The organism is Amycolatopsis mongoliensis (genome assembly GCF_030285665.1).
Lineage (GTDB): Bacteria > Actinomycetota > Actinomycetes > Mycobacteriales > Pseudonocardiaceae > Amycolatopsis > Amycolatopsis mongoliensis.
Genome location: NZ_CP127295.1, coordinates 6,929,093 through 7,038,850 on the forward strand (window position 1 = coordinate 6,929,093; position 109,758 = coordinate 7,038,850).

Consider the following 109,758-nt stretch of genomic DNA (forward strand, 5'->3'; position numbering starts at 1 on the left):
TGGGTGGCGACCGAGCCGGGGTCGACGGCGTTGACCAGGATGCCCGTGTCGCGCAGTTCGGCGGCGAGGGACGCGGTGAGGGCGTTGAGGGCGTACTTGGCCAGCGAATACCCGGGCGACCGGACGCCCCGGGTCGCGGCGGTGAACTGCGCGACGGCCGCGCTGGAGACAGCGACGATCCGGGCGGCCGGGGCGGCTCGCAGCAGCGGCAGGCACGCCTGGACCAGGGCCCAAGCGCCGAGGACGTCGACCGCGTAGGCGGTACTGGCCTCGGCCAGGTCCGCGTCGAGCACGGACGTCGTGGCGAAGTCGGGCATGGCGGCCGCGTTGTTGACCAGCACGTCGAGCCGGCCGGCGGTGGTGCGGACGAACTCGGCGCAGGCCGCGACGTCCGCCGGGTCCGTGACGTCGAGCCGCACCGCGTCCGCGGAGAGTCCTTCGGCGCCGAGCTTCGCGGCCAGCGCGCGCGTCCGGTCGAGGTCCCGGCCGGCGAGCACGGCGTGGTAGCCGCGGGTGGCGAGCTCACGGGCGACGGCGAACCCGAGGCCCTGAGGGCGGCTCGCGCCGGTGACGAGGGCGGTCTCGGTTTCGTTCATGACTCATACTGTAGGGATCTCCTACAATTGAGCCAACCCGCTTTTCCGCGGTAGGGTCGTGGCCATGACCGACCGGCCCCGGGCGCTGCTGCGCTGGCCCACCTACGTGATGGGGCAGCTGCACCGCACCGGTGTCGGCCGCATCGACGAGGCGCTGGCCGGGACCGGCCTGGCCCTGCGCGACTACTACGTCCTGGTCTGCGTCGGCGAGTTCGGCCCGCTGGCCCAGCAGCGCGTCGCCGACCGGCTCGGCCTCGACCGCAGCGACCTGGTGAAGGTGCTCGACCGTCTCGAAGCCGCGGGCTGGGTGCTGCGGGAACGCGACACCGAGGACCGGCGCCGGCACGTCCTCACCCTGACCGAGGCCGGCCGGACCGCGGTCGCGCAGGTCGAGGAGGTCTCGGCCGCGGTCACCGGCGAGCTGCTCTCCGAGCTGAGCCCGCGGGAACAGGAGACCCTGCACCGCTTGCTGCTCAAGGCTTTCGGAGAGCCGCCCGCCTGACGCGCCGCTCAGCCGTTCTTGAGCTTTTCCCGGCGCGCGGCCGCGGCGTCGCGGCGTTCTTCGAAGCGGGCCGCCTGGGCGTCGAGGGTCTTGAGGAAGGCCGCCAGCTCGTCGCGGGCGGCTTCGCCCACCGGGCCGAGGCCGGTCAGGTCGAACACCTTCCAGTAGCGCAGCAGCGGCAGGACGACGTCGTCGTGGTGGATCCGCAGGTCGTAGATGCCGGCCTTGGCGATCAGCGCCGCCTTCCTGGCGAAACTGGGGATCACCGCGCCCGGCATCGCGAACGACACGACCTCGTCGGTGATCGCGCGCATCATGGCGTCGGGGGAGATCTCCAGCGAGGCCTTCACCAGGTTGCGGTAGAAGACCATGTGGAGGTTCTCGTCCGTGGACACCCGGGCCAGCAGCCGTTCGGCCAGCGGGTCCTGCGTGTAGCGGCCGGTGTTGCGGTGCGAGATCCGGGTGGCCAGCTCCTGGAACGAGACGTAGGCGCACACCTGGAGCAGCGGCTTGTCGCCGGTGTCGTAGCCCGCCTGCATCGTCTCCATCCGCATGCGTTCCAGCTCGACGGGGTCGACGGCGCGGGTCACCAGCAGGTAGTCGCGGATGCAGATGCCGTGCCGGCCCTCTTCGGCCGTCCACCGGTGGACCCAGGTGCCCCACGCGCCGTCGCGGCCGAACGCGCGCTCGATCTCGCGGTGGTAGCTGGGGAGGTTGTCCTCGGTGAGGAGGTTGACCTCCAGCGCCGTCCGCGCGATCGGGGTGACCCGGGACTGCTCGGGGTCCCACGCCTCACCGCCGAGCTCGGCGAAGTCGCGCCCTTGGCTCCAGGGGACGTACTCGTGCGGCATCCACTCCTGGGCGGCGGCGAGGTGCCGGTTGAGGTTCTCTTCGACCGTCCCTTCCAGCTCGAACAACAGGCGCGTGCTTTCGGGAACCGGCATAAGGTCGTCCTTCCATACCTACGCGACCGTAACTTACGGTGCCGTAGGTACTGTGAACGGACGCGGGGCCCGAGTGGTTCCCGCGGGTGGTGCCGGTCACGATTTCCGCAGCGGCGACGGCGGGGGCGAGCCCGGGCGGTAACCGGTCCGGTGTGGACGGTCAGCGGCGGGGCGGCGGGGTCACGGGGCCCAGGGCGCCGCGACGATCCAGCTGCTGTCGGCCGTCACCGTCTGGGGCCGGTCGGCGCCCGTGCCGCTGCCCGAGGCGATGTAGACCTGCGCGTCGAAGTGCCGCAGGAAAGCACCCGGGATGTTGAGCGACTCGAACGTCACCCCGGTGCCCCCGAGGCCCGGCCGCGTGCAGAACGTCGCGTCCGCGCGCATCAGGGCCGTGCCGTTGTCCGGTGAGTTGCGGACGCGGCCGTCCTGGTGGCGCAGGAACTGCCCGGGGTAGTTCACCGACTCGAAGGAGTAGCACGAGGATTCGGCGAGCCCGCGCCGCACGGTGTAGGTGGCGTCCTGCTTGAGCAACGCGCTGCTGCCGGCGGTCACCACCTCGGTGTAGGCGAGGCCGCCGGCGTGCCGCAGGTACCGGTCGGTGTAGCCCCACGTCGTCACCCGCAGCGACTGCCGCGCGTTGACGGTGAGGGGCACCGAGCTGCGCCACAGCGCCGGCGCCGACACGTTCCACGTCGCGTCGGCGGCGAAGCTCGTCGCGGTGTCCCACGGGTTCGGGCCACCGCTCTGGGCCAGGTACACGGTTTCGTTGTAGTGCCGCAGGTACCGGCCGGGGAGGTCGAGCGACTCGAACGACGTCCCGCCGGCGGCGAGCCCCGGCCGGCTGCACCAGGTGGCGTCGGCGGCGAACGTGCCGCCGGTGTCGCCGTCGATGCGGACCCGGCTCGCGGCGTGGCGCAGGTACTGGCCGGGGAAGTTGACGGACTCGAACGAAAAGCAGCGCGGGTCCGCGAGCCCCGCGACGGTCCGGAACGAGGCGTCCTGCCGCGGGCCGTCGGCGCTGCCGGTGGTCAGGACGTCGGTGCGGGCGAAGGAGTCCGCGTGCCGCAGGTACCGGTCGGTGTAGCCGGGCGTGGTCACCCCGAACGACCGGATGTGCCCCAGCGTCAGCGGCACGGGGGCGTTCAGGTTCTTCGACGCGGCGATCAGGTCGGCGTGCGCGGCGCGGACGCGGGCGGTGTCGACCTTCTGCACCCGCCGGTCGTAGGTGAGCAGGCCGTTGTACTCGCCTTCGACGTCGGTGATCTCGGTGTAGACGACGGCCGAGAGGCCCTTGGTGGTCATCAGCTGTTTCGCGTCCCGGACCATGCCGGTGTAGCGGTCGTTCAGCTGCTCCGCGCTCGCCATCTGCTCGTAGGCGAAGAAGTTCCCGGTGGGGCTGTACTCGTGGCCCGGGTTGCGCAGGCCGAGGCCGCCGAACTCGCCGAGCACCGACACCCGGGTCCCGGACGGCCGGGGCGCGTCCGGGCCGGTGTAGATGTGCCAGTCGATGATGTCGCCGGTGCCGGGGTCACCCTTCGAGGCGCAGCAGTTGAACCCGCTGTGGGCGTTCACCAGCCGGGTCGGGTCGTAGTTCTTCAGGCTGGTCGTGACGCGCCGGGTCTCGTCGAGGCTCCACTCGCCCCAGCCCTCGTTGAACGGCACGTACGTCACGACGGCGGGGGAGAAGCGGTGCTCGTCGACGATCTCGCGCGCTTCGGTCTCGAACTCGGCGATCTGCGCCGGGGTGCGGTTCGAGTCCGCTGTCGGCGTCGACGGGATGTCCTGCCACACCAGTAATCCGAGCCGGTCGGCCCAGTAGTACCAGCGCGCCGGTTCCACCTTGATGTGCTTGCGGACCATGGTGAAGCCGAGTTCCTTGTGCTTCTGCAGATCCGAGGCCAAAGCCGCGTCGGTCGGCGCGGTGTACAGGCCGTCCGGCCAGAAGCCCTGGTCCAGGGTGCCGATCTGGAACACGAATTCGCCGTTGAGCGTCGGCCGCAGTACGCCGTTCACGTTCTTCGTGCCGACCTCGCGCATGCCGAAGTAGCTGACGACCTGGTCGACCGTCGTGCCCGCGGCGTTGCGCAGCGACACGCGCAGGTCGTAGAGGAACGGGTCGTCGGGCGACCACCGCCGCGCGTTCGGGACCGGCACCGAGAACTCCGTGAAGCCGCCGGTCGCGCTGCCGACGACGGCGCCGCCGGTCATCGACTCGGCGAGCACGGTGTACCCGCTGACGTCCCCGCGGCCGAACACCCGCACCCGGGCGGTGTTGTTCGCCAGGTTCGGGTAGATGTCGACGGAGTAGATCGACGAGGGCGCGGTCGGCTCGAGCCAGACGGTCTGCCAGATGCCGGAAGACGGCGTGTAGAAGATGTTCGAAGGCGTGTTGGCCTGCTTGCCGACGGGCTGCTTCTCGCCGCGGCCGTCGGTCGGGTCGTAGACGCGGACGACGATCTCGTTGGCGCCGCCGGTCAGCCGGGCGGTGATGTCGGTTTCGAAGCGGTCGTACCCGCCCTTGTGCGAGGCGACCTGGACGCCGTTGACCCACACGGTGGCTTCGTAGTCGACGGCGCCGAAGTGCAGCTGCACGTGCCGGCCCGCCCAGGCTTGCGGCACGGTGAAGGTGCGGCGGTAGAACATCAGGTCGCGGTTGTCGTTGCGCATGATGCCCGACAGCGCCGACTCGACGGGGTAGGGCACGAGGATGCGCTCGGGCAGCGTCTGCCCGAGCGGCGGCGCGGCGTAGCGGTCGACGCTGCCGCCCGCGCCGGTGGCGGGGTTGAGGAACTCCCACTCCCCGTTGAGGGACTGCCAGTCGGGCCGCGTCATCTGCGGCCGGGGGTACTCCGGCAGCGGGTCGGTGGGGCTCACCTGGGACGTCCACGGCGTGGACAGCGGCGGGGGCTTCGGCGCGACCGCCGCGTTCGCGATCGAAGGCACCGGACCGGCGACGATCGTGCAGAGCAGCGCGAGAACCAGAACGGCGAGACGGCGCATCGGACTCCTCGGGCGGGGGACGCACTACCGCGGGGCTCGACAATCGAACATAACACGGGACACAGGCAAACGGAACAAACCAGAAACCACCCGACAATCAACACTCGACTGGAGGATTCCGTCGTCCACACGCGCGACGCCCGCCCGGGGTTGAGTCTCGAATCGCCCGGCCCGGCGGAGAAGATGGCGTCGTGACGGACGAGTGGTACGCGGTGCGCTGCGTCTTCCGGTGGACCGGGACGGAGGAGCGGCCGTACGAGGAGCGGATCACGCTGTGGCGGGCGGCCGATCTCGGCACGGCCGTGGCCCGAGCCGAGGCAGAGGCCCGGGAGTATGCCGCGGACACCGGGGTGACCTACCTCGGGCTCGCCCAGGGGTACGCGACCGGGGTGCAGGACCTCGCGCCCGGCTGCGAGGTCTTCTCGTTGCTGCGTGACAGTTCGCTGCCGCCGGAGAAGTACCTCGATCGCCACTTCGACACCGGCGGGGAGCACCGGAGCGTGCTCTGACCGGCAGCGGTGCCCTCCGGTTCAGGAGACGCGGATCCGCGGTTCGGTCTGCTTCCGCACCTGCTCGACGTCGACGCCCGGGGCCAGTTCGACGAGCTCGAGCCCGTCGGGCGTGACGTCGAGGACGCACAGGTCGGTGATGATGCGCTGGACGACACCGCGGCCGGTGTAGGGCAGCGTGCACTCGTCGACGATCTTGGGTGACCCGTCGCGGGCGACGTGCTCCATCAGCACGATGACCTTCTTCGCGCCGTGGACCAGGTCCATCGCGCCGCCCATGCCCTTGACCATCTTGCCGGGGATCATCCAGTTCGCCAGGTCGCCCGAGGCGGAGACCTGCATCGCGCCGAGGATGGCGGCGTCGATCTTGCCGCCGCGGATCATGCCGAAGGACAACGCCGAGTCGAAGAACGACGCGCCCTTGCGCACCGTGACGGTTTCCTTGCCCGCGTTGATCAGGTCCGGGTCGACGGCGTCCTCGGCCGGGTACGGGCCGACACCGAGGATGCCGTTCTCCGACTGCAGGACCAGTTCGACGTCGTCGGGGACGTGGTTGGGCACCAGGGTCGGCAGGCCGATCCCGAGGTTGACGTAGTCGCCGTCGCGCAGCTCGCCGGCGGCGCGGGCGGCCATTTCGTTGCGGTTCCAAGCCATGTCAGCCGGCCTCCGTTCCGGTGCGCACGGTGCGCTTCTCGATCGGCTTGTCCGCGGCCTGCTCCGGCGTCAGCGGAACCACGCGGTGCACGTACGCGCCGGGCAGGTGGACGGCGTTCGGGTCGAGCTCGCCCGGCTCGACCAGCTGCTCGACCTCGGCGATCGTGACCCGCCCGGACATGGCGGCCAGCGGGTTGAAGTTGCGGGCCGCGTCCTTGAAGACGAGGTTCCCGTGCCGGTCGCCGCGCCAGGCGCGGACCAGCCCGTAGTCGGCGACGATCGCGCGCTCGAGGACGTACTCCTTGCCGTCGAAGCTCTGCTTCTGCTTCGGCGGGCTCGCCTTCTCCACGGCCCCGGCGGCGTCGTACTTCCATGGCAGGCCACCGTCGGCGACCTGGGTGCCGGCCCCGGTGGCGGTGAAGAACGCGGGGATGCCGGAGCCGCCGGCGCGCAGCCGTTCGGCGAGCGTGCCCTGCGGGGTCAGCTCGACCTCCAGCTCGCCGCCGAGGTACTGGCGCGCGAACTCCTTGTTCTCCCCGACGTAGGAGGCGACCACCCGCCGCAGGCGGCCGGCGCCGAGCAGGACGCCCAGGCCCCAGCCGTCCACCCCGGCGTTGTTCGACACCACTTCGAGGTCCGCGGTCCCGGCCTCGAACAGCGCGTGGATGAGGACGGCGGGCACCCCGCACATCCCGAACCCGCCCACCGCGAGCGTGGCGCCGCCCGGGATGTCGGCGATGGCCTCCGCGGCCGACTCGATCACCTTGTCCATGGCCGACATCAGACTGGACCGCACATGCACGGTCAACCAGTGAACGCGCTGGACCAGCGGATTGTTCGTCTCACGGTCGATATGGGTGGGGTAGTGTTCACTGAGTGGACGCACCTGGAGACCTCGTCGGCCGGACCCACCGGACGCTGCGCGCCGTCGCCGTCCACGAGCCCGGGGGCGCGACGACGACGTCCGTGGCCCGGGAAGCGGGGCTGCCCCGGCCGACCGTGCACCGGTTGCTGACGTCGCTGCAGGGCGTCGGCCTGGTGGAGCGGGAGCCGGACACCGACCACTGGGTGCTGGGCCCGGAGCTGTACTTCCTCGGCGTGGCCGCGGCCCGGCGCTACGACGTCACGGAGGCGGCGCTGCCCGTCGTCCGGCGGCTCGCCCTCGCGACGGGGGAGAGCGCGTTCTTCTCGGCGCGGCGCGGGGAGGAGACGATCTGCCTGATCCGCGAGGACGGCGCGTTCCCGATCCGCAGCCACGTCCTGTTCGAAGGAGCCCGGTTCCCGCTGGGCGTCGTCTCGGCCGGCATGGTGGTCCTCGCCCACCTGCCCGACCGGGAGGTGGACGACTACCTCGGCCGGGCGGACCTCGCCGCGACCTACGGGCCGCAGCACGGCGCCGGGGAGATCCGGCGGCACATCGCGGTGACCCGCACGCACGGCTACGCGGTGAACCCCGGTCTCGTGGTGGAGGGCAGCTGGGGGCTCGCGGCGGCGGTGTTCGACCAGGCCGGATCGCCGCGGTGGGCGCTCACCCTGACCGGCGTGGCGCACCGGTTCGGCGCCGACCGGATCCCGCAGCTGGGCTCGTTGCTGCTGCGCGAAGCACACGCGCTGTCGGAGACGTTGGCACGCGGGCAAACGCGCGGGTAGGACTCGGCCGGTGGGTCCGCCCGGCCGCCGAGCGAAACCAGTTTCGAGTTTGACTATTTGTTAGGGTGCTCCGATGGACGAGGAGCTGGACTTCTGGTCGTTCGTCGAGCTGGCCAACCGCCGGCTCGCGGCGGAGTACGGCTTCCGCCACCAGCTGGCCACCGAGGTGCTGCTGACCCTCAACCGGGCTTCGGACCTGGTCACCTACGACCTGGAGGCCGCGGTGCACCGGCCGCGCGGCCGGTCGTGGTCGGCGTTCCGGCTGCTGTTCGTGGTCTGGCTGGCCGGGCCCCTGGAGCCGAAGAGCGCCGCGCGGCTCACCGGGATGAGCCGGGCGGCGGTGTCGAACCTGATGAAGCCGCTCGTCGCGGACGGCCTGCTCGACCGCGTGCCGGACGAGCGCGACGGCCGCTCGGTCCGGTTGTCGCTGACCGAGGCGGGGCACGACGAGATGGTCTCGGTGTTCCGCGAGCACAACGAGCGCGAGTCCGGCTGGACCGAAGCCCTCACCGAGACCGAACAGCGGATCCTGGTGATGCTGCTGGGCAAGCTGATCACCGGCCGGACCGGGGCCGACACCCGCAGCCGCCGCTGAGCCGACGGGCGCCTTCGTCCCGGCTGACGCGGGGAAGAGGCCCTTCCCGAGACGCGGGGCGGGGACTATTCTCCCAGAAGATAGTAAAAGCATGAACTAAAATCGGCCGACCGGTCTGGAGGCGACCATGGCGTACCACCGCCGCGCGGGGACCGTCCCGCCGAAGCGGCACTCCCGGCCCCGCACCGCCGAGGGCGCCGGCCGCGCGGGGACCTGGTCGCGACGCGGGCCGGTCGCGTGATCCCCGAGCTCTTCGCCGGCCTGTGCGACGACGCCGCGGTGTTCCCGCCCGGCCTGGCGCCCCTGCCGGACGCGCTCACGGCGCACGACACGTACAAGAAGGCCTGGTACACCGGCCTCGTCGGCCCGCTGGTGCTCGCCGCCCCGGCGCTCGACGCACTCGGGGACCTGCTCGGGCCCCGCGAAACCCCGCTCGCGGTCGCGGTGACGCTGCCCGGCGGGCCGGCCCAGCTGCCGGGCGTGCTCGCCGCCGCCGAGACCCTGCCGGTGGACCTGCGGGCCCTGGAGATCGCGGTGCCGGAAGGCATGGGACCGGACGAACTCCTCGAAGCCGTGTCGGCCGCGAACGCACCCGTGTACGTCGAGATCCCGCGTGACGAGCGCTGCCTGCCGCTCCTGCGGGCGCTCGCCGGGACGGGCCACCGCGCGAAGTTCCGCACCGGCGGGGTCCGCGCCGACCTGTACCCCGGCGAAGCCGAGCTGGCCAGCGCGATCCGGGCCGCCGCCGAAGCCGGGGTGCCGTTCAAGGCCACCGCCGGGCTGCACCACGCGCTGCGCAACACCGACCCGGAGACCGGCTTCGAGCAGCACGGCTTCCTCAACCTGCTGCTCGCGGCCGGTGACCCCGGCTGCGCCGAAACCCTGCTCGCCGAGCGCGACGGCGCCGTGGTCGCCGCCGCGGTCCGGGAGCTCGACCCGGACGTCCGGGCGCGGTTCACCTCGTTCGGCACGTGCAGCATCAGCGACCCCCTGACCGAGCTGGCCGCCCTCGGCCTGCTGCCCCGAGGAGAGGCATGACCACGATCGACATCCCCGCCGGGTCCCCGTTCGGGATCGCGAACCTGCCCTACGGCGTGTTCTCCGTCGGCGGCGGCGCCCCGCGCGTCGGCGTCCGCGTCGGGGACTCCGTGCTCGACCTGGCCCGCGCGCTCGGTGACGACGTCTTCGCCGCGCCGTCGCTGAACCCGTTCATGGCGCAGGGGTACGACCGCTGGGTGGCGGTCCGCTCGCAGGTGACCTCGCTCGTGGCCGGCGAGGTGCCGGACGACGCCGTGCACGCGGTCGCCGACGTCACCCTGCACCTGCCGATCGAGGTTGCGGACTACGTCGACTTCTACGCGTCCGAGCACCACGCGTCGAACGTCGGGCGGCTGTTCCGGCCGGACGCGGAACCGTTGCTGCCCAACTGGAAGCACCTCCCGGTCGGCTACCACGGCCGGGCCGGGACGGTGCTGGTCTCGGGCACGGACATCGTCCGCCCGAGCGGCCAGCGCAAGGGCGACCCGGCGCCGGTGTTCGGCCCGAGCACCCGCCTGGACATCGAGGCGGAGCTGGGGTTCGTCGTCGGCACGGGCACGCCGCTGAACACCCCGATCGCCCCGGACGACTTCGCGCGGCACGTGTTCGGCGCGGTGCTGCTCAACGACTGGTCCGCCCGCGACATCCAGGCCTGGGAGTACGTGCCGCTGGGGCCGAACCTGGGCAAGAGCTTCGCGACGTCGATCTCGGCGTGGGTGGTCCCGATCCTGGCGCTGGAGGCCGCGCGGGTCCCGCTGCCCGGCCAGGACCCGGAGCCGCTGCCGTACCTGCGGGAAAGCCGGCCGTGGGGGCTGGACGTCGAGCTGGTCGTCGAGTGGAACGGTGAGGAGGTCAGCCGCCCGCCGTACCGCGAGATGTACTGGTCGCCCGCGCAGATGCTGGCGCACCTGACGGTCAACGGCGCGTCGTCGCGCACCGGCGACCTCTACGGCTCCGGCACGATCTCGGGCCCGGAGAAGCACCAGCGCGGCGCGTTCCTCGAGCTGAGCTGGGGCGGCAAGGAGCCGTTGACGGTCAAGGGCGAGGAGCGCAGCTTCCTCCTCGACGGCGACGAGGTGGTGATCACCGGCACGGCCCCGGGCGCGAACGGCGAGCGCATCGGCTTCGGCGAGGTTCGCGGCCGGATCCTCCCGGCCGGGGAAAGCTAGTCGGCGACGATGCGGTGGCGCAGCTGCTCGAGCGTCTTGGTCAGCAGCCGGGACACCTGCATCTGCGAGACGCCGACCCGCTCGGCGATCTGGCTCTGCGTGAGCTCCTCGACGAACCGCATCTCGAGGATCGCGCGCTCCCGGGGCGGGAGGCCCGCCATCGCGGCCTGCAGGGTCAGGTGGTCGTCGGCCTTGCTGTACGGGGATTCGTGGTCGGCGAGCTGGTCGGCGACCGTGACGTCTTCGCCGCCGCGGACGGGGGCGTCGAGGGACGCCGGCTTGTAGGCCTCCGCGGCGAGGAGTCCTTCGCGGACGGTCTCGACGTCGATGTCGAGGTGGGCCGCGAGCTCGCTCGGGGTGGGGGAGCGGCCCAGGTCGTGGGCCAGCTCGCCGGTCGCCTTGGCGAGGTGCTGCTGCAGTTCCTTGAGCCCCCGCGGTACGCGCATCGACCAGGCGCTGTCGCGGAAGTGCCGGCGGACCTCGCCCATGATCGTCGGCACGGCGAAGGACAGGAAGTCGCGGCCCTTGCCCGGGTCGAAGCGGTCGACGGCGTGGATCAGGCCGGTCCGCGCGACCTGCACGAGGTCGTCGAAGGACTCGCCGCGGCCGCCGAAGCGCTTGGCGATGTTCTCGGCGAGCTCGAGGTGCTCGGTGATCAGCCGGTCGCGCAGATCGGTCCGCCGGGGGTCCTCGGCCGCCAGCCTGCGGTGCTCGTCGAACAGCGGGGCGCAGTGGGCGAACTGGTTGGACCGCCGCGGCGTGGACACGACGAGTGTCGCGGTGGGTCGCTCCGGTGCACTGACAACCATGGCGACCAGATACCCAAAGCCGTCGCGAATCACACGAACCGGAGACCGGGAAGCGGTGCATTGGTGCGTCCGGAGCAACGTGGCGAGCTGAATGCCCGCTCGCGCCACCGGCGGCGGACCCCGAGGCGCCGGGTGACCGGCCCGTTCCTCCCCTTCGGACATCCACATCGGACAGAAGAGGAAAGGAGTCAGTTTCCGCCGCAGGGCAGCGTCCCCGTGCGCAGGGCGTGGCCGCCGTCGTTCGCGTCGTCGGCCCACACCACCGCCTTGCGGCCGGCCGCGCACGTCGAGCGCGGGGCGATCGCGAACCCTTCGTTGTTGTAGTTCGGCATCTTCGACGGCCGCGCGTACGTCGCGGTCACGGTGAACTTGCCGTCGACGAGCTTCAGCGTCGCCGACCTGCCGTCGCACGTGTCATCGCAGACCGACCAGAGGCTGCCCGTCTCCGGTTCGAACTCCAGCTCCATGACCTTCGGGAACCCGGACGCGATGGTCGCCACGCGGGTGAACCCGCCGCCCGCCTGGTCGAGCGCGTACGCGTAGATCTTCCCTTCGTCCTCGAGGCCGACGAAGTACAGGCCGGTGCCGTGACCGGCGTAGGCCGCCGGGTCGTAGCGCGCCTTCGTGCGCTCGTCGCGGAAGCCGCCGGCGGTCAGGAACGTGTCCGGGACCCAGGTGATGCCCTCGAAGCCGCCGTTGTCGTCGACGCCGGGCAGATCGCCGGTGAGGTCCCACTCGGCGACCGCGTTCAGCGACTTCGCCGAAGAACCGGTGTCGAACCGCAGCACCTTGAGCAGACTGCCGTCCTCGTCGTTGTCGCGTTCGGTCGCCGCGAACACGCCGTCGGGCGTGGCCACCACGCCTTCGGCGTCCGGGTCACCGCCGCCGTTCCGGTAGTGCAGCTGCTTCCCGGACGCCCAGCCGCTGTCCGGAGCCCAGGTGCTGCCCTGGCGGACGAGCCGGTACAGGGTGCCGGGGCCGTTCTTGACCGCCCACAGCACGCCGGCGCTCTCGAACGAGAGTCCACTGAGGTTTTCACCGAAGACACCGGCGGAGTCGGCGACCGCGACGGCCGGATCGCCCGGCCACTTCGCCGTCGCGGCGGCCTGGGCGCTGCCGGGGGAGACGGCGAGCAGTGCCGGAAGAAGTATCGCGGGTGCGGCGAACCGAGGGGAAATGCGCACGTCGTGCTCCTGAAGGCCGAAGGGGCGGGCAGCGCGGCGGCGTCAAGGATGATCTTGACGAAGGCGACTGTACCCACGGCGGGCACCGCGCACATCCTCCGAACGGGTTGGGCCATCGGAGCCACGAGGGGCAAGATCCACGATCACCCGTTGACATAGTTAAGAAGGCTTCTTAACTTGAAGGCATGCCCCCACACCGCCGGAACCCGGCCGAGGAACCGCGGCTCGCCGAGTGGTACGACCACCACGTCCGGAAGCACACGCGGCGCGGCGTCTTCCGCGCAACCGCCGGCGGTGCCGCGCTCGCCACCGGACGACTCCTGCTGCCGGGAACCGCCGAGGCGGCACCGCCGCCCCGGATCGGGCCCACCGTCCTGCTCGGCGCCGAGACGGTCGCGGGCTCGACGCAACGTCCCTTCGGCCGCCACCTCGCCTACGGTGCCGACGCCTCACGGCAGGTCGTCGTCTCCTGGCAGACGCCGGCCCCGGTGACCGCGCCCTACCTCCGCATCGGCACCGCCGAGGGTGACTACGGCGCGACGGTGCCCGCCGAGGTGCGCGCGCTGAGGAGCGACCTGTCGTGGCAGACCGCGACGCACACCTTCTCGCCGCACAGCCCGTCGGCCATCACGCAGTACTACCTGCACGTCAAGCTGGACAACCTGGTGCCGAACACCACCTACCACTACGTCCTCGGCCACCAGGGCTACGACCCCACCACCAGCGGGCGCGTCGGCGAGGTGGGCACGTTCCGCACCGCGCCGGCGGCCGGCCGCACCGAGAAGTTCTCCTTCACCGCCTTCGGCGACCAGGGCGTCGGCTACAACGCGCTGGCCACCAACAGCCTGATCGCCGACCTGGACCCGCGGTTCCACCTCGCCATGGGCGACCTGAGCTATGCGCTCGAGGGCGAAGGCGGGCACCCGGACGAAGACAAGTACGACGCCCGCAAGTGGGACTCGTTCTTCGCCCAGAACGAGCCCGTCTCGGCCGGGATCCCGTGGATGGTCGCGATCGGCAACCACGAGATGGAGGGCTGGTACGACGACCACGGCTACGGCGGCATGCGCGCCCGGTTCGCCATGCCGGACAACGCCTGGGCCGGCTCGACCTGCATCTACTCGTGGCGCTACCAGAACGTCGGCCTGATCAGCCTGGACGGCAACGACATCTGCTACAACAGCCAGTCCAACCTGGACTACACCGAGGGCAGGCAGACCGCCTGGCTCGAGAGTCAGCTCGCCAGGTTCCGCGGTGATCCGACCATCGAGTTCATCGTCGTCTACTGCCACCAGTGCACCTACTCGACGTCCGACGCGAACGGCGCCGAGCTGGGCGCGCAGCAGAAGTGGGCGCCGCTGTTCGACCGGTACCAGGTGGACCTGGTGCTCAACGGGCACAACCACCTCTACGAGCGCACCGACCCGATCAGGGCGGGCAAGGGCACCAAGAAGGCCGCGCCCGGCACCACCGTGAACTCCGCGAAGGACGGCGTCACCTACATCACCGCCGGGGGCGGCGGCGAGAGCATCAACGACTGGATCGACGAGGACGCGGGCGACTCCTACCTCGGCCACGTCCACGACGCGACGGTCACGATGCGGTGGGACGACGAGGAGGGCGGGGGCCACTCCGAGAAGGTCACCTGGTCGCGGGTGCGCTTCCGGGGCTACAGCCTGGTGAACGTCGAGGTCACCCCGGCGGCCGGCGGCACGCCCGGCCGGCTGAAGGTGCGTGCGCTCACCGAAGACAGCGTCCTCGTCGACGAACTGACCATCCGCCGCGGCCGACCGGAGGACACGCGATGACGACCCACCCTTCCCGGCGCGCGCTGCTGCGGGCCGGCGGGACCGCTCTGCTTCCCGGCCGGGCCACGCCGGCCGCCGCCGGGGCGAAGCTGCGCCCGTTCGGCCGGCACCTGGCGTTCGGGGCGGACCCGGCCACGCAGGTCACCGTGTCCTGGCAGGTGCCGGGGCCGGTGACCGGCTCCTACCTCCGCTTCGGCACCTCACCGGCGACGCTCGGCCCGCCCGTGGCCGCCGAAGTGCGTCCACTCGAGAGCAAGCTGTCCTGGCAGCGCCCGGAGGAGCACGACTTCCCGCCGCACGCGCCCGCGACGCACACGCAGTACTTCCTGCACGTCAGGCTGACCGGCCTGACCCCGGACACGGAGTACCACTACGTGCTCGGGCACGCCGGGTACGACCCGGTGACCGCCGACCGGCTCGGCGAGGTGGCCGCCTTCCGCACGGCCGGCGCCGGCGGCCCGTTCACGTTCACCGCGTTCGGCGACCAGGGCGTCGGCTACAACGCGATCGCCGCCGGCAGCCGGGTGGCGGACCTCGCTCCGGCGTTCCACCTGGCCCTGGGCGACCTGAGCTACGCGATGCACGAGCCCGACGGCAAGCCCGCCTCGGAGGACTTCGAATACGACGCGCGGAAATGGGACTCCTTCTTCGCACAGAACGACCCGGTGGCCTCGGGGATCCCGTGGATGGTCTCGCTCGGCCACCGCGAGTACGAGAAGGTCCACGGCAGCACCGGAAACGGCGGCGCGAAGGCGCGGTTCTCCATGCCGGACAACGCCTGGAGCGGGTCCACCGGGATCTATTCCTGGCGCTACCACAACGTCGGCCTGCTCAGCCTCGACTCCGGTGAGGTCTGCTACCGCTTCCCGGCCAAGCTCGACTACACCGCGGGCAGGCAGCTCGCGTGGATCGACGCGCAGCTGGGGAAGTTCCGGGCCGACCCGGCCGTCGCCTTCGTCGTGGTCTGCTTCAACCACTCCGTCTACAGCACCGGCGACCGGTACGGTGCGGAGCTCGGGGCGCAGGAGAAGTGGGCGCCCCTGTTCGACAAGCACGGGGTCGACCTCGTGCTCACCGGCCACAACCGGCTCTACGAGCGCACCGACCCGATCAAGGCCGGGAAGGGGACCAGGAAGGTCCCGCCGGGCGGCGCGGTGGCCGCCCGGACCGACGGCACCACCTACGTCACCGCCGGGGGCGGGGACAGGCTCTCGACGCGTTCTTCAAGAACGCGCCCGAGAGCTACCTGGGCCACGAGGACGGCTCCACCGGCGCCACGATGAAGTCGTACAAGAAGGGCAGTACGAAGGCCACCGAAACGAAGGTGACGTGGTCGCGGGTCCGGTACCGCGGGTACGGGCTGGTGGCGGTCGACGTCACGGCGGAGCAGATGGTCGTGCGCGCGCTCGCCGAGAACGGCGACCAGATCGACGAACTGACCCTCCGGCGCTGACGCCGAGGCGCTCAAGCATCGATGTCCGGCGGCAGCACCGGCAGCGTCAGCCACGACCGCCCGCCGACGTGGACCCGGTTGGTGGCCACGACCTTCCGGCGGTCGCCCACCTCGCGGGCACCGGTGTTCGTGTTGACGTCGAAGCGGGGGAAGTTGCTGGAGCTGACGTCGAGCCGGATGCGGTGCCCGGCCCGGAACAGGTTCGCCGTGTCGGGGGCCTCGACGGTGATGTCGTAGACCTCGCCGGGGACCATCGGCGCCGGTTCGGCGAAGGAGTCCCGGTAGCGGCAGCGCAGGATGCCGTCGGTGAGGTTCATCGCGAAGCCCTGCGGGTAGTCGGCGCTGGGCGGGTGGACGTCGACCAGTTTCACCGTGAAGTCCGTGTCGGCGGCGGTGGACGACACCGCCAGCCGCACGGTGACCGGCCCGGCGACCGCGACGTCCCGCGCCAGCGGCGGGGTCTGGAACACGAGCACGTCCGGTCGGCTTTCCAGCGGCAGGAAGGGTTCCGACGCGCCGAAGAAGCGTTCGTCGGGGCACTGGTGGAACGCGCCCCCGCTCATCACCGGCTCGCCGGAGGTGACCTGGCCGCCGAGCGTGGGCACCGGGTCGGCCGGGTCGAAGTCGTACTCCAGGTACGCGGGGTCCGCCGGCGCCGGGGTGCGGGTGAGGCTGCCGTCGGCGCACAGGTGGAACACCTGGTCCTCGGCGGTCTCCGGGGGCCACGCCGCCGCCGTGCGCCACCGGCCGCCGTGGTCGAGGCGGCCGTCGGCGGTCCGGCGCCCGGAGCCGCCGCCCATCAGGAAGTACCGCACCGGCGGCGGGGACTCGCCGTCGGCGGTGAGGTGCGCGTCGAACCAGCGCAGCCGCATCGTCACGTAGTCGTCGTCGAGGTTGCCGTCGAGCGGCGCTTCGGGGCCGAAGTCGACGTCACCGGCGTGCCGCACGCTGCGGGCGCCGTGGGTCCACGGCCCGAGCACGAGGTAGGCGGGGCTGTGCTTCTTGCGGCCCAGTTCGCGGAAGTTCTCGGCGGCGGTGCGGATGTAGGGGTCGTACCAGCTGGAGATGTGCAGGCTGGGGACGTCCGGGAACCGGTCGTAGAACCCGCGCGCGAAGATGCCGGGCTGGCGCCAGTACTCGTCGAACACCCCGTGCTCCCACTGCTCCAGCAGGTAGTCCTCGTAGTCCGGGACGAACCGCAACGGCGTCGCGCCGCGCCGCCACGGCATCCGGGTGAACCACGCGCGCAGGTCCTCGGAGTCCAAGGTGGCCCGCAGCACGGGATCGGCGAGCACCTTCGCGCTGCTGCGGGCGCGGTGGAACGCCCAGGTCACCTGCTTCAGCTCGAACGCGCCGCCCATCCGGGTGCCGGCTTCGTAGGCGCTGGCGAACCCGCCGGAGTCGAGGAACATGGCCGCCAGGTGGGGCGCGCCCAGCGACGCCAGCGCGGCCTGCGCGTGGGCGGAGTAGGAGACGCCCATCGTCGCGACCCGGCCGTCGCACCAGTCCCGCGCCGCGATCCATTCGACGGTGTCGTAGCCGTCTTCGGCCTCGTTGAGGTACTTGGTGAACGTGCCGCCGGAGTCGCCGCGGCCGCGGCAGTCCTGCCGCACGACCAGGTAGCCGCCCGCGACGAACCGCTGCGCGGCCACCTCGGGTGCCGGCGGGTCGTCGGGGCCGAGGACGCCGTCCGACGGACGCGCCAGCCGGCGGCCGTACGGGGTGCGCTCGAGGAGCACCGGCCCGGGGGAGGGGTCGGGCCGGGCGGCGTAGAGGTCGGCGGCCAGGACGGTGCCGTCGCGGGCGGGGACGTCGAGCACGAGCCGCCAGCAGTGCCGGCCGCCGGCCAGGTCCAGCCGTTCCCAGCCGCCCATCAGAGCCCGCCCGCGAACTGCGCGCCGAGCGCGGGCCAGGCGGCGACGAGCTGGGGCAGCGGTGCGGTGGTGAAGTACTTGCGGTACAGCCGTGCGTAGGTGCCGTCGGCGACCATCGCGCCGATCTGCTGGTCCAGCGCGGTCAGTAGCGCGCCGTGGTCCTTCGGCACGGCCATCGACGTCGGGTGCTCCACCGGGGCCGAGGCGGCCCGTCGCAGGGCCGGGTACTGCTTGAGGAACTGCTCGGCGTCCGGCCCGCCGACGACGAACGCGTCGAGGGCGCCGTTGAGCAGCTGGCTCACCGCGGCGTTGGCGTTGGGGAAGCCGATCGGAACCGCGCCCGGCATTTTGGCCGGGACGAACGGTTCCTGCGTCGACCCGGTGACCGCGCCGACCTTCCGCCCCGCGAAGTCCGTGAGCTTCGCGGCGGTCGAGCTCGCGGTCGTGAGCACCGCCGTGGTGCTCCAGAACAGGGGCTTGGTGAAGGAGACGCTCTTCTGGCGTTCTTCGGTGACGCCAAGCCCGGCGGCGGCGAGGTCGTACTGGTGGCTGGTCAGCCCGGCCAGCGACGACGTCACCGAAGTCGACTTGTAGTCGACCTTCAGCCCGAGCCGCTTGGCGGCTTCGTCGGTGACGTCGATGACGAACCCGACCGGCTTGCCGGTGGGATCACCGTAGGCGAACGGCGGCTGGCTGGTCTGCGTGGCGGCGCGGATGGTGCCGGGTTCGAGCAGGCCGTACGGGTCGTCGGCGGAGGAGGTGCTGCCGCAGCCGGCGAGGACGAGGGCGCCGGCGAGCGCGGCGAAGGCGATGCGGAACATGGTCTGTCCTTTCCGGACGGTCACAGGACGCGGGCGAGGAAGTCGCGCAGCCGCGGGGTTTCCGGGTGGTCGAGGGTGGCGCGGGCGGGACCGGTTTCGGCGACGCGGCCCTCGTCCATGAACACCACGCGGTCGGCCACCTCGCGGGCGAAGCCGATTTCGTGGGTCACCGCGAGCATGGTCATGCCCGACGTCGCGAGGGTGCGCATCACGTCGAGGACGTCCTTGACCAGCTCGGGGTCGAGGGCCGAGGTGGCCTCGTCGAACAGCATCACCTCGGGTTCGACGGCGAGCGCCCGGGCGATCGCGACGCGCTGCTGCTGGCCGCCGGAGAGCCGGCCCGGCCGCTGGTGCGCCAGGTGCGCCAGGCCGAGCCGCTCGAGCTGGGTCATGGCCGCCGCCTCGGCGGTGTCCCGGTCGAGCCGCCGGACGTGCCGCAGTGCGGCCGTGACGTTCTTCAGCACGCTCAGGTGCGGGAACAGGTTGAAGTGCTGGAACACCATGCCGACGCGGGTGCGGACGGCATCGACGTCCACGCGGGTGCCGGTGATCTCGGTGCCGCTGATCCGGATCTCGCCGAACGACGGCGGTTCGAGCAGGTTGAGGCACTTGAGCAGGGTCGACTTGCCGGAACCGGACCGCCCGAGCACGCAGACGGTCTCGCCGGCGGCCACGTCCAGGTCGACGTCGCGGAGCACTTCGATCGGGCCGTAGTTCTTGTGCAGGCCCCGCACGGACACCGCGGCCATCAGACGGCCGCCTTCGCGGGAACGGGCGCGACCGGCGCCGGCCCGGTCGTGAAGCGGCGGCCTTCGCGCATGCGCCGGTCGAGCTTGTTCACCGCGTAGGTGAGCGGGATGGTCAGCAGCAGGTAGCAGAGGCCCGCGGCGACGAGTGCCGACGAGTTGTAGGTCGCCGCCTGCCGTTCCTGGGCGATGAAGTAGAGCTCCCGCTGGCCGAAGCCGAGTCCGAGCAGGTACACCAGTGCGCTCTCCTTGATGTCGATGATGAACTGGCCGGCCAGCGCGGGCAGCACGTTGCGCACGCCCTGCGGGACGACGACCACCCGCATGGCCGTGAGGTAGGGCATGCCGAGGCTGCGCGCCGCGTGCAGCTGCCCGGCGGGGACGGCCTGGATGCCGGAGCGGAAGATCTCGGCCGAGTAGGCGGCGGAGATCAGGGCGATGGCGAGCACGGCGTACCCGAGCGGTTCGCGGCCGAACGGGCGCAGTCCCGCCGCCGGCAGGCCGACGCCGACCAGGCTGACGGTGACGATCGCCGGCAGTCCCCGGAAGACGTCGACGTAGATGCGGGCGGGCAGCCGGACCAGCCGCCGCCGGGACAGCAGCAGCATCGCCAGCAGCACCCCGGCGACGACGCCGAAGACGATCGCCAGCGCGGCGATCAGCAGGGTGTTGCGCAGCCCTTCGGTGAGCAGCGCGGGTAGGACGTCCAGGATCTCGTGCAGGTCGAAGAAGGTGCGCAGGAAGTCGAGCATGACCTGGCCTCTCGTGTCGCGGTGGCGGCCGGATCACGGAAGGCTAGGTCCGTTTTCCCGCGTTGCCGCCGACGCTTACCGCGACCGCGGTAAGCATGGGGTCTAAGCTGGGCGCATGTCGGTGGTGCTGACCGTGCAAGGGGCCCGGGCGGCCGACCTCGTCGCGGGGGTTTCGCCACTGGCCGAGCTGCTCGCGTGCCTGCACTCGATCGCCGAGCCGGAGCACCACTTCGAGGTGCGGCCGTGGCTCACCCGCGTCCGCGCGGACACCTCGGCCGCTCTGCACAGCCGGCTGAAGACCTACGCGCCGCTGTGGGCGCGCCGCCGCTGCCGGCTGCTGCTGCCGTTCGAGCTGCCGCTGGGCCGGACGTTCGAGGACGAGCTGGGCCGGATCGAGCAGCTCCCGGTGGACCGCTTCGCCGCGACCGCGGCCGAGGCGATCCACGGTGGCTTCGTGGAGATCGGCGACCTGCTGGGCGACGCGGCGGCGAGGGAGGCGTACGTCGGGGCGTGCGAGCGGCGGTCGTTCGCCCGCGGCGAGCTGGCCCGGCACCTCGTCGGCGACCCGGAAGCGTTCCGCGCGGACCTGCTGGACGTGCTGCGCGCCTGCGCCGACGAGTTCTTCGCCGACGAGTGGGCGCGGGTGTCTCACCGGCTGGAAAGCGAGTGCGCGACCGTGCGGGCGCGCGTCAGCGCGCTGCCGGTCGCCGAGGCGCTGGCCTCGCTCAGCCCGAACGCGGCGGCGCGGCAGGACCCGCCGTCGGTGGTGTTCGACAAGCTGCAGTCGTTGCACGCCGACCTGCGCGGCCGCCGCTGCCTGCTCGTACCGTCCGTGCACGCCCGGCCGCACCTGATCGTCAAGGTCGACCCGGGTTTCCCGGTCGTGGTGCACTTCCCGGTCGAGGGCGACGGCGCCCGCGACACGCTGGCCCAGGTGCGCCTGCGCCTGGCGATCCTCGCCGACCCGGCCCGGCTGTCGTTGTGCCGCCACCTGGTCAACGAGCCGATCACGACGTCGGACCTGGCCGCCCGGACCGGGATGACGGTGCCGCAGGTCTCCCGCCACCTGGGCCGCCTGCGCGAAGCGGGCCTGCTGGTCTCCCGCCGCGACGGCCGGATGATCCAGCACCGCCTGGACCTCCAGCGGCTGATGCAGCTCGGGGTCGACGTGCTCACCACGATCATGCGCTGACGCTATCGTCCATTGTGGACTCTACGTGGATTCGACGACGTGGTCGAATCGTGCGGCACTTCCGCTCGGGGTGGTCGAGCCGTTACACGCCCGCGCTGGGAGCGTTCCCAGGTCGACTGTCCCTGTCGTGTTCCTCCAGGAGGTCGGTATGACCCAGCGGGCTACACCGGGAATGTCTACGTCGACGCCTACCGGCTCGACGGCACCCTGCTGCGGCGGATCGACCTGGGCCGCAACATCCGCGCCGGCGCGCACTACACGCAGTTCCAGGTCTTCGACTACGACGGGGACGGCCGGGCCGAGGTCGCCATGAAGACCGCCGACGGCACGCGGACCGGCACCGGCCAGGTCCTCGGCAGCGCGAACGCGGACTACCGCAATTCCAGCGGCTACATCCTGTCCGGTCCGGAATACCTGACGATGTTCGACGGCCGGACCGGCGCCGCGCTGGCCACCGTGAACTACGACCCGCCGCGCGGCACCGTCTCTTCGTGGGGCGACAGCTACGGCAACCGGGTCGACCGGTTCCTGGCCGGGACCGCGTACCTGGACGGCTCGCACCCGAGCCTGATCATGTCCCGTGGCTACTACACCCGGACCGTCATCGCGGCCTGGGACTTCCGCGGCGGCGCGCTGACCGAGCGGTGGAAGTTCGATTCGAACTCGGCCGGCTCGCAGTACACGGGGCAGGGCGACCACCAGCTGGCCATCGCGGACACCGACGGCGACGGCCGCGACGAGATCGTCTTCGGTGCCATGGCGATCGACGACAATGGCAGTCCACTGTGGAACACCCGGCTCGGCCATGGAGACGCCATGCACGTCGGCGACCTGATCCCGAGCCGGGCGGGCCTGGAAGAGTTCAAGGTGGACGAAGACACGTCGAAGCCGGCCGCCTGGACGGCCGACGCGAAGACCGGGCAGATCATCTGGCAGAACGCGTCCTGCTCCTGCGACAACGGACGCGGGGTGTCGGACGACGTCTACGCGGGCAGCCCCGGCGCCGAATCCTGGTCGTCCGCGGTGCCCGGGCTGTTGAACACCAGCGGGCAGACCATCGGGCGCAAGCCGTCCTCGGCGAACTTCGTCGTCTGGCGGGACGGCGACGCCCAGCGCGAGCTGCTGGACGGCACCCACATCGACAAGTACGGCACCGGCGCCGACACGCGGCTGCTCACCGCGTCCGGCGTGCACGCGAACAACGGCACCAAGAACACGCAGTCGCTGCAGGCGGACCTGTTCGGCGACTGGCGGGAGGAGGTCGTCTGGCCGACGTCGGACAACCGGGCGCTGCGGATCTACTCGACCACGGACCCGACGAGCATCTCCCACGTCTCGCTGATGCAGGACCGCCAGTACCGGGAGGCCGTGGCGTGGCAGAACACCGCCTACAACCAGCCGCCGCACCCGAGTTTCGCGCTCGCGAAGTGAGCGGGAACGCGGAGGGCCACGTAGGCTGACGCGCCGGTGAGAGCGTGACAGTGGTGGTGCGGATGGGCGAGGCACGGGCGGACGCCCGGGACACCGCGTGGTCGCTCGCGGCCAGGGTGCTGGACGAGCTCGACGAGCTCACCGGCGCCCTGGTCGCCGACATCGTCGAGCAGAACTCCGGCTACCGGGTGGTCGACGTCGTGCCCGACGACGACCTGTGGCGCTCCTGCCACGACAACCTCCGCCGGGTCCTCCAGCTGATCGGCCGGGGCGCCGAGACCGCCGAGGACCTGTACGACGCGGCGAAGGCGACCGGACGGCGCCGGGCCGAGCAGCAGCTGCCGCTCGACGACGTGCTGCGGTCGTTCCGGATCGGCGGCCGGCTGGTCTGGCAGGCCCTGACCGAGAAGGCCCGGGCCACCGGGTACGTCAACAACGAGGCCATGCTGGACCTCGCGACCCGCGTGTGGGAGGTCGTCGACGCCACTTCGGCCCAGGTGGCACTGGCCTACCACGTGGCGGAGCGCAGTTTCGTCCGCGCGGACGAGCAGCGGCGGGCCTCGCTCTGGGAAGGACTGCTGCAGGGACGCGCCGCGGACGCGGGGTTCGCCTACGAGGCCGGCCGCGCGCTGCGCCTGCCGATCTCGGGGCCCTACGTCGTCGTCGCGGCCGCGGGGCCCGGTGACGCCGCCTTCGCCGAGCCGCTCGGATCCGCGCTGGAGGACCTCGGGTCCACCTCCGCCTGGCAGTCGCGCGCGGACGTGCTCGTCGGCCTGGTCTCGTTGCCGGGCCGTGCGGTGGCGGATGCCGTCGAGGCCATCGGGTCCGTGCTGACCGTGCCGGCCGGGGTCTCCCTGGTCGTCGACGGGCTGGCGGCCGTGCACACGGCCTACCGCCAGGCGGTGCTGGCGATGCGGACGGTGCCGCCGGGCCGGGCCGACGTGGTGTGCCTGGCCGAACGGCTGCCCGAAGCACTGCTGCTCAGCTCGCCCGAACTGACCGAGTCGCTGCAGCAGAACTGGCTGGGCTGCCTGCTGGACCTGCGGTCGGTGGAGCGCGGCCCGCTGCTGGAGACGCTCGCGACGTGGGTGCGCACCGGCGGCTCGGCGACACGCTCGGCGCAGGCGCTGCACTGCCACCGCAACACCGTGCTCAACCGGATCCACCGGATCGAAGAGCTGACCGGCCGGTCGCTGACCGGCGGCGACCTGGCCCTGGAGCTCGCCCTGGTCGTCCGCGCGCTGCCCTACCTCCCGCCACCACGCGTGCCCTGACTGGCACCCGCTGTGCACTGTGCACAACGACACTAGGCCAAATGTAGGCACTCAGATGCTTCATTCGGCGGCGTGATGTGTGTAACACTCCGGCTCGGCGGTGCTCCGGCCCGCGCTTCTCCCACACCGTCGTTCGAGAGGTCCCAGCCGCTCATGCCCGAACACGACCCCGCCGTCCCCTCACCCGGGTCCGAGCCGCGCTCGATGGCCCGCCGCCGTTTCCTCGGTTTCGTGCTCGCCGCGCCGACGCTCGCCGTCGCCGCGCAGGTCGGGGCCGCGGAGCTCGCTCCCGGAAAGGCCGACGCGGCGATCCCGTCGCTGCCGCAGCCCGAAGACATCTTCGACCTCGGCGACCTGCAGAACCTCGCCGCCCTGCCGACGTCCGGCCTGATCAGCGTGCAGATCGGCGCCGACGGCCGGGCCGCGTTCGCGGTGCCGCGCTGCGAGGTCGGCCAGGGGATGACCACCGCCGTCGCGATGATGATCGCCGAGGAGCTCGACCTCCCGCTGGACAAGATCGACGTCACGCTCGCCGACGCCCGCCCCGAGCTGCTGATGAACCAGCTGACCGGCGGCTCCAACTCGATGCGCAGCATCTACACGCCGGTCCGGACCGCCTCGGCGATCGCCCGGCAGCGGCTGATCGCCGCGGCCGCCGCGCAGTGGGGCGTGCCGGCCTCGCAGCTGACGACGTCCGGCGGGGTCGTCCGCGGCTCCGGTGGCCGCACGGCGAGCTACGGCTCGCTGGCGAAGGCCGCGGCCTCCGCCACCACGATCAGCGTGGCCGCGACGCTCAAGCCGCAGTCGGAGTTCAAGGTGCTCGGCACGCCGCAGAACCGGCTCGACGCGCACGCCGCGGTCACCGGCCGCAAGCAGTTCACCCTCGACCTGGACGTCCCGGGCGCGCTCCCGACGATGGTCGCCCGGCCGCCCACGATCAACGGCACGCCGCGCGCGATCCTCAACGCGGCCGAGGTCAAGGCGATGCCCGGGATCACCGACGTCGCCGCGATCTCGCACGGCGTCGCGGTCCGCGGCCGCACGTTCGGCCAGTGCATCGACGCGATCCGGGCGCTGAAGGTGACCTGGGGCGCGGGCACGGTCGACGGCGAGTCGGACGCGACCGTGCTGAAGAAGCTCAAGGCGGCGCAGCTGCCGATGGCCGTGCCCGGCCTGCTCGACCAGTACATCGACGCCGAGTTCACCTTCGCCGCCGCCAGCAACAGCCCGCTGGAAACCGGCGCCGCGATCGCCGACGTCCGCGCCGACCGCGCGGAGATCTGGTCGTGCCTGAAGGTGCCGATCGTCGCCCAGGAGGAGATCGCCAAGCTGCTGGGGCTGCCCCAGGACGCGGTCACGGTGCACGTCACCCAGGGCGGCGGGTCGTTCGGGCGGCACCTGTTCCACGACGCGGCCGCCGAAGCGGCGGAGGCGTCGCAGAAGATGGGCAAGCCGGTCAAGCTGATGTGGTCGCGCACCGACGACTTCCGCCAGGGGCGCATCCACCCGATGTGCGTGTCGCGGGTGCGGGCCACCTACCTGCTCGGCAACGTGGTCAGCTTCGAACAGCGCCACACGAGCGTGCAGACGGAGTTCAGCCACGGGCTGGGCGAGATGATCACCGCGACCGCCGCGAAGCTCCCGATCGGCGGCAACCTCAGCTTCGCCGAGTCGATCTTCCTGCTGAGCCAGTCCTCGCCGTACAACTTCGGCGTCACGACCCAGCTGCTCAACGAGATCCCGCTGAAGTTCAACACCGGCAGCATGCGCAACATCTACTCGCCCAACGTGGTCACGGCCGAGGAGCTCGTCGTCGACCAGCTGGCGAAGAAGTTCGGCAAGGACCCGGTCGCGTTCCGCCGCGAGTTCCTCAAGGACGACCGGCTGCGCGCGGTGCTGGACAAGGCCGTCCAGGTCGGGAACTGGGGCCGGGCGATGCCGGCCGGCACGGCGCAGGGGATCGCGCTGCACGCCGAATACCGCGGCGCGGTCGCGGTGCTGGTGGAGATCGACTGCCGGCCGGAGACGGTCAACCGGCCCATCCGCGACGGCGTCACGGGCCCGCGGGTGACGAAGGCGCTCGTGGTCGTCGACCCCGGCTTCGCGATCAACCCGCGCGGTCTCGAGGCGCAGATGATCGGCGGCCTCAACGACGGCATCGCGATGTGCCTCACCTCCAGCATCCACATCAAGGACGGGCTCCCGCTGGAAGGCAGCTGGGACAACTACTTCTACACGCGCGAGTGGAACACCCCGCCCGAGACGCAGGTCGTGATCATGCCGAACACCTCGTCCAGCCCCAGCGGCGCGGGCGAGCTCGCGGTGGCGCCGTCGTTCGCCGCCGTCGCCTGCGCCTACGCCCGCGCGGTCGGCAAGATGCCGACCTCGTTCCCCATCAACCACGGCACGCTCAGCTTCGAGCCGCTGCCCGTCCAGCCGTCCACTCCGCCGTCGCCGACCGACGGCCTCGACCACGCCTTCTAGGAGCTCGCCGTGCCTAACCAAACGTTCAAGGTCAACGGCAAGGTGGTCACCGTCGACGCCGACGACGACCTCCGGCTGCTGTGGGTCCTGCGCGACCTGCTGGGCATCAAGGGCCCGAAGTACGGTTGCGGGCTCGACGTCTGCAAGGCGTGCACCAGCCACATCAACGGCAAGGCGTTCAACCCGTGCTCGGTGCGGGTGGCCGACATCAAGGAGACCGACGAGATCACGACGATCGAAGGCCTCCCCGCGACGGTGGGCAAGGACCTGCACCCGATGCAGGAGGCGTGGCTGGAGATGGACGTCGCCCAGTGCGGCTACTGCCAGCCGGGCCAGATCATGGCGGCGGTGGCCAAGGTCCGCCAGGCGCAGGCAGCGGGCCGCGACATCACCGACGCGGACCTGGACGAGATCCGCAACATCTGCCGCTGCGGCACCTACGCCCGGATCCGCGAGGCGGTGAAGGCGGGCGCGGAGAAGATGTGACGCCCCGCGGTCGTGAGTGGTGATTCGGGTTCTAACCCGAATCACCACTCACGACCCGAGTGTCAGCCCGTCCCGGCGTCGATGCCCAGCAGCTCGACGAAAGCAGTCGCCGCCGGGGTCGGGTTCGTCTCCGCCCAGATCACGTACTCCACCCGGGCCGGGGCGTCGGTGATCTCGATCGTCACCACCCCCGTCAGCTGCGGGGCGTAGCCGGACGGCAGCATCGCCACCCCCAGCCCGGGGCCGACCAGGCGCGGCACGTAGTCCGCGCTCGTCACCTCGTAGGCGACCTCGCGGTCCAGGCCCGCCGCGGCGAACGCCTGGTCGGACTGCGCGCGTCCGGCCGTGCCCGCCGGGAGGTCGACGAACACCTCCGACGCCAGGCGCCGCAGGCCGACCGTCGCTTCGCCGGCCAGCGGGTGGTCCGGGGCCACCACCGCGATCAGGTGGCCGCGAGCCAGCTCGTGGACCGCCACGCCGCGCGGGCGGGCCGTCGTGGGCAGGCCGAGGAACGCCACGTCGAGGGTGCCGTCGCGGACCTGCTCGATCAGGTCGTCGCTCGCGCCCACCCGGAGGCTGATGCGCACCTGCGGGAACCGGTCGTGGAACTCGCGCAGGGTGGCCGGGACGTCGGCCGCGGTGACCGTCGGGATCAGCCCGACGGCGAGCCGCCCGCGCACCTCGCCCACCGCGGCCGCGACCTCGGCCGCCGCCCGCTCCGCCGCATCCAGGCACTGGCGCGCCGCCGGCAGGAACGCCTCGCCCGCCGGGGTCAGGCGCACCCGGCGGCTGGTCCGGTCGAACAGCCGCGCGCCGAGCTCACGCTCCAGCCGCGCGACCTGGTGGCTCAGCGCCGACTGGACGACCAGGCACCGCTCGGCGGCGCGGGTGAAGCTGGTCGTCTCGGCGATCGCGACGACGTACCGCAGCTGCTGGAGTTCCACGCATCCATCTTGGATCACGATCGCTGCGGTGACGAACATGTGTTGGACTCATCGATCACGCTCCGGTGAGATTTCGGTATGACCAGCCACCTCCTGCGGGCGGACCCCGGCGAAACCCGCCGCCCGGACCTGCCGCGCATCGCGCTCACGGCGTTCGCACCGGCGGTGTGGGGCACCACCTACCTCGTCACCACCGAGTTCCTCCCCGCCGGCCACCCGCTGTTCGCCGGCCTGCTCCGGGCGCTGCCGGCCGGGCTGATCGCACTCGCGCTGACCCGGACGCTGCCGCGGGGAGCCTGGTGGGGGAAGGCCGCCGCGCTCGGCGTGCTCAACATCGGGCTGTTCCTGCCGCTGCTGTTCGTCGCCGCCCAGCGGCTGCCCGGCGGGGTGGCCGCGACGCTGGCCGCCGCGCAGCCGCTCGTCGTCGCCGTCCTGTCCGTCGGCGTGCTCCGCGAACGCCTGTCGGGGTGGCGGCTGGGCTGGGGCGTCGCCGGGATGGCCGGCGTCGGCCTGGTGGTGATCGGGCCGGCTGCGGCTTTCGACGGTGTCGGCGTCGCGGCGGGCCTGGGCGGCGCGGTCACGATGGCGTTCGGCGTGACGCTGACGAAGCGCTGGGGTCGGCCCACCGGGGTCGGCCCGACGGCGTTCGCGGGCTGGCAGCTCACCGCGGGCGGGCTCTTCCTGCTGCCGCTCACGGCCGTCTTCGAGGCCGCACCACCCTCGATCGACGGCGGCGCCGTGCTCGGCTACCTCTGGCTGGGCCTGGTGGGCGGGCTGCTCGCCTACGCCCTGTGGTTCCGCGGCGTCACCACGCTGCCGGTCGCGTCGGTGGCCGTGCTGGCGCTGCTGTCCCCGCTGGTCGCGGCCGTCCTCGGCGCGGTCGTCCTGCACCAGACGCTCGGCCCGGTCCAGCTCGCCGGGTTCGCGCTGGCGCTGGCCGCGCTCGTCGCCGGCCAGCTCCCCGATCCGCGCACCCGGAAAGGGAACCTCCCGTGAAGATCGCCGTCGTCGGCGCCGTCGGCGTGGTCGGCTCCCGCGTCCTCACCGAAGCCGCCCGGCGCGGCCACGACCTCGTCGCGATCGTGCGGACGCGACGGCTCGAAGTACCGGGCGTCACCGTCGTCGAGGCGGACGCGGGCGACCCGCACCGGATGGCCGCGCTGTTCGCCGGCACCGACGCGGTCGTGGCCGCGGCCCGTCCCGCGCCGGGCGAGGAACACACCGTCGCCGCCACGACGACGGCGCTGCTCGACGCGGCGGCGGCCGCGGGCACCCGCGTCCTGGTCGTCGGCGGCGCGGCCCCGCTCCGGGTGCCCGGTGGCGGGCTGGTCCTCGACGACCCGCGGTACGTCCCGGCGCGGTACCGCGCGATCGCCGCGGCCAGCGCCGCGCAGCTGGAGGCCTGCCGGGCGCACCCGGCCGCCGACTGGGTCTACCTCAGCCCGCCGGCGGTGCTGGAGCCCGGTGTGCGGACCGGGGTTTACCGCCGCGGCACGACGACGCTGCTCGCGCGACCGGACGGAACTTCCGGCATCTCGGCCGAAGACCTCGCCGCCGCCGTGCTGGACGAGCTCGAAGACGCCGGCCCGGACCGGCACTTCACGGTCGGCCGCTGACCTTGGTCTCGCACCGGACCTGCGGTGCGGCCTCGGTGCCGGACGCGACGCAGTCGACGCCCTTGCCCGGCCCGGGAACCGGGTAGGTGAACACCGTCGGCGCGTCGCTGTCGCGGCCGGCGGAGAACTTGATGACGGTCGGCGTCCAGGAGCCGGTGCCGTGCAGGGTCTTCGAGTAGTACGCGGTGTGCGGGCCGATGGTGGTGCCCATGCCTTCGCCGTCGTCGTTCAGCTCGTGGACGGTGAGCACGTAGTCCCCGGCGGTGTACTTGCCCTGGTTCTCGTGCCCGGCCTCGGCCGGGGTCGCGCCGACGACCTCCGGCGCGACGGGGTCGGCGGCGGTGGCGATCACGGTCGCCCCGATCGCCACCACCGCGGCCCCGGCCGCGACGGCGATGACTCCGGCCCTCTTGGTGTGCACCTTCATGATGGCTCCATAAGATTGTTGGTGTTCAGGACGGGATGTTCTGGATGCCCAGGGCGATGGGGTGTGGCTGATGATGTCTTGCCTCGTGAGGTGGCTTCTGAGGAGTGGCCGCTCTGTCGTTCTGGACGCCCTGGCCGCTGATTGAGATCTGCGCTCGGTCGCTGTTTATGGAGATGCCGGCGGGTCGTCCACGGGGTGAGCTGGGAAGACGGGAGGACAGGCCGGGTGGCCGTGGGCAAGGTGTGGGTCGGGATCGACGTCGGCAAAGGTTTCCACCACGCGTGCGCGGTGGATGAGACCGGCAAGATCGTGTTCTCTCGGAAGGTGGCCAACGGGCAGGCCCCGATCGAGCAGCTGATCGCCCGCACCACCGCGAAAGCGTCCGAGGTGGTGTGGGCAGTGGACATGACTTCCGGTGCGGCCGGTTTGCTGATCACCCTGTTGCTGGCCACCGGACAGCCGGTGGTGTCGGTGCCGGGCCGGCTGGTCAACCGGATGGCCGGTGCGTTCGTCGGTGAGGGCAAGACCGACGCCAAAGACGCCCGCACGATCGCCGAAACCGCGCGTCTGCGCGGTGATCTGACCCCGATCACCAGCCCGGATGCGGTGGTGACCGATCTGCAGGTGCTCACCGCGCGGCGGGAGGACCTGATGGCTGACTGGGTGCGCGGGGTCAACCGGATCCGTGAGCTGCTGGCGAGTATTTTTCCTGCGCTGGAGCGGGCGTTCGATTACTCCACCCGCTCGGCGCTGGTGCTGCTGACCGGTTTCCAGACCCCGGCCGGGATCCGCGCTGCCGGGGCGGCCGGTGTGTCGGCCTACCTGGACGAGCACGGTGCGTGGGCCAGGGGTATTCCGTCCATGGTGGACAAGGCCCTTGCTGCCGCTGCCGAGCAAACCGTTGCGTTGCCGCAGGAATCGGTGACCGCGCCGCTGATCGCGCGGCTGGCGCGGCAGCTTTTGGAGCTGGATCGGGAGATCAAGGATCTGGGCAAGCAGCTCGCTGACCGATTTGGTGAGCATCCCGACGCGGGGCGCATCACCAGTCTCGACGGGTTCGGTCCGATCCTGGGTGCTTCGCTGCTGGCCGGGACCGGCGGTGATCTGCGGGCTGCGTTCGGCAGTTCCGCGCATCTGGCGGCCTATGCCGGGCTGGCGCCGGTGCCGCGTGATTCCGGGCGGGTGCGGGGCAACCTGCACCGGCCGAAGCGCTATCACCGTGGGCTGCGCCGGGTGTTCTACCTGGCTGCGTTGTCGGCGATCAAACGTCCCGACGGTCCCTCCCGGGCTTTCTACCTGCGCAAACGTGGTGAGGGGAAACGGCACACCCAGGCGTTGATCGCACTGGCCCGCCGCCTGGTCGACGTCATGTGGGCGTTGCTGCGCGATGGTCGTGAGTTCCATCATTCACCGCCGGTCACGGCTGCTGCTTGACACGATCATTGAAACTCCTCGCTCCCGCTCGATGATCAAGCTAGGGGAGTGGGGCGGCCGGTCACCTCGGCCGAAGGTACCGCCGGACCTCGTTCTTTCGGCCGAGGTGACCGGCGGGGCAGCCGGCGAAGCGGACGGCACCCTCCGCCCGGGATCCCGGCGGTCGCCGCGCAGCGAATGGGTGAAAGTGAACCACCGGTCACGCAGAGATACAACCGTGATTGGGCGACCCTGACGGCATCACTGCATTTCAGCCGCTTCCCCGAAAATTGGAAACACCGCCACTGCGGGCGGCGTGATCAATGGACGTGCTCCCCGTCGGTGAATTATTTTTGGTTACAACAATCAGCCCGCTTCACCCGATCGTGTAAAGGCACGGGGTGAGCATCCACCTTGGATAGGCGCGAAGTGATGATGGCTGTAGGGTCCCCCGCGACAGGGCAACCCGAACGGCTGATCATCTCTTCGGTCACCGGTTTGCCTATGGCTTCGTCCGGAGTTACTGCGCCCGTCCGGGGTGACCAGTCATTCCGAAAGAAAGAAAAGAGAATTGGACTTCGACGCACTGGCCGCTGAGCTGCGAAATCTCCGGGAAAGCGTCACCGGGGTGACCGGAACGGTGCTCGCCGCGGTCGACGGGATACCCATCATCGCCGATGCGGACGACTACATCGATCCGGCGAAGATCTCCGCGCTCGCCGCCGCCGATCTCGGGATCGCGCGACAGGCCGCCGAAATGACGGGGAAGGGCACGCTCAGCCAGACCGTGGTGTTCGGCAGCGACGGCTACATGGCCGTCTACGCCGTCGGCCGGCTGGCGCTGATGGTCGTCCTGGGGGACAAGGGCCTGAACGTCGGGCGCCTCCTGTTCGAGTCCCGGCCCGTCATCGAGCGCATCGGCACGATCCTGGCTGCCTAGCAAGAAAGTTCAACGGAAGGAAGAACCATGATGATGAACATCGACACCGCGCTCAAGGAAGCCATGTCCATCACCGGCGCCGTCGGCGTCGCGCTGGTCGACTACGAGAGCGGGATGTCGCTCGGCACCAGCGGGGGCGGCGAGTGGCTCGACCTGGAGGTCGCCGCGGCCGGCAACACCGAGGTCGTGCGGGCCAAGCTGCGGGTGATGTCCTCGCTCGCGCTCAACGACACCATCGAGGACATGCTGATCACGCTGCACCGCCAGTACCACCTGATCCGGCTGATCAACACGTCGCGGAACTCGCTGTTCCTGTACCTGGTGCTGGACCGGGAGCGGGCGAACCTCGCGCTGGCCCGTCACTATCTCAAACGCATCGAAGCCGACCTGCAGGTGTAGCTCGGGGAGGAGGAGAGGGGGATGACCGGAGGCGGCTCCCGCGCCGCACTCGTCATCGGCTCGGCGTTGATGCACGACCTCGGCTCGTTGTTCCCGGTGGCGATGACCCTCGCCGGTGACGAGCTGGCGTTCACCTTCGTGTCGTCCTGCCCTTCGCCCGACGCTGTCGAGGAGTGGGTGCGGTTGCGCTCGGGTGCGGTCGTGGCCGACCGGGTGCTGCGCTTCGCCGTCGACGCGGATGGGCGGCGGATCCGCGTCGAGCTCGCCGGGACGCCGGTCCGGGCCCTGGTCGTGCTCGCGTCCGACGTCACGGCGGCGGCGGTGAACGCCCCGTGCCTGGGCCGCTGGCAGGACCAGATGCCCTGCACCCTGCAGGTCGCGCTGGACGAGCTCGCGCGCGTGCTTGCGCGGTGCCACCACCGCGCCGGCGGCGCCGAGCCGCTGATCGACCTGGACCTCGCGTACCGGCCGGACCGCGACTACGAGATCCGGCTGGCCGGAGCGCACGAGCGGGTGCGCCCGTTCATCGCACCGGTCCGCCCGGTGCTCGCGATGCGCTGGCGTTCGACGACCTCGGCGCAGCGCAAGGCGATCCTCGACGAGCTCCCGGACGGTGCGCCCGCCCGCGGCTGGCTCCGCCGCCGGCGCACCGTCCGGCTCATGGGGCTGGAGGTGGAAATCTCTTCCTGACCGGTTTCGGGGCCCCACCGGGCCGGGCCGGAACGCCCGGTGGTCCGGGAAGCGGGTCCGGGCTTTCGCGAGCCGGGTGGATGCATCATGATGACGCCGATGATGCGGTGGGGCTGACCGCGAAGGATGCTTGTGGTGCTGGACTCGGTCCCTTACCGTGCCGGGCGGACGCCGGCTGAGCCGGTGGCGGACGCCGCTCTGTCGGCTGTGCTCGCGAGGGCGCAGCGGGGTGACGAGGGCGCCTTCCGCGAGCTGTACCGGTCGGTCCAGCCGGGACTGTGCCGGTACCTGCGGATCCTCGTCGGGCAGGACGCCGAGGACGTCGCCTCGGAGGCGTGGCTGCAGATCACCCGGGACCTGGCCGCGTTCCGGGGTGACCTGGACGGGTTCCGTGCCTGGACCGCCACCATCGGACGGCACCGGGCCCTGGACCACCTGCGCCACCAGCGCCGCCGCCCGATCGCCGACGCGCCGGACGAGTGGTTTTCCGAGCGGCCCGGACCCGACGACACGGCCGGGGCGGCGATCGAAGCGACGACCACCGAAGCGGCGCTGGCGCTGATCGCGACGCTGCCGCGCGACCAGGCCGAAGCGGTGGTGCTGCGGGCCGTGGTCGGTCTCGACGCCAAGGCCGCCGCGGCGGTGCTCGGGAAGCGCCCGGGGGCCGTCCGCACCGCCGCCTACCGGGGACTTCGCACGCTCGCCGACCGCCTCGGCGGGCAGGTGTGACACTTTCGGGCGCCCTGGCGCTGAGGAAGGTGTGATGAGCAAGCAGCGAGGACGCCGGATCGGCCGGCACACCGCGGAGCAGGTGCTGCGGGGTGCGCCGGTCGACGGCGCGGACGCGTTGACCAGCTTGCTCGCCGCCGCGGCCGCCCCACCGCGCGACGGCGAGCTAGCTGGGGAACAAGCGGCCGTGACGGCGTTCCTCGAGGCAGCTCACGCCCGTGCCCCTCGATCCCGGAGCCCGTCGATGCTCAAGAGCACCGGGACGAAGCTGCGCGCGGCCAAGGTCGCGGCCGCCGCGGCGGCGATCTTCGCCGTCGGCGGGGTGGCCGCGGCCGCCGTCACCGGCGTGCTGCCGCTCCCGGCCGGCGGTTCCGCGCCGCCCGCCCCGGCGTCCGACCGGGACCACCCGGGCACCGGCTCTTCGGCCGTGTCCACCACGACGCAAGCGCGCGAAGGGACCCCGACGGGGCACCAGCCCGCGCCGTCACCCTCGCTGGTGGGCCTGTGCCGTGCTTACGACGCCGGTGACAAGGCCGAGCACGGCAAGGCGCTCGAGAGCCCCGCGTTCACCGAGCTGATCACGGCCGCGGGGGACAGGACCAAGGTCGACGGCTACTGCGCGGCCGTGCTCGAAGACGAAGCTTCGAAGCCGGCGCACGCCACCGGCTCACCGTCCGACCCGGGCCACCCGGACAACGGCAAGAGCCACCCGGCCGGTCCGCCCGGCACCCACCCGGCCGGGCGGCCGAGCACTCATCCGTCCGGACCGCCCGCCACCCGTCCCGCGCACTGATCCACCCACCCCGGACCGGCGGCGATCCCACCACCCCCATGCCGGGATCGTCGCTGCCGAACGGGCGGCGGCCTCGACCCCAATCACCGGCCGCCGCCCGTTCCCGCACCCGGCGCGCCCGGCTCGCGGGGAGTGGTCGCCGTGCGGGCGACGACTAGGCTGAACGGGTGGACGAGCCGACCGCCCCGCGCATCCTCGTGATCGAGGACGCCGAAGCGATCCGCGTGCCGGTGGCGGCGGCGCTGACCACTGCCGGGTTCTCGGTCCGGGCGTGCGCCGACGGCGCCGGGCTCGAGGCCGAGCTGGCCCGGGCCCGTCCCGACCTCGTCGTCCTCGACGTGATGCTGCCCGGCCGCGACGGGTTCGAGCTGCTGCGCGTCCTCCGGCGGCACTCGGCCGCCGGCGTGGTGATGCTGACCGCCCGGGACGGCGTCGAAGACCGCCTGCGCGGCCTGGGCGAAGGCGCCGACGACTACGTCGTGAAGCCGTTCGTGCTCGCCGAGCTCGTCGCGCGGGTGACCGCCGTGCTGCGCCGCACCGGCCGCACCCGGCCGGCCATCGAGATCGGCGACCTGGTGGTCGACGTCGAGGGCGGCCGGGTCCGCTACGGCGCCGCCGACGTCGAGCTGACCTCGACCGAGTGGAAGCTGCTGGTCCACCTCGCCGAGCGCCGCGACCGGGTGGTCTCCAAGACCCAGGTCCTCACTGCCGTGTGGGGCTACGGCGACTACGCGGCCAACCTCGTCGAGGTCAACGTGAGCACGTTGCGCCGCAAGCTCGAAGCGCACGGCCCGCGCGTGCTGCACACCGTCCGCGGCCAGGGGTACGTCCTGCGCGGGGACCCGTGACCGGCCTGCGGACGACGTCCCTGCGCCGGCGGGTCACCGTCACCGTGCTGGTGGTCCTGGCGATCGTGCTGGTCGCCGTCGGGATCGTCGTCGACGCGGTGTTCCGCGCGCAGGCCGAGCGGGACGTCAACGCCGTGCTCACCGCGCGGGTGCAGCTGGCCCAGCAGCTGGCGAAGCAGAACGTGGCACCGCAGAACCTGCTGCGGCGCTTGGAGACGCGCGGCGTGCAGGCGTCGCTGGCGCTGCCCGACGGGACGTTCCTCGGCGCGGCCGACCTGCCGCCGGACGCGCGGATCCGGCAGGTGCGGGCGACGCTGTCCGGTCCGGCGCGGATCGACGGCGCGAAGCTGACGCTCACCGCCGACGAGTCATTGGTGGCGGCGGCCGAGCAGAGCCTGCGGTGGGTCCTGCTCGGCACCGGCCTGGCGGCCCTGCTCGTCGCCGCGGTCGCGTTGCTGCTGGCCGTGCGGTTCGCGCTCGCGCCGCTCGACGCGATGACGCGGCTGGCACGCACGATCGTCTCCGGCGGCCGCGGAGGCCGGCTCGCGCCGGAGCGGACCGGCACCGAGCTGGGCCGCGCGGCGGCCGCGTTCGACTCCGCGCTCGACGCCCTCGAAGGCGCGGAGCGGGCGGCGCGGGCTTCGGAGGAGCGCACCCGCCAGTTCGTCGCCGACGCGGCCCACGAGCTGCGGACGCCGCTGGCCGGGGTACAGGCCGCGGCCGAGGCGTTGCTGCAACAGCCGCCCGACGCGCCCTCGGACCAGCGTGAGCAGCTGCAGCTGCTGGTGGTCCGCGAATCGCGGCGCGCCGGGAAACTGGTGGCCGACCTGCTGGACCTCGCGCGGCTCGACGCCGGCGCGCAGCTCGAGCGGACCCCGGTCTCGTTGCTCGAACTGGTGCGGGCCCAAGCCGAGCAGGTGCGGCTGACCGCGCCGGAGGTCGAGGTCGAAGTCTCCGGACCGGATACGCGGGTGCTCGGCGACCGCGCCCGGCTCACGCAGATCGTGGCGAACCTGGCCGGCAACGCCGTGCACGCGATGGACGGCCGCGGCAGGCTCACCGTGGAGGTCACCGGGGACGGGATCACGGTGACCGACACCGGTCCGGGCGTGCCGGGCCCGGACCGCGAGCGGATCTTCGACCGCCTGGTCCGCCTCGACGCGGCCCGCGGTGGTCAAGGCGGATCCGGCCTCGGACTGCCGATCGCGCGCGGCTTCGCCCGGGCCCACAGCGGTGACCTGTGGTGCGAAGCGGCACCGGGCGGGGGAGCGCGGTTCCGGCTGGCCGGGCTGCCGCAGCTCCCGGGTCGTGAGTGAGAAACAGTGTTCTAACCCTGTTTCCCACTCACGACGTCCTTGACCGCGTCAGGTGAACAAGCCGGTCATCCGTCCACTGTGGCCTGGCAGGACCTTGCCGGCGTCCGTCCCCAGCACGTCCTCGACCAGGCTCGCGTAGACGTCACGGAAGTCCGTCGTCAGCTTGAGGTCGCCGTCGTCGAGGTCGGTCAGGCTCGGCTCCGCGCCGTGGAACCCGCCCTTCACCTTCGGGCCGAGGACCAACACCGGGCCCGCCGTGCCGTGGTCGGTGCCCTGGCTCGCGTTGGCCGTCACCCGGCGGCCGAACTCCGAGTACACCAGCACCGTGGCCTGCTTGCCGCGGTCGGACTTCGCCAGCCGCTGCGCGAACGGCGCCAGCGCGCCGTCCAGCTCGGTGAGCAGCCGCTGCTGGGTGCCGCGTTCGTCGGCGTGCGTGTCGAACCCGCCCAGCGACACCGAATACACCCGCGTCGGCACGCCCGCTTCGATCAGCCCGGCCACGACGTCGAGCTGTGCGGCCAGCTCTCCCTTGCGGGGCTGGGTCTTCCCCTTGTCCTTTTCGGACCCGCCGAGCGTCCGGACCGCGCGGTGCAGGTCGTTCACCGAACGCGCCGCACGCGCCTGCCAGAACCCTTCGCCGGGCTGCGCCGCGCCGAGGTCCTCGAAGGCCTTGCCCAGCGCGCCTTCCGGCAGCTTCAACCCGCCGACCGGCAGCGACGCGGCGGCGGTCCGCTCCCCGGCCAGCATCGGCGGCAGCACCGGGTCGACGGACACCGCGCGCAGCGGATCGTCGCCCGTGGCGTCCAGCCAGCGGCCGAGCCAGCCGGTCGGCACCGACGTCTCCGGCGACGCGGTCTGCCAGATCGCCATCGACCGGAAGTGGCTGTGGTCCGGCTTCGGGTAGCCGACGCCGCGCAGCACGGCCAGCTGCCCGCCGTCCCAAAGGCTCTTGAACCCCTTCATGCCCGGGTTGAGCCCGAGTCCTTCGCCGAGGTCGAGCACCTCTTCGGGCTGGTACGCCAGTTCGGACCGGGCGTTCAGGTAGGCGGAGTCGCTCGCCGGGACGACCGTGTTCAGCCCGTCGTTGCCGCCGTAGAGCGTGACGACGACCAGCACGCCCGCGTCCGGGTCGAGCGGGTTCTCCCCGGCCGCCGACATGAGGTGGCCCCAGTCGACCTGGGTGGCCCCGGCGGCGAGCGCCGCCGCGGCCGTCACCCCGGTCGCGGTGAGGAACCGGCGTCGGTTCACCTGCTGCACGATCGTCACCCGCTCACTGCGTATTCGGGGGCACAGGCGGCCACTGTGGACAGTTGACGCACGTTGCCGGCGACGCTCGCCAGCGCGGCGCGGGTCCGGTCGGACCAGGCGTCGACGCCGAGCAGGTCCCCGATCGCGGCGGCCTTGTCGCGTGCCTTGGTCACCGCGCCGAGGTCGGCGTGCCCGGCGACCAGCTGCGCCAGGTGCAGCCGCGCCACGCCCGCGGACGTCGTCAGCCAGGCACCGCCCGCCGCCCAGCCCCCGACGCTGGGGGGCTGGAACGGCACCTGGCCCATCCCGCGCAGCCCGGTCAGCAGCTGCGCGCGGGTCTTGTCGTCCAGCTTCCCCGGCCGGACGCCGAGGGCGCGCAGCAGCCCGGCCAGCCATTCGACCGGCTGCTTGACCAGCGACGTCGCGCTGTCGCGGAACGCCGGCTCGTCGGTGACCGCGCGCAGCAGCGCCCGGATGTCCCGGCGGCTTCCGTACGCGGCGACCAGCCGGTTGAGGGCGTCCGCGGGCGGCGGGGCCGCGGACACGAGCCGGAACCAGACCCGCCCGGCCACGAACGACGCCGACTCGGGCCGGCCGAGCACGAGGTCGGCGAAGGACTGCGCGTCGAAGTCGCCACTGGCGCCGAGGATCTTCTTGACGCCGTCGTCGTGCCGCTTGGCGATCAGCTGCGCGCCGTCGGTGTCGCGCTTGGCCGACCAGCCGGTGAGCGCCCGCGCGGCTTCACGGACGTCGTCCTCGGAGTAGTGCCCGACGCCGAGGGTGAACAGTTCCATGAACTCGCGGGCGAGGTTCTCGTTCGGCTTGCCCGCCTTGTTGCTGCTGCCGTCGAGCCACAGGAGCATCGCCGGGTCGACGACCATCGCGCGCGCCAGGTCGGTGAAGCTGCCGAGGGCGTGCTCGCGCTGGGTCCGGTTCTGCGCGAGCATCAGCCGCGGGCTGCGGACCTTCTGTTCACTGGTGGCGAAGTGGCCGTGCCAGAACCAGGTGAGCCGTTCCACCGACGCGACGTCGGCGGCGGCCATCCGGTCCAGCCACCAGCCCGCGGCCTGCGCCGCCTGGGCCTGCACCTGTTTTCTCGCCTGCTGCTTCTCGGCCTGGTCCGCGTTCTTGCCGGGCTTGCCCGGCGGCGGGCCGATTTCGGGCATCGGCGTCGCGGCCGCCCCGGCGTCCGGGCCGCCGCCGCCGAGCAGCCGGTCGCGGGTCTCGGCGAAGCCCCGGTCGAGATCACCGGGCCGGGGCCCGAAGCCGAGGCGGTCGTGCAGCCGGCGGACGGCCGCTCGTTCGGAGAGCACCACCATGCCTCCGATCCTGCGGCGCGGGACGGCGTCGCGGCGAGGGGGCGGGGTGTTTCTTAAGCCGATCCACAGCCACGCCGTAAGGTCGGGGTGTGACGCCACCGCTTACCCCGGACGAGCAGGTCGCCGCCGGCGGCGAACGCGAGGTGCTGGAGACGTTCCTGGACCTGTACCGGGGCATCGTCGTCCGGAAGGTGGCGGGGCTGTCCGCGGAAGCGGCGTGCCGGCGGCTGGTGCCGTCGCCGACGACGCTCGCGGGTCTCGTCCGGCACCTGGCGTCGGTCGAGCGGGAATGGTTCCTCGGCGTCCTGGACGGGCGGCCCGCGGCGGAAGCGGGCGTGCGGGACGACGACGGCTGGACCGTCGACGCGGTGACCGACGTCGACGACCTCGTCGCGGACTACGAACGCGCCTGCGCGGAGTCCCGGCGCGTGGCCGCCCGGTTCGCGCTCGACGACACCGTGCCGATGCCCCGGCTCGGCCGGGTGTCGCTGCGGTGGATCTACGTCCACCTGATCGAGGAGACCGCGCGGCACGCCGGGCACGCGGACATCCTCCGCGAGCAGAGCGACGGCGCCACCGGCTTCGACGGGTGAGCGGGGAGTGCGGATGCGGATCAGTGACGAGGACTACCTGTGGTTCGCCGGCCGGGCCCTGGACGGGATGGCGGCGATCCTCACGGAACTGGGCGACGAGCGGGCCAACCGGCGGCCGCCGCTACCCGGGGCGAACACGCCCTACGCGATCGTCACGCACTGCCTCGGCGTGCTCGAGTTCTGGGCCGGCTCGCTCGTCGCCGGCCGTGCGGTGGAGCGCGACCGGGACGCCGAGTTCACCGCGTCGGGCCCGGTGAACGCACTGCTCTCGCGGGTCGCCGCCGCCAAGGACCGGCTGCGCGCGGATCTGGCGGCGGCCGAGCCCGCCGAGCCGCTGCGCGCGCCGGCGCCCGCCAAGTACGCGGACACCCCGGCGGGCCGTTCCCAAGGCGGCGCGCTGCAGCACGTGTACGAGGAACTGGCGCAGCACCACGGCCAGCTCGAGCTGACCCGCGACCTCCTGCGCTAGTGTCGCGCGTTGCAGGTTGTTTGCCGTTCGAGGTGTCGGGAGCCTGCGCCACGAGACCCCGGCCCGTGCAGCCCCTCCCGCGACGACATGAATGAGTCATTCACCTCGTCCGGCGACATGAATGACTCATTCATGTCGCCGGACCAGCCGCCGCGACCCTCGGCAGATCCAGGTCCGATGCCACCTTGGCGCGCAGGGCCGGGCCGCTGTCAACGAACCTCAGACGCGCGACACTAGAGCCGGTCGGCGAGCACCTTCGCCAGGCCGGTGTAGACCTCGGCGCGGTGCTTGCGCAGGGAGATGTGCGCGGTCCGGTTCTGGCCGTGGCTCCGCTTGCCGGTCATGACCAGCTCCTCGTCGTCCGCCACGGTGCAGAAGAACGCGCCGTCGCCGATGCCGGGCAGAGTCGTCACCGGCCCGGTGCAGTCCTTCTCGGAGTTCGCCATCGCCTTGGCCGGGGAGTAGGAGCGGCCCGAGGCGACGATCCACAGATCGAGCGGCCACGGGGACACGTACTTGCCCTCGTAGCGGCACTGGAACTCGGTGCCGGGACGAAGCTCGGGTCCACCGGCTGCTCGGTCGCGATGATGTCCTCGCTCGTCCCGATGACCTGCTGCAGCTCACCGGTGCCCAGGAAGGGGCCGGCCGCGGTGACCTTCGCGGGCGACGCCGGCGGCCCCACAGCGCGGCGCTTCACCGGGTGCTGGAGCGAAGCGGGACCTCCCGGATGCGCCACGCCGCGACGGCCGCCAGCCCGGCGACGACCGCGGCGACGGTGAAGACGCGCGACATCCCGGTCACCAGCGGGCCGGTGGCCAGCAGCGCCCCGAACGCCGACGTGCCGACCGCGCCGCCGATCGTGCGGAACATGGTCGTGTTCGCCGTCGCCACCCCGATCTCTTCGGCGGGCACGGTGTTCTGGGCGATCAGCGTCATCAGCTGCGTGCTCAAGCCGAGGCCGGTCCCGACGAGCACGAGCGCGCCGCTGGTGAGCCAGACCGGGGTGCCGGCGTGGCCGGTCGCGAGCACCGCGCACCCCGCCGCCATCGCCGTCGTGCCGATGATCGGGAAGAGCCGGTACCGGCCGGTCCGGCTGCTCACGCGCCCGGCCACCTGGGATGCGACGACGACGGCCAGGGTCATCGGCAACAGCAGCGTTCCGGAGCCGGACGCCGAGACGCCCTGCACGGTCTGCTGGAACAGCGGGACGAACGTGATCGTGCCGAAGCTGACCACGCCGACGACGAAGATCACCGCGGTCGTCAGCCGGATGTTGTGCCGGGCGAACAAGCTGAGCGGCAGGACCGGTTCGCGGCTTCGCCGTTCCACCGCGACGAAACCCGCGAACGCCACGACGGTGATCGCCGCCAGTGCCACCGCCGGGCCGGTGCCGTTGGTGAGCAGGAGCAAGCCGGTCACGGCGGTGGTGAGCAGCAGCGCGCCCGCGACGTCCAGGTGCACCCGGCGCCGGGGCACCGGCGGGACCACCAGGACGAGCGCGGTGGCCGCGAACACCAGCACGCCGAGCGGCAGGTTGAGGTAGAAGTTCCAGCGCCAGCCCAGAAAACTCGTCACGAGGCCGCCGAAGAGCGGGCCGCCGATCTGGCCGGCCGCCATCACGCTCGCCGTCAGGCCCTGGTAGCGACCGCGCTCGCGGGGTGGGACCAGGACGCCGATCAGGGAGAGCGCGCCGACGGCCAGCCCGCCGCCGCCCAGGCCCTGGACCGCGCGGAAGGCGATCAGCTGCGTCATGTCCTGGGCGAACCCGCACGCCACCGAAGCGACGGTGAAGAGCGCGATCGCGCTCAGGTGCACGCCTTTGCGCCCGTGGAGATCCCCGAGCTTGCCCCAGATCGGGGTCGAGGCGGCCGTCGTCAGGGTGTAGGCGGTGACGACCCAGGCCAGCCGGTCGAGGCCGCCGAGCGCGCCGGCGATCGTCGGCATCGCGGTGCCGACGACGGTGGTGTCGAGCATCGCGAGCAGCATGCCCAGCAGCAGGACGGCGAACGCCGCGCGCAGCCGCGTGGGGCTCATCGGCGCCGCCGCTTCGGCACGCGGTGGGGAGATGACCATGACGGCTCCCTTCAGGCGCCGAGGACGAGATCGGCGACGCGGTCCGGCTGCTCGAGCTGCGGCTGGTGGCCCGCTTCGCGCACGACGGTGAACTCGGCGCCTTCGTCGTTCTCCCCGGCGAAAGCCGCCGCATAGGCGCGTCCGTAGGACAGGTCGGCGATCCCGTCGCTCTCGCCCCAGACGACCCGGACCGGCAGCCGCACCGATTCGAGCCGGGCCCGCAGGGCCGGGTCGTGCATGTACGGGTCGCCGGCATAGCCGTTCAACGCCACTGCGTTGCCCTGCATCGCGGCGAGGCGTTCCGGCGGCAGGACCGACGGGTCCAGCCGGAAGCGGTCGGGGGAGTGGAAGACGAAGTCGGCGAGCTTGTCCGGCGGGATCGTCGACAGATCGGTGATCGGGTGCCCGTCGACGGTGATCCCGACGGCGTCCAGCAGCACGAGCCGGCCGACGCGGTGCGCCGAAGCGTCCCCGGCGTCGCGGGCCGCCTGCTCGTCGGCGCCCATCTGTGCCGCGATCCACCCGCCGACCGAGTTGCCGGCGACGAGCGCGTCCCGCACGCCGAGCTCGCCGAGCACGCGCCGGAAGAGCCGGGCCAGCGCGGGGACGTCGGTGACGCCGCCGGCGGCCGGGGTGCCGTCGAAGCCGGGGATGACCGGCGTGAGCACCCTCGACCCGCGCGCGGCGAGGACGGCCGCCAGGCCGGCCACCGAAGCGGGACCCGCGCCGCCGTGCAGGAGCAGGACCGGCCGCCCGGCACCGCGCTCTTCGACCCGGACGACCACGTCGTCGTCGAGCCGGACGTCGGTGGTCACCGGCGTCTCGCTCGCGTAGGTCGTCGCCGGTTCGGTGTGGTAGCGGGCCATGAGCTCGGTGATCTCGTCGCCCTGGGCGGGCCGCCCGGTCTCGGCGGCGAACGCGCGCAGGTCGCGGAAGTACTGGACGTAGAGGTCCGGGGTGAACGTGTTGAGGATGACCGCGGGCTCGTCGCCCGGGTTCGCGAAGGTGTGCGGTGCGCCCGGCGGCACCATGACCAGGGTTCCGGCGGGAGCGTCGTGGGTTTCTTCGCCCACCGTGAAGCGGACCGTGCCGCGCACGACGTAGAAGCCCTCGTCGTGCTGGGCGTGCCGGTGCTGCGGCGGGCCGGGCGTGTGCGGGGCGACGACGATCTCGCCCAGGCCCAGCCGGTGCTCGGTGGTGCTGCCGTCCTCGAGGATCCGCAGCTGGATCGGGCCCGTCAGGGTGATCTCGCCGTCTTCGGGGCCGACGATCGCGATGCGTGTCATACCGCTCCTTGTGAGAGTGAACTGTCACGAGGAAGGTAGACCCTCATCTGGCGTTCATGCAAGTGGACTCTTATGATGAGAGTCGGCTCAGGTGTGGAAGGTGGCAGTGATGGACGGCGGACGGGTCAACCAGAAGCGGCGGACGCGCACCGCGATCGTGACGGCCGCGACCGAGCTCGTCCGGGACGGCCGGACGGTGACGATGCCCGAGGTCGCCAAGGCCGCGGAGGTGTCCGAGGCGACCGCCTACCGCTACTTCCCGGACCTGGCGAGCCTCCTGCGGGAAGCCGTCGCGGGGACGCTCTTCGACCCGGCCGAGGCGCTCGCGCCGTTCGCCGGCCGCACGGATCCCGTCGTCCGCGTCGCCGCCGCGACGGAGCACCTGCTGCGGCACGTCCTGACCCACGAGGGTGCGGTCCGCGCCATGATCGCGGCGACGATCACCCGGCCCGCCGACCCGACCGCCCGGCCCGGCCTGCGCTTCGGCCTCATCGACGCGGCGCTGGCGCCACCGGCCGAGCTCGGTGGGCTCGACGAGCGGGCGCTGGCCCAGCTGAAGCGCGATCTCGCGGTCGTCATGAGTGCCGAGGCGCTGTTCGGGCTCACCGATCTCCACGGCCTGCCCGCCGGGGAGGCCGTGGAGAGCATCGTCCACACCGCGAGCGTGCTCACGCGAGCCGCGGTCGGCGCAGGGCCTGCCGGGCGAAGCTGATCGGCGCGCGCACGGTCCGCATCGCCGTCGTCGGGTGTGGGGAGGCGGCGTACTCTCGGACCGTGCAGATGCCGACACAGCGGGACAGCAGGCCGTCTTCACCGGTCCGCGGCCTGACCGGCGTCCCGGTGGAGCGCGTGTCATGAGCGCCGGCCCGGGGGTCGCCCGCCGGGGTTACGACCACGCCGCCGTCCACTACGGCTCGGACGCCGAACTGCTCGCCGTCGCCGTGCCGTTCCTCGAAGGCGGTCTGGCCGCGGGCGAGCCGACCTTCGTGTCGCTGGCGCCGGACCGGGCCGAGCTGGTGCGCCGGGCGCTCTCCCCGTCGGCGGACGCGCGGTACCTGACCGTGGACGAGGTCTACGTGCGGCCCGCCGCCGCGATCAAGTCCTACCGCGAGCTGATGGCCGGGCTCGTCGCCGGCGGCGCCGCCGGCATCCGCATCTTCGGCGAGCTCCCGCGCACCGCGATCGACCGGTCATGGGACTGGTGGGCCCGCTACGAGGCCGCGGTCAACCACGCCTACGACGAGTTCCCGCTGCGCAGCATGTGCGCCTACGACACGCGGACCACCCCGCGGCACGTGCTCGACGACGTCGCCCGCACGCACCCTTTCGTCGCCACGCCCGGCGGGCACCGGAGCAACGCGGGCTACGTCGACCCGCCGGCGTTCCTGGCCGACCCGCGGCCGATGACGCCCCACCCGATCCAGCACGCCCTTCCGCTCGTGGAGTTCACCGACCCGCAGCCCCCGGCCGCCCGCCGCGCCGTTCTCGACATCACCAAGACCGACCTGCCCGCCGGCGAAATCGACGACCTCGTCCTGGCGGTCAGCGAGATCGTCGACAACGCGGTGCGCCACGGCCGCCCGCCGGTGACGATGCGGATCTGGGCGGACGCCGACCACATGGTCGTGACGGTGCACGACACCGGAGAAGGCCCCGGCGACCCGTTCGCCGGACTGCTGCCGGCCGGCCGGCAGATCGGCGGCCGCGGGCTGTGGATCGCGCACCAGATCTGCAGCCAGGTGACCCTGCACCGCGACGAGACCGGCTTCACCGTCCGGCTCATCGCGGGGAACACCTGGCTCCGCTGTCCCGCGGACTGAACCGCCGGCTCACCGGTCCGCGGAAGTCCGGTGGGCGCGCGGAGGGTGCGTCGCCCCGCCGTAGTGGGTGGCCCCGAGCGTCACGGCGGCGACGAGCACGGCGGCGCCGGTGACGGTCAGGATGCGCGCCGGGGTGCGCAGCCGCAGCGGCGGGTGGGGGATGTCGGCGCCGGTGCAGGACAGCTTCGCCGTGGCCCACCGGTAACCCTGGGCGAGGGCGAACACCAAGGTCGCTCCGACGATGAAGAAGTCCGCGACGTTGAAGGTGTACTTGCCGAGCGGGACGAAGTCGATGGCGCCGCGGACGCTGCCCGGCGCGGTGAGGTGGTGCAGCCCGAGGCGGTCGAGCAGGTTGCTCGTCCAGCCGCCGATCGCGAGCGCGGCCGACGCCCGCAGGAGCACCGGGTGCCGGCGGCGCAGGAGGAGCAGCATCGCGGCGGTCAGCGTCGCGCTGCCGGCGAGGTCGAGCACCGCCCCCGTCACCGGACCGGCGTACCAGGCGCCGACGACCGGCCCGACCAGCGGGTTGCCGCCGAAGTTGATGTGCGCCCGGGGCACTTCGCGCCAGGCCCATGCCTTGGTCACCTGGTCCGCGACGACGACCAGGACCAGGGCGAACGCCGTCCAGGGCGGTCGGAAGACCTTCGCGCCGAGAGCTACCGCTTCGAGCCGGGGCGTCCCGGCGGTGCCGTCCAGTGTCATCGCTGCCTCACAGCCCAGGCCGGGCGACCACGGCCCATGACTCGTCCGGGCGGCGGGGGCAGCGTGGAATCGCGGGGTTGGGGAATACCCCACCACCGGCGTCGTCAAACCCCGCCCGCGGGAACGCTTGTGTCCATTGTGGACTCGCGGGCGGGGCGGGCCGCTCGGCCCGCGGTCTTGATCACCGGCGCATCCCGGGACAGCTCCCGGAAGCCGACGCCGAAGTACAGCCCGCGGGCCCGGGGGTGGCCCGGCGCGCCCAGGCAGGCGACCGTAGCGTGCCGCGCTCCCGCGTCCCGGGCCCGGTGCATCCCGTGCGCATCACCGCCCGGCCGAGCCCGCGGCGCCGGTGGTCCGGGTGCGTCCCGACCGGCTCGAACTCGACGGTCTTGTTCACCTCGTCGAGCCACAGGATCGCCGAGGCGGCCATCGTCCCGTCCGGTGCCTCCACCAGCACGTGCAGGTCGCCGCGGTAGGCCGGGGTCTGCCGGACTCCTTCGTAGCTCGCGGCCGTGTACGCCGAGGGGGACCAGCCGGCCAGATGGGCCTCGACCGCGGCTTCCGGCCCGGCTTCCTCCGCGGTACGGAAGCGGAACCCCGCCGGCAGCACCGGTTCCTCGATCTCGGCGAGTTCGCGTTCGTTGAGCTGGGTCCACGACCCCTGGTCGCCGAGGGCACCCGGGTCGGGCTCGTAGCCGTGGGCAGCCCAGCGCGCCAGCGCGAACTCGTCGGCCGCGCCCGGCAGCGCCGTGCGCTCGATGTCGCCCGCCGTCGCGTCGAACCAGGCGATCACGTCGTCGATCAGCCCGGCGTGGTCCGGGTGGACCTGGTGCACCAGGGACGCGCCGGTGACGTCCTTCACCGACCTGTCGTTGCGCCGCACCCGGTGCGGGAGCTGGGCCCAGCCCCACGCCACCAGCTCGTCACCGGAGAACCACAGCCGGCGCGGCCAGCTCGCGTTGTGGTCGGCGTGCCCGCGGCCCCAGTTCCAGGCCAGCTCGCCGTACGACGCGTCGCCGTTCACCAGCTCCGGCCGGGTGGCGGTGATGTGCTGCGCCAGGCCCTGCATGAGCTCGACGTCCCCGGCGGTCAGCAGCTCGACGGTCCCCATGGCCGGTCACTGTGTCAGGACCCCGCGAACCCGTCGAACCGTTTCGGCTACAGCCGTTCGGGGATGCCCGCGAGGACCGCGCCCAGGCTCGGCAGCCACCGCTGGTGCGGATCGGGGGCCGCGAGCCACTCCGTCGCGACTTCCACCCGCCGGGCCCCGACCGGCAGGGGCAGGAGCGTGCCCCACGCGAGCACCTCGACGTTCCTGGGCAGGGCGGAGCGCGGGGGGATCAGGCCGTCGGTCTCGGCGAGGAGCGCCACCCGCGCGCCGTGCTGGGTCGGGAGGTGCATGGCCGGTCCCTGGCAGCCCGTCGCCGCGAGGCGGGTCAGGACCGGGCCGGCGCTGAGCTTGGGCAGCGTCACCGCGCAGATCCCGTTCTCCAGTGCCAGGAACGGGTGGACGCCACGCCATTTCACCGGCCAGCCGAAGAGGCGGCCGTAGTAGGCGTCGACCCGGTCGCCCGCCGGGTCCCGGGGCGGGGCGGGGCTCGTCGGCACCTGCTGGTCGAGCGACATCGTCGACGCCTTTCCGCTGGGGGTGGGGTGAGGAACTCACCCGTCAGCCTAACGGCACTCAGTGCCGTTAGCAAGTGTGGCTGCTACCGTCCCGGCCATGACGGATTCGCCGCGCCGCGCGCCGGCCACCCGGGTCGGGGCGACCCCCGCGGGCCGGCGGCAGCTGCGCCGCGCCCTCGCCTCCGCGGCCGTGGACCTGTTCGCGGCCAACGGCTACGAGGCCACCACGGTGGACGACATCGCGGCCGCCGCCGGCGTCGGGCGCCGCACGTTCTTCCGGTACTTCGACGCCAAGGACGACGTGCTCTTCGCCAACCACGACGAGATCGTGGCGGAGATGGAGGAGGAGTTCGCCGCCGCCGACCCCGCGCGCGACCCGGTCGAGGTGGCGTGCGCCGCAGTCGGCCTGGTGCTCGACTCCTACGCCGCCGACCTCGACGTGTCGCTCAAGCGGTTCGCCCTCACCCGCGCGGTTCCCTCGTTGCGGGACAAGGAGGTCGCGACCGTCGACCGCTACCAGCGGGTGCTCGCGCGCTACCTGCAGGCACGCTACGAGGAACAGGGCGACGAGACGGCGAGCCTGCGCGCGGCCGTTGCCGCGGCGGCGATCGCGGCCGCCAACAACCACGTCCTCCGGCGCTGGCTGCGCACCGGCGGCACCGGTGACATCAAGGCGGCCGCGGCCGAGGCGTTCGCGCTGGTCGTCGACGCGTTCCGGGCCACGGGGCGCGACGAGGCCACGGTGGTCGCGGTCCTGACGACCGCCACCCCGCTGCACGAGGTCGTCGCCCAGGTGGGTGCCGTCCTGCGGAGCAGTGAACGGCACTGAGTGCCATCCTGGCTCGCCGGGACCCGAACCCGGTTTACACTCGATCCGTGGCGCAGCGGAAGAACGTCAAACCGACGCCGTTCCGCGAAAGAAACGGCAAAAACCCGTTCAACGCTTCCGGCGTGGTGCGGACGGGTTCCCGGCGTTTCACCTTCGTCGACAACAAAGACCCCACCGCTTTGTTCGAAATGACGTTCGACGCCGACGTGGAGACGGTCGACCGGATCCGTCGGCGCCGGTTGACCGGCGCCGACGGCCTGGGTGATCCCGAAGGCCTCGCCCGGGCCGACCTCGACGGCGGGACCTTCCTCATCGTCTCCTCCTCGCTGTCGGTCGCAGAGGCCGGCCGGCGGTATCGGAGCAACGACGGCCTGGTGCGCGTCCGGTACCTCCCCGACGGCGACCTGCCCGCCGAACCGATGGCGGGGTTCCGCGACTGGCTGCTCGCGCACGTGCCCGCGCTCGCCGCGGCCGGCCGGCTGGAGCCGGACGCCGGGGGGCTCAACATCGAAGGTCTCGCCTGGGACGCGCACGCGGGCGCGTTGCTGTTCGGCCTGCGGGGACCGGCCGTCCCCGGCCGCGTCACCATGGTTCAGGTTCCGGTCGACCTCGGCCGGAACTGGACGACCGCGGCGCTGGGGACACCCGTCCTGCTGTCCGCCCGGCTGCCTCCCTGGGCCGAGGTGCAAGGCATCCGCGACATTTCCCGCGACGCGCGAACCGGTGCCTTCCTGCTGCTGCTCGGCCGGTCGGCCAGCCACGGCGAGGTCCCGTTCCGGCTCGGCACGTGGAACCGCGGCGACGACGAAGTCCGGCTGCTCGACGTCACCTTCCACCGCAGTGCGAAGCCGGAAGGCGTCACGACGTTCGCCGTCGGCGACGAGTGGAAGATCCTCGTCGTCGACGACGAAGGTGGCTACGCGGTCCTCTGACTCAGGAGAAGTACAGTTTCGACGCCGTGGCGTCCTGGTGGACCCGGGGCCGCCCGCTCGCCGCGGGGTCGGTGCCGAAAGCCGCGCTCGCACCGGTCCGGACGCTCGTCAGCGTGAAATAGCCGCTGTAGGCGAATTCGTCGTCCGGCGGGTCGACCGGGACGACCGAGAACTCTTCGGCGTGGTCGGAGTCGTCCGCGGCGTGCGTGCACAGCAGTTCGTGACCCTGGCCCGACGTCGTCTTGCTCGCGTGGAGGAAACGGCCGGATGCCTTGCTGGTGAGCGACTTCCCGGTGCCGAGAGTGCCGAAGCACCACAGGTCCCCGCCTTCGACGTTCGCCGGCCGGAGCCGGTGGACGACTTCGAAACTCTCCGGATCCCCCGGAACGGTTTCGGTGCCACTGGCGTGCATGCACTCGTTGGTGACGTCCTCGCGGACGTAGGCTCCGTCGGCACCCGGCAGGCCGCCGCAGAGGTAACCGGCGGACGTGGCGAGCCGGAGCTGCTTCCGGACCGTGGTGATCTGTGTGGGCACGTCGGGCACGCCGAGGCCGGTCAGCAGCACCGCCATCCGCTCGAGCAGCGGTTTGAGCACCGTCTCCTGCGTCCGGTAGCCGAACACGCTGTCGCGGTAGGCGCGGATCTGGCCGATCAGCTGAGCGCGGCGGCCGGCGTCGTCGCGCACGAGCTTGGCGAGCAGCCCGGCCGTGTCGATCCGGAAGTGCCGGGCGGGTTGCAGGGTCTGGTCGAGTCCCCACGGGATCATCTTGAACTTGACGTCGTGCACGCCGGGCGCCGCGACGGCGTCCACGTCGTTGTACACGTAGGTGTTGTTGGTGTTGCGGGAATAGCCGTCCCAGTGCTTGAGGAAGAACTCCATCGCGTAGACCTTGACGAACTGGTCGAGGTCGAACACCTCGCTCGCGCCGGCCAGCCCGTGCGCGGCGATGTGGTCGATGGCGAGCCGCAGATCGGCCTTGTCCTCGAACTTCGACAGCGGTTCCACCCCGATGAAGCCGAACCTCTGGTCGACGAAGTCGTCCTTGTGCTCGAGCTCGTACAGGTTCCCTTTCGTGCTGTCGAAATTGCGTTCGATGTAGCGCGGCATGACCGGCTCGACATTCACGAAGACGCCGGGGGCGGTCACGCCGGCGACTCCTTGGCCGATCGGGGTGCCGTTCACCAGCACCTGGGCGAAGTTGCCCCGGGAATGGGGGAGCCCGGCGAGCTCGAACAGCCGGTAGCCGAGCAGCTGCCGGGCGAAGGAGGCGTCCTGGACCGAGTTGTTGAGCGTCAGGTAGCGCGAGCCGATCAGCTTCTGGACCGGGGCCTTGTTGGCGTCGAGGAACTTCCCGAAGTCGATGTGCAGACAGGGTTTGTCGCTGTTGAGCGAGCCGCAGAAGGACTTCTTCTTGATCCCCACGTCGGGAAAGGAAGTCTTCGCGGGGAACTTCGTCCCGGATATCTCGACCGAAGCCGCCTTGCGCCAGGTGAAACGGCTGCCCCCGGCCCAGTCGAAGTTGCACGTCCCGCCGGCCGGCTGCTCGGTGCGCACCGCGTCCCAGTCCGCCGGCGGCATCGTGATGTTGATCGTCAGCACATTGTCGATCTCGTAGAGGGAATCGAGTGCTCGCTGCTCCTGATCGCCCATCCGGTCAGTGTACGACGGAATACGTCCGGTTCCGGCGCCCGGAAATTCAGCAATGAATTTCGCGACGGCACCGGTTTTCGTGGGTGTATCACCCGGCCCGTCCCGGTCTGGCAGGCAGGTGCACGGCCGTGATGCCGGCGAGGACGAGGTCCACCCCGGCGAGGAACTGCTCGCGGTCGTCGTGCCCGCGCACTTCGGCCGCCACCGCCCGGGTGAACGGGTAGTCGTCCGGGTCCAGCTCCTCCCAGGCTTTCGACACGGCGTCGAGGAACTCGGCGCGGCTCGCGTGGGGCACGGCGCTCGTGGCGTTCGCGGCGTTCTGGCCGGCGGCGCCGAGGATGTAGGTGACGAGGGCGGAGGTCGTCGTGAACCGGTGGCCTTCGGGCACGCCCAGCGCGTGGACCCGGCGGCCGATGGCTTCGAAGATGCGCGGCGTCACCGATCCCCACGGGCTGCGCGAGAGCTGGGACGTCAGCTGCGTGGCCAGCCAGGGGTGGTGCTCGATCGCGTCGTACAAGCCCAGCGCGACCGCGCGGATCCCGTCGCGCGGTGCACCGGCGGGTTCGACGGTCAGCGCGGCGGCGATGACGCCGTCGGTGGCGGCCTCGAGCAGCTCGCCCTTGTTCGCCACGTGCCAGTAGATCGCCCCCGCCCCGGTCGCGAGGCGTTCGGTCAGGGTCCGGAACGTCAGCCCGGCCTCGCCGGAGGTGTCGAGCAGCTCGACCGCCGCCTCGACGATCCGGTCCCGGCTGAGTGCCTCGGTGCGGCGGGTGCGTGGTGCCATGCCCTCATCTTGACATGACTGGAACGGTGTTCCAATATGGAATGACATTCCACAACGGCGGAGGAGTCACCATGAACGTCACGATCATCGGCGCCGGGCTCGGCGGCCTCGTCCTCGCTCGCGTCCTGCACGTCCACGGCATCCCGGTCACGGTGTACGAGGCCGAGACGTCCCCGGCTGCGCGTGCGCAGGGCGGGATGCTCGACATCCACGACCACAACGGCCAGGTCGCCCTCGAAGCGGCGGGCCTGGCGGACGGGTTCCGCGCGCTCGTCCTGGACGGCCGCCAGGCCGTCCGGGTCCTCGGCCACGACGGCTCGGTCCTGTACGACGAACCCGACGACGGCACCGGAGGACGCCCCGAAGTGCAGCGCGGCGAGCTCCGGCAGCTCCTGCTCGACTCGCTCCCGGACGGCACCGTCCACTGGGGACACAAGGTCGGCGGCGTCCGCGGGCTGGGCGACGGCCGCCACGAGGTGACCTTCGCCGGCGGCACCACCGTCACCACAAGCTTGCTGGTCGGCGCGGACGGCGCCTGGTCGAAGGTCCGGCCGCTGCTGTCGGCGGCCACCCCCGAGTACACCGGCCGCTCGTTCGTCGAGACCTTCCTGTACGACGGCGACACCCGGCACCCGGCCGCCGCGACGGCGGTCGGTGGCGGCTCCCTGTTCGCGCTCGCGCCGGGCAAGGGGATCCAGGCCCACCGCGAGAAGGGCGGCACCCTGCACACCTACGTGGCGCTGACCGAGCCGGTGGAGTGGTTCGGCGACTTCGGCGACGCGGCCGCCGCGACCGACCGGACGGCGCGGGAGTTCGCGGGCTGGGCGCCGGAGCTCACCGAGCTGATCACCGGCAGCGACACCGCGCCGGTCCTGCGTCCCCTCCACACGCTGCCGATCGGGCACCGGTGGGACCGGGTCCCGGGCGTGACGCTCGTCGGGGACGCCGCCCACCTCGCGGCCCCGAACGGCGAAGGCGCGAACCTGGCCATGCTCGACGGCGCCGAGCTCGGCCGGGCCCTCGCCGCGCACGACGACGTCGAGGCCGCGCTCGCCGAGTACGAACAGGCCATGTTCGCCCGCGGCGCCGAAGCCGCGGCCGACGGCACGGAACTCCACGAGCTCCTCTTCGGCGACGACGCACCCCACGGCCTGGTCGCCCTGTTCCGGGGCCGGTGAGCCCGCCCGGCTACCGCCTGCGGACTGACCGCGAGCGGCTCAAAGCTGGTCGCGGCCGGTGCGGAAGAACGCCGTCACCGCGCCGGTGAGGTCGCGCAGCGGGCGGGCGGCCCCGAACGGCGCGTTCCAGAACTCGCCCTCCCGCGCCTCGAACGGCCCGACGTAGGCGTAGGGCTCGCCCAGGTAGCCGTCGCCGGGGGAGACGCCGTAGTTGACCTCGTCGACGGTGATCGCGACGTCGAAGTGCTCGGGCCACAGCACCGGGGTGGCGTCCGGCGCGAAGTCGCGCAGCGCCCGGTCCCCCTCCGCGAAGGCCGCCGACAAGGCCTCCAGCGCGTCCGCGTCGAAGGTGATCGTCTCGGAGGGCCGGACACCGGGGCCGTCGGAGTAGACGCCCGCCGGCTCGCCCGCCTCGAACCCGGCTTCCGCCGCGACCGCGGCGTAGGTGCGCCCGGCCAGCGGTACCCGGGCGGAGTCCGTGCGGAGCTCGTCGCCGTCGACGCTCAGCGCGGGCCCGGCGACGGTCGCGAACCCGCCCTCGGTCACCCGGAGGTCGATGCGCCCGGTCGCGCGGTGCTGCGGGCCCGCCAGCAGCAGCTCCGCGACGCCGTGCAGGGATCGTCTCGTCGGTTCCCAGTCCATCCGAACTCCTCCGGTGCGGCCCGGGAGGGTGCCGGGCACGGTGCCTGCTGTCGAAGCAGTGTCCCGGAGCCGGTGTCACCCGCGGTGCGCGCGTACCTGCTGGACGCCCTCCGCGGCCGGTGCCGTCGCCGGATCCCGCAGGGTCGGGCGCAACGCGAGGACGGCCGCCGTCGTGACCACCAGGTGCATGAGCATCAGCCCCACGACGTTGGCGGCGGTCGCGCCCGCGGTCAGGAGCAGCAGGTCCGGGATCCACGTCAGGACGAGGACCGCGGGGACGACCACGCGCAGCGCCTTCGGGGCCCGGCGGGCGATCAGGAACCAGCCGGCGGTGCCGAGGAGCAGCCCGAGCACGGTCGCTGGCAGGTAGGAGGCGGCGTTGAGTCCCACGCCGATCCCGCCGTCGTCGAGGGAGGACGCGGTGAGCGCGATGACGGCGTTGACGGCGGCGGCCGCCACGACGGCGACCCCCAGGCGAAGGGCCGTGGCGGACGTCCGGGTGGCGGTGGTGGTCATCGCTCCTCCTTGGGTTGCGTGTTAAACCCAAAGGTAGATTGAGTTGCGTGTTAAAGTCAAGCGTGGACGAGCAGGGTGCAGAGGAGCCGTTCGAGCGGCTGGGCAAAGACGAGCGGCGGGTGTGGATCAATCTCGCGAAGGTCCTGCTCACCTTGCCGGGAGCGCTGGAGAGCCAGCTGCTGCGCGACGCCGACCTGACGTTGCTGGGCTACATGATCCTGGCGCGGCTTTCGGTGGTGCCGGGGGAGAACCTGCGGATGAGCGAGATCGCCGAGATGGCCAACGGGTCCCTGCCGCGGATTTCCCACGCGGTGGCCCGGCTGGAGGATCGCGGGTGGGTGACCCGGAAGGTGTGCACGGGTCAGGGGCGCCGCTTCACGATCGCGACCCTGACCGACGCCGGCCGCGCGCACCTGGCGGCCGCGTCGCCCGCGCACGTGGCGAACGTGCGGCGCCTGGTGGTCGACCCGCTCGGCGACGACTTCGTGCGGCTCGGGGACGCCGTCGAGCGGATCGTCGAGAACCTGGGGCTGCCCACCGAAGTCCTCAAGCGGCCGAAGGCCTGACCGGCGACCGCGCCGGCCAGGCCCGTCACCGGAGCGTCACGACCGGAGGACGAACGCGGCGACGTCGCCGCCCAGCTGGCGCCCGGCTTCGTGGTCGAGGCGGGTGTGCACGCCGGCGACGATCCGGCTCGAGCCCGCCTCGTCGGCGGAGTCCTGGAACGTCGCGAACCGCCGGACCACGCCCGGCAGCGCCTCGGACGTCACGTCCAGGGGCCACCGCGGGCCGTATTCCCGCCGCAGCACCAGGGCACCCGCCTGCGAGATGACGCTGTGCGCGCCCGGGTACGCCGGATCCGCCGGGGTGGTGGCGAGGCTGGACCAGTCCGGGATGCCGTCCGTCGCCGGGTTGCCGTCTTCGGCGGCGAGCCGGATCGCGGTGACCGGCCGCCAGATCCGGTAGTGGTACTTCGCTTCGTAGAACGCGATCACCGCGTCGGCGAACGTCAGGTTCAGCCGCGCGAACACGCGCGCTGCGACCAGCAGGCTGCTCCGGGAACCGCCGACGACCGACTGGGCGATCTCGTTCCAGTAGTTCCAGATCGGCGCCGCCCAGAACCGCGCCTGCAGCGTCTCGTCGGCGGTGCGGGTGGTGCTGGTGTCGCGCCCGGCCGCCGCGACTTCGCGCACCGCTCGCGCGTACTGGGCACCGGCCAGCGCGGGATGGGGCCCGGGCCGGAACTGCCCCGCCCGGTCGAGCACGAACGGCGTCACCGCGGCCCAGTGCGTGAACGCCGCGGGCGCGAACGCGGGCGGCGTCGGCCGGTACTGGCCGGGTGCCGTGCCCGGTGGCAGCACCGGCGGGACCGCGGCCGATCCGTCGCCGGAGCGCAGGCCGAGCAGCAGCCGGGCCACGAGCCGCCCGGCCCGCACGCCGGCCTGGCGTCCCGCCGGGTTCACCGCGGCGAGCTGCCCGGCCAGCAGGCTGGCGAACTCGCCGGCCCGGGTGGGGTAGAGCGCGGCCAGGACGTCGTGGGCGGCCTGCGCCGCCGCCGCTTCCGGGGCCGCCGCGCCCGGGACGTCGACGGTGAACAGGTACGGCCGCCCGGTCCCGGCGGTGGCGACGACGGCGTCGTGCATCGCCGCGTGCAGCAGGGCGAAAGCGCGGGTCGGGTGCACGGTCGCGGGCTGGAGGCCGGCCGTGCGCACGGTGGTCAGCAGCGCGCGGTTCCAGGCGAGGACGACGTCCGCGCCACCCGGCCGGGCCGGTGCCGCCGCGGCGGCGGGTCGCGGCAGGCCGGTGGTGGCGAGCACGGCGGCGGCCGCCCCGCCGGTGACGAGCAGGTGCCGGCGCGACATCGATGTGGTCATTGCTCTCCCCGGATCGTCGGAAGGTCCGCTTGCCGATACGGTCGCCGGTTACGCCGTAACCCGGACGCGTATCCCTCAGGTGGCGGGAGAATCGGCGGGGAGAAGGCGGGCGGTGCCGGTGGCACAGCGGTTCCGGCGCAGGCGCGCCGAAGAGGGCGACGCGGGCGCGACGCCGCCCGCGCGGCTGCACGTGGTCGGCGCGGACGTCTACCCGGACTGGGAGGCGGTCTACCGCGACAACGTCGATCGCGTGTACCGGCTGATGTTCTCCAAGGTGGGCAACCGGCCCGACGCGGAGGACCTCACCACCGAGGTCTTCCTGACGGCGTTGCGGCCGCTGCGCGTCTCGGCGAGCGTGGGCGAGGTCCGGGCGTACCTGCTGGCCACCGCGCGGACGGTGCTGGCCGGGCACTGGCGGCGCACCCTCGGCCGGGAGATCACCACCTTGGACGAGGAGCGCGACATCGCGGCCTTCGAGGCCGACCCGATCGACCCGCGGACGCCGGCCCGCGCCGAGGCGATCCTCGGTCAGCTGCCCGAGCGGTACGGCCGCATCCTGCGGCTGCGGTTCCTGCAGGCGTGCTCGCTCAAGGAAGCCGCGGCGGAGCTCGGCATCACCGTCGGCAACGCGAAGGTGCTGCAGCACCGCGCTTTGCGGCAGGCGGCCCAGCTGGCGGAAGGGAGCCGGACGTGACCACTCGAGGTGTCCGCCGGTTCGTCAAGGACCTGCTGAGCCGGCGCCGGCCGCGCCCGTTCGCGGCCGGCCCCGGTGACGAAGCCGAGCTGCGGACCGCGGTGCTGCTGCGCGCGGCCCGGCCGGGAGCCGCGGCGGCGAGCGAGGAGTTCGTCGCCGGGCTGCACCGGCGGCTCGCCCAGGAGCTCGGGGACCCCGCACCCGCGCGCGGCGGCAACCGCCGCCGCTTCATCCAGGTGTCCTCGGCCGCGGCGGTGGCGGCCGCGGCGGGCGCGGGCGTCGAGCACCTGGTGACGTCGGGAGCCGAGCCGGCGGCCCAGGAGGAGACCCTGCGTCCCGAGAACGGCGAGTGGCGGGCGGTCGTGGCGGGGCACGACCTGCCCGAAGGCGCGGTGCTGCCGTTCGACTTCGGTGCGGTGGCGGGGTTCGTCCAGCGCTCGGGAGGTGAGGTCCGCGCGGTTTCGGCGACCTGCACGCACCTGGGCTGCCGGCTGAACCTGGACGCCCCGGCGCGGCGGCTGAACTGCCCGTGCCACCGGACGTCGTTCGCGGTGGACGGCGTGGTCCTGACCCACCAGCTGCCGGTGACGCCGCCGCCGCTGCCGCACCTGGTGGTGCGCGAAGCCGGGGGAGTGGTCGAGGTGCTGGTCCCGGCGGCGGGGGCGTGACCGGTCAGCGCAGGTACGACGCGCCGTTGACGTCGAGGATCGCGCCGGAACTCCACGCCGCCTCCGGGGAGGCGAGGTGGACGATCGCCGCGGCGACGTCCTCGGGAGTGCCGACCCTGCCGAACGGGCTCTGCTCCCGCAGCGCCTCGCCGCCCGGGCCGGCGAGCTTGGCCTCCTGGCGCTCGGTCGCGACGAACCCCGGCGCCACCGACGTCACGGAAATCCCGTGCGGGGCAAGGGCGATCGCCATCGACTGGCCGAACGCGTGCAGGGCCGCCTTGCTCGCGCCGTAGGCCGGGTGCTCGGGTTCGCCGCGGAACGCGCCGCGCGAGCCGACGTTGACGATGCTGCCCGGGCGGCCGTGCTCGATCAGGTGCCGGGCCACCGCCCAGGTGACGTTCGCGGCGCCGAGGAGGTTGACGTCGACCGTGCGCCGCCACACCGCCACCCACTGGTCGTACCCGACTTCGGGAACGGCGTGCCGGGTCTGCTCCGTCGGGGCCTGGGCGGCGTTGTTGACCAGGACGTCGATGCGGCCGAGCGCCGCGATCGCTTCGTCGGCGACCTGGCGTGCCGCGGCCGGATCGCCCAGGTCGCCGGCTAGGCACGTGTGCCCGGACCCCGCCAGCTCGCGCAGCGTCGTCTCGGCGTCGTCGCGCCGGGTGGCGTACTGCACCGCGACGCGGTACCCGCGCGCCGCGAAGGCCACCGCGGTCGCCCGGCCGATGCCGCGCGATCCGCCCGTCACCAGCACGCCCTTCTGGTCGGTCATCGGTCGTCTCCCGGGGGTGCGGACAGGGCCCGCAGCTCGGCGAAAGCTTGCGAGAGATGGACATCGAGGCTCTGCGACGGGTCGTCGATCCAGGCCTGGGCCGCGTGGTGGAAGGTCGCCCAGCCGGTCTGCGCGGCCAGGCCCGCCGGCCCGCCGGGGACCCCGCGCCGGCGCAGCGCTTCGGCCAGGGCATCGGTGAGTGACGCGTGCTTGGCCAGCTCGCGTTCGCGCAGCGCCGGGGTCGCGGCGATGATCGCCAGCCGCGGCTCGGAGAACGGGCGGTTGGCCTCGAGGATCCGCGCGGCCTGCCGGAACGCGCACAGCAGAATCTCGAACGGCGTCAGGCCGTCGGGCGCCTCGGCCACGGCCTGGGTCATCGTGTCGCGCAGGGTCGGCTTCGCCGTCGAAGAGCACTTCGCGCTTGTCCGCGAAGTGCCGGAAGTACGTGCGCTCGTTGAGACTGGCCCGCGCGGCGATCTCCGCGGTCGTGGTCCGGTCGAACCCGCGTTCCCCGTACAGGTCGAGAGCCGCTTGCTGGAGGCGGCGGCGCGCTTCCGCTCCGCTTCGTGGCACGAGCCGAGGCTACCGCATTCCGTCAGTGACTGGCGTCACGGTGCGCCAGTAACCGGCGCTCCGCGTAATGCCAGTAACTGGCCCTAAGTCGTCTCGACGGGAGTCTTCCCGTGCATGTCTTCGTCACCGGGGGTTCCGGCCAGACCGGCCCCACCGTGGTCGCCGGGCTCCTCGCGGCCGGTCACACCGTCACCGGCCTCGCGCGCTCGGAGGCCGCGGCCGCGCGGCTGGAATCGTTGGGCGCCAACGCACTCCGCGGTGCGCTGGAAGACCTCGCTGCCTTGCGCGGCGACTTCGCCGACCCGGACGACCTGACGCGGCGCGACACGGCCGCGATCGAGGCGCTCGGCGGGCCGGGGGCGGGCAAGCCGTTCGTCAGCACGTCGCGTGCCTGGCCCCGACCGTCCACGGCCCGCGAGGCCACGGCTTCCTCCCGATGCTCATCGCCACGGCCCGCAAGACCGGCGTGTCGGCCTATGTCGGCGAGGGTGGCAACCGCTGGCCCGCGGTCCACCGCCGTGATGCGGCGATCCTGTTCCGGCTGGCCTTGGAAGAAGCTCCCGCCGGCAGCGTGCTGCACGGCGTGGCCGAAAGCGTGACGTTCAAGAGCATCGCGGAAACGATCGCCCGCAAGCTCGGTCTGCCCGCGGTTTCCCTGACCCCGGACGAAGCCGCGACGCACTTCGCGAGCCCGTTCATGGCCCGCGTCCACGGCTTCGACGGGCCGGTCTCCGGCATCGGGACGCGGCGGCTGCTCGGCTGGGAGCCCAGCCACCCGGGTCTGCTGGACGACCTGGAGCGCGGCGACTACTTCGTCGCGCCCTAGCTTTCCAGCGGGTCCAGGCGAGGAGTCTCGCCCGGCCCCACGGGGAAGTGGGCGATGAACGTGACGCCGTCCTCCTGCGCGTCGAAGCGGGCGATGCGCGTCGCTTCCGGCTCGTAGAAGACATCGCCGGGCCGCAGCACCGCCGCGGGTTCGCCCTCGATCCGGTAGACGGCCGAACCGGCTTCGATGCTGCCGAACACCGGTCCATTGTGGACGTGCAGGCCCGGGCCGTGGCCGGGGGCGATGGTGATGCGGCGGATCTCGACGAGCTCGACCAGGCGGGGTGCCGGGAGGTACTGCTCCAGTACCAGCGTCCGGGTGACGGGCGCGGTCGGGACGGGCGCGGGCTCGGCGCCGGCGACCGGGTCGCCGATCTCCGTCGGGGTGCCGTCGTCGGGGATCTCTTCGATGGCCAGGTGCGTCATCGGCGAAGTGTCGGTCGCGCCGTGCCAGTGCCATTCGCCGGCGGCGACGCGGACCGTGTCGCCCGGCCTTATCAGCTGGGCCGGGGCGCCCCGTCGTTGCACGTACCCGGTGCCGTCGGTGACGACGAGGACCTGGCCGAGCGGGTGCCGGTGCCAGCGCGTGCGGGCCCCGGGCGCGAACTGCACGCGGTCGACCCGGGTCCGTGACGGACCTTCGGGGACGGCGAGCGACGTGACCCACGCACTGCCGGAGATCACGTCGGCGGGTGCGGGGGAGCTGGCCGGGGGAACGGGGCGGACGTGCACGAAGGGACTCCTCAGAAGGCGGTGAGCAGGGAGAGGATGCCGGAAACGGCCTGGTCGAACGGTTCGGGCGCGTTCGCGGCACGGGCCAGCACGTAGCCGCCCTGCAGGACGGCTACGACGGTGGCGGCCAGTGCCGTGGTGTCCAGCCCGGCGGGCAGTTCGCCCGTGGCCCGGCCCTCGTCGAGGACCTCCGCCAAGCGGGCCCGCAGGCGCGTCAGGGTCTCGTCGACCGGCGCGCGCAGCTCCGGATCGGCGACGATCCCGGGGTCCTGCGTGAGCCGGCCGATCGGGCAGCCCCTGAGCACTTCGCGCTCACGACGCAGGTACGCGGTGATCCGCTCGACGGCGGTCCCGGGCGTGCGCAGCTGCGCCTCGGCGGCCGCCAGAAGCTCGTCCGCGCTGCGCTGCACGGCTTCCAGCGCCAGCTCCCGCTTGCCGGAGAAGTGGTGGTACATGCTGCCTTGCCCGGCGCCGGCGTGCTGCTGGATGGCCTTGGGGCTGGTGCCCACGTAGCCGCGTTCCCACAGCAGCTCGCGGGTGCTGTCGATGAGCTGGTCCCGGGTGTCCACGCCGAACACTGTACATACTAGTAGGTACAGAGGCCAGAGTGCGGCCTCCCGCACATCCCGGAGGACCACCCGCTCAGCGCGGAGATCCGGGAGGCCGAGCGGTTGCTGGACCGCCTCGCCGTGCTCTGACGCCCGCGACCGCCGGTCAGCGCGATCGGTGACGGTCGGCTAGCCCCGTCTTTCGCACGTGAGGGTGGTTGGGGCCGGAACAGCGATTGGTCTTGATCATCTTATCGTGGTGGGATGCGGGAACGACGGTCTCGGCAGCCGATGGCCTATGGCGGGCCGAGTGTGGAGAAGATGCTGGGTGCGTTGCCGGTGGTGGCCGAGTACTGCCACCGGCTGGACCTGGCCGGGATCGTCGATCGGGCCTGCCCGATCCGGGCGGATGTGGCGATCCTGACCCATGGTCAGGTGATCGAGGCGCTGGTGGCGAACCGGCTGACGTCGCCGTCGCCGTTGTACCGGGTGCAGGACTGGGCACGCGCCTGGGCGGTCGAGGAGGCGCTCGACGTGGACCCGGCCGCGCTGGGTGATGACCGGATCGCCCGTGCTTTGGACGCGATCGCGCCGGAACTCGACAGGATTGTCGGATCGGTTGGGGCGCAAGCGATCGCCGCGTTCGGGGTCGATGTGTCCCGGCTGCACTGGGACATGACCTCGATCTCGCTGTATGGCGCCTACGAGCAGGCCGATGACCAGTTCGCGACCCCGAAGTTCGGTCATCCGAAGGACCGCCGCCCGGATCTGAAGCAGGTCCAGGCCGGGCTGGCGGTCACCGGGGATGGCGGGATCCCGCTCTGGCACCGCGCCTACGACGGCAACGCCGGCGAGGTGGCCCAGGTCGTGGGTGCGATGACCGCGTTGAAAGACGTCGCCGGGCCGAGGAGTTTCCTGCTCGTCGGCGACTCCAAACTCATCTCCTACGGCAATCTGCACGCGATGATCACAGCCGGGGTGGAGTTCATCGCCCCGGCGTCCAAGCTCTACGTCGGTGCCGCCGAGCTGGCCGGGCTCGACATCGACGAAGCCACCACCGTGGACTACACCGCGGAACGTGACGCGGGCAAGCCCGCCGATCACGCTGGCGCCTGGCGGGTGCGTGAGGACACGCTGACCGTGCCCGGCAAGAAGAAGACCGATCCCGCGCTCCGGTTGCGGCGGGTGTTCGTGCACTCCAGCGCGCGAGCCGCGGCGGCCGTCACGGCACGGGCCAAGAAGCTCGACCGCGCCCGCGACGACCTGGAACGGCTGACTCGCGGCCTGGGATCGCGGCACTACCCGGCTGAGCAGGCCGTGACCGACCGGGTCACCGCCATCGCCCGCGACCGCCGGGTGAAAACCTATCTGCGCAGCGAGACCGGCACCGACCCCGCCACCGGCAAACCCACCCTGACCTGGTGGTTCGACCAGGCCGCCCTGGACACGGAAGCTGCTACCGACGGCTGGTACGCCCTGCTCACCAACCTGCCCGCCACCATCGACGCCGCCTCGGTGCTGATCCGCTACAAGGGCCAGGAAGGGGTGGAACGCCGTTACAGCGCGTTCAAGGGCCCACTCGCGGTCGCGCCGATGTTCCTCAAGACCAACCGGCGCATCGAAGCCCTGATCACCGTGATCTGCCTGGCACTGCTGATCTTCTGCCTGGTCGAGCGTTCCGTTCACCGAGCCCTCGCCCCGGACACCACCATGACCGGGCTGTATCCCGGCCAGAAGGCCAAGCCCACCGGCATGCTCATTTTCCAGGCCCTGGCCGGGCTACGGCTGATCCCGGCCACCAACGGCCAACCCGCGACCATCCCGCAACCCGGCCCTGTCCAGGCCCGACTACTCGACCTTCTTGCCGTCGACCCCACCCAACCACCATGATCAACGAATCCCGGCGATTTCCGGGAGCATCTCACTCACTCCCATGTGCGAAAGACAGGGCTAGCGCGTGTCACGCGGTCCGGTGCGCTCCCTCCCCCTCGGCGCGCCGGCCCGCACCACCAGCGCAGATCGCCACCCACGGTTGCGCCTATCGGGTAATCATCACTCAATCGTGTAAAGCCAGTGGCGTCTCGCGCGCTTGAGAAGTAGGCGTCCGCGAGGGTCGCACGCCGAAAGCGTGGGGGTGGGCATGGGATTCATCACCGGTCGTGAAGAACTTCCGATCAGCGAAGCCGAGGTGCCCGAAGGCTACCGACGGGCGAACGAAATGCCGGAGGCCACCGCGGCGGCGGTCTCGGCGGCCGACCCGCACCAGCGGTGGAGCCGGTTCGTCGGCGGCGGCGACGGCATCCTCTACGGCGTCCAGGCGGACGGGGCGCTGTACTGGTTCCGGCACAAGGGCTGGTCCACCGCCGCGTTCGACTGGGCGGGCGGCGGCTTCGGGGTGCAGATCGGCTCCGGGTGGCAGGACTTCGTCACCGTGCTCGGCGACACCGACGGCGTCCTCTACGGCGTGCGCGGGAACGGGACCGTGCTGTACTACCAGCGGATCGTCACCGACCTGGAGACCGGCGCGGGCTACTGGGCCAACGGCGGCACCGGCGTCGTCGTCGGGACCGGGTTCAACGCCTACCCGCGGATCTTCGGCGGCCCGGGCGGGAGCATCTGGTGCGTCGACGCTGACGGCGTCCTCTACCGGTCGCGGCGGATCAACGGCACCTTCGAGACGCCGCAGGCACTCGGCAGCGGGTTCAACGTGGCTCGCTACCTGTTCGCCGACAGCGGGAACGTCATCTACGCCGTCGGCGGCACCGGCGCGCTCACCTGGTTCCGCTACCGCGACGGTGAGGGCTGGGCGAACGACGGGTCGCCCATCGTGATCGGCGACAGCGACTGGTTCGAGCTCATCCGCCGGGACCTGTTCACCGGCGTCGCCAACGGCGCCATCTACCTCATCCGGATCGACCACTCGACCGAGCCCGGCGACGACGGCGACCTCATCGAGCTGCGGATGACCAATTCCCAGACGGTCGACACCGACGGCGGGGCGCGGTGGATCAACAACTCGACCGGCAAGCTGGTCGGCCAGGGCTTCACCATCGAGCGCAGCGTCGGGCTGCAGGGGTACGCGCGGCGGCAGAGCGTGCCCGCCGGCGGCCGGGTGTCCGTCGCGCTGTCGACGGCGTTCAGCTCGGTCACCGCGCAGGTCGTGCGCGTGGTGCCCGGCGGGGACACGCCCACGGCCGTCACCGGGACGACGACCGTCACCGGCGGGATCCAGGCGCTGCCGTCGAACTACCGCTCGGCCGGGTGCGGCTGGGCCGAGCGCTACGGCGTCGCCATCCCCGCCGGCTGGCCGTCCGGGGTGTACTCGGCCCAGTTCACCGGGCCGTTCAACCGGGTGCAGCACATCCCGTTCGTGGTGCGGCCGGCGGCACCCGCGCACAAGATCGCGGTGGTCCTGCCGACCAACACCTACCACGCCTACAACGGCTGGGGCGGGCACGACCAGTACTCCGAAGGCCAGCCCGGCGTCCGGCGCGTGATCTCGTTCCTGCGGCCCAGCTACGACTGGCTGATCGCGCCGAAGGGGCAGTACGACAACGAGTTGTGGAGCGACCTGGAACTGCTGCGGTGGCTCAGCGGCGAGCAGATCGGGTTCGACTGCTACACCGACTACGACCTGCACGCCGGTGGCTGGCTCTCGGCGTACAGCGCGATCGTGCTCGGCGCGCACCCGGAGTACTTCTCGATGACCATGCGCACCAACCTGGCGAACTACATCGCGGCGGGCGGCAGCGTCATCGCGACCGGTGGCAACCAGATCTACGAGCGCGCCGAGTTCAACACCGACGGCACCACGCTGACGTTCCGCGCCGCGGACGGCAGCCGCGACCTGTTCCTCGACCACTACGACCTGCCGGAGTCGCAGCTGCTCGGCGTCAACTTCGAATACGAGGGCTGGATGACGTTCGCGCCGTACCGGGTGCTGCGCGACCACCCGTTCCTGGCCGGGACGGGCCTGTCGGTGGGCGACGAGTTCGGCGCAGACGGCCGCAACGGCGCGGCGAGCGCGTGGGAGTTCGACACCCTGCAGGGCTTCGACGGCGAGGTGCCGCCGTCCGCGGTCATCGCGCAGGGCACGAACCCGACCGACCGCGCGGGCGCGGCCATGGTCTGCAGGGAACTCCCGGGCGGCGGCTTCGTGTTCAGCACGTCGTCGCTGACGTTCAACGGCGCGATCCGGGTGGACCCGGCGGTGCAGCAGCTGCTGCGGAACGTCTTCGCCCGGGCGGTGGCCCGGCCGATGCCGGGTGCGTGACCGGCGCGGGGTGGTCCGGCTCGCCGGACCGCCCCGGACTGCCCGCGCCAGGCCCGCCGGCTAGGTCAGCGGCGGGCCGACGTCGGTGGTGCGGGTCCGCAGCAGGCTCGCGACGACCGCCGTCGCGAGGATCAGGCCGACCACTCCCAGCGAAAGCCCCGTCGGGATCTTCCAGACCTCCAGCAGCAGCATCTTCACGCCGACCCAGACGAGGACCAGCGCCAGGCCGAGCTTGAGGTAGACGAACCGGTGCATGAGGTCGGCGAGCAGGAAGTACAGCGCGCGCAGGCCGAGGATGGCGAACGCGTTCGAGGTGAAGACCAGGAACGGCTCCTGCGTCACCGCGAAGATCGCCGGGATCGAGTCGACCGCGAAGACCACGTCGGTGACCTCGATCAGCACCAGCACCGCCAGCAGCGGCGTCGCCACCCATCGGCCCGCCTCGCGGACGAGGAACTTCTTGCCGTGGTGGACATCCGTCGACGGGACGAGCCGGCGGAACACGCGCAGGACGACGTTCTGCTCGTAGTCCACCGGTCCCGAGCGGTGCAGCGCCATCCGGATGCCGGTCAGGACGAGGAAAGCGCCGAACACGTAAAGGATCCAGGCGAAGCTCGCCAGCAGCGCCGAGCCGGCGGCGATGAACACCGCCCGGAAGACCAGTGCGCCGATGACGCCGTAGAACAGGATGCGGTGCTGGTGTTCGCGGGGCACGGCGAAGTAGCCGAAGATGATCGCGAACACGAAGACGTTGTCGACGGCCAGGGACTTCTCGATCACGTACCCGGCGAAGTACTGGCCCGCGAGCTCCGCGCCCCAGACCCACCACACGACGGCGCCGAACGCGACGCCGAGCGCGACCCACACGCCGGACCACGTCAGCGCTTCGCGGACGCCGACGACGTGCGCTTTGCGGTGGGCGAACAGGTCGACCGCGAGCATCAGCAGGATGACGCCCAGCACGGCGGCCCAGGCCCAGAAGGGGACGGTCACGGCACACTCCTCCGGTTCGGTGGCGAACCGGAGGTCTTCCCGACCACGCGAGCGTGGCGCCGGCACCGGGTCTGCGCAGGGGCAGCCGTATTGACGATGCCGGACCGGGGCGGGTACTCCCCTCCGTCTCCTTCAGAATGACGAACTGTGCTTCGTCTGTCAAGTGTGGACGGCTAAGCTGCCCGCATGGCCACGTGGACGTTCCTGAGCAACCACGCGCACGTTCTGCTGTGCCTGGCGGAAGATCCCGACCACCGGCTGCACGACATCGCCGAGCGCGTCGGCATCACCGAACGTGGCGTACAGCTCATCCTGGCGGACCTGATCGCGGACGGCTACGTCGAGCGCGAGCGCGTGGGCCGCCGCAACCACTACACGATCCACCCGGAAAGCCGACTGCGTCACCCGCTGGAGGCACACCACCGGGTGGCGGAACTGGTCGAGGCGCTCGGGCCGGCCCCGCGTCACCAGACGAACTGCTGACCGCCGTCGATGTCTTAGGTCGCGCCCGTCAGCGCCGTGTTCGTCATGAGGTGGACCGCCAGCGCGGCTACGTCCGCCGGCCCGACCACGCGGCCGATCGGGAGCGTCGCCCGCAGTTCGGCGCGGCGCTCCTCCAGCTTGTCCCCGAGCAGGGCCGCCGACAGCGGGGTGTCGACGAACCCCGCGGCGATCAGGTTGACGCGCACCGGTGCCAGCTCCAGGGCGAGCGCCGCGGTGAACGGCGGCAGCGCGGCCGTCGCGGCCGAGACGATGCCGAGGCCGTGCCCGATGCGCCGGCCGCCGGTGCCGCCCGTCAGCAGGAGCGAGCCGCCGGGGCGCATTTTCGGCGCGGCGTGCCGCGCGATCTCGAGCGCGGCCGCGATGTGGTCGCTGAGCGCGGTGCGCACGTCCTCGGCGCTCATTTCGAGCAGCGGCCCGTAGTGCGGAGCGCCCGCGGTGACCAGCACGTGGTCGATCGTCCCGGGAAGGGCCGCGAAGAAGCTCGCGACCGCGGCCGCGTCGGAGGCGTCGAACGCGGCCGTGTCCCGCGCGCCCAGTTCCTCGGCCGCTCGTTCGAGCTTGCCGGGATCGCGGCCGGTCAGCACGACGTCGGCACCTTCGGACCGGGCCAGCCGCGCCGTTGCGAACCCGATGCCGGCGCTCCCGCCGACCAGCACGACCGTTTGCCCGCTCAGACCGCTCATCGCACCACCGTAGGGCGGAGCCGTCCGGTTGACCACTGGTCACGCGCGGCCGGGCTCCCGTACCGGCGCCTCTGGACCCCGAAGTCCTTCGGCTGGGCTACGGCCTGAACTTCCACTGGCTCGTCCACCCGCTGCGCTGCTTCCGGCGCTGAGCCTCAGTCCCGGGCGGGCAACGGCAACGCGAGCCGGAAGCAGGCACCTTCCCCGAGAGCGGTCTCCAGTTCGACGTCACCGCCGTGCGCCCGGGCCAGGGACCGGGCGATCGGCAGGCCCAGGCCCGCGTTCGCGCCACCGGAACGGCTCCGGGACCGGTCGGCCCGGTAGAACCGGTTGAACACCCGGTCCGCCTGCTCGGCCGTCATCCCCGGACCCTCGTCCACCACCTCGAGCACCGCACGGCCCGCCGCGGTGCCGACGCCGATGCGGACGGGCGTGCCCGGCGGGGTGTGGGCGGCCGCGTTGCCCGCCAGGTTGGTGACCACCTGCCGCAGCCGGGCTTCGTCCCCGTCGACCGGGGCCGGGCCCGGCGCCCCGACGCCGCCCGGCCCGGTGAGCGAGACCGGCCGGGACGGGTCGAGCGCCCGCAGGTCCTGCCGGGCGTCGCCGGCGAGGGTGCGCAGGTCCATCGGCGCCCGGTCGAGCTGCTCCTCCGGCGCTTCGTCGAGCTGGGCGAGCAGCAGCAGGTCCTCGGTGAGCGCGGTGAGCCGGGTCGCTTCGCGGTCGATGCGACGCATCGCTTCGTCCACATCGGACGCTTCGGGCAGCGCGCCCATCCGGTAGAGCTCCGTCGACCCCTTGATGCCGAACAGCGGCGTGCGCAGCTCGTGGCTGACGTCCGCGACGAAGGTGCGCATCCGCGCCTCGGACGCCGCCCGGGCGGCGAAGGCCTCCTCCAGCTGCCCGAGCATCGTGTTGAGCGACGCCGCGAGGTGCCCGATCTCCGTGCCGGGCGGCGCGAGGACCGGCACGCGCCGGGTGAGGTCGCCGCCGGCGATCGCGGCCGCCGTGTGCTCGATCCGGCGCAGCGGCCGCAGGCCCCGGCCGAGGGCGAACCAGCCGGCCGCGGTCAGCGCGACGAGCAGTCCGGCACCGGCGACCAGGCTGCTCACGCGCAGCTGGGTGATCGTGGCGTCGGTCTCGGCGAGCGGCGCGGCCGAAACCACCGTCCCGCCCCAGCGGGCGGCCGGGCGCGCGACGGCCCGCCAGCGCTGCGACCCGTCGGCGGCACTCAGGTCGACGGCCGTCCCGTCGGTGGGGACCGTGCGCAGCGTGCCGGACGACGGCAGCGTCGCGCCGCCCGCCCGCGACGAGTGCAGGCTGCCCGCCACCGCGCCGCCGGCGTCCAGGTAGACGACGTACGGGGTGCCGAACAGCTCGAGCGCGGGATCGAGGAGATCCGGCCGCACGGCGGGGTTCTCGGCGGGTGGCGGGCCCGCCGCGCGGGAGATGAGCTCGGTCATCGAGCGCAGCTGGCCGTCGAGCCGGTCGAGCTGGAACCGTTCGAGCTGGTCGGAGACCACCGCGCTGACGAGGGTCAGGCCGGTCAGCAGGAGACCGGCGGTGAGCAGGAGCAGCCGGGCCCGCAGCGACAGCCGCCTCACCGCCGGGGCTCCCGCAGCACGTAACCGACGCCGTGCACGGTGTGGATCAGCTTGGGCTCCTCGGTGTCCACTTTCCGGCGCAGGTAGGAGATGTAGGTGTCGACGATGCTGGCGTCGCCGCCGAAGTCGTCGCGCCACACGCGGTCGAGGATCTGCGCCTTGGACACCACGCGGCCGGCGTTCTCCATCAGGTAGCGCAGCAGCCGGAACTCGGTGGCGGACACGCGGACGGGCCGCCCCGCGCGCGTCACCTGGTGGCCTTCGGCGTCGAGGGCGAGCGTGCCCACGGCCAGCACGTCGGCCGGGTGCCCGGCGGTCCGGCGGAGGATCGCGCGGATCCGCGCGATCAGCTCCGCCAGGTCGAACGGCTTGGTGACGTAGTCGTCGGCGCCGAGGGACAGGCCGGTGACCTTGTCGGCCTGCCCGTCCCGCGCGGTGAGGAAGAGGACGGGCACCGGCTGGCGCCGCTCGCGCAGCCGCCGGACCACCTCGAAGCCGTCCATGTCCGGCAGCATGACGTCCAGCAGCACCAGGTCCGGTGGTTCCGCGGTGGCCGCGGCGACGGCTTCCCCCGCCGTCGCCGCGGACGTCACCCGGAAGCCGGCGAACCGGAGCGCGGCCGACAGCAGCTCGCGGACGGTGGCTTCGTCGTCGACCACCAGCAGCCGCTGCGCGCTCATCGCTTCCATGCCCGCGAGGATACGGAGATCGCGCCGGCGAGCAGGCTCCCCGCGAACCCGGCGAGCGCGCCGGCCGCGAGCGCGAGCAGCGGGTTCGCGGTGAGCCGCACGTCCAGGACCGGGACCGGGAAGCTGAACGCCGTCACCGAGACGTCGGCCGAAACGCGCGAGAACAGCGTCACGACGACCGCCACGCCACCCGCCACCGCGCTGACGGCCGCCGCCCGGCGCAGCGGGCGACCGCGGCGGACGACGAGGACGAGGACGGAGACCAGCAGGAGCGCGCCGGACACCCACAGTCCGGGAGTGAAGTGCCCGAGAGCCGGCACGCAGGGGAGCGCGGGGTCCACCGTCCACGGCACGCCGAGCCCCAGCAGCACGGCGCCGATCACCAGCTGGGGGAGGACGAGCAGGACGCCCCCGGCGGCCGCGGCGCCCCCGAACGTCCAGGCGGCGGCCAGGCACACCACGACGAGCCCGGCAGCCGGCCACCGCGCGACGCGAAAAACCTCTGCGATGAAAGGAAATCGCGCGATGAGCCAGCACACTCCGACGACCACGAGCGCCCAGATCACCGCGCCTGCCAGCACCGGTCCGACCGGGACGGAGAACCCGGCGTCCAGCCGGCCGGGCACCGGCAGGCGCGACCCGGTGGACACACAGCCCCGCACCCCGCCGGAGCCCGTCGGCAGCGCGAGTTTTCCCTTTGCCGGCACAGTGATCGCGGCCAGCGCCGCCGCGAAAGCCACTGTCGCCACGACGCTGCGGACGAGCAGTCCCTCCTCACGGCGGCGCAGCAGCAGCCACCCCAGAACCACCGCCCCCGCAAGGGAAACCCCGAGCGGGATCCCGTGCAGGCTGCCCCGCAGGGCAACCGGGAGCCCGCCCGCCGGCACGGCCTCGACGTCGATCGAACCGCCCACGGCGAGCGCGACGACCGCCGGGGTGAACCGGACGGCGCCGAGGAGGGCCAGGCCGGCCGCCGCGACCCCCGCCATGGCGAGCAACGCGGCGGCGGCCGCGACCAGGCCCCGGGCCACCTCCCGCATCAGACGTCCCGGCGCCGGAAGACCACGAACGCGACGGCCAGCACGGCCGCGACCCCGAGGCACATCCCGCCCAGGTTCAGCCACGGGTGCGGGAAGTCCGGATCGGGGACCGTCTTGAACACCGCGGACGCCCCGAGCGTCGGCCAGTAGAAGAACATCCCGCGCAGCCACGCCGGGAAGAGGCCCGCGAGGGCCGGGACCAGGAAGACGATCCCGACGAGGGTGGCGAGCGCGCCCGCGGTGGCGCGCATGAGCGTGCCGAGGCCGACCGCGAGCAGCGCGATCGCCGCGAGGTAGAGCCCGCCGCCGGTCACGGCGGAGAGCACGCCGGGATCGCCGAACCGCGCGTGCGGCACGTCCTGGGTGGTGAGCACGGCCTGGCCGAGGAAGAAGGCAGCGAACATCAGCACCTGGCCCGCCACCACGGCGACGCCGACGGCCACCACCACCTTGGCCGCCAGCAGCCGGGGCCGGCGGGGCGTGGCGATCAGGGACGTCTGCACCAGCCCGGTCGCGTGCTCGGCGGTGATGACGAGGATGCCCAGCACCCCGATGATCAGCTGCGCGACGATGTACGACGTCAGGCTGCGGTTGGTGGGATCCCAGGCCTGCGGGTCCTCGGCGTACGTCTTCCCGGCGGAGTTCATGGCCAGCGCCGTGATGCCGAGCCCGACCGCGAAGAGGCACGCCAGGGTGTACCAGGTCGAGCGCAGGCTGCGGAGCTTGATCCACTCCGCGTGGACGGAACGGGTGAAGGGGACGCTCACGCGGTGACTCCCTCGTACTCGACGCTGTCCTTGGTCAGTTCCATGAAGGCGTCTTCGAGCGAGACGCGCTGCGGGGTGAGCTCGGCGAGCGCGACGCCGTGGTAGGCCGCCAGCTTGCCGATCTCGCCGCTCGTCATGCCGGACACGACGAGCGAGGCCTCGGCGCCTTCGCGCACGGTGGCCCCGGCGGTGGCGAGCAGGCGCGCGAAGCCCGGGTCGGGCGTGCGGACGAGCACGGTGCCCTCGCCGCGCACGAGCTCGCTGACGGCGGTGTCGGCGACCAGCCGGCCCCGGCCGATCACGACGAGGTGGTCGGCGGTCTGCGCCATCTCGCTCATGAGATGGCTGGACACCAGCACCGCCCGGCCCTCGCGGGCGAGGGAGCGCATGAAGTCCCGGATCCACCGGATGCCTTCGGGGTCGAGCCCGTTGACCGGCTCGTCGAAGATCAGCACGCGTGGGTCGCCGAGCAGTGCGGCCGCGATGCCGAGGCGCTGCCGCATGCCGAGGGAGAACCCGCCGGCCCGTTTGCCGGCCACGGCTTCCAGCCCGGTCCGGGCGAGCACCTCGCCGACGCGGCGGCGGGGGAGCCCGTTGCTGACCGCGAGGGCCAGCAGGTGGTCGGCGGCCTTCCGGCCACCGTGGACGGCGCCGGCGTCGAGCAGCGCGCCGACTTCGGTCAGGGGCACCGGAAGATCGCGGTAGCGGCGCCCGCCGACGGTGACGGACCCCCGCGTCGGCGCGGCGAGGCCCAGGATCATCTTCATGGTCGTGGACTTGCCGGCCCCGTTCGGCCCGAGGAACCCGGTGACCTGCCCGGGTGCGACGGTGAACGAGAGGTCGTCCACGACGGTGTCGGGGCCGTACCGCTTGGTCAGGCCGCGTGCTTCGATGGTGGTCATGACGGCGAGCCTGGCCCGCCCGCCTGGCCGCTTCCTGGGAGGTTCTGGGAGAACCCTGGGAGATCCGCGGCCGGACGGGGGTCCGGCCGCGGTGTTCACCGGAAATCGATCCCGGCTCAGGCCTCCGCGCGGTGGATGACGATGTCGCCGAGGCGCGTGCGGGCGTGGATCTCGACGTGGTCCGCGGACTCGCCCGCGTGCTCCGGCAGGGAGTTGCGCACCGCGCCCTTCGTGCTGTCGGCGTCCACCGACGCGGTGCTGCCCTCGCCGACGCCGACCTCGATGCCGCCGGCGGCGTTCGTCAGGTCCGCCCGGCGGCTCGTCATGCGGCCGATCCGGATCGGGCAGTGCGCCGCCTCGGCGAAGACGCTGCCGTCGGCGCGGTCGAGGGCGAAGCTGCCGCCGGAGCCGGCGAACTCGACGTCGGAGCGGGCGTGGCCGAACCACACCTTTCCGGTCGAGCCCGCGTACCGCAGCGAACCCTCGACTTCGCCGATCCGGACGCCGGCGGACCCGCCGTCGAGTTCGGCGGTCCCGGTGACGTGGCCGACGGCGACCTCGCCGGCCGAGAGGCGGCCCCGCAACGCGGCGACGTGGCCGAGCCGGACCCGCCCCGACGCGACGTCCAGCTCGCAGGCGCCGAGCCGGCCGTCGGCGTGCACCTCCGTCCAGGCCGTCGCCAGCACCACCTCCGACCCGGCGGGCAGCTCGACCGTGATGGCGACCGAACCGTTCTTGGCGCCGGGCTTGGTCGTCTTGATCGTGAGCTCACCGCCGGCGAAGGCGACTTCGGTCTGCTCGGCGACCTTCACGTCCGACTTGCTCGCGCTGTTCACGGGCTCGACCCGCACGACCGTGTCGGGCCGCTCGCTCGCGGCGATCCGCACGTGGGCGCCGGCGGTGGTCAGCGTGGCGGTGATCGGTTCCGGTGTGGTGAAGACGGTCATGGCGGTTCCCCTTGCGGTGTGGTCCCTGCGGTGTGGTGTGACCACGTTCGCGGGGCCACCTGACACCGGCCTGACACCGCCCGGACACCCGCTCAGTCACGGGCGGCGCGGGCGCGCAGGTGCGCCCGTTCGCCCTGCTGCCCGAAGAGGATGAGCAGCTCGACGGCCTTCCCGTCGGCGCTCCCGAGCCAGTGGGGCAGCGACGTGTCGAACTCCGCCGCCTCGCCCGCGGGCAGCACCAGATCGTGCTCGCCGAGGACCAGCCGCAGGTGCCCGTGGAGCACGTAGAGCCACTCGTGGCCGTCGTGGGTCTGGTGGTCCGGCTCGGGCGGGTGGTCGCTGCTCGGGATGATCATCTTGTACGCCTGCATGCCGCCCGGCCGCCGCGACAGCGGCACGAACGTCATGCCGTGGCGGTGGATCGGGGTGAGGTGGACGCGCGGGTCGCCGCTGCGGGGCGCGCCGACGAGGTCGTCGAGCGGGACGCGGTAGGCGCGGGCCAGCGGCAGCAGCAGCTCCAGGCCGGCTCGCCGCTGCCCGCTCTCCAGCCGGGACAGCGTGCTTTCCGACACCCCGGTGGTGCCGGCGACCTCGGCCAGGGTCAGCCCGCGGTGGCGGCGCAGGGCCCGCAGCCGCGGGCCGACGGCGTGCAGGACGTCTTCGAAGTCGTCGCTCACCCGGCCATCTTGCCGAAACCGCAAGAAACCGTGCCACTCCGGCACGTCCCCGGCACGGTGGGCCCATGACCACCACCGAAGCTGCGGACCCGGCCCCGAACGTCCGGCTCACCGAAGTCGTCCGCGATCTCGACCCGGGTACGGCGCTCGACCTGGGCTGCGGTGCCGGCGGCGACACGCTGTGGCTCGCCCGCCGGGGCCGGCACGTGACCGCGGCCGACATCTCCGGCGTCGCGATCACCCGCCTGACCGAGCGAGCCCGGGTCCTCGGGCTCGGCGACCGGGTCACCGCCGAGCGGCACGACCTGACCGAGACGTTCCCCGCGGGCCGCTTCGACCTCGTGTCGGCGCACTACCTGCACGCGTCCTTCGAGCGGCCGCGCGCCGGCGTGCTGCGGCGGGCCGCGCGGGCGCTGACCCCCGGCGGGCGGCTGCTGGTCGTCGACCACGGGTCGGTCGCGCCGTGGTCGTGGAACCGGGACCCGGACGTTCATTTCCCCTCCGCGCGCGAAGTGGCCGGGACCCTGGACCTCGATCCCGGTACCTGGACCGTCGAGCGCGCCGAGGCCCTGTCCCGCCGCGCCACCGGCCCCGGCGGGCGGGTCGCCGACGTCGTCGACCACCTGCTGCTGATCCGCCGCACCCGCTGAAACCCCGAGGAGGACTCGCCATGCTCCGCCGACGGGACACCCCGCCACCGCAGACCGGCCCCGGCGAGAAGGACGTGCTGCGCGGGTTCCTCGACCAGCTGCGCGCCGCGGTGGCCGCCAAGGCCGAGGGCGTGCCGGAACCGCAGGTCCGGACGCCCGGCGTGCCGTCGGGCACGTCGCTGCTGGGCCTGGTGCGGCACCTGACCCACGTCGAGCGCTTCACCTTCCTCGGCGAGCACACGGCCGACTGGCGCGCCACGTTCCGGCCGCGTCCCCGGGAGACGGCCGCGTCGGTCCTGGCCGGCTACCGCGCCGCCGTCGAGGAGGCCAACGCGGTCATCGACGCGTGCACCGACCTGACCGAGCCGGTCGCCCGGCCCGGCGGCACGCCGCCGTCGATGCGCTGGGCGCTGGTCCACATGATCGAGGAAACCGGCCGCCACGCCGGCCACGCCGACATCCTCCGCGAACTGATCGACGGCAGCACGGGCCGGTAGGGGACCCCGGGCGTCCCCGACGACGACGGCTTCGACGCGCCGGGACCGGCGGCGCCCGTCCACGGTCCCGCCGTGCGACAGTGGCGGCATGAACGGCCCGAACGAGAACGGGGCGCGCACGGTCGCGGAGCTCGCCCGGATGCCGGCGTGGACGGTGACCGGCTCGCGCGGGCGCTGGGTCACGGCCGAGCGCGTCCTCGCCCTCGACGGGCGGCGCTGGGTGGTCGGGCTGACGCCGACCGTGGGCGGTGCGACGGCGTTGATGCTCTGGTGCGACGACGACGTGGTCGCCCACCGGCGGGGCACCGAAGCGGCGCTCTGCGAGACCGCGCTGCGGTGGGTGGCCAACCTGGTGGCCGGCCGCCCCTGGGACGGCCGCTGATTCCGGGCCGCCGGGATTCGGCGGCCGGCACCGTCCGAACCGGACAGCGCCGGCCGTGATGACTACCAGGGCACCGGGCCGCCCTCCCCGAAGAACCCGCCGGTCGGCCCGTCCGCGCCCAGCGTGGCCAGGCGCACCACCACCGCCGCGCCCTGCGCGGTCGTGAGAAAACCGGTGTGGTTGTTGATGTCAGTGTCGACGTAACCCGGGTCGGCGGCGTTGACCAGGACCCCGTCCTTGCGCAGTTCGTTCGCGTACTGCACGGTGAGCGCGTTCAGCGCGGACTTGGACGGCGAGTAGGCGGCCGAGGCGGGCAGCGCGGCGAGCGGGCCCGCCGGGTCGCTCGCGATGGTCAGCGACCCGGCGCCGCTGCTGACGTTGACGATCCGCGGCGCCGGCGACCGGCGCAGCAGCGGGAGCAGCCCGTTGGTCACGGTGATCACGCCGAAGACGTTCGTCTCGAAGACCGCCCGGACCATGTCCACGTCGACGGAGCTCGGCACCTGGTCGAGGGCGTCCACCGGCGAGACCGGCCCGGAGCCGGTGATCCCGGCGTTGTTGACCAGGACGTCGAGGCGGCCGAACCGGTCCTCGATCCACCTCGCGGCCGCCTGGACGGTGGCCGCGTCGGTGACGTCCAGGACGATCGGGTGCGCCTTGCCCCGCACCGCCGCGGCGGCCTCTTCGCCGCGGCGGGCGTCGCGGGCGCCGAGCAGGACCGTCATGCCCCGCCCGGCGAGCTGCTCGGCGGTCGCGCGGCCGATTCCCTTGTTCGCCCCGGTGACCAGAGCGACCTGCGTCGTGTTTTCGTTCATGCCTCCCGAGACGAGACGACCCCGCCGATCCGTGACATGTCACATCCGGCCGGCCTGTCTCGTCCCGGGAAGCGTGACGAAAGCCGAGGAGTTCGAACACCTGCGTCCCCTGTTGTTCTCGATCGCCTACCGTATCCTCGGCGGCGTGGGCGAGGCCGAGGACGCGGTCCAGGAGACCTGGCTGCGCTACGAGGCGTCCGCGTCCCGGCCCACCTCGGTGAAGGCGTTCCTGTCGGCCACGGTCTCGCGGATCGCGATCGACGTCCTGCGCTCGGCGCGCGTGCGGCGGGAGGAGTACGTCGGGCAGTGGTTCCCCGAGCCGCTGCTGGCCGACCCGTACGAGGACCCGGAACGCTCGGCGGAACTGGCCGACTCGGTGTCGATGGCGGCGCTGCTGCTGCTGGAACGGCTCAGCCCGCTCGAACGCGCGGTTTTCGTGCTGCGGGAGGTGTTCGGCTTCGCGTTCGGCGACGTCGCGTCGGCGGTGGGCCGTTCCGAGGCGGCGTGCCGCCAGCTCGCGGTGCGGGCGCGCCGCCACATGGACGCGGGCCGCGTCCGGTTCGCCGCGGATCGCCGGGAGCGCGACCGGCTCGCCCAGCGGTTCTTCGGCGCCTTCCGGGAAGGCGACCTCGACGGGCTGCGGGAGCTGCTCGCCGCCGACGTGAAGCTGGTGGGGGACAGCGGGGGCAAGGCCCCGTTGTGGGGCGAAGGCGTCTTCGGCGCCGAGCCGGTGGCCCGGCTGCTGGCCGCGTTCGCCGGGCCGTTCGCCCGGATCGGCGGAGTGGTCGAACCGCGGGAGGTCAACGGCCAGCCCGGGGCGCTCTTCCGCGACCGCGACAGCCGGGTCGTCAACACCATGACGCTCGACCTGCTCGGCGGGCGGGTCCAGACCATTCGTGCGGTGCTCAACCCCGACAAGCTCGCGCACCTGGGACCGGTGGCGGACGCGTGGACGGTCGTCCGCGAGACGAACCGGGCCCGCCGGCGGTGACGGCGGGCCCGGGTCCGGTCCTAGCGGATCGTCTTGGCCGTCGCGAAGTACGCGTTCGACGGTGCCATGAACGACAACACCACGCCGACGACTGCGGCGACCACGCCGACGTAGCCGACGATCGTGCTCTGCCCGACCAGCAGCGAGATCAGCTGCAGGGCGGTGAGCACCGTGAGCACGATGCGCGCCCAGTTCCGCCCGGCGCGCAGCTTGAACGCGAACAGCAGGTACAGCGCGGCGATGATCACGGCGATCACGACCGCGGTGATCATCGCGATGTTCACCGCCTGGTCGATCTGCGTCTCGGTCAGGCCACCGCCGTTTTGTCTGTTCGAATTGCGCAGCGCGTCGGCGATCGCGTCGCGGTTTCCGAAAATCAGCAGCCCGCCGACGAGCCCGATGACGGTCGAAGCGATGAACGCCCAGAAAGCGCCTTCGACCGTGCTGGGCCGGGCGGGAGCGCCCGGCGGCCGGCCGGCCGAAGCGGACTCGGGATAGTTCGGGTAGTTCGGTGATTCGGTCATAGTGATCGAATAGCACGCTTTCGGGTGAGCCGCTGAACGAACGGCAATTCCCGGCGGCGAACCGTGACCTCGGCCGGTTTCGGCCGCCGGGGTGGCCCGAGGTCAGTGCCGGCGGCTGAGGGCCTCCCGCTTGACGAAACCGATCGCCGCGGTCGCGACGAACAGCACCGCGCCGACGATGATCAGCCAGAAGAGTCCTTTGATGACGATGCCGAGGACGGCGAGGACGGCCCAGATCACCAGCAGTCCGACGAGAATTCCCATGTCAGCTCCCTCCGGGGACGTGCGCGGGGTGATACCCGCTGTGCCGGGCGGCTACACCTGCCCGGCGGCGCGACGCCGGCGCCAGTACGCCCACGTGACGGCGGCCAGCAGCGGCGCCCAGAGCAGCAGCGGCAGGTAGCAGGCGACGAGCAGGACGTGCCAGCCCGGGCCGGCGAACGTGACGGTCCCGAAGTCGGGGAAGCCGCGGAAGGCGTACCCCCAGATCACCGCCAGCGCCAGTGCCCCGGCGGCCGCCGGGACGATCGCCGCGTACGGCGCGACCCGGCGGCCGCCGAGCACGGGGATCCACCGGGGGACGCGCTCGCCCCACGGCCGGACGAGGCCGAGCGTGAGCAGGGCCAGTGCCTCGGACACGACGCTCAGTCCGACGATGTAGGTGGCTTCGCCGAACCCGATGGCGTGGTAGGGCCGCAGCCCGAGGTCGACTCCGGCGGCGAGGAAGAGCCGCCAGATCCCGGACGGCAGGGTGACCAGCGGGACGGCGTGCGCGGCGAAGACGGCCCACCGTGGCGGGCGGCTGAGGGTGCGGGTTTCGGTGAGCGGTGCGGTCATGGGCCGAGTCTGTCCGGGCCGGGCGGCCGGAACCTCCCGCTCAGGTATCAGCCGTCCCCTCCCGCGGGGGAGGAAGTGCGTGAGTGCAGGGTCGCCTCCAGCTTGGCGAGCAGGCCGGTGAGCGTCGTGCGCTCGGCGCGTGTCAGACCGCCGATCAGGTCCGCTTCGTGCTCGAGCAGCCGGCGCACGGTCCGCTCGATCAGGGTGTGGCCGGCTTCGGTGAGCTTGACCGCGACCGCGCGGCGCGACACCGGTGACGGCGCCCGCTCGACCAGCCCGGCCTGCTCGGCGCGGGCGATCCGCTGGGAGACCGCGCCCGCGGTGACCAGGGTCCGGCGGGTGATCTCGCGGGTCGTCAGCTCGTACGGCGGCCCCGCCCGCCGGATCACGCTGAGCAGGTCCAGGGTCGACGGGTCGATCCCGAGCTCGGCCAGCGTCCGGCGCCGGTCGTCGGCGAGGAGCTTGGCGATGCGCCAGGCAGGGGTGATGACCTCGATGGACTCGGTGCGCGCGCCAGGCAGCTCCCGTTGCCACGCCTCGGCGATGTCCGCGGCGGGCCGGCGCAGGATCGCTTCCAGCGGGTAGCTGTCGTTGGACATCCTCGACCCCTCGTTGCTACGTTTAGAGCTAAACGTAGCAGAGGAGGAGATTCCCGTGAGTCGCATCGTGCTGGTCACCGGCGGCGGGTCCGGGCTCGGCAAGGCGGTCGCCGCGCGGTTCCGCGCGGCCGGGGACACCGTGGTCGTCACCGGGCGGAACGCCGGCCGGCTCGCGCGCACGGCCGGCGAGCTCGACGTCCGGCCGATCCCGTGCGACGCCACCGATCCCGGGCAGGTCGCCCGGCTGGCGGACGAGCTGGGCCCGGACCTCGACGTCGTCGTCAACACCGCGGGCGGCAACACCGATCTCGGCGTGGACCAGGGGCCGGGGCTCGAAGGGGTGCTCGCGGCGTGGCGGGCGAACCTGGACGCCAACCTGCTCAGCGCCGTGCTGACGACGACCGCGGTGCTCGGCAAGCTGCGCCCGGGCGGCACGATCGTGACGGTCGGGTCGATCGGCGCCGAGTACGCGTCGACGTCCTACGGGGCGGCCAAAGCGGCGCTGGCGGCGTGGACCGCCGGGCTGTCGTCGGAAGTCGGCCCGAAGGGGCTCACCGCCAACCTGATCTCGCCGGGCTACATCGCCGAGACCGAGTTCTTCCGCGGGAAGCTCACCGAGCAGCGGCGGGACGCGCTGGTCGCCGCGACCCACAACGGCCGGGCCGGGCAGCCCCGCGACATCGCGGAAACCACGTACTTCCTGGCGTCCGAGGGAGCGCGGCACATCACCGGCCAGACGCTGCACGTCAACGGCGGAGCCCACACGACCCGCTGACCGTCCACTGTGGAGGTGCGGTCAGGTGGGCCGGGCGGTGGGCGGCGGTGCCGGGCGCGCTTCCCAGCCGAGGTGCGCGGAGACCCGCGCGGCGGCTCGCGCGGTGACGCGGCCCGCGGCGTCGAGGCGCTCGCCGAGCCGCCCGGCGGGCGCGGAGACGTTCAGCGCGGCGACCACCCGGCCGCGGAAGTCCCGGATCGGGGCCGACACCCCGGCAAGACCCGCCTCGAACTCCTCGCTGACGCGGGCGTAGCCGTCGCGGCGGGCCTGCTGGATCTTCGCCCACAGCCCGGGCAGGGCGGGCAGCGCGGGGAACCGGACGTACAGGTCGTCCGGAGAGGCGTCGAGCAGCAGAACGCGCCCCGCCGACGTGCAGTGGGCCGGGACGCCGCGGCCTTCCCAGCCGTGCACGCGGAACGAGTGCCCGGACACCGACAGCAGGGTCAGCACCTGCTGGTCGCGCAGGACGCAGAGGTGATTGGTCTCTTCGAGCTCGGCGGACAGCTCCCGCATCACCGGCTCGGCGGCCCGGACGAGGCGGTCTTCGACGGTCCGGGCGACGAGGGAGAACAACCGCCAGCCGAGCCGGTACCCGAGCGTGTCGGGGTCCCGTTCGACGACGCCCTCCTCGGCGAGCGCCTTGAGCGCCCGCGAGACCTGGCTCTTCTCCCGCCCGGTCAGCTGCGCGAGGCGCACGACGCCCAGCTCACCGGCGCGCTGCGCCTCGGGGGAGGCGAGCGCTTCCAGCAGGTCGAGGTCGCGGCGGAGGCCGTGCCCCGGGCGCCGGGTGCCGTCCGCGAGAGCCATGCGGGAAAGCTAACAGCGCCCGCGGTTGGCGCCGGCGCAACCCGCGTTGCGATGTCCCGCCGTCGCTTGCCCGGCGTTTCCGGGCGCTCCTACCGTGGTGGCCTGATGAAGATCACCGCGATCACCCTCGACCGGCTGCGGCTGGAGCTGGACCCGGCGCTGCACGCGGCCTGGGACCCGGACCCGCGCCGCCACTTCGACGCCACGATCGTGCGCGTCCACACCGACGACGGCGTCACCGGCATCGGCTCCGGCGACACCATGGCCGGCTTCGAGGCCGTCGAGCACCTGTTCCTCGGCGAGGACCCGCTCGCCATCGTCCGGCACGTCAAGGCCATCGAGACGGCGAACTTCCACGGCGGCCGCTTCTGGCCCCTCGAAGCCGCCCTCTGGGACATCATCGGCCGGGTCGCGGGCTTGCCGGTGGCGACCCTGTTCGGCAACTCCGCCCGCGCGCTGCCCGCATACGCCTCCTCGGCCGAGCTGAAACCGCCGGCGGAGCGCGTCGAAACGGCCTGGCGAGCCCGGGAAGCCGGATTCCGCGCGATGAAGATCCGCATCGACCGCGATCACGCGGACGAAGGCGTCGCCGCCGTGGCCGCCGTCCGCGACGCGCTCGGCCCCGGCTTCGGGATCATGGTGGACCTCAACCAGTCCTGGCGGATGGCGGGCGACACGAGCGCCGCGGCCGACCTCGCCGGGACCCGCAAGCTCGTGCGCCGGCTGGCCGAACTGGACGTCCTCTGGGTCGAGGAACCCTTGCCCTACCACGATCTCGACGGCTTCAGGACGCTCCGGGCGGAGAACCCCGGCGTGCGGATCGCGGCGGGGGAGATGCACCACTCCGTGCCGGAGCTGCTGCGGTACCTCGAAGAAGACGTCCTCGACGTCTACCAGATGGACGTCGTGCTCGCGGTCGGCATGCACCGCGCCCGGACCCTCGCCGAGCTCGCGCAGCTCAAGCACCGCGCGTTCACCCCGCACAGCTGGACCAACGGCATCGGCGTGCTGGCCAACCTGCACGTCTCGGCCGGGGTCGGCGGCGGCCCGTACTTCGAGTTCCCGTGGGACCCGCCCGGCTGGACGCCCGAACGCCGCGACTTCATGCTGGCCGAACCCGTGATGATCACCTCGGCCGGTGAGCTGGAGGTCCCGCGGCGGCCCGGGCTCGGCATCGAACTCGACGAAGAGGCGGTCCGGCGATGGCGGATCTGACCCACCCGGACCGCCCGGCGCGTCCCGCGCGCCTGTCCGTGGACCCGGCCGGCCGCACCGAACACGGTCCCGGGGTCCTCGCCGAGCTGCCCGGTTTCGTCGCGTCCCTGGGCCACTCGCGGGTGTTCGTCGTCACCGACCGCGGCCTGCGGGCCACCGGGATCGTCGGGCGCGTCGAGAAGATCCTGGCCGCGGCGGGGATCGAGCACGCCGTCCACGAGGACGTCGGCCCGAACCCGTCGACGGCGGAGCTCGACCGCGGGGCCGCCCGCCTGCGTGCGTTCGGCGTCGCGGCCGTGCTCGCGCTCGGCGGCGGATCGGCCCTGGACGCGGCGAAGGGCATCTCCCTGCTCGCCGGGAACCCGGGCGCCGTCGCCGCGGACGCGGACCGGCTGTGGGACGCGGGCGACGGCCTGCCCCTGATCGCGGTGCCCACCACGGCGGGCACCGGCGCCGAGACCAACGGGTTCGGCGTCGCCGAGGACACGTGCGCCCGCCGGAAAGTCTACATCGGACACTCGTCGGTGAAGCCCCGGATCGCCGTCCTGGACCCGGAACTGACCCTCGGGCTGCCCGCCCGGATCACCGCCGCCACCGGCCTGGATGCCCTGGTCCACGGCATCGAGTCCCTGGCCTCGCGCGGGTCGTCACCGTTTTCCGCGGCCTATGCGACGCAGGCGGTGAGCCTGGTCGGGCGCTGGCTCCCGGTGGCCTACCGCGACGGCGCCGACCTCGAGGCCCGGTCCGGGCTGATGCTCGGCGCGCACCTGGCCGGGCACGCGCTGACGTTGTCCGGGCTAGGGCTGGTCCACGGGATCGGGCACGCGCTGACCGCGCACACCGGCACCCCGCACGGCGTCGCGCTCGCCGCGGTGCTGGAGGAGGTGATGGCGTTCAGCGCTCCGGCCGCGGGTCCGGCGTACGAAGCGACGGCCCGCGCCCTGCGCCTGCCGCCGGCACCGGACTGGACGGCCGCGGCGATCGGGGCGGTCCGGGAGATTTCGGGGGCGATCGAGATCAAGCGCCCGCTGCGCGAACTCGGCGTGGCCCGCGGCGACCTCCCGGCGATAGCGGCGGACGCCGTCGCCGACGCGGTCACCGGCAACGCGCCGAGGCCGCCGTCGGAAGCGGAAGTGGCCGAGCTGCTGCGTTCGGTGTACTGACGGTCAGAACCCGCGGAAGACGCCGTCGCCGTCGGCCGAGCGGGTGAAGTCCGCCCAGTCCATGGTGGCCGGGTTGAGGTTGTTCTCCACGCTCCACAACTCGGCGGGCACCACCCGGAACGGCGGGAAGTCGCGCTGGTCGCCGTCCCGGCGCGGGAGCACCCGGACCACCAGGACGGGGTGCTCGGGGCTGGTGAGGGTCGTCTCGTCGGCGAGGAAGGAGACGATCGGCCCGTCCGTTTGCCTGTCCCGCAACGCTTCCGCGGTGAGTCCCGCGAACGCCGGGTCGTCCACCGGTGTGAAGTTGGCCAGGAAGCCGTCTTCGCTGGGCGTCCGGACCTCGTCGGTGAGCGACTCCCAGGCGGCGTCGTCGCCGAACCAGGTGCGGACGAGCACGGGGATGGCCGGGAGCGCGGTCATGGGCCCGAGGCTACGCGGCGAGATCGGCCGCCACGGCCAGCAGGTGGGGCGCCAAGGCGTCCGCGATCACCCCGTACCCGGCGGACGAGGGATGGAGCCGGTCCGCCGAGAACAGCGCGGGATCCGCGGCGAACCGGGCGCCGAGTGCGGGCCCGGGGGCCGCCACCGCGCCGCCCGCCCGGATGACCGCCTCGGACTGGGCCTGCGCGTACTGGCCGCTCGCCGCGGAGACCAGCTGCCGGTACGCCCCCGGCACCCACGAGACGATCCCCAGGTCGGGCGCCGGGACCACGACGACCCGCGCGTCGGCGCGGACCAGCCGGGCCACCGCGTCGTGCAGCTGGCCGGCCGCGACCGCCGGGGGGACGAACCGCGTGAGGTCGTTCGTCCCGATCACGATCAGTGCCAGGTCCACGCCCGTGCGGAGCGTGGCGCCGACCTGGCGCTCGAGGTCGTCGGACCGGGCGCCGGGCACGCCGAAGCCGTGCAGGTCCGGGGCGTGGCCCGCCGCGCTCAGGCGGCGGGTGAGCCGCTGCCCCAGCGTGTCCTCGGGGCGTGTGCTGCCCACGCCGGCCGCCAAGGAGTCACCGAGGACGCAGAATCGGAGAATGCTCATCGACTCCTACAACGTCCGGACCGCGTAGTTGTTTCCCCGGGTGGGTGCGCTTGACTAGGACCGTGGTGGTGCGGGTGCTGGTGGGGCTGGTGCTCGTCGTCGTCCTGGTCCTGGCGCTCGTGTGGATCTTCCAGCGCCGCCTGATCTACCTGGCGGACACGACGCCCGTGCCCGCCGCCGGTGCCGTGCTGCCCGGCGCCGAGGACGTCCGGCTCCGCACCACCGACGGCCTCGAGCTGGGCGCCTGGTTCGTCCATCCCGCAGGACCGGCCCCGAAGGCGACCGTCCTCGTCGCCAACGGCAACGGCGGCAACCGGGCCGGCCGGGCCCCGCTCGCCGCGAAGCTCGCGCAAGCCGGCCTGGCCGTGCTGGTGTTCGACTACCGCGGCTACGGCGGCAACCCCGGCGACCCCGACGAAGCCGGCCTGGCTCTCGACGTCCGCGCCGCCTACCGCTTCCTCGTCGAGGACCGCCGGGTGCCGCCGGGGCGACTCCTCTTCTACGGCGAAAGCCTCGGCTGCGCGGTGGTGGCCGAGCTCGCCCTCGAGCACCCGCCCGCCGGGCTGCTCCTGCGGTCGCCGTTCGTGGACCTCGCCGCCGTGGGCGCGGGCAGCTACCCGTACCTGCCGGTGCGGCTGCTGCTGCGCGACCGGTTCCCGGTCCGGGACGAGGTCGCCCGCCTGCGCGTCCCGACGGTCGTGGTCCTGGGCGGCCGGGACTCGATCGTCCCGCCGGACCAGAGCCGGGAGGTGGCCGCGGCGGCGTCGGCGCGGCTGGTGGAACTGCCTGGGGCCGACCACAACGACCCGGTGCTGGCCGACGGGCCCGAACTCGTCGAGGCCGTGCTGTCGCTGGTGCCGCGCTGACCCGGCGTCACGCGTTCGCCGTGGTCCAGGTCGCGATCTGCGCGCGGTTCGTGAAGCCGAGCTTGGTGAGGATGTGCTGCACGTGGCTTTCCGCCGTCCGCTCGGAAATGTGCAGCAGGGCGGCGATCTGCTTGTTCGTCAGTCCGTCGGCCACGTGGGCGGCGACCTCCCGTTCGCGGCGGGTCAGCGGGCCCGGGGTGTCCCCGCGCAGGGCTGCCGCGAGCGCGTCGGCGTCCCGCCGCAGCGGGGCCATGCCGAGCCGGTCCGCCGCGGCCGCCACGGACGCGGCGAGACCGAGGGCTTCGCCGGCGTCACCCGGACGCGCGCGCCGCGCCAGCACCTCGGCCAGCCCGAACCGGGCCAGCGCGGCGAAGGGCGGCGTGCCGGCTTCGTCGTTGGCCGCGACGGCGAGCCTGAACTCCCGGACCGCTTCGTCGAGCCGGCCGGCGGACGCGGCCGCGAGCCCGAGGTACCGGCGGACCGAGCCGGTGACGAGGATCGAGCCCGCGCCGCCGGTCACGAACAACCCGGCGTGCGGGCGCAGGAGCGCCGCCGCCCGCTCGACGGCTTCGGGTGGCCCGAACTCCGCGCCCAGCTCCACGGCGACGGCGGCCACGGGCAGCGTCGCGGGCACCGGCGCCGGCGCGGGCACCGAAGCGCGGCGGTAGAGCTCGCCGGCCCGGGCCCGGTCGCCGGCCTGCAGCAGCCACGCGGCGTGCAGCAGCCCGACGAACGGCGGGGCGTTCTCGGCGAAGATGCGCTCCATCTCGGGCGTCACCAGGTCGGCCCGGCCGGTGAGCCCCGCGATGGAGGCCAGCACGGTGATCGGCACGCCCTGCAGCGACATGTGCGCCCGGTCGGCGACGAGCGCGAAGCTTTGCCGGAGCGCGTCGACGGCTTCGTCGAACTGACCGCGGGCGATGGCGAGCGTGGCGGAACTGCGCAGGTGGTGCCACCGCGCGAGCGGACGGCGAAGGCGTTCGGCCAGCAGCCGGAGCGCGCCGAGCTCGTGCTCGGCTTCCCCGAGCCTGCCGAGCATGAGCAGCGCGTCGAACTGCCACAGCCGGCCCCACAGCAGGACGTCGGCGTCGTCGCGGTCCTCGCCGAGGGCGATCATCCGGTGGGCGAGGGAGAGCCGTTCGTGCACGCCGCCGGGTGCGGATCGCACCATCTGCCGGGCGCGCAGGGCCGAGCAGAGCACGTCCGGGTCGCCGAGCCGTTCGGCGATCGCCAATGCCTCGGCGGACGCCTTTTCGGCCTCTTCGCCCCCGAGGAACCCGGCTTCCCCCGCGTGCAGGGCGAGCAGGCGGGCCCGCAGCGGATCGTCGCCGGGTGGCAGTCCCGCGAGCGCCTCTCGCGCGATCTTGGCGCCGTTGAAGCTGCCCCACGGGTCCGACAGGCCTTCCATCGCCAGCGCCGTCTCGCCCAGCACGGCCGGATCACCGGCTTCGCGGGCCGCGTCCGCGGCGGCTTCCAGGACCCGGGAGCCGCGCTCGATCTCGCCGCCGCGCAGGTGGGCGATCCCTTCGCGCAGCCGCAGCCGGGCCCGGTCGGCGGCGGACGCGGGCGCCGCTTCGAGCGCACGCCGGTAGAGCTCGGCCGCCCGTTCCCAGGCGAGCTGGGCCAGCGCCTGGTCGCCGGCGCGCTCGGCCCACGACGCCGCGCTCGTCGCGTCGCCGACGGGCAGTGATTCCAGCCAGTGGTGGGCGATCTCCGAGATCCGGGCCGGGTCCCGCCGCTCGAGCCACGCCGCCATCCGGGCGTGCGCGGCCAGTCGCGCCGCCGTCGGCAGCCCGGCCGCCGCCGACTCCCGGATCAGGTCGTGCTTGAAGCTGCCCGCGATCACGATGCCGGCGTCCGTGGCCTCGTCGAGGTCGGTCAGGACGTCGGCCGCCGGCCGGCCGAGGACGTCGGCGAGCGCGGCCGGGTCGACGTCGCGGCCGAGCACGGCCGCGGTCGCGACGAGCTCGCGGCACGGCTCGCCCAGCCGGGCCAGCCGTGCCCGGACGGTGTCCACGACGCCGTCCGGCAGCGCGTCCCCGGCGGTGCCGACCAGCTGGGCCAGCTCGGCCACGAAGAACGGGTTGCCGCCCGAGCGGCGGCTGACCAGCGTCGCGACCTCGGGGGAGACACCGCCGCGGCCGAGCTGCTCGACGACCTCGGCCTCGGTCAGCCCGGCCAGCCGGATCCGGGTCAGGACCGGCTCGCGGGCCAGCGCAGCCAGGGCCGCGGTGAGCGCCTCCCGGCCGGTCGCCTCGGTGTCGCGGTAGGTCACCACGACCAGCACCGGCGCCCGGTCGAGGTCGCGGGCCAGGTGGACGAGCAGGGCCAGCGAGGCCGCGTCGGCCCACTGCAGGTCGTCGAGCACGGCGAGCAGGCCGTGCGGCACGGCCGCCTCGCGCAGGCCGTCGGCGAAGGCTTCGAACGCGGCGAACCGCGCCTCCGCCGAGCCGCCGGTGTCCCCGGTCGGGAACGGCCGGCCCAGTGCCCGGGCCAGCTGCCGGAAGACCCAGTAGGGCGGACTGCCCTCGTCGTCGTTCGCGCGTCCCCAGCCGACCGGCACGCCCTCCCGCTCGGCGTGCCCGGCCAGCTCGCGGGCCAGGCTGGTCTTGCCGATGCCCGGCTCGCCGACGACGAGCACGAGCCCGCCGCGCCCGGCCCGCGCCTCCTCGAGGCGGGCGCGCAGCAGCTCCAGCTCGCCGGTCCGGCCGACGAAGCCCCGACCGAGCTCCATGCGCCAGTACGATACGGCGCTCCGGCTCATCGGGCGCGGTTCAGCGCGGTTCGCCGGGCCACCGGAACTTCGGCCCGGCCGGCCAGCCGGGCGCCGGGAACCACGCGGCCCGGGCCAGGCCCGCGACCAGTGCTTTCAGGAACTTCTTCACGCGATCCACCTCCCTCGCGCGCACACCGCACGGACCCGCAGCAGCGCCCGCGGGTCGGCCAGCGGGTCGCCGTCGACGGCCAGCAGGTCCGCGTCGAACCCCGGCGCGACCCGCCCCTTGCGGTGCGCGAGCCCGCACACGCCCGCCGCGACCGAGGTGATCGCCCGCAGCGTGTCGGCCGGCGACAGGCCGACCTGGCGCAGCATCAGCGGCGCCCACGGCAGCACCCCGTGCGGCTTCACCGGGGCGATCCCGGCGTCGGTGCCGGCGACGACCCGCGCACCGAGCTCGTGGAGGCGCCGGTAGTTCGCGACGACGCCGGGCATCCGCCGGGCGATCTCCTCGGGTGGCGCCAGGCCCTCGACCGGCACCATGCCGACCGTCGCCCCGACGGCCACGCCCCGGTCCACGACGGCGCGCAGCAGCTCCTCGGAGTGGTCGACACCGGTCGCGGACCAGAACGTCACGTGCTCCATGCCGTCGACGCCGGCGGCGAGGGCGTCGGCGATGGCCGAGGTCCCGTGCGCGTGCGCGGTGACGGGCAGCCCGTGCCGGTGGGCCTCGTCGACGGCGGCGCGCAGGACGTCCCGGTCGAACTGCGCGCACTCCTGGCGTGTGCCCGGCGTCATCGTCCCGCCGCTGGCCATGATCTTGACGACGTCGGTCCCGCGCTCGACGTGTTCGCGCACCGCCGCCCGCACGCCGGCCTCGCTCGCGTCCGCGACGCCGCCGAGGAAGTGGCAGTGCCCGCCGGGACTGGTGACCGGCGGCCCGGCCGCGACGAGCGTCGGCTGGTCCGCGCGGTTCTTCAAGGCCAGGGAGAGGTACCCGCGGTCCCCGAGGTCCCGCACGGTGGTGACGCCGGCCCGCAGCGACGCCCGCCCGGCTTCGGCCATCGCGGCCAGGGCCTGCTCGTCGTCGCGCGCGGCGAGCCGGGCGACCGGCTCGGCACTGGCGTCGAAGGCGAGGTGGACGTGCGTGTCGACCAGCCCGGGCAGCAGCGTCGCCCCGGCGAGGTCCACGACCTCGGCTCCGTCCGGCGCGGTTCCCCCGGACTCGACGCCCAGGATCGTGGTGCCGTCGAGCACCACCAGCGGGTCGGCCACCAGGGCCGAGCCCACGCCGTCAAACAACCGAGCCGCCCGGACGGCGGTGAGCCGTCTCCGCTCGGTCACCACAAGCTGTTTCGTCATGCGGGCCACGATCGCCCGGTCCCGTGGCGGGCACGTCGGGGCAAGTACGGAGCCGCGGTACGGAGATTCCGCCGGAGCCGGCCGCCGGTCTTCGCCGGGGTGCTCGCAGCTACGCAGCTGGTGCGCCGCAGGCGCTGAGCGTACGTCCGGTTACGTAGCCCCGAAGCCGCTTCCGCGCCGACGCGGACCCGGGAGCCGCTGCGGGAAGGTCGAGCGGTCAGTCCCACCCGACCGCACAGGAGCACCCATGTCCACACCTCGCGCGATCACGGGGGCCGCCGTCTTCCTGGTCGCCTACCTGGCGGTGAGCTTCGCCGGCGCGCTCGCCGACCGCAGCTTGCCCCTGCCCGACGCCCCGGCGGCCGACGTCGCGGCGTACTACGGCGCCAACCCCGCCGCCGCGGTCGTCGTCGCCCTGCTCCAGGTCGTGTCCGTCCTCGGCTTCGCCGCTTTCGCCTGGGTGGTCTCTCGCGGGCCGGCCAGGGCGGTCGCCGCGGTCTCCGTGCTGGCCATGGTGGTTTCGAGCGCGCTCACCGTCGTCCTGGCGATCGTCGCCGGCTCGGCGTCCCTGGACACCGTTCAGACGTTGCGGCTGGGCAGCTTCTACGCCGGCGGGGTCGTCAACGTCGTCACCTTGGGCATCTTCGTGGTCACCGCCGCGAACCAGCGGGTCGGCGCGCCGACCCGCTGGTTCGGGTACGTCGCCGGCGGCCTCGCGGTGCTTTCGGTGCTGTCGCCGGCCTTCTCCTTCGCGAGCGCCCTGCTGCCGGTGGGCCGGGTGCTGTCGATGGTGTGGACGGTGGTCGCCGCGATCGTGCTCGCCCGGAGCCGGCGGACCGGGCGCGCCGTCAGCACTCGCGGTTCAGCGAGCTGACCTCGTCCCGGACCCGCGTGCGCAAGTCCGACGCGCCGGAAAGTCGCGTTTGGACGGACGCCGCCGCGTTCCGCACCGGCCCGGCGACGGGGTACACCCGGTCCTCACCGATCAGCGGGATTCCCGGGCACGTCGTGCTGCCGGGCCGGGAGTTCTTGGTGAGGAACACGTTCACGAGACCGTCGACGCACGGGTTGCCCGCCAGCGCGTACTGGCCGTGGAACGGCGAATCGTCGACCGACACCAGCGGGACCCCGGCCGAGCGCACCGCCGCGGAGGCCTGCTCGTACCCCGTCTGCGGATCGAATTCGCCCTGCACCACCAGGATGTTCGCCGCCGCCGAAGCGGGCACGTCCGGCAGTTCGTGCTGCGGCTCGTCGGACCAGAAGCCGCAGGTTTCGCCGAGGCCGTAGGCCCAGCCGAAGAGCGGATACCGCGGGCCTTGCCGGTCGCTGAGGCGTTCGTACCAGGCCGCCGGGCGCGTGGGCTGGTCACCGCACGCGACGGCGTACCGGGTGCCGGGGCGCTGGGTGTAGTCCGGTGCTGCCGCGGCCACCCGCTCGGGTGTCAGCGACGCGGCCGGGACGCCGAACGCCTTGCGCGACAAGGCGTCCAGCGCATCCGCCAGCGCCGCCGGGGGAGTGGCGGAAGTCCCGTCGAGCGCCGCCGCGCCCTGGAGGAAGACCAGCGCGCCGAGCAGCCACCGGAGCTCGCTGCCGTTGCCGACGAAGATGCCGTCGAAGGTGTCCGGGGAGACGCCGTGGCTGCCGTAGTAGGCGCGGACGCGCTCCCACTTCGCCTTGACCTCCGCCGCCGTCGCGCCCAGCTGCGCCGCGAAGTTCCGGGCCAGCCACGGCACGTAGACGTCGTCGAACTGCCGCTGGTCGATCACCGGGAACGCCTCGAAGCCGGCCTGCAGCCGGCCTTCGAAGTTCACGCTGGAGTCGAGCACGGTCTTGCCGGTGTGCTCCGGGAACAGCGACGCGTACTTGGCGCCGAGCCAGGTGCCGTAGGAGTAGCCGAGGTAGTTCAGCTTCTCGTCGCCCAGCAGCGTGCGGATCAGATCCATGTCGTGCGCGGTCTGCCACGTCGTGATGTATGGCGCGACCGCGTCGCTCTGGCACGCCTCGGCGGTGGCCCGGGGCACCTGCTGGTGCGCCGCGACGCTCGCCGCCGAGCGGTCGCGCGCGTCGAGGAGGCCCTGCGGCAGGCGGCCGACCGGGACCTGGCACTGGAAGCCGTGGTCGTCGGTGCCCGCGTGGCCGGTGCCGCGCGGGTCCATGCCGACGAAGTCGTAGAGCTGGTGCACCGACGGCTCGAGCGCGGCGAGCGATCCGGCCAGCGGCGTGCCCTGGCCGCCCGGCCCGCCGGGGTTGAGCAGGAGCGCGCCACGCCGCTCACCGGTCGCGGCGGCGCGGCTGATCGACACCTGCAGGTCGGTGCCGGCGGCCGGGTTCGCCCAGTCCCGCGGCACGGTGACGAGCGCGCACTGTGCCGGCGCGTCGTCCGCGGCCGGCTTGAACGGGCAGTCGCCCCACTGGAGCTGCTGGCTCGTGTACGGCGTGAGCGGGTCCGCGGCTGCGGCGGGCACCGCGGCCGCGAAGAGGGCGGCCGTCGCGGCCGCCAGTCCTGTCCGGGAGATGCGCACCGGGTTGTCCTTCCGTCGCCGGGTGGGGTGCGCCCGAGCCTGGCCCGGCCGCGGCCGCCGGTGATCAGCCCGGGGGACGAAGTCGTCGTCCGGGACTCGGTCCCGGGTATGAGACGGCTCAGCGCGCGCCCGGGCGCCGGGACCGAGATCATGGGCGCATGACCCGTCCGGGAATCGGCGTCGTCGGCCGCCGCCTGGTGCAGTTCCTGCTGGACGAGCTGCTCGTCTTCGTGCCCATGCTGCTGCTCGCGATCGCGGTGGTCTGGCTCTTCCACCCGCACGGCCCGGCGCTGCTGACGTTCCTGAAAGTCGTTCTCTACACGATGCTGGCGCTGGACTTCCTCGGCCTCGTGTTCGTCATGGTGTGGTGGCCCTACCGGCACGGTGGCCAGACGCCGGCGATGCGCTGGCTGCGCCTGCGGGTCCAGACCCTCGAAGGCGGCCACCCGTCGCTGGGCGCGTTCGTCGTCCGCGACCTGCTGATGCTGGTCGACGGCTTCGCGTGGGGACTCGCGGGCATCGTGGTGATGCTCGTGACGCGCCGCCGCCAGCGGTTCGGCGACGTCGTGGCGCGCACGGTCGTCGTGCGCGTCCCCTGGCGCTCGATCGACGAGTCAGCGGGCCAGGCCGCTTTCCCAGGCCCAGATGGCGATTTCGGTACGGTTGCGGGCGCTCAGCTTGCGCTTGACCGAGCCGATGTGGGTCTTGACCGTCGGCAGCGAAACCACCAGTGAGCGGCAGATCTCGTCGTTCGTTTCGCCGCGGGCCACGGCTTTCACGACGTCGAGCTCGCGCGGGGTGAGCGGGCTTGCGGGCGCGGGGGCGGTCCGGGGATCGCGGCGCGCGTAGTGCGCCAGCAGCCGGGTCGTGATCGCGGGGGAGACGAGGGCTTCGCCGTGGGCGGCCGCGTGCACGGCTTCGATGAGCAGGTTCGGCCCGGCGTCCTTGAGCAGGAACCCGCAGGCGCCGGCGCGCAGGGCCGCGTGCACGTTCTCGTCCAGCCCGAACGTCGTGACCATCACGACGTGCAGCGGGTCCGGGACTCCCGCGCCGGCCAGCAGTTCCGTCGCGCGCAGCCCGTCCACACCGGGCATCCGGATGTCCATCAGCGTGACGTCCGGGCGCAGTTCCCGCGCCAGCCGCACGGCCTGGTCGCCGTCGGCGGCCTCGCCGACGACCTCGATGTCCGGCTCGCCTTCGAGGATCAGCCGGAACCCCGCGCGGACCATCGCCTGGTCGTCGGCGATCAGCACTCGCGTCGGCACCCGGTCTCCCCTCGCCTCAGCCGGGGTCGAGCGGCAGCCGCGCGACGACGCGCCAGCGCCGGCCTTCCGCCGGTCCCGCCTGCACCGTACCGCCCACCGCCGCGACCCGCTCCGCCATCCCGAGCAGGCCGTAGCCGCCCCGGCGGGCGGGCCGGGCGGCGCCGTCGTTGACCACCTCGACGCGCAGCCCGCCGCCGGGTTCGTGGTGGACGAGCACCCTCACCTCGGCGGCGTCGGGCGCGTGCCGGCGGACGTTGGTGAGGGACTCGGTGAGCAGCCGGTGCGCGGTGGTGACGACCTCCGGCGCGACGGCCAGCGCGGCGAGATCCGGGCTGACGTCGAGGTGGATGCGGTCGTCGTCGGGGACCGCGCGATCGACGGCGGTGGCGAGGTCGGCGGGCGGCACGAAGAGGTCTTCGTCCCCCGTCCGCAGCGCGCCGACGAGCCGCCGCATCGCGGAAAGCGCTGTCGCGCCCGCCGTTTCCAGCTCGGCGAAGGTCGCGGTGTCGCCGCCGGTGCGCTCGGCGACGCGGTGCGCGGCCTGGACGCGCACGACGATGCCGGTGATCTGGTGGGCGACGAGGTCGTGCAGCTCACGAGCCAGCCGGAGCCGTTCGGCGGAGCGGAGTTCGAGGACGTCCACGCGGTGGCGGACCTCGGCGTCGCGCAGGACCAGCCCGCCGGCCAGCGCACCGCCCCAGACCACGGCGGCCCCGGCGGCGTAGAGCGCGGCGGGGGAGCCGGTGCCGTAGCGCAGGATCGGGGCGAGGGTGGCCGCGGCGCCGCCGAGCACGGCCTGGATCGTGGCGGCCCGGGGCGGGAGCCGGTGGCAGCAGGCGCCGACCACCAGCGCGATCGCGAGGGCTTCGGCCGCGCCGGGCTGCGGCGGGAGCCGCGATCCGGCCGCCGCGAGCAGGGCCGCGATCGTCGAACCCAGCAGCGAAAGCCCGGAGACGGCGGTGGCGAGACCGGCGATGTGGTCGGGGAACCGGCGGCGCAGCACGGCCAGCAGCGCCACGACCGGGCCGACGCCGGGCGCGAATTCGATGGCGATGGTGGCGAGCTGGCCCCGACCCGGCACGGCCCGGGCCGCGAGGACCATGTCGAGCACCACCAGCAGGCCGAGGACGACCGCTTCGGCCACGAGCGGGCCCCGGCGGCCGGTCCACGGGATCCCCGGGTGGCGGGCGAAGGTCATCTGCCGATGGTGCCCCACCCAGCGTCCCTACGCTGCTTCCGCGGCGAGAGTTCGTACCTGGGTACGAGACGGCGGCGGAATCTCGTACCGCCGGTTGATCGTTCGCGCCGCGGATCCCGGCAGGCTCGGAGCATGAACCGATTTCTGACGCGGGAGACGGAAGTGACGGCCGGAACCAGGGAAGGGAAGATCGAGGGCCTGCCGGGCTGGTACTTCGTGCTCGTCGGGCTGCTGGTGGCGAGCAACGACTTCAGCCTGCAGTTCAGTGACCGGTACTCGTGGGTGGTGTACCTGCCGCTCGCCCTCGTGGCGGTGCACCTGACGCTGTGGTTCACGCTGCTGTCCCGGCGCCGCAAGTACCTGCGTGCGGTGTGGCGCAGCAAGCAGGCGCTCGCGCTCGTCGCCGTGCTCTTCGCGCTGCGGCTGGGGCTGCAGGTCGGGCTGACCAAGCTGACCGACAGCGCGGCGCCGCTGCACAGCTACACGCACCTGATCCTCGGTCTCGTGATGCTGGTCGTGACCACGGCCGGCGCGTGGTTCGACCAGTGGCTGATCCTGCGCGTGGTGAACCGCGCCGCCTGAGCCTCAGCTGGTGCCGCGCACCACGAGCCGGTGCGGGGCGACGATCGACCGCGGCGGCCCGGGTTCGCCGGCCAGGCAGTCCAGGGCGAGTTCGGCGATGCGGTCCTTGTCCGGCGACACGGTCGTCAGCGCCGGGACGCTGAACCGGCCGTCCTCGATGTCGTCGAACCCCACCAGCGCCAGGCCGGCCGGCACGGCGACGCCGCGATCGGCGGCGGCGCGCAGCGCACCCAAGGCGAGTTCGTCGGTGAAGCAGAAGACCGCGTCCGGGGGCTCGGCCCGGTCCAGCAGCTCCAGCATCGCCCGGTGGCCGTCGGCCCGGTGCAGGCGCTGGACCGGGATCTCCAGCTCCGGCCCGCCCGGCACGCCCGCTTCGGCGAGCGCCTGGCGGTACCCGGCGAGCCGCTGGCGGGCGGTCGCGTTCAGGGATCGCGGCTGGATGCCCAGCGCGGCGATCCGGCGGCGGCCGGTCGCCAGCAGGTGTTCGGTGGCCGCGCGCGCGGCGGCGACGTTGTCGATCGCGACGTGGTCGACCCCGGCCGTGCCGTCGTGCTCGCCGAGCAGCACCAGCGGGACGGTGTCGGTGCGCGCGGCCAGCTCCGCGGGGGCCACCGCCCACGGGCTGAACAGGACGCCGTCGACGAGCTGGCTGCGCCTGCCGTGCAGCAGCTGCTTCTCGCGCTCGGCGTCGCCGTCGGTCTGGTCGATGAGCACGGTCAGGCCGCGGCGTTCGGCGATGCGGACCGTCCGCGCGGCGAGCTCGGCGAAGTACGGCGAATCGATCTCCGGGACGACCAGCGCCACCAGCCCGGTCCGGCCGCGTCGCAGCGTCCGGGCGGCCATGTTCGGCCGGTAGCCCAGCGCGTCGATGCTCGCCTGCACCCTTTCCCGGGTCGCCGGCGCCACGTAGCGGAAGCCGTTGACCACGTTGGACACCGTCCGCACCGACACCCCGGCGTGCTCGGCCACGTCCCGCAACTTCGGGTTCACGACGGCAGCCTATCTCTTGCAACGTGGCATGCCACGTTGCAAACTGAAGTCGCCACGCCGTCGTGATGCCCCGGAGGCCCAGATGACCACGAACCGGACCGCCCCGTTGGACGCCGCCGAAGTCGAATCCCTGACCGGCCGGCTGTACGATGACGGCATCATCGGGCTGCCCCGGGCGTTCCCGCGCGACTGGGTGCGCCGCCTCGGCGAAGACATCGACGCGGCGTTCACCGAGGCCCGCGCCCGGCCGGACGGCGCGGTCGGCCGCGGCCCGAACCGCTACTACGTCGAGATCCACCCCGAGCAGCTACGGGGGTTCGCCGACCTGGCCGCGCACCCGTGGATCACCGCGGTGGCCGAGGCCGTGCTGGGGCCGGAGTACCGGATCGTCGAGGTCGGGTTCGACGTCCCGCTCGCCGGCGCGGTCGACCAGCCGTGGCACCGCGACTTCCCGATGCCCGAGGAGACGGCCCGCCACCGCAGGCTGAACTCGCTCGCCGTCAACGTGACCGCCGTCGACACCGAGCCGGACATGGGCCCGTTCGAGATCGCGCCGGGCACGCACTGGGACGACGGCGGCGCGTTCGACCACGGCATGTTCCCGCCGCGCTCGGCGTACCCGCGCTACCGATCGCTGGCGGCGCGCAAGTTCCCGCGGATGGGGGACATCTCCATCCGTTCGGCGCTGACCGTCCACCGCGGCACCGCGAACCACTCCGCGAAGTCCCGGCCGGTGCTGGTACTGGGCCTCGACGCGCCGGGCGCGGGCAACGACGAACGCCACGACACCGCCGTGACACACGGGTTCTGGGCGTCACTCCCGGAGTCGGTGCGCGCTCACCTGGACTGCCCGATCGTCGACACCCTGGAGCCGATCACCCAGAAGCACACCATCGAGGGACTGGTGATGGGCGATTCGTGAACCGGATGTTTACCGGCCCGGGCCGGCGGCAACACTTCGGCATGGCTGACGCAGGGATCACCGAAATATCGGGCCGGGCCGGGGTCGTCGCGGGACTGCGGCGAGTGCTGCTGGCGTTCGGAGTCGGCGGCGCGCTCGCGTGCCTCGCCTGGATGGCGCTGTGGCTGGCGATGCACCTGTAGCGGAGCCGGTCAGAACTCGTCCGCCTGGGTCAGTTCGTGCTCGAGCGAGTCCGCCCGGGCGACGACCGCCTTGAGTGGACGTTCGAACTCGTGCTCGATGCTGAGGTCCTCCAGCGGCACGGTGTGCTTCAGCAGCGCGACCCCGTCGACCACCGCGGCACCACCGACGGCCGACGTGCCGGCCAGTTCGAGCAGGCGCCGCAGGTCGAGCTTGTCGGCCCAGCCGACCGGTGAGGAGATTTCCACCCACGAGCCGTCGTGCAGCTCTTCCACGTGGTGCACCGTCACCTGCTGCGTCCGGCCGTCCGGGCCCTGCAGGCGGAACCGGAGCCAGCCGTCGGTTTCCTCCAGGACCTCGTACCGCGTCCGGACATAGTTGATCACATCGGTCCAGGTGGTCACCCGCTCCGCCTCTCCCTCGGGCCTGCTGCGCGGTCGCAGCATCTCACGTGCCCATGAGTCAGATGATTCCGGCTTCGATGAGCTGCGGCCAGATTTCGCTCTGGTCGGCGACGGTCACGCCGTGCTTCTCCGCCTTCGTGAGCTTGGCGGCGCCGACGTCGGCGCCGGTGATGAGCAGGTCCGTGCTCGCCGAGACCGACGACGCGATGGTCGCGCCGGCCTTCTCGCACAGCCGCTGGAAGGTCGGCCGGGCGACCTTCTCGCCCGAGCGCGGGTCGCTGATGGAGCCGGTGACGACGACCGTCTTGCCGGCCAGAGGAGCACCGGCCGCGATGACCGGCGGGAGGTCCTCCTCGCGGACGTCCAGCGACACGCCCCGCTCCCGCAGCCGTTCGAGTTCGGGTCGCAGCCGCGTGAGGTGCTCGATCAGCGACGCGGCGACCTTCGGCCCGATGTCCTCGACGGCGACGAGCCCGTCGACGCCCGCCGCGGCGACGTCTTCCAGGGAACCGAACCCCGCCCGGCACAGGCGGGCGGCGGTGCCTTCGGACGCCATCGGGATGGCGAGCCCGATCAGCGCCCGGCGCAGCCCGACCGACCGGCTCCCGTCGATCGACTCGATCATGCGCGTCGCCGAGACCTCGCCGATGCGGTCGAACTCCAGCAGCCGCTCCTTGGTCAGGCGGTAGAAGTCCGACGGGTGCTCGAGGTCGCCGGACTCGGCCAGCCGTTCGATCCACACGCCGCCGATGGCGTCGATGTCCGCTGCGGCCCGCGAGGCCCAGTGGACCAGCCGCCGCACCGTCTGGGCCGGACAGGCGACGTTGGTGCAGAACAGCTCCCGGCTGTTGCCCTGCTCGGTCAGCGGCTGCCCGCACGACGGGCAGGCGGAGGGGGGAACGATCTCCCGCTCCTCGCCGGTGCGCTTCGACGCGTCGAGCACGCCGGCCACGAACGGGATGACGTCCCCGGCGCGGCGCACCAGGACGGTGTCGCCGATCTTGATGCCCCGGGCCTTGATCACCTCCTGGTTGGCGAGCGTGGCGCGGGTGACGGTGGTGCCGCCGACGAACACGGGTTCCAGCCAGGCGACCGGGGCGATCTTGCCCGTCTTGCCGACGTCCCAGACCACATCGGCCAGGAGGGTGGTCTTCTCCTCGGCGGCGAACTTGAAGGCGAGCGCACCGCGCGGTGAGCTCGACCGGGTGCCGGCGGCGGCGTAGGCGGCCCGGTCGGCGAGCCGCAGGACGGCGCCGTCGAGGTCGTAGTCGAGGTCGTTGCGCTGCTGTTCGATCTCGCCGATGACGGCCTGGGCGGCGGCCGCGTCGGCACAGCGGCGCATGTCGGCCGCGGTGAAGCCGAGCGTCTGCAGTGCACTGCCCAGGTCGGTCTCGGCGCTGTCGGGGTCGGTGTCGAGGTCGAAGGCGAAGAACCACAGCCGCCGTTCGGCGACGGTGGCCGGGTCCTTGGCGCGCAGCGTGCCGGCGGCGGCGTTGCGGGGGTTGATCAGCGGCTTGTCCGGGTGCGCGACGTTGTAGGCGGCGAAGGTGGACCGCAGCATGACCGCCTCGCCCCGCACCTCGACGCGGCCCGGGGCGTCGACGCGGTCCGGGATGCCGTCGGTGAGCGCCCGCACCAGCACGGTGACGTCGTCACCGGTCGTCCCGTCCCCGCGGGTGACGGCTCTCTTGAGCCGGCCCTCCTCGTAGACGAGGGCCAGTGACAGGCCGTCCAGCTTGGGCATGACGACGACCGGCTGGCCGGGGAAGCGGTCGAAGAAGGCTTCGACCTGCTCGGGTTTCGTGGCCTTTTCCAGGGAGAGCATGGGCCGCGAGTGCCGGATCGGAGCGTGCAGGATCGCCGGGGCGCCGACCTGGTCGAGGGGGTTCGGATCCGGGGTCAGGTCCGGGTTCTCCGCGATGAGTCCCCGCAGCTCGTCCTCGACCGCGTCGTACTCGGCGTCCGCCACCAACGGCGAACCCCGGTAGTACGCGTCGCGGAGGACCACGATGCGGTCGGCCAGTTCCTGTATGCGTTCCCGAGCTTCCACGGGGAGGACGTTACCGGTCGGGTCCGACAGTTTCGGTGCCTCGGGGGTCACCTCGTCGGTGCGAGTCTTCACGAGGCGGCTTCGGTGGGGTTGGGATCCCCTGCCGGGCTTTGCGATGATCATCCTTTCGTGCGATGAACATGCGTTCGGGCATCGGTAATCTTGGTTTGTGGAAAGTGATGCGGTGTGGCGAGCGGATGCGGTGGCCTTGGCCGACCGTATCTCTGCGCTACTCACTGTTGTTCGGTCTGCTGAGGCTGAGATCGGTGCCCTGCTTGCGGAAATCGAGTCGCGCGGCGTCATGGAGTTGTTCGGGTACCGGTCGGTTGGCCGGTTGTTCGAGCATCTCGCCGATGTTCCCAAGGTTGCCGCCGAGACTGTGGTGAAACGGGCCCGGGCTCTGAACTCCGGCCGGCTTTTGGACGGTAGCCCTGTGCCCGCGGTTGCTCTCGCCACCGGTGCTGCTGCTTCGGGTGGGCGGTTGAGCAACCCGATGATCGACTCCATTGTCGGTGTCCTGCAGCAGGTTCCCGTCGAGCATCGTGATCGCGTCGAGCATGATCTGTTGTCCTTCGCCGAAGACGCCGGGCACAAGCAGGTTGCTGCGTTGGGTGCGCGGATCGTGGCGCACCTCGATCCCGATGGCGCCGAACCCGATGAGGCTGAACCGGCCACGCCCAGCCGTGAACTCTCCTTGCGCCGTAGAAGAACTGGGGTCTGGGAACTGACCGGTCGTTTCGATGACGAGACCGGCGCCCGGGCCAGTGCCCTGCTGGACTCTCTGGCCGAACGCCGTAGAGTCGACGATGGTCCCGACTTCCGTTCCCCGCAGGAACGTTACGGCGATGCCTTCTCCGACGCGATCGACTTGGCCTTGAATTCCCCGGACTTGCCGATGCAGGCGGGTGAACGGGCGCACGTGATGGTCGCGGTCTCGTTGGAGGACTTGAAGTCTGGTGTCGGTCAGGCGACGTTGGGTGATACCGGCCGCATCTCGGCGGCCGAGGCCCGGATCCATGCCTGCGACTGCCAGATCATCCCCGCAGTCCTGGGTGGCAAGGGGGAGCCCCTCGATCTCGGGCGTCTCCGGCGGTTGGTCTCACCCGGACTTCGCCGGGCGTTGTACTTGCGCGACCGTGGGTGTGCTTTCCCCGGTTGTCATCGGCCGCCTCGGCATTGTCAGGGGCACCATATCCGGCACTGGGCTGATGGCGGGCCGACCGAGCTGGGCAACCTGGTCCTGATGTGCGGCCACCACCACCGGTTGCTGCACCGCTCCGGCTGGCAAGTCCGCATCGCCGCCGATGGCTTGCCCGAGTTCCTGCCACCGGTGTTCTTGGACAAGCGCCGAAAACCCAGGCGCAACAACCTTCATGAGCCCTTGCCGTTCGCCGCCTGACCAAACCGAAGATGGGAAAGGCCCGCAGCCACCGGCTACGGGCCTACACCCACGCCCTGAGTCCGCCGGGTTTGCCCAGGGTTGCTTGACATCTCACGTGTGAGACTTCGGTCTCGCCTAGCTTGAGTTTTAACCTGTTCGGCGGGGTCGTGGGTTGCTGGACTTGGTGTTCTTGCCGTGCTCGGGTTTCTGCTTGTTCGTGCCGGTGACGGTGTGGATGTCGTGGCGTGTGGCGGGCTGGTGGTTGGGCAGTCCCGCGGGGCGTCCGGGGCCGGGCCGGGAAGGTTTCGGGACACGGGCGGGACAGGCCAGTTGTGGACGCAGGTTGCGAAATCCCCGTCGGATCCGTGCCGGGCTGAGTCGCTGGGCGGGGCGGGGTTTCTCCCAGGGGCGGCGCAGATCCTCGGTGAGGTCGCGGGCGAGGCGAAGCTGGGTGTAGGCGGTCAGGAGAAGCCAGGTCCAGCGGTCGGCGGCGTCGGGTGAGCGCAGTTTCGGGGTGGTCCAGCCGAGGGTTTGCTTGAGCATGCGGAAGGTGTGCTCGATGTCGAACCGGCGCAGGAAAGCCTGCCAGGCCAGATCGACCTCGGCGCGGTCGAGGCTGGTGTGGGAGTGCCAGAGCCACACGGGTTTCGGGATCGCGCCGGAAGGCAGCCGGTCCAGGCGGTGCGGGAGGTGAGCTTGGGGTGCAGCCGGTCCCAGGCCCGGATCAGTGCTGGGCCGTAGAGCCGGGTCGTGGTCTCGATGGTGATATCTGGCTCGCCCCAGGTGGCCGGGTCGCCGAAGGCGAACTCGGCGCCGTGGCGGGCGGGGCGGCCTGGGCTGGGGCCGGGCCGCAACGGCGGCGCGGGACGGCGCAGCACCCGGTCCGACCGCATCCGCACCAGCACGACGACCGGGAGATCGGCCAGCACGTGCGCGAGCCGGGGTCCGTCGTAGCCGGCGTCGGCCACGAGCAGGATTTCCGGATCCCCTGGTGACCAGTGTCCGGCGGTGATCAGCCGCTCCACGACGTCGCGGATCTGGCGGGCGGTCACGCTTGCGGTGTCGTCTCCGGGCGCGAGCCGGACCGCGTCCAGCGGCGCGGTCCACGAGTGCCGCCCGCTCTCCAAAGCGACGACGATCGAGTAGGGCCAGCCCGGCACCATGATGTGCTGGTCCTTGCCCCGGCCATAGGTGTGACACAGGGTCCGTTGCGGGCTCGTGTGTGCTTCCGGGCGCAGCCAGCAGGTGACGTCCACCGCCAGCACCAACCGGCCGTCCGCGGCACGCGGCAGCGGCACCGTGGTCAGGGCGGTGCGTAACCGGTGGAAGTCGACCCGGCCCTGGGCCAGCGCGGCATAACCGCTGCCATGCCCGCGGCGATGCTCACCGGTCAGTGACAACTCCGCGACCGAGCGGACCGGGCCGTCCACGCACAACACCGCGTCGGTCAGCTCGAACAACGCGTCCGCCCGCCGGGTCAGACAGCGGTAGAACTCCTGCCGCAACGCCGACAGCTCCCCGGCCGCGCCGGCGTCACCGGCATGGTGCACACTGATCAACTGAAGCCCTTGGTTCGATCTTCCATCTGTCGCAAGAGGAATGATCAACCAAGGGCTTCACTCATGATCAACCAGGGTCTTACCCGGCCACCCAAAGGTTAAAACTCAAGCTAGAAGGATGTCGCCGTTCCCAGGTCCTACCCTCGTGAGTTCCGTGACGATGTCGTCGCCGTGGCCCGCCGAGGCGAGGCCCGCTGAAGCAGGTCGCGGCGCAGGGAAATCTGCCGGGAAACGGCCGTCCCGCTCGTCGGTAGATTGGTCGCGACGTCGATTGCGTGCATCTGATCAACGCTGCGCTCGAGATCCACGCCGACGACCCGGCCGACGGGTGCCGGCTCATCGCCGACGAACTCGTCCGCCGTGGTTTCACCGCGTCGGAGAGCGGACCTGCTGATGCAGCAGATCTTCTCGCTGCACACCAGGAAGAAGGGTTACTCCCGCAAAGAGGGGCTGCCGTTGCACGACGATCTCGTGCGCCGTGACTTCACCGCCACCGCGCCGAATATCAAGTGGTTGACCGATATCACCGAGCATCCGACCGGCCAAGGCGAGCTGTTGCTGCAGAAAACATCCTCGATACCCGGCGCTGAACCACCCGGGAGGAACAGCGGCCCGCTCGACAACGTCGTGGGGCGGTGCGCTTCCGGCACCACGGATCCGGCTCAAGGCTTGGACGTACCGAGGTGACGATCACTCCGCCGAACCGGAGTTCTTGCGCCGGTTGGCATTGAAGCGGGCCTTCTTCTGGCGATTCCCGCACGTGTTCATGTCACACCATCTGCGGGTGCGACTCTGGCTGGTGTCGAAAAACGCGGCCTGACAGGTCGGCGATGCGCACAAGGCCAGTTTTCCGTCTCGTTCGCCGGAGATGATGCTGATCGCGTCGGCGGCGATCACGCTGAGGGCGTCTTCCACGCAGGACGCCGAGCTGAGCTGCCACCGCCGCTTGCCCTCGGGGGTCAGGACGGCCGCGGCCCGGCCCTGAGCGCTGCGGTCGTTGATGACCCGGACCGCGGATGCGGGAAGCGCCTCCTGGATCGCTGCCGCTGTCGCGGCGGCGTGGATCGACTCCCTCAGTTCGCGGGCGAGGTCGAGCTGGGCGGTGGTGCAGGAGTCCACCGCGAGGCCGTTCACCGCCAGCCAGTCGACGAGCCGGTGCGGCGTGGGAATGCGCTCCACGGCGTCGCCGCGACGCTCCGTCAGGGTCGCCGTGAAGCTGGTCGCCAGCACGCTGCCGAGGCGGAAGTCGGGGAACTCGGCGCGCATGGAACCACCTTAGCAGGTTGCCCTCCGGCGCGAACGCGTGTTAGAACCATCTTAGCCGGTTCCACGATGGCCAGGAGGTCTCATGCCCCGTTCGACCAGCGACGTGCAAGCATTCGAAGCCCACGCGACCGACGCCGACCTCGACGATCTGCGCGCCCGGTTGGCCGCGGCACGGCTGCCGGAGGCCGAGACGGTCCGGCGCCGATGGGACCAGGGCGTTCCGCTCGCCGACCTCGTCGATGTCGTGGACTACTGGCGCACCGAATACGACTGGCGGTCGTTCGAAGAGCGCCTCGACCGGATCGGCCAGTTCCGCACGACCATCGACGGCCTGGGAATCCACTTCCTGCACCGCCGATCGCCGCGCGCGGATGCCACTCCGCTGATCCTGACGCACGGCTGGCCGGGCAGCATTGCCGAGTTCGTCGACGTCGTGGACGAACTGGCGGACCCGTCAGACGCGGACGCGCCGGCGTTCCACGTCGTGGCTCCGTCGCTACCGGGCTTCGGCTACAGCGACAAGCCGGCCACCACCGGGTGGGGAACCGAAAAGATCGCGGCCGCGTGGGTGGACCTGATGGGAAGGCTCGGCTACGGCCGGTTCGCAGCCCACGGCGGCGACTGGGGAGGCAACATCACCACGGTTCTCGCCGGCCGGTTCCCGGCGCACGTTCTCGGCATCCACACGACGTTCGCGGAAGGGCCGCCCGGGCTGACGACCGACGGCCTGACGGCGCTCGAGCGCAAGTGGACCGAGGAAACCCGCGACTTCTGGCACCACCGCGCGGCGTATGCGAAGCAGCAGGCGACCCGGCCGCAGACCATCGGCTACTCGCTCGTCGACTCCCCGGTCGGGCTGCTGGCCTGGATCCTCGACAAGTTCGCCGAGTGGTCGGACACCGAGGACAGCCCGTTCGAGACGATTTCGCGGGACCGGGTGCTCGACGACGTCACCCTGTACTGGCTGACGCGGACCGGCGCGTCGGCGGCCCGCATCTACCACGAAAGCCACAACTCGCTGGATCCCGAACTCCGGGTCGACGTCCCGGCGGCGATCAGCATGTACCCCCGCGACATCGAAAAGTGCCCGCGCCCCTGGGCGCAGGAGCGGTACCGGCAGATCGTCCGCTGGAGGTCGCCCGAAGCCGGAGGACACTTCCCGTCGCTCGAGGTTCCCGAGTTCTTCGTCAAGGATCTCCAAGAGGGCCTCGCGGCGGTGCTGGCCGCCCGTCGGTGACGCGCACTCAGCCGTTGCCGAACCGGTCGCCGATCTCCTCGACCTCCGGCAAGCCGACCAGCTCGGCGAAGTCCGTCAGTCCCGGCAGCTCGCGGACGGCCTCGGCCGGTGTCCCGTCCCGGGCGATGCGGGCCAGCACCGCGCGCATGGCCTCCGTCGCCGCCAGCAACGTCGAGATCGGGCAGATCACCAGCCGGAACCCCAGTGAACGCAGGCGGTCGCGCCCCAGCGGCGGCGTCTTCCCTCCCTCGGCCCAGTTGAACAGCAACGGCACGTCGCGGAACGTCTCCGCCACCCGTTCGATCTCGGCTTCGGACTGGAGAGCCTCCACGAACAGCATGTCCGCTCCCGCGTCGCGGTAGCGGCGGGCCCGGTCGATCGCCGCGTCGAGGCCTTCCACCGCCCGGGCGTCCGTGCGCGCTATCAGCAGGAAGCCGGGGTCGCTGCGGGCGGCGGCCGCGGCGCGGAGGCGGTCGACCATCGTCGGCGCCGGGACCACCCGCTTGCCTTCCAGGTGCCCGCTGCGCTTCGGGGCCACCTGGTCCTCCAGGTGGATCGCAGCGACGCCGGCGGCTTCGTACTCGCGGACCGTGCGGATCACGTTGAGCGCGTTGCCGTAGCCGGTGTCCGCGTCGGCGATCACCGGAACCTCCACCACCGAGCGGATGCGGCTCGCCGCCTGGACCATCTCGGTCATCGTCAGGAGGCCGACGTCGGGGCGGCCGAGCAGCGACGCCGTCGTGCCGAAGCCGGTCATGTAGACCGCCGGGAACCCGGCCGCCTCGACCAGCCGGGCGCTCAGTGCGTCGTACGCGCCCGGCGCGACGATCAGCTCGTCGCCCGCCAGCAGCTCGCGCAGCCGCGCCGGCCCGGGAACCCGCGGTCCGAGCAGATCGGCCACGGCGATCACCTCCTCGCGGGGACGTTCCCGAGCTGTCCCGGAGTCAAACCCACCCGCTCGAACACGATCTTCTCGTACGGACCGGCCGTGCCCGTCTCGTACAGGATCCCGACCGTGGCCGGGTCGGCCTGCACCAGGTCGGAGTAGGCCGCCGGCCCGGTGGTCAGCGTGCGGCCCGGACGCCACGTGTGCCCGCGGTCGGTGCTCAGCCGCAGCTGCATCACCGTGCGCGTGGCGGGGTCGGCCGGACCCGAGTACAGCAGCAGCCACGGGACCGTCGTCTGCAACACGCTGCCCTCGACCTTCGGCCCGGACAGGGACGGTTGCACCTGGTACGGCCGGACCAGCGTCTTCCCGCCGTCGACGCTGTAGCCGTCGACCCGGTGCTCGGCGGCCGACCCCTGGTTGCGGCTGGAGAAGTAGAGGGTGCCGTCGGGCAGCTCCGTCGCCGTCGTTTCGTTCGCGGCGACGACGCCGTCGGTGCGGTCGTCGGTGAAGCCGATGTGCCAGGTGCGGCCGTCGTCGTCGCTGTAGAGGTCGTGGCCGCCGTAGTACTTCGCCTCGGTGCCGACGTCGGGGGAGCCGGCCGGCGGGGAGCTGGAGTGGTTGGCGGGCACCACGATCCGGCCCGCGTGCGGGCCGTGCCGCAGCAGCGTGGCGTGCCCGGGACCGGTGGCGTACCAGCGCCAGCCCGGCGCCTTCGCGTCGGCGGTGATGTCGCGCGCGGGCGACCAGGTGCGGCCGTTGTCGCGGCTGCGCAGCACGAAGACGCGCCGGGTGTCCTGATCGGACGCCTGCCCTGACATGATCTGCTTCTCCGAAACCAGTCCGTTGTGGACGGTCAGCAGCACGAGCTCGCCGTCGCGCGCGAGCACCGGCGTCGGGTTGCCGGCGGTGGCGTCGCCGTTGCTGTCCACGACGGACAGCGGCCCCCAGGTGCAGCCGCCGTCGCGGGACGTGCGCGACACCGTCTGGATGGCCCCGGAGTCCCCGGCCGAGTCGCGCCGTCCTTCGGCGAACGCGACGAGCGCGCCGTCGGCGGCCCGGACCACCGCGGGGATGCGGAAGGTGTCGTAGCCCTCGGTGCCGGAGGTGAAGGGCACGGACGACGCGCATCCGTGCGCGGGGCCGGCCGTGGCCGCGGGGGTGCCGGACAGTGCGGTCGCGGCCGCCGCCAGAAGGATCGTGCTGAACCTGCGAATCGGGGACACCGGTTCGACCTCCTCGTCGAGGTAGGACATGGGATGTCTGACGTCCTATGTCCCGACAACCTAAGGAGGCCGTGCTCGATCCGTCAAGGACTACGTTGAGCGCCTGACCGGCTACCGCCGGTCGGCCGGGCACGGCCCGAAGTACCGGCACTCGACCAGCGCGTGGACGTCGTGCGCCCGCGCCCGCGGCTCCAGCTCGTCGAGCATCGCCGTGAGCGTGCCGAGGTCGACCCGGCCGCCGGTGGTGAGCGGGAACTGCAGCTCGGCGGTGTCGTGCTTCGCGCACCCGCTGCCGCGCAGGTTGCCCGCCGGGACGACCGCGAACACGACTTCGCCCTCGTCGCCGAAGGTGAAGTAGCACTGCAGGACGACCGGGGTCGTGTCGGAGACCGTGTTGGTCCGCTCGCCGCCGAAACTGGCCGGGTACGACCAGCCCGCCGTGGCGTCGTCGAGGAACCTGACGTCGGCGGGGCCGGTGTCCCCGTCGAGCCGCCAGTCGCGCGCCAGCACGTGGTCATGCACCTCGAGCTGGCGGGTGATGAGCAGCGTCGCGGTCATGCTCCCAGTGTGGCCCACTCCGTCGGCCACGATCGGGTGACCTACCAATGGGGCTGGATCACGGGCGCCGGGCCTGATAAGCCTCTGCGCGTGACCATGGACCTGCACAGCGTCAACCCGTGGGAAGTGTCGTTCCTCCGCGAGGAGGTCGGCGGCTACTTCGCCCACGGCGTCGAGCTCGCGCCCGGCGCGACCGTCCTCGACGTCGGTGCCAACGTCGGTGTCTTCTCCGCGGCGGTCTACGAACGACTCGGCGGCGACGTGCGGATCTACGCCTTCGAGCCGCTGCCGCCGCTCTACGAGAAGCTGGAAAGCAACGGCCGGGACTTCTTCGCGGGGCAGCTGAAAGCGCTGCCTTTCGGGCTCGCCGCCGGGGAGGACGAGCTCGACTTCAGCTACTTCCCGGGCGCGACGATCTTTTCGTCGTCGTGGCGGGACGAGGGCAACGTCGAGGCGGAGCGGAAGCGGGTCACGGCCAGCATCGTCGAGATGATCCGCCGGGGCGGCATGGGCCCGGCCGCCCGCCGCGTGCCGGCGCCGATCCTGCGCGGCCTGGTCGGCCGCCAGCTGAAGGTGATGCGCGACCTCGAGACGCACCGCGTCCGGGTCCGGCCGCTGTCGCCGGTGCTCGACGAGGAGGGGATCGACCGCGTCGACCTGCTCAAGGTCGACGTCGAGGGCGCCGAGTTCGAGGTGCTGCGGGGGATCGAAGACCGCCATTGGCCGCTGGTCCGGCAGGCGGTCGTCGAAGTCGAACGGTGGACGGAGAACCGCGACCGCGTCCGCGAAGTCTTCGCCACTCGCGGTTTCACGGTCGAGGCCGTGCAGGACCCGGTCCAGCGGGCGGCCGACATCGGGATGGTGTTCGCGCTCCGCTGACCTTGCCTTGACGTGGACGTCACTGTTTAGCGTCGACCCGCGTGAAGTTCGGAATCAGCTACAGCACACCCCACTTCGGCGTCGACCCCGCGAACCTCTCGCGCTTCGCGAGGGACGCCGAAGACCTCGGCTTCGAGTCGTTCTACGTCCCGGAGCACGTCGCCCTCCACCCCGGCGCGAAGATCGGGCCGATCGAGCTGGACCCGTCGCTGCCCTACGGTGATCCGCTCGAGTGCCTGACCTTCGTCGCGGCCGGCACGCGGCGCATCCTGCTCGGCACCGGCGTCCTGCTGCTGCCCTACCACCACCCGGTCGTGCTCGCCAAGCGGCTGGCGACGGCCGACCTGCTGTCCGGCGGGCGCCTGCGGCTGCTCACCGTCGGCGTCGGGGCGCTGCCCGGCGAAGCCGCGGCCGCCGGGGTCGACTTCGCCACCCGCGGCCGCCGGGCCGACGAGGCGATCGACGTCCTGCGGCTGCTCTGGGCCGGCGGTGCGGACGGCGTCAGCCACGCGGGGGAGTTCTTCACCCTCGACACCGTGTGCAGCTTCCCGAAGCCGGTCGGCGGCGACCTGCCGATCCACGTCGGCGGTTCGAGCGCGGCCGCCGCGCGCCGGGCCGGGCGGTGCGGGGACGGCTACTTCCCCGGGGGCCTGCTCGACCCGGACGAGCGCCGCCGTCAGTTCGAGCTCGCCCGGGCCGCCGCGAGCGAAGCCGGCCGGGACGCGGATGCCTTGCAGCACACCCGATGGGGCTCGATCGCGATGTCCGAAGAGGACGCCGAGCACCTCGCGGGCCAGGGCGTGACCCGCGTCGTCGTCAGCCCCACGACCGCCGACCCGGTCGCCCAGCGAGAGGAGATGGCGGCCTTCGCCGAGCGGTTCGCCCTGGTTCGTCCGGTTGGA

At 72.6% G+C, this 109,758-nt stretch carries 116 protein-coding genes and 2 pseudogenes (2 of these 118 only partly in view); 57 read left to right on the plus strand and 61 right to left on the minus strand.

All coding sequences use genetic code 11. From position 1 onward, the window contains the following. Positions 1–596, minus strand: partial view of an SDR family NAD(P)-dependent oxidoreductase gene (locus QRX60_RS33260; protein ID WP_285995387.1) — the 5' portion only. Its footprint begins 130 nt before the window's first position; 596 of the gene's 726 nt are visible here — the first part of the coding sequence; it begins with the start codon at positions 594–596; its stop codon lies off the left edge, out of view. Between the two features lie 64 nt (positions 597–660). On the opposite strand from QRX60_RS33260, the gene QRX60_RS33265 reads away from it, so the two are divergent. Further along, positions 661–1,098: a MarR family winged helix-turn-helix transcriptional regulator gene (locus tag QRX60_RS33265; protein ID WP_285995388.1), complete on the plus strand. Its 438-nt coding sequence runs from the start codon at positions 661–663 to the stop codon at positions 1,096–1,098. Between the two features lie 8 nt (positions 1,099–1,106). Here the strand turns inward: QRX60_RS33265 and QRX60_RS33270 are convergent, their stop codons facing one another. After that, on the minus strand, positions 1,107–2,042 hold the full coding sequence (locus QRX60_RS33270; protein WP_285995389.1) for an acyl-ACP desaturase: 936 nt from the start codon (positions 2,040–2,042) through the stop codon (positions 1,107–1,109). A gap of 180 nt (positions 2,043–2,222) precedes the next feature. After that, positions 2,223–5,042 (minus strand): AbfB domain-containing protein, encoded by a 2,820-nt coding sequence (locus tag QRX60_RS33275; protein ID WP_285995390.1) that lies wholly within the window; start codon positions 5,040–5,042, stop codon positions 2,223–2,225. 191 nt (positions 5,043–5,233) lie between these two features. Here QRX60_RS33275 and QRX60_RS33280 point away from each other — a divergent pair, with 191 nt between their 5' ends. Beyond that, positions 5,234–5,551 carry a hypothetical protein gene (locus QRX60_RS33280; RefSeq protein ID WP_285995391.1) on the plus strand — a complete coding sequence of 106 codons (318 nt, stop codon included), beginning with the start codon at positions 5,234–5,236 and terminating at the stop codon, positions 5,549–5,551. A 21-nt stretch (positions 5,552–5,572) separates the two neighbouring features. On the opposite strand, the gene QRX60_RS33285 is transcribed toward QRX60_RS33280, so the two are convergent. Further along, positions 5,573–6,205, minus strand: coding sequence for a CoA transferase subunit B (locus tag QRX60_RS33285; RefSeq protein WP_285995392.1), 633 nt, complete (start codon positions 6,203–6,205; stop codon positions 5,573–5,575). A 1-nt stretch (position 6,206) separates the two neighbouring features. Beyond that, a complete protein-coding gene (locus tag QRX60_RS33290) occupies positions 6,207–6,977 on the minus strand; it encodes a CoA transferase subunit A (protein WP_285995393.1) in 771 nt (256 codons plus the stop codon). Between the two features lie 104 nt (positions 6,978–7,081). Here QRX60_RS33290 and QRX60_RS33295 point away from each other — a divergent pair, with 104 nt between their 5' ends. From QRX60_RS33295 to fahA, 4 genes are all read left to right on the plus strand, one after another. Continuing rightward, positions 7,082–7,855 (plus strand): IclR family transcriptional regulator, encoded by a 774-nt coding sequence (locus tag QRX60_RS33295; RefSeq protein ID WP_285995394.1) that lies wholly within the window; start codon positions 7,082–7,084, stop codon positions 7,853–7,855. A gap of 73 nt (positions 7,856–7,928) precedes the next feature. Beyond that, positions 7,929–8,450, plus strand: coding sequence for a MarR family winged helix-turn-helix transcriptional regulator (locus QRX60_RS33300; protein ID WP_285995395.1), 522 nt, complete (start codon positions 7,929–7,931; stop codon positions 8,448–8,450). 237 nt (positions 8,451–8,687) lie between these two features. Next, a complete protein-coding gene (locus QRX60_RS33305) occupies positions 8,688–9,488 on the plus strand; it encodes a hypothetical protein (RefSeq protein WP_285995396.1) in 801 nt (266 codons plus the stop codon). Next, positions 9,485–10,657, plus strand: coding sequence for a fumarylacetoacetase (gene fahA / locus QRX60_RS33310; RefSeq protein WP_285995397.1), 1,173 nt, complete (start codon positions 9,485–9,487; stop codon positions 10,655–10,657). Before QRX60_RS33305 ends, fahA begins: the two co-directional genes overlap by 4 nt. On the opposite strand, the gene QRX60_RS33315 is transcribed toward fahA, so the two are convergent. After that, the gene (locus tag QRX60_RS33315; protein ID WP_285995398.1) at positions 10,654–11,466 is read right to left on the minus strand and encodes a SigB/SigF/SigG family RNA polymerase sigma factor; all 813 of its coding nucleotides are present in this window, start codon (positions 11,464–11,466) and stop codon (positions 10,654–10,656) included. The genes fahA and QRX60_RS33315 overlap by 4 nt on opposite strands. A 188-nt stretch (positions 11,467–11,654) precedes the next feature. Beyond that, the gene (locus QRX60_RS33320) at positions 11,655–12,467 is read right to left on the minus strand and encodes a hypothetical protein (RefSeq protein WP_332845790.1); all 813 of its coding nucleotides are present in this window, start codon (positions 12,465–12,467) and stop codon (positions 11,655–11,657) included. 368 nt (positions 12,468–12,835) lie between these two features. On the opposite strand from QRX60_RS33320, the gene QRX60_RS33325 reads away from it, so the two are divergent. The 3 genes from QRX60_RS33325 to QRX60_RS33335 are packed head-to-tail and all read left to right on the plus strand — an operon-like array spanning position 12,836 to position 15,911. Then, positions 12,836–14,458, plus strand: a complete 1,623-nt coding sequence (locus QRX60_RS33325) for a purple acid phosphatase family protein (RefSeq protein WP_285995399.1) — start codon at positions 12,836–12,838, stop codon at positions 14,456–14,458. Further along, entirely contained in the window at positions 14,455–15,741 is a 1,287-nt protein-coding gene (locus QRX60_RS33330; RefSeq protein WP_285995400.1) for a purple acid phosphatase family protein, read from the plus strand. The genes QRX60_RS33325 and QRX60_RS33330 overlap by 4 nt, the downstream gene beginning before the upstream one ends. Further along, positions 15,738–15,911, plus strand: coding sequence for a hypothetical protein (locus tag QRX60_RS33335; RefSeq protein WP_285995401.1), 174 nt, complete (start codon positions 15,738–15,740; stop codon positions 15,909–15,911). The genes QRX60_RS33330 and QRX60_RS33335 overlap by 4 nt, the downstream gene beginning before the upstream one ends. Before the next feature lie 11 nt (positions 15,912–15,922). Here the strand turns inward: QRX60_RS33335 and QRX60_RS33340 are convergent, their stop codons facing one another. From QRX60_RS33340 to QRX60_RS33355, 4 genes are read right to left on the minus strand one after another with little or no spacing between them, the layout of a single operon-like run. Further along, the gene (locus QRX60_RS33340; protein WP_285995402.1) at positions 15,923–17,785 is read right to left on the minus strand and encodes a CocE/NonD family hydrolase; all 1,863 of its coding nucleotides are present in this window, start codon (positions 17,783–17,785) and stop codon (positions 15,923–15,925) included. Further along, positions 17,785–18,606 (minus strand): ABC transporter substrate-binding protein, encoded by an 822-nt coding sequence (locus QRX60_RS33345; RefSeq protein ID WP_285995403.1) that lies wholly within the window; start codon positions 18,604–18,606, stop codon positions 17,785–17,787. Before QRX60_RS33345 ends, QRX60_RS33340 begins: the two co-directional genes overlap by 1 nt. 20 nt (positions 18,607–18,626) lie before the next feature. Further along, positions 18,627–19,355: an amino acid ABC transporter ATP-binding protein gene (locus QRX60_RS33350; RefSeq protein ID WP_285995404.1), complete on the minus strand. Its 729-nt coding sequence runs from the start codon at positions 19,353–19,355 to the stop codon at positions 18,627–18,629. Next, complete coding sequence (locus tag QRX60_RS33355) at positions 19,355–20,104, minus strand: amino acid ABC transporter permease (protein WP_285995405.1); 750 nt, start codon at positions 20,102–20,104, stop codon at positions 19,355–19,357. Before QRX60_RS33355 ends, QRX60_RS33350 begins: the two co-directional genes overlap by 1 nt. Before the next feature lie 115 nt (positions 20,105–20,219). On the opposite strand from QRX60_RS33355, the gene QRX60_RS33360 reads away from it, so the two are divergent. The 5 genes from QRX60_RS33360 (at position 20,220) to QRX60_RS33380 (ending at position 26,971) form a co-directional block, all read left to right on the plus strand. Continuing rightward, positions 20,220–21,296 carry a DUF5937 family protein gene (locus QRX60_RS33360; protein ID WP_285995406.1) on the plus strand — a complete coding sequence of 359 codons (1,077 nt, stop codon included), beginning with the start codon at positions 20,220–20,222 and terminating at the stop codon, positions 21,294–21,296. A 39-nt stretch (positions 21,297–21,335) separates the two neighbouring features. Continuing rightward, entirely contained in the window at positions 21,336–22,727 is a 1,392-nt protein-coding gene (locus QRX60_RS33365) for a rhamnogalacturonan lyase (protein ID WP_285995407.1), read from the plus strand. A 44-nt stretch (positions 22,728–22,771) separates the two neighbouring features. Next, complete coding sequence (locus QRX60_RS33370) at positions 22,772–24,001, plus strand: PucR family transcriptional regulator (RefSeq protein WP_285995408.1); 1,230 nt, start codon at positions 22,772–22,774, stop codon at positions 23,999–24,001. 153 nt (positions 24,002–24,154) lie between these two features. Beyond that, on the plus strand, positions 24,155–26,485 hold the full coding sequence (locus tag QRX60_RS33375) for a molybdopterin cofactor-binding domain-containing protein (RefSeq protein ID WP_285995409.1): 2,331 nt from the start codon (positions 24,155–24,157) through the stop codon (positions 26,483–26,485). A gap of 9 nt (positions 26,486–26,494) precedes the next feature. Beyond that, entirely contained in the window at positions 26,495–26,971 is a 477-nt protein-coding gene (locus tag QRX60_RS33380) for a (2Fe-2S)-binding protein (protein WP_285995410.1), read from the plus strand. Between the two features lie 62 nt (positions 26,972–27,033). Here the strand turns inward: QRX60_RS33380 and QRX60_RS33385 are convergent, their stop codons facing one another. Beyond that, positions 27,034–27,915: a LysR family transcriptional regulator gene (locus QRX60_RS33385; RefSeq protein WP_285995411.1), complete on the minus strand. Its 882-nt coding sequence runs from the start codon at positions 27,913–27,915 to the stop codon at positions 27,034–27,036. 78 nt (positions 27,916–27,993) lie between these two features. Between QRX60_RS33385 and QRX60_RS33390 the strand changes: the two genes are divergently transcribed. Together QRX60_RS33390 and QRX60_RS33395 are read left to right on the plus strand one after the other, a co-directional pair. Continuing rightward, entirely contained in the window at positions 27,994–28,911 is a 918-nt protein-coding gene (locus tag QRX60_RS33390) for an EamA family transporter (RefSeq protein ID WP_285995412.1), read from the plus strand. After that, positions 28,908–29,531, plus strand: coding sequence for an NAD(P)-dependent oxidoreductase (locus QRX60_RS33395; RefSeq protein ID WP_285995413.1), 624 nt, complete (start codon positions 28,908–28,910; stop codon positions 29,529–29,531). The genes QRX60_RS33390 and QRX60_RS33395 overlap by 4 nt, the downstream gene beginning before the upstream one ends. Here the strand turns inward: QRX60_RS33395 and QRX60_RS33400 are convergent. Then, positions 29,515–29,958, minus strand: a complete 444-nt coding sequence (locus QRX60_RS33400) for a hypothetical protein (RefSeq protein WP_285995414.1) — start codon at positions 29,956–29,958, stop codon at positions 29,515–29,517. The genes QRX60_RS33395 and QRX60_RS33400 overlap by 17 nt on opposite strands. A 225-nt stretch (positions 29,959–30,183) precedes the next feature. On the opposite strand from QRX60_RS33400, the gene QRX60_RS33405 reads away from it, so the two are divergent. From QRX60_RS33405 to QRX60_RS33440, 8 genes are all read left to right on the plus strand, one after another. Next, entirely contained in the window at positions 30,184–31,392 is a 1,209-nt protein-coding gene (locus QRX60_RS33405) for an IS110 family RNA-guided transposase (protein WP_285995415.1), read from the plus strand. Positions 31,393–31,942: 550 nt separating this feature from the next. Beyond that, a complete protein-coding gene (locus QRX60_RS33410) occupies positions 31,943–32,311 on the plus strand; it encodes a roadblock/LC7 domain-containing protein (protein WP_285995416.1) in 369 nt (122 codons plus the stop codon). A gap of 33 nt (positions 32,312–32,344) precedes the next feature. Then, positions 32,345–32,710 (plus strand): hypothetical protein, encoded by a 366-nt coding sequence (locus tag QRX60_RS33415; protein ID WP_286003752.1) that lies wholly within the window; start codon positions 32,345–32,347, stop codon positions 32,708–32,710. A 21-nt stretch (positions 32,711–32,731) separates the two neighbouring features. After that, a complete protein-coding gene (locus QRX60_RS33420; RefSeq protein ID WP_285995417.1) occupies positions 32,732–33,400 on the plus strand; it encodes a hypothetical protein in 669 nt (222 codons plus the stop codon). Positions 33,401–33,535: 135 nt separating this feature from the next. Next, on the plus strand, positions 33,536–34,129 hold the full coding sequence (locus tag QRX60_RS33425; protein WP_285995418.1) for an RNA polymerase sigma factor: 594 nt from the start codon (positions 33,536–33,538) through the stop codon (positions 34,127–34,129). A gap of 34 nt (positions 34,130–34,163) precedes the next feature. Then, positions 34,164–34,922: a hypothetical protein gene (locus QRX60_RS33430; RefSeq protein WP_285995419.1), complete on the plus strand. Its 759-nt coding sequence runs from the start codon at positions 34,164–34,166 to the stop codon at positions 34,920–34,922. A 167-nt stretch (positions 34,923–35,089) separates the two neighbouring features. Continuing rightward, the gene (locus tag QRX60_RS33435) at positions 35,090–35,770 is read left to right on the plus strand and encodes a response regulator transcription factor (protein WP_285995420.1); all 681 of its coding nucleotides are present in this window, start codon (positions 35,090–35,092) and stop codon (positions 35,768–35,770) included. Next, positions 35,767–37,086 (plus strand): sensor histidine kinase, encoded by a 1,320-nt coding sequence (locus tag QRX60_RS33440; protein WP_285995421.1) that lies wholly within the window; start codon positions 35,767–35,769, stop codon positions 37,084–37,086. Before QRX60_RS33435 ends, QRX60_RS33440 begins: the two co-directional genes overlap by 4 nt. A 48-nt stretch (positions 37,087–37,134) precedes the next feature. Here the strand turns inward: QRX60_RS33440 and QRX60_RS33445 are convergent, their stop codons facing one another. Continuing rightward, a complete protein-coding gene (locus QRX60_RS33445) occupies positions 37,135–38,352 on the minus strand; it encodes a DUF1501 domain-containing protein (protein ID WP_285995422.1) in 1,218 nt (405 codons plus the stop codon). Beyond that, on the minus strand, positions 38,349–39,653 hold the full coding sequence (locus QRX60_RS33450; protein ID WP_285995423.1) for a DUF1800 domain-containing protein: 1,305 nt from the start codon (positions 39,651–39,653) through the stop codon (positions 38,349–38,351). The genes QRX60_RS33445 and QRX60_RS33450 overlap by 4 nt, the downstream gene beginning before the upstream one ends. An 89-nt stretch (positions 39,654–39,742) precedes the next feature. Between QRX60_RS33450 and QRX60_RS33455 the strand changes: the two genes are divergently transcribed. After that, positions 39,743–40,246 carry a DinB family protein gene (locus QRX60_RS33455; RefSeq protein ID WP_285995424.1) on the plus strand — a complete coding sequence of 168 codons (504 nt, stop codon included), beginning with the start codon at positions 39,743–39,745 and terminating at the stop codon, positions 40,244–40,246. A gap of 13 nt (positions 40,247–40,259) precedes the next feature. Continuing rightward, on the plus strand, positions 40,260–40,715 hold the full coding sequence (locus QRX60_RS33460; protein ID WP_285995425.1) for a DinB family protein: 456 nt from the start codon (positions 40,260–40,262) through the stop codon (positions 40,713–40,715). 233 nt (positions 40,716–40,948) lie between these two features. Here the strand turns inward: QRX60_RS33460 and QRX60_RS33465 are convergent, their stop codons facing one another. The 3 genes from QRX60_RS33465 to QRX60_RS33475 form a co-directional block, all read right to left on the minus strand. Then, positions 40,949–41,227, minus strand: coding sequence for a hypothetical protein (locus tag QRX60_RS33465; protein WP_285995426.1), 279 nt, complete (start codon positions 41,225–41,227; stop codon positions 40,949–40,951). A gap of 181 nt (positions 41,228–41,408) precedes the next feature. After that, the gene (locus QRX60_RS33470) at positions 41,409–42,788 is read right to left on the minus strand and encodes an MDR family MFS transporter (protein ID WP_285995427.1); all 1,380 of its coding nucleotides are present in this window, start codon (positions 42,786–42,788) and stop codon (positions 41,409–41,411) included. A gap of 11 nt (positions 42,789–42,799) precedes the next feature. Next, on the minus strand, positions 42,800–44,074 hold the full coding sequence (locus QRX60_RS33475; RefSeq protein ID WP_285995428.1) for an alpha/beta fold hydrolase: 1,275 nt from the start codon (positions 44,072–44,074) through the stop codon (positions 42,800–42,802). Positions 44,075–44,183: 109 nt separating this feature from the next. Between QRX60_RS33475 and QRX60_RS33480 the strand changes: the two genes are divergently transcribed. Together QRX60_RS33480 and QRX60_RS33485 are read left to right on the plus strand one after the other, a co-directional pair. Continuing rightward, positions 44,184–44,786 carry a TetR/AcrR family transcriptional regulator gene (locus QRX60_RS33480; protein ID WP_285995429.1) on the plus strand — a complete coding sequence of 201 codons (603 nt, stop codon included), beginning with the start codon at positions 44,184–44,186 and terminating at the stop codon, positions 44,784–44,786. A 142-nt stretch (positions 44,787–44,928) separates the two neighbouring features. Beyond that, complete coding sequence (locus QRX60_RS33485) at positions 44,929–45,894, plus strand: sensor histidine kinase (protein WP_285995430.1); 966 nt, start codon at positions 44,929–44,931, stop codon at positions 45,892–45,894. Positions 45,895–45,903: 9 nt separating this feature from the next. Here QRX60_RS33485 and QRX60_RS33490 read toward each other — a convergent pair whose 3' ends face one another. The 3 genes from QRX60_RS33490 to QRX60_RS33500 all read right to left on the minus strand — a co-directional run bounded on the left by QRX60_RS33490 (position 45,904) and on the right by QRX60_RS33500 (position 48,222). Further along, positions 45,904–46,596 carry a signal peptidase II gene (locus QRX60_RS33490; RefSeq protein ID WP_285995431.1) on the minus strand — a complete coding sequence of 231 codons (693 nt, stop codon included), beginning with the start codon at positions 46,594–46,596 and terminating at the stop codon, positions 45,904–45,906. 181 nt (positions 46,597–46,777) lie between these two features. Continuing rightward, positions 46,778–47,707 carry a GNAT family N-acetyltransferase gene (locus tag QRX60_RS33495; protein WP_285995432.1) on the minus strand — a complete coding sequence of 310 codons (930 nt, stop codon included), beginning with the start codon at positions 47,705–47,707 and terminating at the stop codon, positions 46,778–46,780. A 47-nt stretch (positions 47,708–47,754) separates the two neighbouring features. Beyond that, entirely contained in the window at positions 47,755–48,222 is a 468-nt protein-coding gene (locus tag QRX60_RS33500) for a glycogen operon protein GlgX (RefSeq protein WP_285995433.1), read from the minus strand. A 97-nt stretch (positions 48,223–48,319) separates the two neighbouring features. Here QRX60_RS33500 and QRX60_RS33505 point away from each other — a divergent pair, with 97 nt between their 5' ends. Continuing rightward, on the plus strand, positions 48,320–49,051 hold the full coding sequence (locus tag QRX60_RS33505; RefSeq protein ID WP_285995434.1) for a TetR family transcriptional regulator: 732 nt from the start codon (positions 48,320–48,322) through the stop codon (positions 49,049–49,051). A gap of 47 nt (positions 49,052–49,098) precedes the next feature. After that, on the plus strand, positions 49,099–49,983 hold the full coding sequence (locus QRX60_RS33510) for a hypothetical protein (RefSeq protein ID WP_285995435.1): 885 nt from the start codon (positions 49,099–49,101) through the stop codon (positions 49,981–49,983). A 1-nt stretch (position 49,984) separates the two neighbouring features. Here QRX60_RS33510 and QRX60_RS33515 read toward each other — a convergent pair whose 3' ends face one another. Then, on the minus strand, positions 49,985–51,634 hold the full coding sequence (locus QRX60_RS33515) for a CotH kinase family protein (protein WP_285995436.1): 1,650 nt from the start codon (positions 51,632–51,634) through the stop codon (positions 49,985–49,987). A gap of 88 nt (positions 51,635–51,722) precedes the next feature. Next, positions 51,723–52,418, minus strand: a complete 696-nt coding sequence (locus QRX60_RS33520) for a TetR/AcrR family transcriptional regulator (RefSeq protein WP_285995437.1) — start codon at positions 52,416–52,418, stop codon at positions 51,723–51,725. 71 nt (positions 52,419–52,489) lie between these two features. Here QRX60_RS33520 and QRX60_RS33525 point away from each other — a divergent pair, with 71 nt between their 5' ends. Next, positions 52,490–53,596: an FAD-dependent oxidoreductase gene (locus QRX60_RS33525; protein WP_285995438.1), complete on the plus strand. Its 1,107-nt coding sequence runs from the start codon at positions 52,490–52,492 to the stop codon at positions 53,594–53,596. A 39-nt stretch (positions 53,597–53,635) separates the two neighbouring features. On the opposite strand, the gene QRX60_RS33530 is transcribed toward QRX60_RS33525, so the two are convergent. Together QRX60_RS33530 and QRX60_RS33535 are read right to left on the minus strand one after the other, a co-directional pair. Next, positions 53,636–54,238, minus strand: a complete 603-nt coding sequence (locus QRX60_RS33530; protein WP_285995439.1) for a hypothetical protein — start codon at positions 54,236–54,238, stop codon at positions 53,636–53,638. 75 nt (positions 54,239–54,313) lie between these two features. After that, positions 54,314–54,754 (minus strand): DUF6069 family protein, encoded by a 441-nt coding sequence (locus QRX60_RS33535; protein ID WP_285995440.1) that lies wholly within the window; start codon positions 54,752–54,754, stop codon positions 54,314–54,316. A 47-nt stretch (positions 54,755–54,801) separates the two neighbouring features. Between QRX60_RS33535 and QRX60_RS33540 the strand changes: the two genes are divergently transcribed. Further along, the gene (locus tag QRX60_RS33540) at positions 54,802–55,320 is read left to right on the plus strand and encodes a MarR family winged helix-turn-helix transcriptional regulator (protein WP_285995441.1); all 519 of its coding nucleotides are present in this window, start codon (positions 54,802–54,804) and stop codon (positions 55,318–55,320) included. A gap of 36 nt (positions 55,321–55,356) precedes the next feature. Here the strand turns inward: QRX60_RS33540 and QRX60_RS33545 are convergent, their stop codons facing one another. Further along, positions 55,357–56,628, minus strand: coding sequence for a vanadium-dependent haloperoxidase (locus tag QRX60_RS33545; RefSeq protein WP_285995442.1), 1,272 nt, complete (start codon positions 56,626–56,628; stop codon positions 55,357–55,359). A gap of 112 nt (positions 56,629–56,740) precedes the next feature. On the opposite strand from QRX60_RS33545, the gene QRX60_RS33550 reads away from it, so the two are divergent. Next, positions 56,741–57,322, plus strand: coding sequence for an RNA polymerase sigma factor (locus QRX60_RS33550; RefSeq protein WP_285995443.1), 582 nt, complete (start codon positions 56,741–56,743; stop codon positions 57,320–57,322). After that, positions 57,319–57,990 (plus strand): QcrA and Rieske domain-containing protein, encoded by a 672-nt coding sequence (locus QRX60_RS33555; RefSeq protein WP_285995444.1) that lies wholly within the window; start codon positions 57,319–57,321, stop codon positions 57,988–57,990. The genes QRX60_RS33550 and QRX60_RS33555 overlap by 4 nt, the downstream gene beginning before the upstream one ends. 4 nt (positions 57,991–57,994) lie before the next feature. On the opposite strand, the gene QRX60_RS33560 is transcribed toward QRX60_RS33555, so the two are convergent. From QRX60_RS33560 to QRX60_RS33570, 3 genes and pseudogenes are all read right to left on the minus strand, one after another. Beyond that, the gene (locus QRX60_RS33560; RefSeq protein ID WP_286003753.1) at positions 57,995–58,762 is read right to left on the minus strand and encodes an SDR family NAD(P)-dependent oxidoreductase; all 768 of its coding nucleotides are present in this window, start codon (positions 58,760–58,762) and stop codon (positions 57,995–57,997) included. Continuing rightward, on the minus strand, positions 58,759–59,139 hold the full coding sequence (locus QRX60_RS33565) for an acyl-CoA-like ligand-binding transcription factor (protein WP_285995445.1): 381 nt from the start codon (positions 59,137–59,139) through the stop codon (positions 58,759–58,761). Before QRX60_RS33565 ends, QRX60_RS33560 begins: the two co-directional genes overlap by 4 nt. A 43-nt stretch (positions 59,140–59,182) precedes the next feature. Beyond that, a pseudogene (locus QRX60_RS33570) lies at positions 59,183–59,335 on the minus strand (helix-turn-helix domain-containing protein); the annotation flags it as partial. 155 nt (positions 59,336–59,490) lie between these two features. Here QRX60_RS33570 and QRX60_RS51480 point away from each other — a divergent pair. After that, positions 59,491–59,574: pseudogene (locus QRX60_RS51480) on the plus strand (hypothetical protein); the annotation flags it as partial. 197 nt (positions 59,575–59,771) lie between these two features. Beyond that, positions 59,772–60,161 carry a Rossmann-fold NAD(P)-binding domain-containing protein gene (locus QRX60_RS51485; protein ID WP_332845884.1) on the plus strand — a complete coding sequence of 130 codons (390 nt, stop codon included), beginning with the start codon at positions 59,772–59,774 and terminating at the stop codon, positions 60,159–60,161. Here QRX60_RS51485 and QRX60_RS33580 read toward each other — a convergent pair. Then, the gene (locus QRX60_RS33580; protein ID WP_285995446.1) at positions 60,158–60,892 is read right to left on the minus strand and encodes a cupin domain-containing protein; all 735 of its coding nucleotides are present in this window, start codon (positions 60,890–60,892) and stop codon (positions 60,158–60,160) included. The two genes, QRX60_RS51485 and QRX60_RS33580, sit on opposite strands and share 4 nt — an antisense overlap. Before the next feature lie 11 nt (positions 60,893–60,903). Beyond that, the gene (locus tag QRX60_RS33585) at positions 60,904–61,461 is read right to left on the minus strand and encodes a TetR/AcrR family transcriptional regulator (RefSeq protein ID WP_285995447.1); all 558 of its coding nucleotides are present in this window, start codon (positions 61,459–61,461) and stop codon (positions 60,904–60,906) included. Between the two features lie 243 nt (positions 61,462–61,704). Here QRX60_RS33585 and QRX60_RS33590 point away from each other — a divergent pair, with 243 nt between their 5' ends. After that, positions 61,705–63,330 carry an IS1634 family transposase gene (locus QRX60_RS33590; RefSeq protein WP_285995448.1) on the plus strand — a complete coding sequence of 542 codons (1,626 nt, stop codon included), beginning with the start codon at positions 61,705–61,707 and terminating at the stop codon, positions 63,328–63,330. A gap of 250 nt (positions 63,331–63,580) precedes the next feature. After that, a complete protein-coding gene (locus tag QRX60_RS33595; protein WP_285995449.1) occupies positions 63,581–65,713 on the plus strand; it encodes a N,N-dimethylformamidase beta subunit family domain-containing protein in 2,133 nt (710 codons plus the stop codon). Positions 65,714–65,773: 60 nt separating this feature from the next. On the opposite strand, the gene QRX60_RS33600 is transcribed toward QRX60_RS33595, so the two are convergent. Further along, complete coding sequence (locus QRX60_RS33600) at positions 65,774–66,706, minus strand: TerC family protein (RefSeq protein WP_285995450.1); 933 nt, start codon at positions 66,704–66,706, stop codon at positions 65,774–65,776. 186 nt (positions 66,707–66,892) lie between these two features. Between QRX60_RS33600 and QRX60_RS33605 the strand changes: the two genes are divergently transcribed. Next, positions 66,893–67,189 (plus strand): helix-turn-helix transcriptional regulator, encoded by a 297-nt coding sequence (locus QRX60_RS33605; protein WP_285995451.1) that lies wholly within the window; start codon positions 66,893–66,895, stop codon positions 67,187–67,189. Positions 67,190–67,203: 14 nt separating this feature from the next. Here the strand turns inward: QRX60_RS33605 and QRX60_RS33610 are convergent, their stop codons facing one another. From QRX60_RS33610 to QRX60_RS33645, 8 genes are all read right to left on the minus strand, one after another. Further along, positions 67,204–67,893 carry an SDR family NAD(P)-dependent oxidoreductase gene (locus QRX60_RS33610; RefSeq protein ID WP_285995452.1) on the minus strand — a complete coding sequence of 230 codons (690 nt, stop codon included), beginning with the start codon at positions 67,891–67,893 and terminating at the stop codon, positions 67,204–67,206. Positions 67,894–68,048: 155 nt separating this feature from the next. Next, the gene (locus QRX60_RS33615; protein WP_285995453.1) at positions 68,049–69,494 is read right to left on the minus strand and encodes a HAMP domain-containing sensor histidine kinase; all 1,446 of its coding nucleotides are present in this window, start codon (positions 69,492–69,494) and stop codon (positions 68,049–68,051) included. Next, positions 69,491–70,174, minus strand: a complete 684-nt coding sequence (locus QRX60_RS33620) for a response regulator transcription factor (protein WP_408630282.1) — start codon at positions 70,172–70,174, stop codon at positions 69,491–69,493. The genes QRX60_RS33615 and QRX60_RS33620 overlap by 4 nt, the downstream gene beginning before the upstream one ends. Next, positions 70,171–71,223 carry a hypothetical protein gene (locus tag QRX60_RS33625; RefSeq protein WP_285995455.1) on the minus strand — a complete coding sequence of 351 codons (1,053 nt, stop codon included), beginning with the start codon at positions 71,221–71,223 and terminating at the stop codon, positions 70,171–70,173. The genes QRX60_RS33620 and QRX60_RS33625 overlap by 4 nt, the downstream gene beginning before the upstream one ends. Then, positions 71,223–71,990, minus strand: a complete 768-nt coding sequence (locus tag QRX60_RS33630; RefSeq protein WP_285995456.1) for an ABC transporter permease — start codon at positions 71,988–71,990, stop codon at positions 71,223–71,225. The genes QRX60_RS33625 and QRX60_RS33630 overlap by 1 nt, the downstream gene beginning before the upstream one ends. Then, positions 71,987–72,892, minus strand: a complete 906-nt coding sequence (locus tag QRX60_RS33635; RefSeq protein WP_285995457.1) for an ABC transporter ATP-binding protein — start codon at positions 72,890–72,892, stop codon at positions 71,987–71,989. Before QRX60_RS33635 ends, QRX60_RS33630 begins: the two co-directional genes overlap by 4 nt. A gap of 116 nt (positions 72,893–73,008) precedes the next feature. Beyond that, positions 73,009–73,839, minus strand: a complete 831-nt coding sequence (locus tag QRX60_RS33640; RefSeq protein WP_285995458.1) for a DUF4097 family beta strand repeat-containing protein — start codon at positions 73,837–73,839, stop codon at positions 73,009–73,011. Between the two features lie 92 nt (positions 73,840–73,931). Continuing rightward, entirely contained in the window at positions 73,932–74,516 is a 585-nt protein-coding gene (locus tag QRX60_RS33645) for a helix-turn-helix domain-containing protein (protein WP_285995459.1), read from the minus strand. Between the two features lie 65 nt (positions 74,517–74,581). On the opposite strand from QRX60_RS33645, the gene QRX60_RS33650 reads away from it, so the two are divergent. The 3 genes from QRX60_RS33650 (at position 74,582) to QRX60_RS33660 (ending at position 76,045) form a co-directional block, all read left to right on the plus strand. Continuing rightward, on the plus strand, positions 74,582–75,166 hold the full coding sequence (locus QRX60_RS33650) for an SAM-dependent methyltransferase (protein ID WP_285995460.1): 585 nt from the start codon (positions 74,582–74,584) through the stop codon (positions 75,164–75,166). 20 nt (positions 75,167–75,186) lie between these two features. After that, on the plus strand, positions 75,187–75,663 hold the full coding sequence (locus tag QRX60_RS33655; RefSeq protein WP_285995461.1) for a DinB family protein: 477 nt from the start codon (positions 75,187–75,189) through the stop codon (positions 75,661–75,663). Positions 75,664–75,751: 88 nt separating this feature from the next. Continuing rightward, positions 75,752–76,045: a hypothetical protein gene (locus tag QRX60_RS33660; protein ID WP_285995462.1), complete on the plus strand. Its 294-nt coding sequence runs from the start codon at positions 75,752–75,754 to the stop codon at positions 76,043–76,045. Between the two features lie 62 nt (positions 76,046–76,107). On the opposite strand, the gene QRX60_RS33665 is transcribed toward QRX60_RS33660, so the two are convergent. Continuing rightward, positions 76,108–76,860 carry an SDR family NAD(P)-dependent oxidoreductase gene (locus QRX60_RS33665; RefSeq protein WP_285995463.1) on the minus strand — a complete coding sequence of 251 codons (753 nt, stop codon included), beginning with the start codon at positions 76,858–76,860 and terminating at the stop codon, positions 76,108–76,110. 73 nt (positions 76,861–76,933) lie between these two features. Between QRX60_RS33665 and QRX60_RS33670 the strand changes: the two genes are divergently transcribed. Next, complete coding sequence (locus QRX60_RS33670) at positions 76,934–77,851, plus strand: RNA polymerase sigma-70 factor (protein WP_285995464.1); 918 nt, start codon at positions 76,934–76,936, stop codon at positions 77,849–77,851. A gap of 20 nt (positions 77,852–77,871) precedes the next feature. Here QRX60_RS33670 and QRX60_RS33675 read toward each other — a convergent pair whose 3' ends face one another. From QRX60_RS33675 to QRX60_RS33690, 4 genes are all read right to left on the minus strand, one after another. Continuing rightward, positions 77,872–78,375 (minus strand): hypothetical protein, encoded by a 504-nt coding sequence (locus QRX60_RS33675; RefSeq protein ID WP_285995465.1) that lies wholly within the window; start codon positions 78,373–78,375, stop codon positions 77,872–77,874. A gap of 102 nt (positions 78,376–78,477) precedes the next feature. Continuing rightward, on the minus strand, positions 78,478–78,639 hold the full coding sequence (locus QRX60_RS33680) for a hypothetical protein (protein WP_285995466.1): 162 nt from the start codon (positions 78,637–78,639) through the stop codon (positions 78,478–78,480). Between the two features lie 51 nt (positions 78,640–78,690). Continuing rightward, positions 78,691–79,212 carry a hypothetical protein gene (locus QRX60_RS33685; RefSeq protein ID WP_285995467.1) on the minus strand — a complete coding sequence of 174 codons (522 nt, stop codon included), beginning with the start codon at positions 79,210–79,212 and terminating at the stop codon, positions 78,691–78,693. Positions 79,213–79,259: 47 nt separating this feature from the next. Further along, positions 79,260–79,811 (minus strand): MarR family winged helix-turn-helix transcriptional regulator, encoded by a 552-nt coding sequence (locus tag QRX60_RS33690; protein ID WP_285995468.1) that lies wholly within the window; start codon positions 79,809–79,811, stop codon positions 79,260–79,262. 55 nt (positions 79,812–79,866) lie between these two features. On the opposite strand from QRX60_RS33690, the gene QRX60_RS33695 reads away from it, so the two are divergent. Beyond that, the gene (locus tag QRX60_RS33695; protein ID WP_285995469.1) at positions 79,867–80,586 is read left to right on the plus strand and encodes an SDR family NAD(P)-dependent oxidoreductase; all 720 of its coding nucleotides are present in this window, start codon (positions 79,867–79,869) and stop codon (positions 80,584–80,586) included. Positions 80,587–80,607: 21 nt separating this feature from the next. On the opposite strand, the gene QRX60_RS33700 is transcribed toward QRX60_RS33695, so the two are convergent. Continuing rightward, positions 80,608–81,393 (minus strand): IclR family transcriptional regulator, encoded by a 786-nt coding sequence (locus tag QRX60_RS33700; RefSeq protein ID WP_285995470.1) that lies wholly within the window; start codon positions 81,391–81,393, stop codon positions 80,608–80,610. A 105-nt stretch (positions 81,394–81,498) separates the two neighbouring features. Between QRX60_RS33700 and QRX60_RS33705 the strand changes: the two genes are divergently transcribed. Beyond that, complete coding sequence (locus QRX60_RS33705) at positions 81,499–82,608, plus strand: mandelate racemase/muconate lactonizing enzyme family protein (RefSeq protein ID WP_285995471.1); 1,110 nt, start codon at positions 81,499–81,501, stop codon at positions 82,606–82,608. Next, positions 82,596–83,771, plus strand: a complete 1,176-nt coding sequence (locus QRX60_RS33710) for an iron-containing alcohol dehydrogenase family protein (RefSeq protein ID WP_285995472.1) — start codon at positions 82,596–82,598, stop codon at positions 83,769–83,771. The genes QRX60_RS33705 and QRX60_RS33710 overlap by 13 nt, the downstream gene beginning before the upstream one ends. A 3-nt stretch (positions 83,772–83,774) precedes the next feature. Here the strand turns inward: QRX60_RS33710 and QRX60_RS33715 are convergent, their stop codons facing one another. Together QRX60_RS33715 and QRX60_RS33720 are read right to left on the minus strand one after the other, a co-directional pair. Then, positions 83,775–84,191, minus strand: a complete 417-nt coding sequence (locus tag QRX60_RS33715; RefSeq protein ID WP_285995473.1) for a DUF6924 domain-containing protein — start codon at positions 84,189–84,191, stop codon at positions 83,775–83,777. Between the two features lie 10 nt (positions 84,192–84,201). Beyond that, entirely contained in the window at positions 84,202–84,807 is a 606-nt protein-coding gene (locus QRX60_RS33720) for an SGNH/GDSL hydrolase family protein (protein ID WP_285995474.1), read from the minus strand. Between the two features lie 50 nt (positions 84,808–84,857). On the opposite strand from QRX60_RS33720, the gene QRX60_RS33725 reads away from it, so the two are divergent. Beyond that, entirely contained in the window at positions 84,858–85,673 is an 816-nt protein-coding gene (locus QRX60_RS33725; protein WP_285995475.1) for an alpha/beta hydrolase, read from the plus strand. A 7-nt stretch (positions 85,674–85,680) separates the two neighbouring features. Here QRX60_RS33725 and QRX60_RS33730 read toward each other — a convergent pair whose 3' ends face one another. After that, positions 85,681–88,407 (minus strand): ATP-binding protein, encoded by a 2,727-nt coding sequence (locus QRX60_RS33730; protein ID WP_285995476.1) that lies wholly within the window; start codon positions 88,405–88,407, stop codon positions 85,681–85,683. Positions 88,408–88,554: 147 nt separating this feature from the next. Then, on the minus strand, positions 88,555–89,751 hold the full coding sequence (locus tag QRX60_RS33735; protein ID WP_285995477.1) for an amidohydrolase family protein: 1,197 nt from the start codon (positions 89,749–89,751) through the stop codon (positions 88,555–88,557). 247 nt (positions 89,752–89,998) lie between these two features. Between QRX60_RS33735 and QRX60_RS33740 the strand changes: the two genes are divergently transcribed. Beyond that, positions 89,999–90,625, plus strand: a complete 627-nt coding sequence (locus tag QRX60_RS33740; RefSeq protein WP_285995478.1) for a hypothetical protein — start codon at positions 89,999–90,001, stop codon at positions 90,623–90,625. Here QRX60_RS33740 and QRX60_RS33745 read toward each other — a convergent pair. After that, positions 90,600–92,273 carry an alpha/beta fold hydrolase gene (locus tag QRX60_RS33745; protein ID WP_285995479.1) on the minus strand — a complete coding sequence of 558 codons (1,674 nt, stop codon included), beginning with the start codon at positions 92,271–92,273 and terminating at the stop codon, positions 90,600–90,602. The genes QRX60_RS33740 and QRX60_RS33745 overlap by 26 nt on opposite strands. Before the next feature lie 158 nt (positions 92,274–92,431). Here QRX60_RS33745 and QRX60_RS33750 point away from each other — a divergent pair, with 158 nt between their 5' ends. Continuing rightward, a complete protein-coding gene (locus QRX60_RS33750; RefSeq protein ID WP_285995480.1) occupies positions 92,432–93,007 on the plus strand; it encodes an RDD family protein in 576 nt (191 codons plus the stop codon). Here QRX60_RS33750 and QRX60_RS33755 read toward each other — a convergent pair. Next, positions 92,888–93,526: a response regulator gene (locus QRX60_RS33755; RefSeq protein ID WP_408630283.1), complete on the minus strand. Its 639-nt coding sequence runs from the start codon at positions 93,524–93,526 to the stop codon at positions 92,888–92,890. The genes QRX60_RS33750 and QRX60_RS33755 overlap by 120 nt on opposite strands. A 28-nt stretch (positions 93,527–93,554) precedes the next feature. After that, positions 93,555–94,736 (minus strand): sensor histidine kinase, encoded by a 1,182-nt coding sequence (locus tag QRX60_RS33760; RefSeq protein ID WP_285995482.1) that lies wholly within the window; start codon positions 94,734–94,736, stop codon positions 93,555–93,557. A gap of 132 nt (positions 94,737–94,868) precedes the next feature. On the opposite strand from QRX60_RS33760, the gene QRX60_RS33765 reads away from it, so the two are divergent. Then, entirely contained in the window at positions 94,869–95,318 is a 450-nt protein-coding gene (locus QRX60_RS33765; RefSeq protein WP_285995483.1) for a hypothetical protein, read from the plus strand. Positions 95,319–95,321: 3 nt separating this feature from the next. On the opposite strand, the gene QRX60_RS33770 is transcribed toward QRX60_RS33765, so the two are convergent. Beyond that, complete coding sequence (locus tag QRX60_RS33770; RefSeq protein WP_285995484.1) at positions 95,322–96,308, minus strand: LacI family DNA-binding transcriptional regulator; 987 nt, start codon at positions 96,306–96,308, stop codon at positions 95,322–95,324. Positions 96,309–96,390: 82 nt separating this feature from the next. Here QRX60_RS33770 and QRX60_RS33775 point away from each other — a divergent pair, with 82 nt between their 5' ends. Then, complete coding sequence (locus tag QRX60_RS33775; protein WP_285995485.1) at positions 96,391–97,230, plus strand: phytanoyl-CoA dioxygenase family protein; 840 nt, start codon at positions 96,391–96,393, stop codon at positions 97,228–97,230. Positions 97,231–97,271: 41 nt separating this feature from the next. Continuing rightward, positions 97,272–97,412 carry a hypothetical protein gene (locus QRX60_RS33780; RefSeq protein ID WP_285995486.1) on the plus strand — a complete coding sequence of 47 codons (141 nt, stop codon included), beginning with the start codon at positions 97,272–97,274 and terminating at the stop codon, positions 97,410–97,412. A gap of 9 nt (positions 97,413–97,421) precedes the next feature. Here the strand turns inward: QRX60_RS33780 and QRX60_RS33785 are convergent, their stop codons facing one another. Next, entirely contained in the window at positions 97,422–97,814 is a 393-nt protein-coding gene (locus tag QRX60_RS33785; RefSeq protein ID WP_285995487.1) for a hypothetical protein, read from the minus strand. 58 nt (positions 97,815–97,872) lie between these two features. Continuing rightward, positions 97,873–99,864 carry an NAD-dependent DNA ligase LigA gene (ligA, locus tag QRX60_RS33790; protein WP_285995488.1) on the minus strand — a complete coding sequence of 664 codons (1,992 nt, stop codon included), beginning with the start codon at positions 99,862–99,864 and terminating at the stop codon, positions 97,873–97,875. Positions 99,865–100,033: 169 nt separating this feature from the next. Between ligA and QRX60_RS33795 the strand changes: the two genes are divergently transcribed. Continuing rightward, positions 100,034–101,263, plus strand: a complete 1,230-nt coding sequence (locus QRX60_RS33795) for an HNH endonuclease signature motif containing protein (protein WP_285995489.1) — start codon at positions 100,034–100,036, stop codon at positions 101,261–101,263. 443 nt (positions 101,264–101,706) lie between these two features. Here the strand turns inward: QRX60_RS33795 and QRX60_RS33800 are convergent, their stop codons facing one another. Next, positions 101,707–102,852 (minus strand): transposase, encoded by a 1,146-nt coding sequence (locus QRX60_RS33800; protein WP_285995490.1) that lies wholly within the window; start codon positions 102,850–102,852, stop codon positions 101,707–101,709. Between the two features lie 345 nt (positions 102,853–103,197). Here QRX60_RS33800 and QRX60_RS51635 point away from each other — a divergent pair, with 345 nt between their 5' ends. Further along, a complete protein-coding gene (locus tag QRX60_RS51635) occupies positions 103,198–103,491 on the plus strand; it encodes a hypothetical protein (protein WP_408630154.1) in 294 nt (97 codons plus the stop codon). Positions 103,492–103,494: 3 nt separating this feature from the next. Here QRX60_RS51635 and QRX60_RS33810 read toward each other — a convergent pair whose 3' ends face one another. Beyond that, on the minus strand, positions 103,495–104,070 hold the full coding sequence (locus QRX60_RS33810) for a CGNR zinc finger domain-containing protein (RefSeq protein WP_285995491.1): 576 nt from the start codon (positions 104,068–104,070) through the stop codon (positions 103,495–103,497). An 82-nt stretch (positions 104,071–104,152) separates the two neighbouring features. Here QRX60_RS33810 and QRX60_RS33815 point away from each other — a divergent pair, with 82 nt between their 5' ends. Continuing rightward, the gene (locus QRX60_RS33815) at positions 104,153–105,307 is read left to right on the plus strand and encodes an epoxide hydrolase family protein (RefSeq protein ID WP_285995492.1); all 1,155 of its coding nucleotides are present in this window, start codon (positions 104,153–104,155) and stop codon (positions 105,305–105,307) included. A 7-nt stretch (positions 105,308–105,314) separates the two neighbouring features. Here QRX60_RS33815 and QRX60_RS33820 read toward each other — a convergent pair whose 3' ends face one another. From QRX60_RS33820 to QRX60_RS33830, 3 genes are all read right to left on the minus strand, one after another. Continuing rightward, positions 105,315–106,208, minus strand: a complete 894-nt coding sequence (locus QRX60_RS33820; protein WP_285995493.1) for an isocitrate lyase/PEP mutase family protein — start codon at positions 106,206–106,208, stop codon at positions 105,315–105,317. Between the two features lie 5 nt (positions 106,209–106,213). Further along, the gene (locus tag QRX60_RS33825; RefSeq protein WP_285995494.1) at positions 106,214–107,449 is read right to left on the minus strand and encodes a sialidase family protein; all 1,236 of its coding nucleotides are present in this window, start codon (positions 107,447–107,449) and stop codon (positions 106,214–106,216) included. A gap of 81 nt (positions 107,450–107,530) precedes the next feature. Further along, positions 107,531–107,977, minus strand: coding sequence for a hypothetical protein (locus QRX60_RS33830; RefSeq protein ID WP_285995495.1), 447 nt, complete (start codon positions 107,975–107,977; stop codon positions 107,531–107,533). Positions 107,978–108,073: 96 nt separating this feature from the next. Between QRX60_RS33830 and QRX60_RS33835 the strand changes: the two genes are divergently transcribed. Together QRX60_RS33835 and QRX60_RS33840 are read left to right on the plus strand one after the other, a co-directional pair. Next, positions 108,074–108,856: an FkbM family methyltransferase gene (locus QRX60_RS33835; RefSeq protein WP_286003754.1), complete on the plus strand. Its 783-nt coding sequence runs from the start codon at positions 108,074–108,076 to the stop codon at positions 108,854–108,856. A gap of 41 nt (positions 108,857–108,897) precedes the next feature. Then, a protein-coding gene (locus tag QRX60_RS33840) for a TIGR03619 family F420-dependent LLM class oxidoreductase (RefSeq protein ID WP_285995496.1) crosses the window boundary here: on the plus strand, positions 108,898–109,758 show its 5' portion. 12 nt of this gene lie beyond the right edge of the window; only the first 861 of its 873 coding nucleotides appear in the window; it begins with the start codon at positions 108,898–108,900; its stop codon lies beyond the right edge, outside the window.

Bases quoted from the DNA above. Each gene is read 5' to 3' on its own strand.
- QRX60_RS33490 (WP_285995431.1), bottom strand. From the start codon at position 46,596: ATGACACTGGACGGCACCGCCGGGACGCCCCGGCTCGAAGCGGTAGCT.
- QRX60_RS33825 (WP_285995494.1), bottom strand. From the start codon at position 107,449: ATGTCCTACCTCGACGAGGAGGTCGAACCGGTGTCCCCGATTCGCAGG.
- QRX60_RS33765 (WP_285995483.1), top strand. From the start codon at position 94,869: ATGAACCGATTTCTGACGCGGGAGACGGAAGTGACGGCCGGAACCAGG.
- QRX60_RS33715 (WP_285995473.1), bottom strand. From the start codon at position 84,191: ATGACCGCGCTCCCGGCCATCCCCGTGCTCGTCCGCACCTGGTTCGGC.
- QRX60_RS33345 (WP_285995403.1), bottom strand. From the start codon at position 18,606: ATGTTCCGCATCGCCTTCGCCGCGCTCGCCGGCGCCCTCGTCCTCGCC.
- QRX60_RS33830 (WP_285995495.1), bottom strand. From the start codon at position 107,977: ATGACCGCGACGCTGCTCATCACCCGCCAGCTCGAGGTGCATGACCAC.
- QRX60_RS33675 (WP_285995465.1), bottom strand. From the start codon at position 78,375: ATGACCGAATCACCGAACTACCCGAACTATCCCGAGTCCGCTTCGGCC.
- QRX60_RS33545 (WP_285995442.1), bottom strand. From the start codon at position 56,628: ATGACCACATCGATGTCGCGCCGGCACCTGCTCGTCACCGGCGGGGCG.
- QRX60_RS33300 (WP_285995395.1), top strand. From the start codon at position 7,929: ATGGACGAGGAGCTGGACTTCTGGTCGTTCGTCGAGCTGGCCAACCGC.
- QRX60_RS33620 (WP_408630282.1), bottom strand. From the start codon at position 70,174: ATGAGCGCGCAGCGGCTGCTGGTGGTCGACGACGAAGCCACCGTCCGC.
- QRX60_RS33680 (WP_285995466.1), bottom strand. From the start codon at position 78,639: ATGGGAATTCTCGTCGGACTGCTGGTGATCTGGGCCGTCCTCGCCGTC.
- QRX60_RS33330 (WP_285995400.1), top strand. From the start codon at position 14,455: ATGACGACCCACCCTTCCCGGCGCGCGCTGCTGCGGGCCGGCGGGACC.
- QRX60_RS33780 (WP_285995486.1), top strand. From the start codon at position 97,272: ATGGCTGACGCAGGGATCACCGAAATATCGGGCCGGGCCGGGGTCGTC.
- QRX60_RS33590 (WP_285995448.1), top strand. From the start codon at position 61,705: ATGCGGGAACGACGGTCTCGGCAGCCGATGGCCTATGGCGGGCCGAGT.
- QRX60_RS33665 (WP_285995463.1), bottom strand. From the start codon at position 76,860: ATGAACGAAAACACGACGCAGGTCGCTCTGGTCACCGGGGCGAACAAG.
- QRX60_RS33720 (WP_285995474.1), bottom strand. From the start codon at position 84,807: ATGAGCATTCTCCGATTCTGCGTCCTCGGTGACTCCTTGGCGGCCGGC.
- QRX60_RS33655 (WP_285995461.1), top strand. From the start codon at position 75,187: ATGCTCCGCCGACGGGACACCCCGCCACCGCAGACCGGCCCCGGCGAG.
- QRX60_RS33685 (WP_285995467.1), bottom strand. From the start codon at position 79,212: ATGACCGCACCGCTCACCGAAACCCGCACCCTCAGCCGCCCGCCACGG.
- QRX60_RS33265 (WP_285995388.1), top strand. From the start codon at position 661: ATGACCGACCGGCCCCGGGCGCTGCTGCGCTGGCCCACCTACGTGATG.
- QRX60_RS33415 (WP_286003752.1), top strand. From the start codon at position 32,345: ATGAACATCGACACCGCGCTCAAGGAAGCCATGTCCATCACCGGCGCC.
- QRX60_RS33390 (WP_285995412.1), top strand. From the start codon at position 27,994: ATGACCAGCCACCTCCTGCGGGCGGACCCCGGCGAAACCCGCCGCCCG.
- QRX60_RS33535 (WP_285995440.1), bottom strand. From the start codon at position 54,754: ATGACCACCACCGCCACCCGGACGTCCGCCACGGCCCTTCGCCTGGGG.
- QRX60_RS33475 (WP_285995428.1), bottom strand. From the start codon at position 44,074: ATGACACGCATCGCGATCGTCGGCCCCGAAGACGGCGAGATCACCCTG.
- QRX60_RS33760 (WP_285995482.1), bottom strand. From the start codon at position 94,736: ATGACCTTCGCCCGCCACCCGGGGATCCCGTGGACCGGCCGCCGGGGC.
- QRX60_RS33285 (WP_285995392.1), bottom strand. From the start codon at position 6,205: ATGGCTTGGAACCGCAACGAAATGGCCGCCCGCGCCGCCGGCGAGCTG.
- QRX60_RS33835 (WP_286003754.1), top strand. From the start codon at position 108,074: ATGGACCTGCACAGCGTCAACCCGTGGGAAGTGTCGTTCCTCCGCGAG.
- QRX60_RS33275 (WP_285995390.1), bottom strand. From the start codon at position 5,042: ATGCGCCGTCTCGCCGTTCTGGTTCTCGCGCTGCTCTGCACGATCGTC.
- QRX60_RS33515 (WP_285995436.1), bottom strand. From the start codon at position 51,634: ATGGGCGATCAGGAGCAGCGAGCACTCGATTCCCTCTACGAGATCGAC.
- QRX60_RS33530 (WP_285995439.1), bottom strand. From the start codon at position 54,238: ATGGACTGGGAACCGACGAGACGATCCCTGCACGGCGTCGCGGAGCTG.
- QRX60_RS33740 (WP_285995478.1), top strand. From the start codon at position 89,999: ATGTCCACACCTCGCGCGATCACGGGGGCCGCCGTCTTCCTGGTCGCC.
- QRX60_RS33700 (WP_285995470.1), bottom strand. From the start codon at position 81,393: ATGGCTCTCGCGGACGGCACCCGGCGCCCGGGGCACGGCCTCCGCCGC.
- QRX60_RS33810 (WP_285995491.1), bottom strand. From the start codon at position 104,070: ATGCGCGCCGAGTTCCCCGACTTCCGCCTCGGCAGCGTGCTGGCGACC.
- QRX60_RS51635 (WP_408630154.1), top strand. From the start codon at position 103,198: ATGCAGCAGATCTTCTCGCTGCACACCAGGAAGAAGGGTTACTCCCGC.
- QRX60_RS33420 (WP_285995417.1), top strand. From the start codon at position 32,732: ATGACCGGAGGCGGCTCCCGCGCCGCACTCGTCATCGGCTCGGCGTTG.
- QRX60_RS33705 (WP_285995471.1), top strand. From the start codon at position 81,499: ATGAAGATCACCGCGATCACCCTCGACCGGCTGCGGCTGGAGCTGGAC.
- QRX60_RS33635 (WP_285995457.1), bottom strand. From the start codon at position 72,892: ATGACCACCATCGAAGCACGCGGCCTGACCAAGCGGTACGGCCCCGAC.
- QRX60_RS33690 (WP_285995468.1), bottom strand. From the start codon at position 79,811: ATGTCCAACGACAGCTACCCGCTGGAAGCGATCCTGCGCCGGCCCGCC.
- QRX60_RS51485 (WP_332845884.1), top strand. From the start codon at position 59,772: ATGCTCATCGCCACGGCCCGCAAGACCGGCGTGTCGGCCTATGTCGGC.
- QRX60_RS33650 (WP_285995460.1), top strand. From the start codon at position 74,582: ATGACCACCACCGAAGCTGCGGACCCGGCCCCGAACGTCCGGCTCACC.
- QRX60_RS33730 (WP_285995476.1), bottom strand. From the start codon at position 88,407: ATGGAGCTCGGTCGGGGCTTCGTCGGCCGGACCGGCGAGCTGGAGCTG.
- QRX60_RS33815 (WP_285995492.1), top strand. From the start codon at position 104,153: ATGCCCCGTTCGACCAGCGACGTGCAAGCATTCGAAGCCCACGCGACC.
- QRX60_RS33485 (WP_285995430.1), top strand. From the start codon at position 44,929: ATGAGCGCCGGCCCGGGGGTCGCCCGCCGGGGTTACGACCACGCCGCC.
- QRX60_RS33480 (WP_285995429.1), top strand. From the start codon at position 44,184: ATGGACGGCGGACGGGTCAACCAGAAGCGGCGGACGCGCACCGCGATC.
- QRX60_RS33315 (WP_285995398.1), bottom strand. From the start codon at position 11,466: ATGGTTGTCAGTGCACCGGAGCGACCCACCGCGACACTCGTCGTGTCC.
- QRX60_RS33430 (WP_285995419.1), top strand. From the start codon at position 34,164: ATGAGCAAGCAGCGAGGACGCCGGATCGGCCGGCACACCGCGGAGCAG.
- QRX60_RS33290 (WP_285995393.1), bottom strand. From the start codon at position 6,977: ATGGACAAGGTGATCGAGTCGGCCGCGGAGGCCATCGCCGACATCCCG.
- QRX60_RS33500 (WP_285995433.1), bottom strand. From the start codon at position 48,222: ATGTCGCTCGACCAGCAGGTGCCGACGAGCCCCGCCCCGCCCCGGGAC.
- QRX60_RS33525 (WP_285995438.1), top strand. From the start codon at position 52,490: ATGAACGTCACGATCATCGGCGCCGGGCTCGGCGGCCTCGTCCTCGCT.
- QRX60_RS33710 (WP_285995472.1), top strand. From the start codon at position 82,596: ATGGCGGATCTGACCCACCCGGACCGCCCGGCGCGTCCCGCGCGCCTG.
- QRX60_RS33495 (WP_285995432.1), bottom strand. From the start codon at position 47,707: ATGGGGACCGTCGAGCTGCTGACCGCCGGGGACGTCGAGCTCATGCAG.
- QRX60_RS33595 (WP_285995449.1), top strand. From the start codon at position 63,581: ATGGGATTCATCACCGGTCGTGAAGAACTTCCGATCAGCGAAGCCGAG.
- QRX60_RS33325 (WP_285995399.1), top strand. From the start codon at position 12,836: ATGCCCCCACACCGCCGGAACCCGGCCGAGGAACCGCGGCTCGCCGAG.
- QRX60_RS33470 (WP_285995427.1), bottom strand. From the start codon at position 42,788: ATGGTCATCTCCCCACCGCGTGCCGAAGCGGCGGCGCCGATGAGCCCC.
- QRX60_RS33450 (WP_285995423.1), bottom strand. From the start codon at position 39,653: ATGGTGGTGCTCTCCGAACGAGCGGCCGTCCGCCGGCTGCACGACCGC.
- QRX60_RS33520 (WP_285995437.1), bottom strand. From the start codon at position 52,418: ATGGCACCACGCACCCGCCGCACCGAGGCACTCAGCCGGGACCGGATC.
- QRX60_RS33400 (WP_285995414.1), bottom strand. From the start codon at position 29,958: ATGAAGGTGCACACCAAGAGGGCCGGAGTCATCGCCGTCGCGGCCGGG.
- fahA (WP_285995397.1), top strand. From the start codon at position 9,485: ATGACCACGATCGACATCCCCGCCGGGTCCCCGTTCGGGATCGCGAAC.
- QRX60_RS33750 (WP_285995480.1), top strand. From the start codon at position 92,432: ATGACCCGTCCGGGAATCGGCGTCGTCGGCCGCCGCCTGGTGCAGTTC.
- QRX60_RS33560 (WP_286003753.1), bottom strand. From the start codon at position 58,762: ATGACCGACCAGAAGGGCGTGCTGGTGACGGGCGGATCGCGCGGCATC.
- QRX60_RS33335 (WP_285995401.1), top strand. From the start codon at position 15,738: ATGAAGTCGTACAAGAAGGGCAGTACGAAGGCCACCGAAACGAAGGTG.
- QRX60_RS33505 (WP_285995434.1), top strand. From the start codon at position 48,320: ATGACGGATTCGCCGCGCCGCGCGCCGGCCACCCGGGTCGGGGCGACC.
- QRX60_RS33460 (WP_285995425.1), top strand. From the start codon at position 40,260: ATGCGGATCAGTGACGAGGACTACCTGTGGTTCGCCGGCCGGGCCCTG.
- QRX60_RS33605 (WP_285995451.1), top strand. From the start codon at position 66,893: ATGGCCACGTGGACGTTCCTGAGCAACCACGCGCACGTTCTGCTGTGC.
- QRX60_RS33775 (WP_285995485.1), top strand. From the start codon at position 96,391: ATGACCACGAACCGGACCGCCCCGTTGGACGCCGCCGAAGTCGAATCC.
- QRX60_RS33640 (WP_285995458.1), bottom strand. From the start codon at position 73,839: ATGACCGTCTTCACCACACCGGAACCGATCACCGCCACGCTGACCACC.
- QRX60_RS33360 (WP_285995406.1), top strand. From the start codon at position 20,220: ATGTCGGTGGTGCTGACCGTGCAAGGGGCCCGGGCGGCCGACCTCGTC.
- QRX60_RS33350 (WP_285995404.1), bottom strand. From the start codon at position 19,355: ATGGCCGCGGTGTCCGTGCGGGGCCTGCACAAGAACTACGGCCCGATC.
- QRX60_RS33565 (WP_285995445.1), bottom strand. From the start codon at position 59,139: ATGACCCAGGCCGTGGCCGAGGCGCCCGACGGCCTGACGCCGTTCGAG.
- QRX60_RS33625 (WP_285995455.1), bottom strand. From the start codon at position 71,223: ATGCGGGAGGTGGCCCGGGGCCTGGTCGCGGCCGCCGCCGCGTTGCTC.
- QRX60_RS33735 (WP_285995477.1), bottom strand. From the start codon at position 89,751: ATGACGAAACAGCTTGTGGTGACCGAGCGGAGACGGCTCACCGCCGTC.
- QRX60_RS33270 (WP_285995389.1), bottom strand. From the start codon at position 2,042: ATGCCGGTTCCCGAAAGCACGCGCCTGTTGTTCGAGCTGGAAGGGACG.
- QRX60_RS33660 (WP_285995462.1), top strand. From the start codon at position 75,752: ATGAACGGCCCGAACGAGAACGGGGCGCGCACGGTCGCGGAGCTCGCC.
- QRX60_RS33340 (WP_285995402.1), bottom strand. From the start codon at position 17,785: ATGGGCGGCTGGGAACGGCTGGACCTGGCCGGCGGCCGGCACTGCTGG.
- QRX60_RS33355 (WP_285995405.1), bottom strand. From the start codon at position 20,104: ATGCTCGACTTCCTGCGCACCTTCTTCGACCTGCACGAGATCCTGGAC.
- QRX60_RS33610 (WP_285995452.1), bottom strand. From the start codon at position 67,893: ATGAGCGGTCTGAGCGGGCAAACGGTCGTGCTGGTCGGCGGGAGCGCC.
- QRX60_RS33375 (WP_285995409.1), top strand. From the start codon at position 24,155: ATGCCCGAACACGACCCCGCCGTCCCCTCACCCGGGTCCGAGCCGCGC.